This is a genomic window from Pseudomonas sp. R15(2017) (genome assembly GCF_002112685.1).
GTDB classification, from domain to species: Bacteria; Pseudomonadota; Gammaproteobacteria; order Pseudomonadales; family Pseudomonadaceae; genus Aquipseudomonas; species Aquipseudomonas glycinae.
Genome location: NZ_NEII01000004.1, coordinates 172,343 through 284,915 on the forward strand (window position 1 = coordinate 172,343; position 112,573 = coordinate 284,915).

Genomic DNA, 112,573 nt, shown 5'->3' on the forward strand with positions numbered 1-112,573 from the left:
GCGCGACCGGCCCCGCTTGTTTTAGGTTGTACAACGCTGTCCTGCTCGACGGGCAGAATCAGTCGATCGGGTACGGTGCCGTGCCATTTTTTCGCGCAGATGTAGTACAGCGCTGCGGGCAGCACGAGACCGATGATCCAGGAAATATCCACATCCCCCAGGGCCGCTACCAATGGACCGGTATAGAACTTGGTGGAAATGAACGGCAGTTGCACCAGCACCCCGAACACATAAACGCTGATACCGAGGAGGTTCCAGCGGCCGTAGCGACCGTTCGGATCCGCCAGCGCCGGTACGTCGTAGCGCTCACGGGTGATGCAGTAGTAGTCCACCAGGTTGATCGCGCTCCACGGCGTGAAGAACGCCAGCAGGAACAGGATGAAGGACTTGAACGCACCGAGGAACGAATGCTGGCCGAGCAGCGCGATCAGTGTCGCCGCGCCGACAATCACCAGCACGAACACCAGACGCTGCATGCGGGTCACCGTCAGGTGGCCACGGAAGCCGCTGATGATGGTCGCGATGCACATGAAGCTGCCGTAGGAGTTCAGGGTAGAGATGGTGACCTTGCCGAACGCGATGCTGAAATACAGCAGCGCGGCGGTGGCACCGGTTCCGCCCAGACCGACGATGTAAGCGACTTCATGACCGGCGAATTGCCCGTTGGCCGAAGCGGCCGCGAACACACCGAGGATCATCGCCACCTGCGCACCAATCACCGAACCGGCACCGGCGGCGAAGAAGGTTTTCACCGACGACACCTTGCTCGGCAGGTAGCGCGAGTAGTCCGCCACGTACGGGCCGAAAGCGATCTGCCAGGAGGCCGCGAGCGACACCGCCAGCAGGAAACTGCTCCAGCTGAAGTGACGGATTTCCAGAAGTGCGCCGACGTCCACCTGGCTCATCAAACGGCTGAACAGGTAAACGAAAGCAATCACGCCAATGGCGCTGGCGATCCGGCCGATCCAGTGAATCACCCGATAGCCAAGCACCGTGACCACCACAATGACGCTGGCGAAAAGCAGGATGCCGACGGTGTCGCTGACCCCGAACAACTGGCCCAGCGCCTGACCGGACAGCACGGTCCCGGTGGCGGTGAAGCCGAGGTACATCAGGCACACCAGCACGATCGGAATCGCCGCGCCGTAGACGCCGAACTGCACCCGGCTGGAAATCATCTGCGGCAGGCCAAGCTTCGGCCCTTGCGCCGCATGCAGCGCCATCACCCCGCCGCCCAGCAGTTGACCGATCAGCAGACCGATCAACGACCAGAACACATCGCCGCCCAGCACCACGGCCAGGGCCCCGGTGACAATCGCGGTGATTTGCAGGTTGGCACCCATCCACAGGGTGAACTGACTGAACAGACGACCGTGTCTTTCCGCTTCCGGGATGTAGTCGATCGAACGCCTTTCGATCAACGGTTTACTGCCTGCACGATCGGTGTTGCCCGCCATGATTCAACCTCTGTGGATTGTTTTAATTGCTCTGTCCGGTTTACGCGATTCCTGTGGGAGCGGAGCTTGCCCGCGATGACGTCGGCACCTGCAACATCAATTCCGGCAGTGCCGCCGCCATCGCTGGCAAGCCAGCTCCCACAGGTTCTTTATTTGCCGGTGATCATCGGCAGGTTCAGCCCTTGTTCCTTGGCGCAGTCGATGGCGATCTGGTAACCGGCATCGGCGTGACGCATGACACCGGTGCCCGGGTCGTTGTGCAGCACGCGAGCGATACGCTCGGCCGCTTCGTCAGTACCGTCGCAGACAATCACCATGCCCGAGTGCTGGGAGAAGCCCATGCCGACGCCGCCGCCGTGGTGCAGGGACACCCAGGTCGCACCGCTCGCGGTGTTCAGCAGGGCATTCAGCAGCGGCCAGTCGGAGACGGCATCGGAGCCGTCCTGCATCGATTCGGTTTCACGGTTCGGGCTGGATACCGAGCCGGAGTCGAGGTGGTCGCGACCGATCACGATCGGAGCCGACAGCTCGCCGCTGCGGACCATTTCGTTGAACGCCAGACCGAGCTTGGCGCGCAGGCCCAGGCCGACCCAGCAGATACGCGCCGGCAGACCCTGGAAGCTGATGCGCTCGCGGGCCATGTCCAGCCAGTTGTGCAGGTGGGCGTCGTCCGGGATCAGTTCTTTGACTTTGGCGTCGGTCTTGTAGATGTCCTGCGGATCACCCGACAGTGCAGCCCAGCGGAACGGGCCGATGCCACGGCAGAACAGCGGACGGATGTAGGCCGGTACGAAGCCTGGGAAATCGAATGCGTTTTCGACGCCTTCTTCCTGAGCCATCTGACGGATGTTGTTGCCGTAGTCGAAGGTCGGCACGCCCATTTTCTGGAAGTCGAGCATGGCTTTGACGTGAACGGCCATCGACTGTTTGGCAGCCTTGACCACAGCGGCTGGCTCGGTCTTGGCGCGGGCGCGGTATTCGTCCCAGGTCCAGCCGGCCGGCAGATAACCGTTGAGCGGGTCATGGGCGCTGGTCTGGTCGGTGACCATGTCCGGGCGCACGCCGCGCTTGACCAGCTCCGGGAGGATTTCAGCGGCGTTGCCGCACAGGGCGATGGAAACCGCCTTGCCTTCGGAGGTGTATTTGGCGATGCGGGCCAGCGCGTCGTCGAGGTCTTTGGCCTGCTCGTCGACGTAGCGGGTCTTGAGGCGGAAATCGATGCTGATCTGCTGGCATTCGATGTTCAGCGAGCAGGCACCGGCGAGGGTCGCGGCCAGTGGCTGGGCGCCGCCCATGCCGCCGAGGCCGGCGGTCAGTACCCACTTGCCGGTGAGGTTGTCGTTGTAGTGCTGGCGACCGGCTTCAACGAAGGTTTCGTAGGTGCCCTGGACGATGCCCTGGCTGCCGATGTAGATCCAGCTGCCGGCGGTCATCTGGCCGTACATGGCCAGGCCTTTGGCGTCGAGTTCGTTGAAGTGTTCCCAGGTCGCCCAGTGCGGCACCAGGTTGGAGTTGGCGATCAGTACGCGCGGGGCGTTGCTGTGGGTCTTGAACACGCCGACCGGCTTGCCCGATTGCACCAGCAGGGTTTCGTCTTCGTTGAGGTTGGTCAGGCTCTCGACGATCTTGTCGTAGCACTCCCAGTTACGCGCCGCGCGGCCGATGCCACCATAGACCACCAGCTCTTTCGGGTTCTCGGCGACTTCCGGGTCGAGGTTGTTCATCAGCATGCGCAGCGGCGCTTCGGTCAGCCAGCTCTTGGCGGTCAGCTTGTTGCCGCGGGCGGCGCGGATTTCGACGTCACGGAATTTAGTGCGGTTGTTGTCAGTCACGAAAAAGACTCCTCAGCGATCAATTCAAACCAACCCTGGCAGTGGGCAAGCAGCCTGTGCGCCTCAGTGCGCGACAAGCGAATCAGTGGACGCTGCGGAGAGTCTCGTTCGACTCATACGCATACGTCTTTACTTGTACATACAAGCATATGCAATCAAGCGGCCAACTTGTTGGAGGGCTGTTCAATAAAAATTCCGAACAGGGCTGCAGAGCGCCTGAATCAAGGGCTCTGGCGTTCATGAAATTTTCCGTGGGGTGAATTGAGGGTGGCGAGAGGTTGTTACGGAAGCGCGGTTTTGCGCCACGCTGGGGCGTTCGGTAACAAGTTGGTGCGCATTTCGGGAACGTCGGGACGAAAAAAAACCGCTGCTTTCAAAGCAGCGGTTTTTGATCGTTGATCGTTAGATCGTTCCCACGCTCTGCGTGGGAATGCCGCCATGGACGCTCCGCGTCCGCTTTGTGACGCGGAGCGTCACGGTATGCAAGCGTGTGAAGGAATCAGTGCGGGGACAGTTCGATCACGCAGCAGCCGGCATTGACGGCGATCTCGGTCAGCCCGGTGTTACCGTCCATTTGCAGGCAGTCATGGCGGCCGAGTTGCGACGCACTGTCACCGACCGTGACCTCCAGCAGTTCGCTGACGCTGAAGACCAGCACGGTGCTTGCCGAACTGAAAAACCGCTGTTCGCCGTCCAGCCATTGCAGGCGTGCGCTGTAACGCTGGGGCGAGTAGATCAGGTTAAAGTCACGGATCGCGCCGCCGAGCAAGGTGCAGGACACCTGGCTTTCGCCGCTGAAGGCAAACGGGTCGAGGGGTAACAACGGCCGGGTATCGTCGCCGTCGACACACAGGGTCATGCCGTCGCCCTGCAACACCGTGATGACCCGCTGGTAACCGGCGAAGGTCGAGAAACCGCCGGATTCGGCGATGTCGGCAATCGACAGACGCCAGCCAAAACCGTCGAGGCCTGCGCCGGCGTCACGGGTGATCTCCTCGGTGCTGCCGCCGCCGTTTTTCCACGGCATGCGCGGGTAGCCTTCAGCGCGTAAAACCTTCACTTCACTCATTTATGAAACCGACCTTCCAGACGATGACGGGAACCGGGGTGGATCAGGCGCGCCGCCGTCACCGGCTGACGACCCGACCAGGTACGACGACGGATCAAAAGGCAAGGCTCGCCTTTTTCGATCTGCAGCAATTTGCATTCGGACGCTTCGGCAAGGATCGCTTCGACCACGTGCTCGCCTTCGGTCAGCGGCGCGACCTGGTTCAGATAGGCGTAAGGCGTCTGCAGGGTGAAGTCCTGCTTGAGGTATTCCGGGGCGACCAGCGCGTTGACGAAACGGTCTTCGATTTGCACCGGAACATCGTTTTCGTAGTGCACGATCAGCGAGTGAAAGACCTTCTGCCCTTCGCGCATGTCCAGCGCCAGCGCGCGCTCGGAACCGGCGGCCTCTTCTTCCAGGGTGATCACCTGGCAGGTGTGGCGATGGCCACGGGAGGCGATTTCGTCGGCGATGTTGTGCACTTCAAACAGCGCGGACTGGCTCTTCGGTTCGGCGACAAACGTGCCGACGCCTTGCATCCGCACCAGCAGACCGTCGGCGGTCATTTCCCGCAGGGCGCGGTTGATGGTCATGCGGCTGAAACCCAGCTGGCTGACCAGCTCGCTTTCCGACGGCACGCGGTAATGCGGCGGCCAGTTACCGCTGTCGATCTGCTGGGTGATCATCTGTTTGACGCGGGCGTACAAGGGCGCCGGACTGTCGCCCATGTTCGCGGCCAACGGGGAGACTGGAGGCGGAGTCGGCACGGTGGATCCCTGTTCATTGGTGAAAGTGGCTAGCTTGCCGGAGTTTACCGGGCAGGCAAACGTCTGTATATGTATATACAAATAACACACGATGGGGTGCTGAACCATGTCCGCCTTCTTTGCCGAACGCGCGCTGCTGCCTAACGGATGGGCCAACAATGTACGTCTCGAGGTCAGCGCCGATGGCGTGTTGACCCGAATCCAGGCCGATTCCACTGCAGACGGCGCCGAACGGCTGAGCGGTCCGCTGCTGCCGGGGATGCCGAATCTGCACTCCCACGCGTTCCAGCGAGCGATGGCGGGACTGGCGGAAGTGGCCGGCAATCCCAACGACAGTTTCTGGACCTGGCGCGACCTGATGTATCGGCTCGTCGGAAAAATCAGCCCCGACCAGCTCGGTGTGATTGCCCGTCAGCTGTACATCGAAATGCTCAAGGCCGGTTACACCTCGGTCGCCGAATTCCATTACGTCCACCACGATAACAACGGCCAGCCTTACGCCGACCCGGCGGAACTGGCATTGCGCATCAGCCAGGCGGCCAGTTCCGTCGGCATCGGTCTGACCTTGCTGCCCGTGCTCTACAGCCACAGCGGTTTCGGTGGCCAGACGCCGAACGAAGGCCAGCGCCGTTTCATCAACAGCACCGAAAACTACCTGAAGCTGCAATCGCGCCTGCAACCCCTGCTGGCACAGCAAAAGGCGCAGTCGCTGGGCCTGTGCTTTCACTCGTTGCGCGCGGTCACGCCACAGCAGATCAGCGAAGTACTGGCGGCCAGCGACCAGCAATGCCCGGTGCACATCCACATCGCCGAGCAGCAGAAGGAAGTCGACGACTGCCTGAGCTGGAGCGGTCGCCGTCCGCTGCAATGGTTGTACGAAAACACCGAGGTCGATCAGCGCTGGTGCCTGGTGCACGCGACCCACGCCAATCCGGAAGAAGTCACGCTGATGGCCAAGAGTCGCGCCATCGCCGGCCTGTGCCTGACCACCGAAGCCAACCTCGGCGACGGGATTTTCCCGGCGGTGGATTTCCTCGCTCAGGGCGGGCGCATGGGCATCGGCTCCGACAGCCATGTGTCGTTGAGTGTGGTGGAAGAACTGCGCTGGCTGGAATACGGCCAGCGTCTGCGCGATCAGCGGCGCAATCGCTTGTATGGCGCGGATCAGCCGATGGTCGGCCGTACGCTGTACGACGCGGCACTGGACGGTGGCGCTCAGGCGCTGGGCCAGCCGATCGGTGCGCTGGAAGTCGGCAAGCGTGCCGACTGGATCGTACTCGATGGCAGCGATCCCTACCTGGCCACGGCCAGCGGTGACGGGATTCTCAATCGCTGGCTGTTTGCCGGCGGCGACCGTCAGGTGCGCGATGTGCTGGTCAACGGTCAGTGGGTCGTGCGCGAGGGGCGACATGCCGGGGAGGAATACAGCAATCGCGCCTTTACCCAGGTCCTGCGAGAGCTTTTGGGCTGACACAAACTTCTGTTACTGATCGTTCCCACGCTCTGCGTGGGAACGCGGCCCGGGACGCTCCGCGTCCCAAAAGCGGACGCAGAGCGTCCATTGAGGCATTCCCACGCGGAGCGTGGGAACGATCAGAACAGGAGAAGTCAGTTGGACGTCTTGGCCATCTGCTGATCCGACGTGCGCCAGATCAGGCGCGTGGTGTCATAACCCTGCTGACGCGCCTTGCTCAGCAGTTCCTCACGCACCACACCGTTGACGGTCGGCGTGCGGGACAACAGCCACAGGTAGCGACGACTCGGGTCACCGACGAGGGCGGTCTTGTAGTCATCGCTGACATACAGCACCCAGTATTGCCCCTTCGCCACACCCGGAATCAGGCGCGAGAACCAGGTATCGAACTCGACCCACAGCTTGTCGGTCTTGCCCGGCACTTGTGGATAAGCCGTGCCTTTGACCTCTTCCCACTTCCAGTCTGCCGTCAGACAGCGGTTGTACACCGCGATGTTACCGTCGGGCTTGAGCGAGTAACGGGCTTCGGATTGCGCGCAATTGCGCTGGAAATACATCGGCAGACGCGCCAGTTCGTACCAGGTGCCCTGGTAACGCTTGAGATTGACACTGTTGACCGTCTTCGGCGCCAGCGGATCTTCACCGGACGTGGCGCAGCCGGCCAATACCAGGCCGGCAAAAAGGACAAGCAATAACCGCTTCATTGTTTTTCTCCCGTGGGCACGTGGCCCCGGTTTACTTCAGGCCTTGGCCGGAAAACATCAGCACTTTGTCACCGGCGTACTGCACGCTGATAAAGCTGTTCTTGTCGCCCCAGGTGCAACTGGACATGCCGAGCGCGCCGGAGCAATCGGTAGGCTTGCCGAGCAGCGTCTCGACTTCGGCCTTGGCCATGCCGGCCGAGAGCTTCGAATAGTTTTCCTGATTGACCTTGCTGCATGCGGCCAACAGCACGCAAAACGACAGAAGGGCGATAGATCGCAGCGACATGGTGTAACTCCTGGAACGGAAGGGGGATGGCATGGCGCCAACCAGAAGCTTAGAAGAGAAAACCCCTGTCTGGTTCCCTGGGAGGCTGGCTATTTGTTAGCCCGCTCGTCCGTCTTTCGCCGGTAAATCAGACAGTTTGTAAGGCTATCGAGCATTTCGTCGCTTTCAGCAAAAAGCGCCTAATCTTTGGCGCGCGGCGGTCGAAATAAGAGCAGCGCAAAGCCCCAGAGTGTGGCAAATTGCCGCCCTTTCTTGACCAGCCCCTTCGCGGTAGCTCACTTAATGACCAGAAACATGAAATTCAGCCACAAGATCTTGTTGGCTGCCGCCCTCGTGGTGGCCGTTGCATTCGCCTGTTTCATTTTGTTCAACGACTATCGCCAGCGCGAAGCCCTGCAAAGCAGCACCGAAGCGTCGATGCAGGAACTGGGCAGCCTGACCACCAGCAATATCCAGACCTGGCTGGAAAGCCGCATCCAGTTGCTGCAATCGATGGCGCAGCAGATTGTCGCCGACGGCAACGCCCCGGCCAGCCTGAAACGCATCATCGACCTGCCCGCCTACACCGGCAACTTCCAGCTCAGCTACTTCGGTGGCGCCGACGGTGTGATGTTCTCGGTTCCGGCCGGCAACCGCGCGCCGGACTACGACCCGCGCGCCCGTGGCTGGTACAAGGCCGCCAACGCTGCGCAACAGACCATCGTCACCGAACCGTACGTCGCCGCCTCGTCGGGCAAACTGGTGATCACGGTCGCCACCCCGGTACAGCGCCAGGGCCAGATGATTGGTGTGGCCGGTGCCGACATTGACCTGTCGAGTGTCAGCGCGATCATCAACTCGCTGAACTTCGGCGGCCACGGCCATGCGTTCATCGTCAGCGCCGACGGCAAGATCCTGATCCACCCGGACAGCAAGCTGGTGCTCAAGACCCTGGCCGAGGCCTACCCCAACGGCGCGCCGAACGTCAGCCCGGGTCTGAAAGAAGTCAAGTTCGACGGCAAGACCCAACTGATCTCCTTCAACCGCGTCAACGGCGTGCCGTCGGCCGACTGGTACGTGGCGCTGGTGCTGGACAAGGACACCGCGTTCTCGATGCTCAGCGAGTTCCGCACCTCGGCGCTGATCGCCATGGTCATTGCGGTAGTGATCATCATCGCCCTGCTCGGCATGCTGATCCGCGTACTGATGCAGCCGCTGCTGACCATGGGCCGCGCCATGCACGACATCGCCGAAGGCGAAGGTGACCTGACCAAACGCCTGATCATCCACGGCCACGATGAATTCGGTGCGCTGGGACTGTCGTTCAACCGTTTCGTCGAGCGCATCCACACTTCGATCCGCGAAGTATCGTCCGCCACCGGGCAAGTCAACGAAGTCGCGCTGCGCGTGGTCGCGGCGTCGAACTCGTCGATGTTCAACTCCGACCAGCAGGCCTCGCGCACCAACAGCGTGGCCGCCGCGATCAACCAGCTCGGCGCCGCCGCCCAGGAAATCGCCCAGAACGCCGCCCTCGCCTCGCAACATTCCAGCGACGCGCGCAGCCTGGCTGAAGACGGCCAGCAGGTGGTGGATAAAACCATCCACGCCATGCAACAGCTGTCGGCGAAGATCAGCGACTCCTGCGGCAACATCGAAACCCTGAACAGCAACACCGTGAACATCGGGCAGATTCTGGAAGTGATCACCAGCATCTCCCAGCAAACCAACCTGCTGGCGCTCAACGCCGCCATCGAAGCAGCCCGTGCCGGCGAAGCCGGTCGTGGTTTCGCGGTGGTCGCCGACGAAGTCCGCAACCTGGCGCACCGCACCCAGGATTCGGCGCAGCAAGTGCAGAAGATGATTGAAGAGCTGCAAGTCGGCGCGCGTCAGGCGGTCGGCATCATGACCGAGAGCCAGCGTGAGAGCGAAAGCAGCGTCGGCATCGCCAACCAGGCAGGCGAACGCCTGGGCAGCGTGACCCAGCGCATCGGCGAGATCGACGGCATGAACCAGTCGGTGGCGACCGCGACGGAAGAGCAGACGGCGGTGGTCGAGTCGATCAACGTCGATATCAACGAGATCAACACGCTGAACCAGGAAGGTGTGGAGAACTTGCAGGCGACGTTGCGGGCTTGTGCGGATCTGGAGCAGCAGGCTGCTCGACTCAAGCAGTTGGTGGGTAGTTTCCGGATCTAAGTCGTTCGAAGCCGTCTTCGCGCTTGAACCCGCGAAGACGGAACAACGCTAGACACGCTTGTCACCTCGGACTGACTCAGGACTGAATTAAGACTAAACTCAGTCCTATTCCACCCAGCGAGGCGCAGCCCGTGAAGCTTTCATCCCAGATCAAACCCATCAGCTACCTGAAAAGCCATACCGCAGAAATCGTCAAAACGATTAGCGAAAGCCGTGAGCCGCTGGTGATTACCCAGAACGGCGAAGCGAAGCTTGTAGTCATGGACGTCAAAAGTTTTGAAGAGCAGGAAGAAACAATGGCTCTGCTCAAACTGCTTGCCATGGGAAATCGAGAAATTGAGGAAGGCAAGTACAGGGATGTTGAAGACGTTTTCGCAGAGCTGGACAGGATCGACCCCCAATGAGTTTGAGGGTCGTTATTCTTCAGTCCGCCGAAACAGATCTCAAAGATCTTCGCACCTACCTCATCAAACAGTTCTCACCTCAAACCTGGCATAGCACCTATGCCAGCTTGAAGGTCGCTATTCGTAGTCTCGCATCCTTACCCTATTCAGGCTCCATTCCCGAAGAAATAGAAAGGCTGAACCTCGGTCAATATCGACAAGTCATCTCTGGCTTGAATCGCATTGTTTATGAAGTCCGAGAGCAGACCATCTATATCCATATCATCGCTGATACGAGAAAAAACCTGCCTGCGCTCTTGATGAAACGTTTGCTTCAAGGCAATCCGTGAGTCTGATGAAGCTTCAGAAACTCGACCCCGGCTGCGAAAGAAACTCCAGCTCCTCAACCGTAGACTCCCTCCCCAACACCGCATTGCGATGCGGAAACCGTCCAAACCGCGCAATCACCCGCTGATGCCGCTCGGCATAGTCCAGATTGTCGGCAAACACCCCGCGCTCCGCTTCCGGCTGTTCAGCCACCAGTTCGATAAATCGCGAGACCGCTTCATTCTGCACCGCGAGGTTTTCGCAGTGTTCGAAGACGAGGTAGATGAAGAGTCGCTGGATCGGCTTCAACTGCCGATCGAAATCTGCGGCAATCCCCTGAGCCACCAGTTTTTGGGCCCGTAGATCACCCGAGAAAGCCTTGGACGTATCGCGAAAAATCATTCGCGGGAGTTGGTCGAGCAGCAGCACCAGCGCCAGCCAACCTTCGGGACGTTGCGTCCATTCGGTCAATTCGCCAGCAAGGGCCTGATCGACAAAGACCCCGAAACGCTCACGCGCTTCGAGGTCCTGGCTGTCTTTCTTGCCGAACCACAACTTGCCCTTTTCAGCCGTTACATCCTTTGCCGATTCGGAGTGACCGAACCACCAATCGAGCAACGGCTGCCAGGGCGCGGTCATGGTTTATTCCTTGTGGTAGGCCGTAGCGCGGGCGACTTCTTCTTTCGAGCCGAGGAACACCGCTACGCGCTGGTGCAGGCCTTCAGGCTTGATATCGAGAATGCGCTGGTGACCGTCGGTGGAAGCGCCGCCTGCCTGTTCCACCAGGAACGACATCGGGTTGGCTTCGTACATCAGGCGCAGTTTGCCCGGTTTGGACGGCTCGCGGCTGTCGCGCGGGTACATGAACAGACCGCCACGGGTCAGGATGCGGTGCACGTCGGCAACCATCGCCGCGACCCAGCGCATGTTGTAGTTCTTTTTCAGCGGGCCTTCTTCACCGGCCAGCAGTTCCGAAACGTAGCGCTGTACCGGAGCTTCCCAGTGACGCTGGTTGGACATGTTGATGGCGAATTCCTGGGTGCTTTCAGGAATGGTGATGTCTTCGTGGGTCAGGACGAAGCTGCCCATTTCGCGGTCCAGGGTGAAGCCTTTGACGCCGTGGCCCAGGGTCAGCACCAGCATGGTCTGCGGGCCATAGATGGCATAACCGGCGGCAACTTGCTGAGTGCCCGGCTGCAGGAAGGCCTTCTCATCCAGGGCTTCGTTCTGGCTCAGATATTCGTTCGGGCAACGCAGCACGGAGAAGATGGTGCCGACCGGGGCGTTGATGTCGATGTTCGACGAACCGTCCAGCGGGTCGAATACCAGCAGGTAGGCGCCTTTCGGGTATTTGCCCGGGATCTGGTAGGCGTTGTCCATTTCTTCGGACGCCATGCCGGCCAGGTGACCGCCCCATTCGTTGGCTTCGAGCAGGATTTCGTTCGACAGCACGTCGAGCTTCTTCTGCACTTCGCCTTGCACGTTTTCTGTGCCCATGCTGCCCAGAACGCCGCCCAGGGCGCCTTTGGACACGGCGTGGCTGATCTCCTTGCAGGCACGCGCCACCACTTCGATCAGGAAGCGCAGATCGGCAGGAGTGTTGTTGCTGCGGGTCTGCTCAATCAAATAGCGACTCAGGGTAACGCGGGACATGGACGGCTCCGGTGGAATGGGGGGCTAAAAACCCGCGCAGTTTACAGGGAGTCTGAAACCGTAGCGAGCAATGACGCCCGGTAACGTGCGTCGGGTGCAATTCCTGCTATCAGACGTGATCGAACCCAGAGAGTTCAGGCACCGGATTCAGCGTAGTTGGAAACCCGACGGGTGTAGAGGCCACCCCCGTCATATTCAGGACTTGGCCGGCGGCTTGCGCAGCAGACTGAAGGCCATCGCCGCCAGAAACAGCACACTGAGCAGCAACACCGCCCACAGGCCGAACTTCTTCCAGTGGGTGTCGGTGGTCGCAGCCGTGGTGGCCGTCGAGGTCTGAGTCGCCAGCGCTTCACCCTGCACCGTGGCCTTGCCCAGCGTGGCCAGTTTCTCCGGTTTGAAATCGGGGATCAGCGTGGTCAGCGGCAGGTTCGCCGTCTTCACCGTCGGATTGCCCAGCGCCAGGCTGTAAGGCCCGTCGCCGCGCGCGAGGAAAATGACCTGAGTGGCGCGCACCGCGTATTTCACGCTCGGTGCCTGCTCGCCGAGACCGCCGCCGCGTTCGTCGACCGTGAGTTTCAACTGCTGCACGGTCTGGCCGTAGAGCTGCAATTCGTTCTGCACCACGTCCTGGCCATTTTGAGTCAGACGATAAAGCAAGCCGCTGCTCAGCGGTTGCCACGGCAGACTGCTGTCGCGACGGCCCGAGAGTGTCACCGGCGCCAGGCTGTTGGCCTGTTTCAGTTCGACCTGCACTCGCTCGATGTTCAGCCCCATCGGCAACTGCCAGGTGTATTCCCCGGCCTTGCCGCTGCTGCCGGCCAGCGCTGGCGACCAGACCAATGGCAGCGGCAGGTTGCGCGGGTCGCTGCTTTTCAGTTGCGCCGACGTCAGGACCGGCGCCGAGGCCGGCGAATCCCACAGCAGACGCAGATACCGCGCCGATTGCCCCGGCAGCGCCACTTCATGTTGCTCGACCCGTTCGTCGGCAAAGGTCAGGCGCGCGACCTGGCCTTCGCCCCAGGCTTGCCAGTGCTGCAGGTCGTCGCTGGCCTCGATGCTGAAACGCTGGAAGCCGTCGCGCTCGCTGGTCCAGTCGAGGATCAGTTGCTGCAACGGCGCCTTGATCGCGCTGGCGTCGAGCAGCCAGCCACGCAGGACTTCTTCCCCGGCTTCAAGCTGACTGGACGGCTGCACTTCCACCAGCGTGCCGGTGGTGGTGGATTGCACGCGAACGCTCGGCGCACGTTCGGTGGCATCCGCCGAGTTGTACAGCGGGAACCACTTCACCTCATGCAATTGGCCATCGTCGCGGGTCTGCGCCGATTCCCGGGCCAGCGCATAAGCCTGCGGTTCTCCGGCGGCGTTGAACACCCGCAGGTCGCTGAGATCGGTCTGACGTGCCTGCAACTGCACGCTCAGCGGCAGTTCGAGGCGATACCATGGGCCGGAACCACTGACCGACAACGGCACCTGCGCGGCGAAGTCCGCCGGTTTTTCCTGGGCGCCGGCCGCCATGGCCACGCCCAGCAACAGCCACCCGAGATTAAGCTTGCGACTCAAGACGACACTCCTTCGGTTTCCGGGGCCGGTTGGTCCGCCTCCGGTGCAGCGTCGACGCGTTTGGGCGGCAGCGGCGCGAAGTAGCCCACCACCAGCAGCAACACGCCGACGCCGATAAACGAGACGATCCGGGCCAGCCCGCCACGGTTGCTCAGTTCGACAAAAATCAGTTTGGCCACCACCAGCGCAATCAGCGCCGCGCCGATCAGCCACACTTCGCGACGATGGCGAAGGTGCCCGCCGATCATCAGCCCGAGCGCCATCAGCGTCCAGACGATCGACAACCCGGCCTGCACCAGCATCGAATCGAGCAGCAGATCCAGCTCGAACGGAATCCCCGCCCAATGGTGCGCGGCGCGGGTGACCAGCGCGGTGCAGAACGCAAACAGCGAAACACCGGCAATCAGTTGCGTCGCGTAAGCCGCGTAATCCTGGCGGATCGACAGCTCGGCAACGGCGCTGCGCGACCAGACATAAACACCGAACAGCGCAAACAGCAGACCCAATTCCAGCGGGTTGAGCAGCGGCACATAAGGCAGCGGCTCGGCATTGCCATCGCTGATGCCATTGGCCAGCCAGAACCAGACCAGCATCAGCAGCGCCAGCGGCGCCACCGCGTACAGACGATATTCGCGAGGGAACGCTGCTACCGGCCATGGCCACTGACGCGGTGCGGCCATCAACAACAGATACACGCTCGGCAAAATCGCCCAGCCCAGCCAGCGCCAGGCGTTGTATTGCTCGGACAACAGCAGCAGGCCGTAGCGCAACTCCAGCGCCAGCACGCCGATCAGCAGCCAGCAACCGAGCACATGCGCCGTACTCAGGGCCCGCGCCGGCAGCATCGGTGCCAGACGTCGCAGACTGATGAAGTGCACGACGAACACCGTTGCCCAGGCCAGCCAGCCGAAATCCGCCGCCGGGTGATAACGCGAGTGCCACGCGCCGAGCAACACCAGTCCGGCCGCCGGAATCAGCACGCTGCAGAGCAGCGCGAGCGACGGCCATTTCAGGCGCAAGGCCAACAGCGCCCACAACGCGGCGCTCAGCGCAGCGACCAGCAGCAACAGCGGCCCCTGCAGATTCAGCGGCGCAAAGCGCAGCACTTCGCTGACCCACGCCAGCGCCCACCAACCGGCGCCCCACACCAGCAACACGTCGGACAGTCGCTGCAGGCTCAGCACATCGAACGCCGAAGCGTGATTGCCCAATTGCAGGCGCCACGCTCCGATCATCGCCGCCAGGCCCAGCACCAGTGGCGTCCAGAATCCGCCATGGGCCAGCGGTCGCAGATCTTCGCTGGACAGCGGCCCGAGCAGCTCGGGACCGGCGAGCAGAAACGCCGCGCCGCCGATCAGTTGCAAGAGCAGGCCGAAGACAAAACTCACGCGCTGCTTGAGGTACAGACTGAGCCAGATGATCAGCAAGCCACTGGCCGCCCAAACGGCGCTCGCGGTTTGCCACGGCAGCACGAACAACACCGCCAGATTGATCAGTACCAGCCCCGCCAGCAGCACCACCGACAAACCGCGCAGCAGCCGCACATCGCTGCGCACCATCTCGTCGCGCGCCGCCAGCAGCATGCCGGCGATCAGCGCCAGACCGATCAGCGAGGCGCTGAGCAAACCGCTCCAGCCGGCGCTGAACACGGCCGCCGAATCCTCGCCCGCCCCTTGCAGGCGCAACAGGAATAACGCCCCGCCAAGCAACTGCACGGCAAACGCGGTGAACAGGAACGTGCGCGATTGCAGGCGCAAGCCGACGAACAAGGTCGCCAGCCCGGCCAATGCCCAACTGATCGCCGTGCCCTGAGTGAAGAAGAACAGCGGCGCCAGCAGATACAGGAAGATCAGCCCCAGGCACGCCAGCACCGGCAAGCCCTGACGCTCCCAAGGTGAAGTTTGCTCCGGCGACGCCTTGCGCAATTGATAGAAGCTGAACAGCAACGCCGCGCCGAGCATTAATGCGCCCAACGGCGCACCGTCGAGCAGGCTGCTTTCGCCGACGCGCAGCTGGCTGAGAAACCCCAGGGCCGAACCGAGTTGCAGCAGCAATGCGAAAGCCCGGGCCAACGGCCGTTGCTGACGCAAGCCCAACCAGAAAATCCCCGCGCCCTCCACCGCCCACGCGGCAGATGTCCAGCGTGCATCCAGCCCCAGCGGAATCGCCAGGCTGGCGAAAATCACCCCGAGCGCCAGGCAAGTCTCGCCCAGCAACATCGCCCGACCGCCCATCAGCACTTTGGCGAGGGCCATGTAAATCATGCCCAGCGCCAGTGCGCTGAACGCCGCCGCAAACTCAAGATGCTGAACCAGCGCGAATTGCAGGCCGAAACCCACCAGCGGCGGACCGAACAGCATCGTCCCGTCGACGTAATCGCCCTTGCGCGCCGACCAGTGCAGCAGCGCCTCGCGATCGTCGTCCGCCGGGGCGTCCGGCATGTCCAGCAACTTGCGTCGGGCGAACAGCAGGCCGATGGCCAGGTACATCAGGAAGAACAGCATCAGGAACGGCTCGGTGCTCCACAGCAGTTCCGGCGTGTACGAACGCAAGCCCCAGGCGAAACCGATGCCGAAGGTCCCAACGAAGCCGATCAGGTTGAGCAGACGCCAGGCCTTGAACCAGGCGATGGCCAGAATGCCGGCGTTGAGCAGCGCGAAATAACTGAACAGCGCCACATGGTTGCCGGCGCCGGTGGAGGTCAGAATCGGCGCGGCGAAACCGCCCAGTGCGGCGACACAGGCCAGGGCCAGGGAGTCCTGAGTGATGGCCAGAATGGCCGAAAACACCGTCACTGCCACCAGCAATCCCAGCGCGGCAGACGGATCGAGCAGCGGATGCAAACGCATCGCCGCAAACACCGTCAGGTACAACACCGCGATCCCGGTGCCTTGCAGCATCAAGGCGTAGCTGTTGTTGCGATGGCGCAACCACCAGCCCAGCGCCAGCAAGCCCAGTGCTGCCGCCGCAACCCCGGCGTAACGCAATTCGATCGGCACCACCATGCCTTCGGTGGCGTAGCGCAACAGGAAAGCCAGGCCGAAGAACAACAGCACCACGCCGACCCGCAGCACAGTATTGCCACCGAACAGCCAGTTGCGCGCAGCGCTGATGCCGCGCTCGATGAGGTTCGGGCCACGGGGTTCGGCGGGTCGTCGGGGTTCAGGTTCAGGCGTAACGGCGTCCAGACGCCAGACATCGACCGGCAGCGGCTGGCTGGATGCGCTGGCAGCGACGGCAACAGGTTCGAGTTCGAGTGGCAGTTCCCAGACCAGCTCGGGTTCTGCGGCAGTGGGTTGTTCAAATACCGTGACAGGCTCAACGACTGTTTCGCTGGCCGGCGCGACACTCGGTGGCGCTGGCGAATGCGTCTGAGCGCCCTCCAGCAGAAACAGACGCTGTTCGACGCCCTGCAACGCAATCTTCGCGTGATCCAGCTGACGCTGTTGCTCGGCAGCCTGTGAACCGAGCCGCGCGATACGCATCGCCTGGCCGATGGCAAGCCCGAGCAAGGCGCCCAACAGCGCATCGCTGAACGACTCGTCGAGCAGCCAGCCGAGCAACAGCCCGATCAACATGAACATCCATTGCATGGTCGATATCCCTGAGCAGCCCCGTGACGGGGCGGAACCAACGCTCAGTATATCGGCCCGGCCCAACAATCGTGGGGCCGGGCGCACATTTGTCGCTAAAAGTTACTCGAGTGCCTTCCAGATATCCGTGGCGTACTCGCGGATTGTCCGGTCGGACGAGAACCAGCCCATGCGCGAAGTATTCAGCACCGCCGAACGCCACCAGCTATTGGCGTCGTGCCAGAGCGCATCGACGCGCATCTGCGCCTCCCAGTAGGAGTCGAAATCGGCGCAGACGAAGAACCGGTCGTAATCCACCAGCGAATCGATCAGCCCGGTGTAGCGCGACGTGTCGTCCGGGGAGAACACCCCGCTGCGGATCGCCTGCAACACATCGTTGAGGCGATGGGACGCGGCAATGTCCGGCACCGCGCTGAACTCGTGGTTCTGCTTGCGCGCTTCGACCTGCTGGGCACTGAGGCCAAAGATAAACATGTGCTCGGCGCCGATGCTCTCGCACATTTCCACATTGGCGCCGTCGAGGGTGCCGATGGTCAGCGCACCGTTCAGGCCGAACTTCATGTTGCTGGTGCCCGAGGCCTCGAAACCGGCAGTGGAGATCTGCTCCGACAGGTCCGCCGCCGGAATGATGCTTTCCGCCAGGCTGACATTGTAGTTGGGTAGGAACACCACTTTGAGCAGGCCACGCACGGTCGGATCGTTGTTCACCACCCGGGCGATGTCGTTGGTCAACTTGATGATCAGTTTGGCCTGGTGATAACTCGCCGCGGCTTTGCCGGCGAAGATTTTCACCCGTGGCACCCAATCGATTTCCGGCTCGGCACGGATCGCCTGGTACAGCGCAACGGTGTGCATCAGGTTGAGCAACTGCCGCTTGTATTCGTGGATCCGTTTGACCTGCACGTCGAACATGGCCGCCGGGTTGACCGCGATCCCCAGCCGTTCGTGGATCAGATAGGCGAGGGCTTTTTTGCTGTGCAGCCGCTGCTCGGCGAAGGCTTTACGGAAGGCGGGTTTCTCGGCGAACGGTTCAAGATCGAGCAGCCGCTCTTCGGGGTTATCCAGAACGTCCGGGCCAAGGGCATCGACCAGCATCGAGGTCAACTCCGGGTTGGCCTGGTACAGCCAGCGGCGGAAGGTGATGCCGTTGGTCTTGTTGTTGATCCGCTCCGGATACAGCTTGTGCAGTTCAGCGAACACGGTTTTGCGCATCAGCTGCGTGTGCAGCCCGGACACGCCGTTGACGCTGTGGGAGCCGAGGAACGCGAGGTTGCCCATGCGCACCCGTCGGCCGTTGTCTTCCTCGATCAGCGACACCGCGCGCAGCACGTCGAAATCGTGGATGCCCTTGGCCCGCAGCGAATCGATATGCTGGGCGTTGATCAGGTAAATGATCTGCATGTGCCGCGGCAGCATGCGTTCCATCAGCCCCACCGGCCAGGTTTCCAGCGCTTCGGGCAGCAGCGTGTGGTTGGTGTACGACAGCGTGTCGACGGTGACTTGCCACGCAGCGTCCCAAGCGACGTCGTAGACGTCGACCAGTTGGCGCATCAGTTCGGCGACGGCAATCGAGGGGTGGGTGTCGTTGAGCTGGATTGCCGCGTGATCGCCGAGGGTCAGCACCGAGGTGTGCATGTTGCGATGACGGCGCAGCAAATCCTGCAGCGAGGCGGCGACGAAGAAGTATTCCTGGCGCAGGCGCAGTTCCTGCCCGGCTTCGGTGCTGTCCGCTGGGTAAAGCACGCGGGAGATACTTTCGGCCCGGGCCACTTCGGCGACGGCGCCCAGGTGGTCGCCGGCGTTGAAGCGCTCCAGATGCAAGTCTTCCATGGCCCTCGCCCGCCACAGGCGCAAGGTGTTGACGCTCGCCCCGCGCCAGCCGACCACCGGGGTGTCGTAGGCAATGGCCCGGACGGTTTCCGCCGGGTGCCAGACCTGCCGGGACTTGCCATTGGCGTCGGTGACGGTCTCGACGCTGCCGCCAAAGCCGATCGGATAGACCACCTCCGGCCGCTCGAACTCCCAGGGGTTGCCGAAATCCAGCCAGTGCTCGGTCTGCTCCTGTTGCCAGCCATCGACGATGGCCTGGCGAAACAGCCCGTGTTCATAACGAATGCCGTAGCCGTGACCAGCGATACCGAGGGTCGACATGCTTTCCATGAAGCACGCCGCCAATCGTCCGAGGCCACCGTTGCCCAGCGCCGCATCCGGCTCCAGGATGCGGATGCGCTCGAGATCGACGCCCAGTTCGGTCAAGGCTTCACGGGCGACGTCCAGCAGACCAAGGTTGCTCAGACTGTCGTAGAGCAAGCGGCCGATGAGGAATTCCAGCGAGAGGTAATACACCCGCTTCTGGCCTTTGCGGTAGATCTGCCGGGTGTGGTCCATCCAGTGCTCGACCATGTGATCGCGCGCCGCCAGGGCGATGGCTTCGAACCAGTCATGGTCGAAGGCGTGATCCGGGTCTTTGCCCACCGCGTAGGTGAGTTTGGTCAGGACGGCGTCGCGGAATGCGGCCACCTCTGCTTCGCGAACTAGTGGTTCTTGAGTCATCGATAGGACCTCGAGCGAGCGGGGAGTTGTCAGAGCCTAGACGGTCTGACCGACGGTAAGGGCTCTGGTTCGGCAGTTTTTACCGAGAGTGTGAGATCGACCGGCAATACTCTGGCGAATGCCTCAATGAATGCAGGGGCCGTGCCGAATTGTCGGACGATGCGGGTGCATGAAGAAAAAATCTGGCGAAAGGTTGTTCAAAAATCCACCCGTCCCGGTATGATCGCGCGCCCTGACGCACACGCCTGGTAAACACCGATGATGAAGCCCAACCTGATCGCCGCCGCCGAGATCGACCGTCTCGATACCTGGGCCAAATATTCGGCCCCGATGTGCGGTTCGTGCGTTTCCAGCTGCTGCACGCTGCCGGTCGAGGTCAAGATCAAGGACCTGGTACGCATCGGCGTGGTCGACGAGTTCGAACTGGGCGACCCGCCGAAGAACATCGCCAAGCGTCTGCAAAAGGAAGGTCTGGTAGAGCGCTTCAACCAGAAGTCGGGGATCTTCACCCTGCAGCGCATGAGCAACAACGATTGCTACTACCTGGATCGCAAGAGCCGCCTGTGCACCATTTATGACAAGCGCCCGGACACCTGCCGCAACCACCCGAAGATCGGCCCGCGCCCTGGCTATTGCGCGTACAAGCCGAAGGAAGTGGAACGGGTGCAGAATTCGCGGTCGATCGAGAAGTTCTGATCTGCCCTGAGATGTTCGGCGGCTGATCGGCCGCCTTCGCTGGCAAGCCAGCTCCCACAAAGGTTACTGGTGATCAAGTAACTTGTGTTCCCCCCCCCAAAAAAAACCTGTGGGAGCTGGCTTGCCAGCGATGGGGCCCGCACAAACACCGCATAAATCCCGGACAAACAAAAACGCCCCCGGTCTCTCGACCGGGGGCGTTTTTTTCAGCCTTGGCTAAATCTTATGCCTTGGCTTTCTTGGCAGCGCGGGTACGCTCGCTTTCGTCCAGGATCTTCTTGCGAAGACGGATGGACTTAGGAGTAACTTCGCACAGCTCGTCTTCCTGGATGTATTCCAGAGCCTGTTCCAGGGTGAAGCGAACAGGTGGGACCAGAGCGATGGTTTCGTCTTTACCCGAAGCACGCATGTTGTCGAGCTTCTTGCCTTTGGTCGGGTTCACACCCAGGTCGTTGTCGCGGGAGTTCTGACCAACGATCTGACCGTTGTAGATCTCCTGGCCGTGTTCTACGAACAGCTTGCCACGAGCCTGCAGGGTTTCCAGGGAGTAGGTCAGTGCCTTGCCGGTTTCAACCGAAACCAGAACGCCGTTCTGACGGCCGGACATGTGGCCCGACTTCACTGGAGCATAACGGTCGAAGATCGAGGTCAGGATGCCAGCACCGTTGGTCAGGGTCAGGAACTGGTTACGGAAACCGATCAGACCGCGAGCAGGGATGTTGTATTCCAGACGAACACGGCCTTTGCCATCCGGCACCATGTTGCTCAGGTCGCCTTTACGCAGACCCATTTCTTCCATGACCTTGCCCTGGGATTCTTCAGGGATGTCGATGGTCACGTTTTCGAACGGTTCCTGCTTCACGCCGTCAACTTCACGGATGATCACTTCAGGACGGCCCAGGGCCAGCTCGAAGCCTTCGCGACGCATGGTTTCGATCAGTACCGAGAGGTGCAGCTCACCACGGCCGGAAACCTTGAACTTGTCAGCCGAGTCGCCTTCTTCAACGCGCAGTGCAACGTTGTACAGCAGCTCTTTGTCCAGACGATCCTTGATGTTACGGGAGGTCACGAACTTGCCTTCTTTACCGCAGAATGGCGAGTCGTTTACCTGGAAGGTCATGGAAACGGTTGGCTCGTCAACGGTCAGAGGCTTCATCGCCTCGACGTTGTTGATGTCGCACAGTGTGTCGGAGATGAACAGCTCGTCGAAACCGCTGATGCAGACGATGTCGCCAGCTGCAGCTTCTTCAACGTCAACGCGGTGCAGACCATGGTGACCCATCAGCTTCAGGATACGACCGTTGCGGCGCTTGCCGTCGGCGCTGATAGCGACAACCGGGGTGTTCGGCTTGACGCGACCACGAGCGATACGGCCAACACCGATAACACCCAGGAAGCTGTTGTAGTCCAGAGCGGAGATCTGCATCTGGAACGGGCCGTCACGGTCAACAGCCGGAGGCGGAACGTGGTCGACTACCGCCTGGTACAGCGCGGTCATGTCTTCGCCCATGGCGGTGTGGTCCAGACCGGCGATGCCGTTCAGGGCCGAAGCGTAAACAACCTGGAAGTCCAGTTGTTCTTCGGTGGCGCCCAGGTTGTCGAACAGATCGAAGATCTGATCCAGAACCCAGTCAGGACGCGCGCCCGGACGGTCAACCTTGTTGATGACCACGATTGGACGCAGGCCGGCTTCGAAAGCCTTCTTGGTCACGAAACGGGTTTGCGGCATAGGGCCGTCCTGGGCGTCGACCAGCAACAGCACGGAGTCAACCATGGACATTACGCGCTCAACTTCGCCGCCGAAGTCGGCGTGGCCCGGGGTGTCCACGATGTTGATGTGGTAGCCGTTCCAGTTGATGGCGGTGTTTTTCGCCAGAATGGTAATGCCGCGCTCTTTTTCCTGGTCGTTGGAGTCCATCACGCGCTCGTCGTTGAGCTCGTTGCGCTCCAGGGTGCCGGATTGACGCAGGAGTTTGTCTACCAGGGTGGTCTTACCATGGTCAACGTGGGCAATGATGGCGATGTTGCGTAGATTTTCGATCACTTGTGTATCTCGATCAGAGGATTCGGTTTGCTGACAAGTCTTGGCAGCGATTGACAGTAGTGTCCGGCATGGCCGTTACAGCTTGACGGCGGTGTCGGGGGGCCGGTGACGCAGGCCACAGGCAAACAGCCCCGGGCACTTAGCTCGGTCGATAAACGCGCACATTGGCATGCCCCTCACTGAGCAAATGGTGGGCATGCAGGCGACTCATCACGCCTTTGTCGCAATACAGCAGGTACTGGCGAGTAGGGTCCAGTTCCTTGAAACGAGCGTTCACTGCGTAGAACGGCATCGTCTGTACCTCTATGCCGGCGAGTTCCAGCGGGTCATCCTCGGCGGCATCCGGGTGACGGATGTCGATGACGATCTGACCGGCCAGCGCTTCGCTGACTTCTTCGATCTGCAAATCCTGGCCCAATTCGTCGATCACCCGATCGATCGGCACCAGTCTGGCGTTTGCGAGCGCACGCTCGAGCACCGCCATGTCGAATTCCTGCTCTTCGTGCTCGACCCGGCCACGCTTGGCGGCGGTCTTCGGGTTGACCGAGATGACGCCGCAGTATTCCGGCATGTGCCGGGCGAAATCACCGGTACCGATCTGGTCGGCCGTGTCGATGATGTCCTGCTTGTGGGCGACGATCAGCGGCCGCAGCACCAGCTTGTCGGTGACGCAATCGATGACCGACAGGTTCGGCAGCGTCTGGCTCGACACCTGAGAAATCGCTTCACCGGTGACCAGCGCATCGATGTGCAGGCGTTCGGCAATGCTCGACGCTGCGCGCAACATCATACGCTTCAACACGACGCCCATATGACTGTCGTCGACCTTGCCGAGAATTTCGCCCAAGACTTCTTCGAACGGAACACTGACAAATAGCACGCGTTGCGAGCTGCCGTACTTCTTCCAGATGAAATGCGCGACTTCCATCACGCCCAATTCGTGGGCACGACCGCCCAGATTGAAGAAGCAGAAGTGCGTCATCAGGCCGCGGCGCAGGATCTGGTACGCGGCAACCGTCGAGTCAAAGCCGCCGGACATCAGCACCAGCGTCTGTTCCAGCGCACCGAGCGGGTAGCCGCCGATGCCATTGTGCTGGCTGTGGATCACAAACAACCGTTTGTCGCGAACTTCGATGCGGACTTCGATTTCCGGCTGCTTCAGGTCGATTCCGGCAGCGCCGCACTCACGGCGCAGCTTGCTGCCGACGTATTTTTCGACGTCCATCGAGCTGAACGCATGCTTGCCCGCACGCTTGCAGCGCACCGAAAAGATCTTCCCGGCCAGCGCATCGCCATAGTGCTGCTTGCACTTCTCGGTGATGTCGTCGAAGTCACCCAGCGGGTACTCGTCGATCTGCAGAAAGTGCGCGATGCCCGGCATGCAGGTCAGGCGTTCGCCCATCTCTTTCAGGGCCTTGGGGTCGGTGACGCGGGTTTCCAGCTCGAGGTTGTCCCACACACCGTTCACCACCACGGCCGGGTCCAGGTCGCGGAGCACGGTGCGGATGTTCTTGGCCAGCTGGCGGATGAATTTCGTCCGGACAGGTCGGCTTTTGATGGTGATCTCGGGGAAGACTTTTACGATTAGTTTCATGAAAACAGCGCGCGCAGGGCCAGCCGAAAAAGGGGGGCGCGGATTATAGCGGAAATTGCTCAAGGTTTAACCAGTTAATGTGCAGAAGGTTTTGCTCGCACCAAAACGGGTCATTTTTCGATTTGAGCGCTACATTAAAGGGCGAGATTTTCGCCTTTAAGGCGCTTTCGACCTTCAGAAGCGTGAATTTGGGGCAAAAAACCCATGCTGGGGCACTGGCATGCAATTTGCTCCCTTGTGAGGCAGGTTGCCTTGGCAGAGTATTCGCGCCGGCATCACCACTATTAAGGGCATCCACTACCCGCCCTAATTCACCCGGAGGACACTATGTCGAAGTCGGTTCAACTCATCAAAGATCATGACGTCAAGTGGATTGATCTGCGCTTCACGGACACCAAAGGCACTCAGCACCACGTGACCATGCCGGCTCGCGATGCGCTGGAAGACGACTTCTTCGAAGTTGGCAAGATGTTCGACGGTTCCTCCATCGCTGGCTGGAAAGGCATCGAAGCCTCCGACATGATCCTGCTGCCGGACGACGAAACCGCCGTTCTGGACCCGTTCACCGAAGAGCCGACCCTGATCCTGGTCTGCGACATCATCGAACCTTCGACCATGCAAGGTTACGATCGCGACCCGCGCGCCATCGCCCGCCGCGCCGAGGAATACCTGAAGACCACCGGTATCGGTGACACCGTATTCGCCGGTCCAGAGCCTGAGTTCTTCATCTTCGACGAAGTGAAGTTCAAGTCCGACATCTCCGGTTCGATGTTCAAGATCTACTCCGAGCAAGGCTCGTGGATGTCCGACCAGGACGTGGAAGGCGGCAACAAAGGCCACCGTCCAGGCGTGAAAGGTGGCTACTTCCCGGTTCCGCCGTTCGACCACGACCACGAAATCCGTACCTCCATGTGCAACGCACTGGAAGAAATGGGCCTGACCGTTGAAGTTCACCACCACGAAGTGGCAACTGCCGGCCAGAACGAAATCGGCGTCAAGTTCAACACCCTGGTGAAGAAAGCCGACGAAACCCAGACCCTGAAATACGTTGTACACAACGTTGCCGACGCCTACGGCCGTACCGCGACCTTCATGCCGAAGCCTCTGTACGGCGACAACGGTTCGGGCATGCACGTTCACATGTCCATCTCCAAAGATGGCAAGAACACCTTCGCGGGTGAAGGCTATGCCGGCCTGTCCGACACCGCCCTGTACTTCATCGGCGGCATCATCAAGCACGGTAAGGCCCTGAACGGCTTCACCAACCCGGCCACCAACTCCTACAAGCGTCTGGTGCCAGGCTTTGAAGCTCCAGTGATGCTGGCCTACTCGGCTCGCAACCGTTCCGCCTCGATCCGTATTCCTTACGTCAACAGCCCGAAAGGCCGTCGTATCGAAGCCCGCTTCCCGGATCCGGCTGCCAACCCGTACCTGGCTTTCGCAGCGCTGCTGATGGCTGGTCTTGACGGTATCCAGAACAAGATCCACCCAGGCGATGCTGCCGACAAAAACCTGTACGACCTGCCGCCTGAAGAGGCGAAAGAAATCCCGCAAGTTTGCGGCAGCCTGAAAGAAGCCCTGGAAGAGCTGGACAAGGGCCGTGCGTTCCTGACCAAGGGCGGCGTGTTCTCCGACGACTTCATCGACGCTTACATCGCGCTGAAATCCGAAGAAGAAATCAAGGTCCGCACCTTCGTACACCCACTGGAATATGAGCTGTACTACAGCTGCTGATCCGGTAGCGCCGCGCCACGCGGCGTGACAAAAAGAGGCCTCCTTCGGGAGGCCTTTTTTGTGCCCGCTCATCCATGGATAATCCGCCGCTTTCGCGCCACGACCGGCGCCTTGACGAAGGGATTCGCATGAAGTGGTTACGGGTTATCGCCCTGATGGCCGGCCTCGCCTGCTCAACAACTGGCGCTGCCGAGTTCTATGAAGACAAGCCGCTGGCTCACCCGCTGATCCAGGGCTTGCAGGAAAGCTCGATGACTCTGGCGTTCATCAAGGAAACGAACGGCGTCAAAGGCTATTACTGCCGTTGCGACACGCCGGGCGAACGCCCACAACTGCTTGATGAGTTCGGCCAGGTGAACATCGAATCGGTTTTTCTCATGTCGCTCGACAGTGAGGATCCGACCCGCTTCGTGCTTTTTCGGCAAAACGACCGCTACAAAATCTACGCCTACAAATACAACGCCAACGACCACCTCTACAGCCGCGTCACGCGATTGCAGCCGGCGCTGGACCGCATCGCCGAAGGTCGCAAACACCTCGACGCCCTGACCATCAAGAAGGCTCTGAGCCAAATCACCCCGCTCAACTACAGCCTCTTCCTTGAAGAGTCCGGCATACCGGAATTCGACCAGCTCGATTTCAGCCAAGGGAAACTGGTGAGCTTTTACGGCCAGTACTACGACCCACTGAGCGACCCGACGCCAGATGACGAACCTTACTTCTTCAAGAAGACCTATCAGGAAAAAAACGGCCGGTTCCTTACCGTTACTTTCTGGCGATGGCTCGACCAGACGCTCGTCGAGGGCAAGCGCACGCTCTACAACTATCGGGTGAGGCGTATTGCCTGGGAAACCGAACCGACTAAATTCACCGGCAGCGAAGACGGTCAATCGGTGTCTTATGATTCCGGCTCGCTCTCGGCCCAAGGTGCCTACAAGCAGGGCGTTCGGGTCGGTCCGTGGTCTTCTTCCAAAGACGAGAAATATTCGGAGTCCGGCAATTTCGTAGAGGGCAAACGAGAGGGCCAGTGGACGCTGTACCAGGATGGGCAAACACTGGAGGGCGAATTCCACAATGATTTGCGCGAGGGTCGTTGGCAGCTTCTCAACCACGACGACATGGAATGGGTCGCCACCGGATTCCAGACCTATGCCCACGGCCAACTCAACGGTCTGAGTGAATTGACTGTTCGTGGCACTACCGAGCGCGGCGAATATCGCGATCACAAACGCCAAGGTCTCTGGGTGACCAGACTCGACAATGGCCACACCCTCAACGTCAACTTCGTTGACGATGCAAAGGAAGGCGAATGGCGCGAAGTCGACGCCAAGGGTGTGCCGGTTCTGATCGAGCACTACAAGGCAGGTGTCCTGTCCGGCGCCCGCGAAAATACGGGTGCGCCTGGCGCCGCGCAATAAATCCTGAGCAGTTTGTGTGAGCAGATATTGTCCCGATTGGGCTTACCGCCGCCCCTGGCCTATGCTGCAAGCCAATCTCATTGTTGATCGGTCGAATCCATGGGTCGTGGTTTTTTTCTCCTGTTGCTGCTGATCGCCCTGCCCGCTGCCGCACAGATTTACAAGTACACCGACGCCGACGGCAACACGGTCTACAGCGATCACGCGCCGGACGGCGTGCAGGCGCAGCCGGTGGAGTTGCCGCCGCTCAACAGCGTCCAGCCCCAGGCACCGAGCCCGCCCTCTTCAGACACCCCCAGCCCTGCGCCAGCGCGCAATGCCTATGAAGTGCTGGAGCTGACCGGCCTGCCCACCGAGGAAGCCCTGCGCGCCAACAACGGCACCTTCACGGTCAGCGTGCTGATCAAGCCGCGCCTGCAACCGCCGCATCAACTGCGCCTGCTGCTGGACGACGCGCCTTATGGCCAGCCGAGCAATGTGCCGATCCTGCAACTGGTTAACGTCGACCGGGGCGAGCATCGGCTGGCGGTGCAGGTGATCAATGGCGAGACGATCATTCAGCAGAGTCCTGCGGTGGTGTTCACCGTGCAGCGGGTGCACAAGCCATGACGCGAGGATTGATTGCCTTGTGCCTGTCGCTGATCGCGTCTGGCGCATCGGCCGAGGTGTTCACTTACATCGACGCCCAAGGCAATCGCGTCTACACCGATCAACCGCGCGGCAACGCCAAGCGTGTGCCGCTGGCCACCAGTAATCGCATGGCCTCGAACCCGACCGCCGCTGCACCGGTCGCGCCGTCGAAGCAATCAGCAGAGCCGCCGCTGTTCCACTACGACATGCTGCGCGTGCTGATCCCCGAGCCGGACGCGACCATTCGCAGCAGCGCCGGCGAGCTGATCGTCAGCGTCACCAGCGAACCGGGCCTGCAAAGAGGTCATCGGTATCGCCTGCTGCTGGATGGCCAGGCCGTCGGCGAACCCGGTCTGAGCCCGGTGTTCCCGCTGAGCAACATCGATCGTGGCAGCCACAACCTGTCTGTCGAGATCCTTGATGCCGAGGGCCGCACCGTGGAGAAAACCGCCAACCAGCCGTTCCACATGCAGCGCATTTCCCTGGCACAGAAGCGTCAGGTCAAACCGTGCGTCAGCGCCGACTATGGCGTGCGCCCGGAATGCCCGCTGAAAGACAAACCCGCCGAACCGAAAAATCCTTTCCTGCGTTTCTTCTGACGTCGTTCAGCTTTGCGCACTATATTGGTGCAATACGCTGCACCGTACTCACATTCCAACCCATTTTGGTTCGAAAGTACCCGCCAGAGCGGTTCGACTGCCACGCAAACGAGCGTCAAACGCCCGTTTCAGGGGTTGAACGCTTCTTTTCGGAGCCTTGGTTTGGTTTTTGCATTTTCCTCGCATCAGCGCTGTATCCCTGCGCGCGCCATGCTCCAAAAGAGGTCCTCATGACCATCAGTGACGCACTGCATCGCTTGCTACTCGACAATCTGACCACCGCCACCATCCTGCTCGACAGCGAATTGCGCCTCGAGTACATGAACCCGGCGGCGGAGATGCTGCTGGCCATCAGCGGTCAGCGCAGCCATGGGCAGTTCATCAGCGAGCTGTTCACCGAGTCCACCGAGGCGCTCAATTCGTTGCGCCAGGCGGTGGAGCAGGCGCACCCGTTTACCAAGCGCGAAGCGATGCTCACTGCCCTCACCGGCCAGACCCTGACCGTGGATTACGCGGTGACGCCGATCCTCAGCAACGGCGCGACCCTGCTTTTGCTGGAAGTCCATCCTCGTGACCGCCTGTTGCGGATCACCAAGGAAGAGGCCCAGTTGTCGAAGCAGGAAACCAGCAAGATGCTGGTGCGCGGCCTGGCCCACGAGATCAAGAACCCGCTCGGCGGCATCCGCGGCGCCGCGCAACTGCTGGCCCGGGAACTGCCGGAAGACAGCCTGCGCGACTACACCAACGTGATCATCGAAGAGGCCGACCGCCTGCGCAATCTGGTCGACCGCATGCTCGGTTCGAACAAACTGCCGTCGCTGGCCCTGTGCAACGTCCACGAAGTGCTGGAGCGCGTCTGCCAACTGGTCGAGGCCGAAAGCCAGGGCTGCATCACGCTGGTGCGCGATTACGACCCGAGCATCCCCGACGTCCTGATTGATCGCGAACAAATGATTCAGGCCGTGCTAAACATCGTGCGCAACGCGATGCAGGCCATCAGCAGCCAGAACGAGCTGCGCCTGGGCCGCATCAGCCTGCGTACCCGCGCCATGCGCCAGTTCACCATCGGCCACGTCCGCCATCGCCTGGTGACCAAGATCGAGATCATCGACAACGGTCCGGGCATTCCGGCGGAACTCCAGGAAACCATCTTCTTTCCCATGGTCAGCGGCCGTCCGGACGGTACCGGGCTGGGCCTGGCCATCACCCAGAACATCATCAGCCAGCACCAGGGCCTGATCGAGTGTGACAGCCATCCAGGCCACACCACGTTCTCGATCTTTCTGCCACTGGAACAAGGAGCCACATCGACATGAGCCGTAGTGAAACCGTGTGGATCGTCGATGACGACCGTTCTATCCGTTGGGTTCTGGAAAAAGCCCTGCAACAGGAAGGCATGACCACCCAGAGCTTCGACAGTGCCGATGGCGTGATGAGCCGCCTCGCGCGCCAGCAGCCGGACGTGATCATCTCTGACATCCGCATGCCGGGTGCCAGCGGCCTGGACCTGCTGGCGCGGATCCGCGAGCAGCACCCGCGGCTGCCGGTGATCATCATGACCGCTCACTCCGATCTGGACAGCGCTGTTGCCTCCTATCAGGGCGGCGCGTTCGAATACCTGCCCAAGCCGTTCGATGTCGACGAAGCGGTGTCGCTGGTCAAGCGCGCCAATCAGCATGCCCAGGAGCAGCAAGGCCTGGAAGTCGCCCCGACCCTGACCCGCACCCCGGAAATCATCGGCGAAGCGCCGGCAATGCAGGAAGTGTTTCGCGCCATCGGGCGCCTGAGCCATTCCAATATCACCGTGCTGATCAACGGCGAATCCGGCACCGGTAAAGAACTGGTGGCCCACGCCCTGCACCGCCACAGCCCGCGTGCAGCCTCGCCGTTCATCGCGCTGAACATGGCGGCGATCCCGAAAGACCTGATGGAATCCGAGCTGTTCGGCCACGAAAAAGGCGCGTTCACCGGTGCGGCCAACCTGCGTCGCGGCCGCTTCGAACAGGCCGACGGCGGCACGCTGTTCCTCGATGAAATCGGCGACATGCCGGCGGATACCCAGACCCGACTGCTGCGGGTGCTGGCCGATGGCGAGTTCTATCGCGTCGGCGGACATGTGCCGGTCAAGGTCGATGTACGGATCATCGCCGCAACGCACCAGAATCTGGAAACCCTGGTTCACGCCGGGAAATTCCGTGAGGACTTGTTCCACCGCCTCAACGTGATCCGCATCCACATCCCGCGCCTGTCGGACCGTCGCGAAGACATCCCGACCCTGGCCAAGCACTTCCTCAGCCGCGCCGCGCAAGAACTGGCGGTGGAGCCTAAGCTGCTGAAAAGCGAGACCGAGGAATACCTGAAGAACCTGCCATGGCCGGGCAACGTGCGGCAGCTGGAAAACACCTGCCGCTGGATCACGGTGATGGCGTCCGGACGCGAAGTGCACATCAGCGATCTGCCGCCGGAACTGCTGAGCCTGCCGCAGGACTCGGCGCCGGTGACCAACTGGGAACAGGCGCTGCGTCAGTGGGCCGATCAGGCCCTGGCGCGCGGTCAGTCGAGCCTGCTCGACAGCGCGGTGCCGGCGTTCGAGCGAATCATGATCGAGACCGCGTTGAAGCACACTGCCGGACGTCGTCGCGACGCAGCCGTGCTGCTGGGCTGGGGCCGGAACACCTTGACCCGCAAGATCAAGGAACTCGGCATGAAGGTCGATGGCGGGGATGACGATGAGGGCGATGAAGGCTGAGACTCAGCGCCAGCCTGCACCGCCGCAAGGCACCGTGACCCTTAATCGGGCACGGCCACGAACTCAGGCTTGCACTGTAAATCGCTGAAAACCCCGTCCTGTGAAAAGCCGAAGGCCCCGTATTACGGGGCCTTCGTCGTTGTGCCGGGCTTTTTTGTTTCAAAACGAGAAAAACTGGCACGCCCCCTGCAATAACTCCTTCAGGTGATTCGATTCACCCACCCTTTCGGGGGCCTTGGTACAGGCAGGCCGGGGATTCCCCTCTTTACACCGGACTCAGCGAGTCCACCCTTTTGGGGCCCTTGATACAGGCAGGTCAGGGGTTCCTTCTTTACACCGGCTCAGAACGCCATGCGATGAGCCCGCCCGTTTCGGGAACCTTGGTACAGGCAGGCCGGGGATTCCCTCTTTTATTGCTCCCGGAGATGGATCTCCAGCCGCCAGCGGTCATCGACCGCCTGGCCGGCCCAGTCGCCCTGCAGCGGCCGCGCCGCCACCAGCGTCAGCAACAATCCCCCGTCACTCAACCGCGTCCGCCAGTTCACGTCCTTGCCGTTGAACTTGAGCTGGCCTTTCTGCGCCTGGCCTTCGGCCTCAAACAGCAACGCAACGCTGCCATCGACGATCTCGCCATGCAGCTTCGGCTCGTTGTTGAACCAGACCGCCAGACCATCATCGATCACCTCGACCTGCTGCAAGACGGTTGGGTCAGGCGTGGTCAAACGGCCGATCATCATCCCGACCATCACACCGATGATCGCCAGCGATGACATCACCCGCGGGAATAGTTTCGAACGCGGATCCGCTTGCGGCGTAGAATGCGCGTCATCTTTACCTTCGGAGCCGTGCATGTTTCACGTCATCCTTTTTCAACCGGAAATTCCGCCGAACACCGGCAACGTTATCAGGCTGTGCGCCAACAGCGGCTGCCACCTGCATTTGATCGAACCGCTGGGCTTCGAGATGGACGACAAGCGCCTGCGCCGCGCCGGTCTCGACTACCACGAGTATGCCACTTTGCAGCGCCACGCCGACCTCGCCAGTTGCCTGGAAAGCCTCGGTCATCCACGGCTGTTCGCCTTCACCACCAAGGGTTCGCGGCCGTTTCACGATGCCGCGTTCGTCCCCGGCGATGCGTTCATCTTCGGCCCGGAAAGCCGTGGCCTGCCGCCGGAAGTGCTCGATGCCCTGCCCGGCGAACAGCGCCTGCGCCTGCCGATGCGCGAAGGCTGCCGCAGCCTGAACCTGTCGAACACCGTGGCGGTGGCCGTGTACGAAGCGTGGCGGCAGAACGACTTCAAATAACACCGCCCAAGAAGACACCGCTGATCGTTCCCACGCTCTGCGTGGGAATGCCTCTGGGGACGCTCCGCGTCCAGTGACGCGGAGCGTCACGGGCTGCATTCCCACGCGGAGCGTGGGAACGATCAGCACAGGAACGATCAGCCAAGAAAAAAGCGCCTGTAACGGCGCTTTTTTCGTTGTTGCATCGACCGCTTACTGAACGGTCGGGGTCTCGCCGGCTTCCTGCATGCGCTGCAGCTCTTGCGCGTACAGGGCGTCGAAGTTCACCGGGGCCAGCATCAGGGCCGGGAACGAACCGCGGGTCACCAGGCTGTCCAGGGTTTCGCGAGCGTAAGGGAACAGGATGTTCGGGCAGAACGCACCCAGGGTGTGGCTCATCGAAGCCGCGTCCAGGTTCTTGATCAGGAAGATACCGGCCTGTTGCACTTCAGCGATGAAGGCCACTTCTTCACCGTTTTTCACGGTGACGGACAGGGTCAGCACGACTTCGTAGAAATCACCTTCCAGGGCTTTCTGGCGGGTGTTCAGATCCAGAGCGACCGCCGGATCCCACTGCTGGCGGAAGATCGCCGGGCTTTTCGGGGCTTCGAAGGACAGGTCGCGTACGTAGATGCGCTGCAAGGAGAATTGCGGTGCGGTTTCTTCTTCGCTGGCTGCAGTGTTCTGTTGGTCAGTCATCTCAGATCCTTTCTGATCTTGGGTCTTTTAGGGTTCTTTACGTTTGCAGCAGGTCAGGCCTTGAGCAGCGCGTCGAGCTTGCCGGCACGCTCCAGGGCATACAAATCATCACATCCGCCGACGTGGGTGTCGCCGATCCAGATCTGCGGCACGGACGTGCGTCCGGCCTTCTGGGCCATGGCGGCGCGCACCTGCGGCTTGCCATCGACCTTGATCTCTTCGAAGGCCACGCCTTTGTTCGCGAGCAGGTACTTGGCGCGCGAGCAGTAAGGGCAGTAATCGCTGGAGTAGACGATGACGTCGCTCATGTCACTTCACCAACGGCAGGTTGTCGCCTTTCCAGCTGGAAATCCCGCCGGACAGCTTGGCGGCGGTGAAGCCGGCCTTCATCAGCTCGCGGGCGTGGGTGCCGGCGGTCTGGCCCAGGGCGTCGACCAGAATGATGGTCTTGGCCTTGTGTTTTTCCAGCTCGCCGATGCGGGCGGCCAGTTTGTCCTGGGGAATGTTCACCGCGCCAACGATGTGACCAGCGGCATAGTCCTTGCTCGGACGGATGTCCACCACCACGCCGGCTTCCTTGTTGACCAGAGCGGTCAGCTCGCCCGTGCTCAGGCTTTTACCGCCGCCCTGCACCGTATGCGCCAGCAGCAAAGCCAGCAGTACGACGAAGATACCGACAAGAATGTAGTGGTTAGTGGCAAATTCAATCAGGTGAGCAACCATCGAAGGAGGTTCCAGGGCGTTAAAATGTCGGCCAGTATACACAGCCACTATGGTCGGCCAAACCCCGTCCGGCGGTGACGCCGCCGGAACTTCGCTTTAAACTCCAACTCCCTTTTCCATCGCCCTCTTCTTATTAGCCACGAGTGGATTCCATGACTACCACGCCTAAACCTTTGGTCCTGATGATTCTCGACGGCTTCGGTCACAGCGACAGCCCCGAGTCCAACGCCGTCTATGCGGCCAAGAAGCCTGTGCTGGATCGCCTGTGGGCCACCGTGCCGAACGGCTTGATCTCGGGCAGCGGCATGGACGTCGGTCTGCCGGACGGCCAGATGGGCAACTCCGAAGTCGGCCACATGAACCTCGGCGCCGGGCGCGTGGTGTATCAGGACTTCACCCGTGTGACCAAAGCGATCCGCGACGGCGAGTTCTTCGAGAACCCGACCATCTGCGCCGCCGTGGACAAGGCCGTGGCCGCCGGCAAGGCCGTGCATTTCATGGGGCTGCTGTCGGACGGCGGCGTTCACAGCCACCAGGATCACCTGATCGCCATGGCCGAACTGGCCTTCAAGCGCGGTGCCGAAAAAATCTACCTGCACGCCTTCCTCGATGGCCGTGACACCCCGCCGAAAAGCGCCGCTTCGTCGATCGAACTGCTCGACGCGACCTTCCAGGCCCTCGGCAAGGGCCGCATCGCCAGCCTGATTGGTCGCTACTACGCCATGGATCGCGACAACCGTTGGGATCGCGTGGCCCAGGCTTACAATCTAATCGTCGACGGCAAGGGCGAATTCAACGCCGCCACCGCCCAGGAAGGCCTGGAAGCCGCCTACGCCCGTGGCGAGAGCGACGAATTCGTCAAAGCCACCAGCATCGGCGAGCCGGTAAAAGTCGAAGACGGCGACGCCGTGGTGTTCATGAACTTCCGCGCCGACCGCGCCCGCGAGCTGAGCCGCGTATTTGTCGAAGATGGTTTCAAGGAATTCGAGCGCGCACGCCAGCCAAAAGTGCAATACGTCGGCCTGACCCAATACGCCGCCAGCATCCCGGCCCCCGCCGCCTTCGCGCCGGGCAGCCTGGAAAACGTGCTCGGCGACTACCTGGCGAAAAACGGCAAGACCCAGCTGCGCATCGCCGAAACCGAGAAATACGCCCACGTGACCTTCTTCTTCTCCGGTGGTCGCGAAGAACCGTTCCCGGGCGAAGAACGCATCCTGATTCCGTCGCCGAAAGTCGCCACGTATGACTTGCAGCCGGAAATGAGCGCGCCGGAAGTCACCGACCGCATCGTCGAGGCCATCGAGAACCAGCGTTACGACGTGATCGTGGTCAACTACGCCAATGGCGACATGGTCGGCCATAGCGGCGTGTTCGAAGCCGCGGTCAAAGCCGTGGAATGCCTGGACACCTGCGTCGGCCGCATCGTCGACGCTCTGGAAAAAGTCGGCGGCGAAGCGTTGATCACCGCCGACCACGGCAACGTCGAGCAGATGGCTGACGAAGCCACCGGGCAAGCGCACACCGCACACACCACCGAGCCGGTGCCGTTCATCTATGTCGGCAAGCGCGATCTGAAAGTCCGCGAAGGCGGCGTGCTGGCGGATGTGGCGCCGACCATGCTGAAACTGCTGGGTCTGGAAAAACCGGCGGAAATGACTGGCACTTCGATTCTGGTGTAATCGCCCGTCAAAAACACCGCAAAACCCTGTGGGAGCTGGCCTGCCAGCGATAGCAATCTGACAGCCAACAACCCTGTTGAATGTTCGGACGCCATCGCTGGCAAGCCAGCTCCCACAGTGGTTTATGGAGATTTCGAAATGGAATTCGGCCTGTCGCTTGCCCCAGTTATCACACAGTCCCAATTGGGCGTTTTTTTTGCTGCGTCGGGCGGGCATACTAGGCCGTCCCTTACCCTGGTGCCGCCCGCCTCTATGCTTCGCGTCCTGATCGCCCTCGCTCTGACATGCCTGCTCCAACCGGCCTTCGCGGATGAGCGCGCGCAAACCCAACAGCAACTGGACGCCACGCGCCAGGACATTGCCGAGCTGAAAAAACTGCTGGGCAAGCTCCAGGAAGAAAAATCCGGGGTGCAAAAGGAGCTCAAGGGCACCGAAACCGAGATGGGCAAGCTCGAGAAACAGGTCGAAGCCCTGCAGAAAGAGCTGAAGAAGAGCGAATCCGAGCTGCAGCGGCTCGATGCGGAGAAAAAAAAACTCCAGAGCGCGCGCACTGAACAGCAGCGACTGATCGCCATCCAGGCCCGCGCCGCCTACCAGAACGGTCGCCAGGAATACCTCAAGCTGCTGCTCAACCAGCAGAATCCCGAAAAATTCGCCCGCACCCTCACCTATTACGACTACCTGAGCCAGGCCCGCCTGGAGCAGCTGAAGAGCTTCAACGAAACCCTGCGCCAGTTGGCCAATGTCGAAAAGGACATCGGCTTGCAGCAGGCTCAGTTGCTGGCGCAGCAAAGTGATCTCGACACTCAGCGCGAAGCGCTCGACAAGGTCCGCAAGGAGCGCCAGCAGGCCCTCGCCAAGTTGAACGAAGACGTGAAAGCCCGGGACCAGAAACTGGCCGCCCGCGAGCAGGATCAGGCAGACCTGTCTAAAGTCCTTAAAACCATTGAAGAAACCCTGGCCCGCCAGGCCCGTGAGGCAGAAGAAGCGCGGCAGAAAGCGCTCATCGCCCAGCAGGAAGCCGAAAAAAAGCGCTTGCGTGAGGCCGAGGCAGAAAACACCGACGCCCCACGCAAACCGGTCAGATCGACGCCTGGCGCCCTGGTGTCCAGCGGCGGCGAGACCTTCGGTGGCCCCTTTGCCTCAAGTCGAGGAAAACTTCCATGGCCGGTTGATGGTCGACTGCTGGCACGCTTTGGCGAAAACCGTGGCGACGATGCGCGCACCAAGTGGGACGGCGTGATGATCAGCGCCTCCGCCGGCAGCCAGGTGCATGCCGTACACGGTGGGCGCGTGGTGTTTGCCGACTGGCTGCGCGGTGCCGGGCTGCTGGTGATTCTCGACCACGGCAACGGTTTTCTGAGTCTTTACGGTCACAACCAGACGCTGCTCAAGTCGGCAGGTGACGTGGTAAAAGCCGGTGAGTCCATCTCCACTGTGGGTAACAGTGGCGGCCAGGACACACCAGCGCTGTATTTCGCAATTCGTCAGCAGGGTCACCCGAGTGATCCGGCGCAATGGTGCCGTGCGCAAGGATAAGCACGCCATCTAATTCAGGAGTTCGTTCGACATGCTGCATTTGTCCCGCCTTACCTCGCTGGCCCTGACGATCGCCCTGGTGATCGGCGCGCCTCTGGCGTTTGCCGCTCAACCGGCTCCGGCCGTCGCTCCGGCAGGTACTGCCGCGACTTCCAAGGCGCCGTTGCCGCTGGAAGAGCTGCGCACCTTTGCCGAGGTCATGGACCGGATCAAGGCCGCCTATGTCGAGCCGGTGGACGACAAGACCCTGCTGGAAAACGCGATCAAGGGCATGCTCAGCAACCTCGATCCGCACTCCGCCTACCTTGGCCCTGAAGACTTTGCCGAGTTGCAGGAAAGCACCAGCGGTGAATTCGGTGGCCTGGGCATCGAAGTCGGCGCCGAGGACGGCTTCATCAAGGTCGTGTCGCCGATCGATGACACTCCGGCGTCGAAGGCCGGCATCCAGGCCGGCGACTTCATCGTCAAGATCAACGGCGCGCCGACCCGCGGCCAGACCATGACCGAAGCCGTGGACAAGATGCGCGGCAAGATCGGCCAGAAGATCACCCTGACCCTGGTGCGCGACGGCGGCACGCCGTTCGATGTAACCCTGGCTCGTGCCGTGATCCAGGTGAAGAGCGTCAAGGCGCAACTGCTGGAGTCGGGCTACGGCCTGATCCGCATCACTCAGTTCCAGGTCAAGACCGGCGAAGAAGTCTCCAAGGCCCTGGCCAAGCTGCGCAAGGACAATGGCAAGAAGCTCAACGGCATCATCCTCGACCTGCGCAACAACCCGGGTGGCGTGCTGCAGGCGGCGGTGGAAGTGGTCGACCACTTCATCACCAAAGGCCTGATCGTCTACACCAAGGGCCGGATCGCCAACTCCGAGCTGCGCTTCTCCGCCACCGGCAAGGACGAAAGCGAAGCGGTGCCGATGGTCGTGCTGATCAACGGTGGCAGCGCTTCGGCCTCGGAAATCGTCGCCGGCGCCCTGCAGGATCAGAAACGCGCCGTGGTCATGGGCACCACCAGTTTCGGCAAGGGCTCGGTACAGACCGTGCTGCCGCTGAACAACGACCGCGCACTGAAGATCACCACGGCGCTGTACTTCACGCCGAACGGTCGCTCGATCCAGGCCCAGGGCATCGTCCCGGACATCGAAGTACGCAAGGCCAAGATCACCAACGAAGCGGACGGCGACTACTTCAAGGAAGCCGACCTGCAAGGTCACCTGGGCAACGGCAACGGCGGCGCGGACAAACCGACCGGCTCGGGCGGCAAGGCCAAGGCGATGCCGCAGGATGACGATTACCAGCTGGCCCAGGCACTGAGCCTGCTCAAAGGCCTGAGCATCACGTCCGGCCGTTGAGGATGTCCTTGCGTCTGGTCTTTGTCCTGCTGTGCTGTCTGGCGGGCGCTGCTCACGCAGAACCTGCCAGACCCACACCTCAAAAAGCCTACCTGACACTGATCATCGACGACCTGGGGCAGAACCTGCCCCGGGACCGCCGGGTGCTGGCCCTGCCCGGGCCGGTCACCACGGCGATCATGCCCGACACCCCGCACGCCACCGAATTTGCCCGCGAAGCCCATCGCGCCGGCAAGATCGTGATCCTGCACATGCCGATGGACCCCGCCACAGGCCCGTTCGCCTGGCATCCCGAACTGCCCATCGAAGAACTCGAGAAACGGCTGAATGCCGCGTTCAAAATGGTCCCCTACACCGCCGGCATCAACAACCACATGGGCAGTCGCATGACTGCGCAGCCGGTGGCCATGGCGTGGTTGATGGGCGAGTTGCAGCGCCGCCACAAGTTCTTCGTCGACAGCCGGACCAGCGCCCAGACTGTCGCCGCGCAGCAGGCACAGAAGATCGATCTGGCAAGTGTTTCGCGGGATGTATTTCTCGATGACGAGCGCACCGAAGCGGCGATCCTGACTCAATTGCAGACGGCAATCAGCCTGGCGCACAAGCAGGGTTCAGCCGTGATGATCGGACACCCTTATCCACAGACACTGGCGGTGCTGGAGCGGGAGCTGCCAAAGTTGAAAGCCCAAGGCATCGAGTGGATCGACATCAAGCAGATGATCAGCGTGCGCAGCAATCGCGCCACGGCCGCACACGGCAAAAACGGTGTCTACCGATAAATGCCCTGATACAACCGCTACACATAGTTATTGCCTGACGACTCGCCCGCGTCTGGATAGTCACCCCTGTAATGGTTAGCGACTCTTGTGGGTCGCCTTGCAAACTTCAGGACTGACTATGACAGGCATCGACAGCAACACATTATCTGCGCAGCGAATGGAACCGATTCGGTTCGGCAATCTGCTGATCAATTTCACCAGCGAATTCCACCGGATCTGGGACAGCCGCGGCTCCGGTTCCGCGGTTGGCAGTTTTTGGCGCCCGGCTCCCGCCCCCGATCTGCTACCGGGGTATTTCCCGTTGGGGGATGTGGCCGTGACCGGGTACGAAAACGTCAATGGAAACAGAATCGTGGCTGTCGTCCGTGAAGGCGAGCCGCAAGGCGATGGCCCCTCCCGGAGCAACGCACTCAGCCCGCCCACGGACTACGAAAGAGTCTGGAAGGACGCCAACTCCGGAGCCGCCGCCGACTGCACGGTATGGCGCCCGATCCCTCCTCCCGGCTATGTGGCCATGGGGTTTGTCTGCTCCAACGGGCGCGACAAGCCATTACTCAATGCGATCCGCTGTGTCCGCGAAGATCTGGTCATGCCCGCAACCGTTGGCGATTTGATCTGGGATGACAAAGGCAGTGGTGCCAGGCAGAACTTCAGCGCCTGGGACATTGAACCTGCGCAGGCTGCTGCGGGTGAAATCCACTTTGCAGCGGGCACGTTCTTCGGAGTCCAGAGCCACTCCAAACCTGTGAATTCCGCCGTCCACGCGTTGCGAATGCAGCTTCCCCGACAGTCAATACCTGCACCCGAGGCGCCTGAACTGTCGGGGTATGGAGCCCCTCCGGAACTGGCACCGGCCAAGGTCACACAGACCGTGCGAATTCCATGGTTCGCGGTAAACGATCAACTGTCCGCGGGCGAGCAGTTGTCCACTTCCCCGTTCTACCGTCTGGAACGCTCGGATCAATATGTCCTGGTGGGGCACGGCCACAACACCACTGATCTGCCACGGCCTTTCAAATGGAAAGCGGTTCGCACCCAGAACTCGCAGATGCAGCAGATTTTCAGCCGCCTCACCGCTATCGAGTTCTCGACAGCGTGGTCAGCGCTGCCTTCGAGCGCACCCCCTGCCATCCGCTTCTCGGCACATCTGTACAAAGACTTTACCTACTGCGAGACATCAGCCAGCGGCTGGGATGAATCGCGCCCACTGGACATCGTCGCCATGGCTGCCAAACACAAGGCCGTGGCGGTCTATCAAATACAAAGTATCTATACGTTGAGGCGCGCAGACGGCACTCATGTAGCAGTGAGCGTGGGTTACACCGATGATGAAAGCCTTTACCTGACCGAGTATCCGCCAGAAAGCGACAGCACGCTGACCTTCACTCCGCAACTGGCGACAGAGCCACCTGCAAGCGAAAGCCATTCAGACAGTGACAGCGACAATATTGGCTTTGCCCCTCAACCGACGACAGAGGAAGAAGTCGCTACAAATACCGTCCCATGATCTCATCGACCACACCGTCCTTGCGCATCTGATCCAGCTCGGCCTGCAACCGGGCAACCGTTGCATCGGGCACGTCCTTGTTCAGTGCCAGATACAGTTCGGCACTGTTGAAGCGCAGTACGGTTTTCAACCCGGTCACCCCATCCTGCCGCGCCAGATAACGGCCGGCAGGATCGCCGGTGGCCCACAGATCGATCTGACCACCGACGAGTTTCCTGGCGTTGTCCTGATCGCGCAGCACCACCACCGGCTTCAGGCCCTGTTTGGTCAACGTCTCGGCAATCGCATCGCCCTTGTAGGCGCCGATCTTGTATTTGCGCGCGTCATTGAGGGTTTCGAGGGTGATTTTGCTGTCGGCCCTGGCCAGCATGACCCAGTCGTCCGGGCCGATCGGGCCGACCCACTTGAAGAGCTTTTCGCGATCCGGCAGCCGCGCCATGACGAACGCACCGTAGCCGGGATTCTCCAGCGCCAGCTTGTAGACCCGCTCCCAGGGGAAGCGCAGGGTCAGGCTGTAAGTGATGCCGGCACGCTTGAACATCTCGCGCACGATGTCCGTGGCGATGCCATTGATGTTTTCATCCTGGGCGAAATTCTTGCCGTTCTTCGCCATGTTGTACGGCGGGAAGTTTTCGGTGAGGAGCACCAGATCGGTGTCGGGACTTTCCTCGGCGTGGCCGGTGTTGATCAACAACACGGAGGCACTGGCGAGGGCGAGAAGCAGGCGTTTGATCATGTCGGGCTACCGAAATCCATGGCGTGCCCAAGAGTGCCTTGGGTACGCCATGCTGTCCACTGGCCTGTATGGATGTTTAACGCATTACGATGCCGCGGTGCGCCATGTAGGCCTTGGCTTCCTGAACGGTGTATTCGCCGAAGTGGAAAATACTCGCCGCCAGTACTGCACTGGCGTGGCCTTCAAGGATGCCGTCCGCCAGATGCTGCAGGTTGCCGACGCCGCCGGAAGCGATCACCGGAATGCCCAGCGCATCGCTGATGGCGCGGGTCACGCCGAGGTCGAAACCGTTTTTCATGCCGTCCTGATCCATGCTGGTCAGGAGGATTTCACCGGCACCCAGGCCTTCCATTTTCTTCGCCCACTCGACCGCGTCGAGGCCGGTCGGCTTGCGGCCGCCGTGGGTGAAGATTTCCCAGCGCGGGGTTTCGCCCGGGCCGGACACCTTCTTCGCGTCGATGGCGACGACGATGCATTGCGAGCCGAAATGCTGCGCCGCTTCGCCGACGAACTCCGGGTTGAACACGGCAGCGGTGTTGATCGACACCTTGTCCGCACCGGCATTGAGCAGGTTGCGAATGTCCTGCACGGTCCGCACGCCACCGCCGACGGTCAGCGGGATGAACACCTGGCTGGCCATGCGCTCGACGGTGTGCAGCGTGGTGTCACGACCATCGACGCTGGCGGTGATGTCGAGAAAGGTAATCTCGTCAGCACCCTGCTCGTCGTAGCGACGGGCGATTTCCACCGGGTCGCCGGCGTCACGGATGTTCTCGAACTTCACACCTTTGACGACCCGGCCGTTGTCCACGTCCAGGCAAGGGATGATGCGTTTGGCCAGCGCCATGGTCAGTCCTCAGCCTTGATACGAGTCGCAGAAAGCTTGCGCTTCGGCGACGTCGAGAGTGCCTTCGTAGATCGCCCGGCCGGTGATGGCGCCGATGATGCCTGGCGCCTTGGCGTCGAGCAGCGACTTGATATCACCGAGGTTGTGAATGCCACCGGAAGCGATCACCGGGATCTTCGTGGCAGCCGCCAGCGCAGCGGTGAACGGCACGTTGCAGCCCTGCATCATGCCGTCTTTGGCGATGTCGGTATAAACGATCGAGGACACGCCGTCGGCTTCGAACTGCTTGGCCAGGTCGATGACCTGCACGGTGCTGATTTCAGCCCAGCCATCGGTGGCGACAAAACCGTCCTTGGCATCCAGACCGACGATGATCTTGCCCGGGAACGCGCGGCAGGCTTCAGCGACAAACGCCGGATCCTTCACCGCTTTGGTGCCGATGATCACGTAGCTGACGCCGGCCTTGACGTAGTGCTCGATGGTTTCCAGCGAACGAATGCCGCCGCCGATCTGGATCGGCAGAGTCGGGTAGCGCTTGGCGATCGCGGTCACCACTTCGCCGTTGACCGGCTGGCCTTCGAAAGCACCGTTCAGGTCGACCAGATGCAGACGACGGCAGCCGCCCTCCACCCACTTGGCAGCCATGCTCACCGGGTCATCGGAGAACACTGTGGAATCTTCCATGCGGCCCTGGCGCAGACGTACGCAGGCACCGTCTTTAAGATCGATAGCGGGAATAATCAGCATCTGGCAAACCTTCAAATTTGAATGTTCAGCTTGGCTCGGAAATCAGTTTTTCTCGAGCGCCCACAGGTCGCTTTCGATGCTTTCAAACCGCTCCTTGAGGTGGGTCTGCACATCGAAAATCGCCCTGTTGTAATAGTGCGGAGCAATTTCGCGGGTAAACAGCTCAAGAATTTCCGCCGCTTCGAACGAACCCAGGTCCAGTTCGAAACGATCCTCCATGAACCGCTGAATCTTGCGGTTGGCCTCGCTCTCCTGCTCGGGAGTGAGGGTCAGGATCGGCGGTTTGGATTTCTTGACGGCCATTTACCAGCGACCGTCCCACGCCGCGAAGTTCTGCAGCAATTGCAGGCCATGGGTATGGCTCTTCTCCGGGTGGAACTGCACGGCGAAACGCGAACCTTCGGCCAGCGCCGCGGCGAAATCGACGCCGTAATGACCGCTGCCGACCACCTGCCGCGGGTTACCGGCGGCGATGTAGTAGCTGTGCACGAAGTAGAAACGCGCCAGGTCCGGAATGTTGTGCCACAGCGGGTGATCCACCGCCTGCTTCACTTCGTTCCAGCCCATGTGCGGGACTTTCAGGTGCTCGCCGTCTTCATGCAGGTCTTTGCCGAAGAACTTCACCGCGCCCGGGAACAGGCCGATGCAGTCGACGCCGTCGTTCTCTTCGCTGGAGTCGAGCAAGGCTTGCATGCCGACGCAGATGCCGAGGAACGGACGATCCTGGCTGACTTCACGCACCAGCGAATCGAAACCGAGGCGACGGATCTCCGCCATGCAATCGCGAATCGCGCCGACACCGGGGAACACCACGCGGTCGGCTTCGCGGATCACTGCCGCATCGCTGGTGATCAGCACCTTGCCGGCACCGACGTGCTCGAGGGCCTTGGCCACCGAGTGCAGGTTGCCCATGCCGTAATCGATAACTGCGACCGTCTGCATTACAGGACGCCCTTGGTCGAAGGCATCTGGCCGGCCATGCGCTCGTCCAGCTCGACGGCCATGCGCAGCGCGCGGCCGAAAGCCTTGAACACGGTTTCGATCTGGTGGTGGGTGTTGGTGCCGCGCAGGTTGTCGATGTGCAGGCTGACCAGCGCGTGGTTGACGAAGCCCTGGAAGAATTCCTGGAACAGGTCGACGTCAAAGCCGCCAACGGTGGCGCGGGTGTACGGCACGTGCATCTGCAGGCCCGGACGGCCGGAGAAGTCGATGACCACGCGCGACAGCGCTTCATCGAGCGGCACGTAGGCGTGGCCGTAGCGACGGATGCCTTTCTTGTCGCCAATGGCTTGCGCGAAGGCCTGGCCGAGGGTGATACCGACGTCTTCCACCGTATGGTGGTCGTCGATATGCAGATCGCCCTTGCATTGGATATCCAGGTCGATCAACCCGTGACGGGCGATCTGATCCAGCATGTGCTCAAGAAAAGGAACACCGATATCGAATCGGGCCTTTCCGGTGCCATCAAGGTTGATCGAGGCTTTGATCTGGGTTTCCAGAGTGTCGCGCTCGACAGACGCCTTACGTTCGGCCATCACCAGCTCCGCAAAATCATTGGGCGAAAAAGGCAGCCATTATAGGGGCGCGGGGCCGAAACAGAAACACGAGAGGTGGAATGACTGACGGATAGAACTCTGTGCTGTCGGGGATAGACATGTCCATACAAGCGTTGAATGGCGCTGATCGCTCCCACGCTCTGCGTGGGAGTGCAGCCCCGGACGCTCTGCGTCCACTTCGAATGTGACGCAGAGCGTCACAGGGAGACATTCCCACGCAGAGCGTGGGAACGATCAGGTGTAAACGAACTTAGTGGAACAGAACCGCCGTCTTCTGCAGGGTCACCCACACACCCCACGCCAACGGAATCCCCACCACCAGCCACGCAGCGATCGCCAGCGGCTTGCTGCCCGGCGCGGCTTTCCACTCCAGCACGGTGCTGCCGTCAGCACCCTTGTCGTGACCCAGCGCCTGTTCGGCGGCCAGTTCGGCGTCGGTCATGAAGTACTTGTCCGCCACCGGGCGCACCAGCAGGTTGCACAGGAAGCCCAGCACCAGCAGGCCGGCGAGGATGTACAGGGTGATGTCGTAAGCGGCGGCGCGTTCAACGCCGATGCTCAGCTGATACTCACGCAGGTAGTTCACCAGCACCGGACCCAGCACGCCAGCGGCGGCCCAGGCAGTCAGCAGACGGCCGTGGATCGCGCCCACCATCTGCGTACCGAACAGGTCGGCCAGATACGCCGGAACGGTCGCGAAACCACCGCCGTACATCGACAGGATGATGCAGAACGCCGCCACGAACAGCGCAACGTTACCCAGGTGACCGAGGTTCGGAATCAGTGCGTACAGCGCAAAACCCAGCGCGAAGAACACGAAGTAAGTGTTCTTGCGGCCCAGGTAGTCCGAGAACGACGCCCAGAAGAAACGACCGCCGATGTTGAACAGGCTCAGCAGACCGGTGAAACCGGCCGCAATCGCTGCGATGGAAGCCAGTTGACCGGCATCCAGCTGACCGAACGGCAGATCGTTGCCCAGCAGCTTGCCGCCGAACACTTCCTGCAACAATGGCGAAGCCATGCCGAGGATGCCGATACCGGCAGACACGTTCAGGCACAGCACCAGCCACACCAGACGGAATTGCGGGGTTTTCCACGCCACATTCACGTGGACGTGACGGTGGGTGATCATCGCGTTCGACGCTTTTTTCGCCGGCGCGGTCCAGCCTTCAGGCTTCCAGCCGGTTGGCGGTACGCGGTAGGCCAAGGCGCCACCGATCATGAACACGAAGTAGATTGCGGCCATGGCCACGAAGCTCTGCCACACGCCCACGCCAGTCGGCGAAGCGAAATGGCTCATCAGAGCGGTCGCCAGTGGTGCACCAACCATCGCGCCACCGCCGAAGCCCATGATCGCCATGCCGGTCGCCATGCCGCGCTTGTCCGGGAACCATTTGATCAGGGTCGAGACCGGCGAGATGTAGCCCAGACCCAGACCGATACCGCCGATCACACCGGAGCCGATCCACATCAGCCAGATCTGGTGGGTATAGATACCCAGCGCAGAAATCAGCAGACCGCCGCACCAGCAAAGTGCCGATACAACGCCGGCCTTGCGTGGTCCTGCGTGTTCAAGCCAGCCACCCCAGATCGCTGCCGAGCAGCCGAGGAAGATGAAGAACAGGGTGTAGATCCAGCCGAGCATGGAGATCGGCCAGTCACATTGCGACGAGAAGACTTGTGCGATGAAGCTCATGTCCGGTGCGCAAGCCACCGGAGCGGTGACGCCCAGTGCCTTGGACAGCGGCAACCAGAACACCGAGAAGCCGTAGGCCATGCCGATGCACAGGTGAATGGCCAGAGCGGCCGGCGGCACCAGCCAACGGTTGAAACCGGGCTTGGCGATGATGCGTTCCTTGGACAGGAACCCGGGCTGATCGGCTTTGAAGCCGTCCGCCGTAATGGTCGTGCTCATTGTGTATCCCCCAATTATTAGTATGGTTCGCCAGCCACTGCCCACCCCGGCCTTTATGCACGCAGGCATGACCGTTTTTTGCGGGTGAAGCTCCTTGAAAGCGCGACGTTAAGTCGCAGATGGGCGGACGAACGGGCGAAGGTTACCATTTGCACGTGACAGAAAAACCAAACTGATATCACCTTTTTTGAGTCATCTGATCTCATGACGCCGGGGAACCCCGATGCCGACCGTTGTCGAAGCGCTGTACATCACGGTTCAGCAGCGTGCAGGGGACACCGCAACAGCGCGGGTTGATGCAGCGCTATACTCCCCGGCTAAATTACGAATTCGACTACTTACAAGGACTCGCCCATGAAAGCGTTCGGCAAAATCCTGGGTCTGGTACTTCTCGGGCTGTTGCTGATCATTGTGGCGGCGGGCTTCGCCCTGACCCACCTGTTTGATCCCAACGACTACAAAGACGAGATCCGCCAGATTGCCCGCGACAAGGCCCACATCGAGCTGACGCTCAATGGCGACATCGGCTGGAGCCTGTTCCCGTGGCTCGGCCTGGAACTGCACGAGGCCAGCGTCGCGACCCTGGCCAAGCCTGCCGAACCGTTCGCCGACCTGCAAATGCTCGGCCTGTCCGTGCGCGTGCTGCCGCTGCTGCGCCGCGAAGTGCAGATGAGTGACGTACGTGTCGAAGGCCTGAACCTGCGCCTGAATCGTGACAAGAATGGTCACGGTAACTGGGAGGACATCGGCAAGGTGCCGGCTCCCGCCGGCAGCACACCGCCTGCGACCGCTGGGGAAGCCTCTCCAGCAACACCGGCCCCGGTGGAAAAACCGGCCCAGCCGATCCGCCTCGACATCGACAGCCTGACCGTCAACAACGCCCGCGTGGAATACAACGACGAGCTGACCGGCAAGCAATTCAGCGCCGAAAGCATTCAGCTGAGCACCGGCGCGGTTCACGATTCGACCAACATCCCGGTCAAGGCCACCGCGTTCCTCGGCACCAACCAGCCAGTGCTGCGGGTGCGCACCGAGCTCAACGGCGAGCTGCGCTTCGAGCGCGCCCTGCAACGCTACAAGTTCGAAGACCTGAAGCTGTCCGGCGAAGTCGCCGGCGATCCGCTGCAGGGCAAAACCGTAACCTTTGCCGCCCAGGGCCAATTGTTGCTGGACAAGGCCGCCAACGTCGCCGAATGGACCGGCATCAAACTGTCGGTCAATCAGTTGCGTGCCCTCGGCGAGTTGAAGGCCAATGACCTGGACAAGACGCCACAGATCAGCGGCGGGATTTCCATCGCCCAGTTCGACCTGGCGAAATTCGTCGACAGCATCGGTCAGACCCTGCCGGCCATGGCCGAAGGCAGCCTGAGCAAGGTTGAACTGGTCAGCCGTGTCGCCGCGACGCCGACCAGCGTGGCGCTGGACAACATCAACCTGAAACTCGACGACAGCAGTTTCAGTGGCCGCATCGCCGTCGAGGATTTCGCCAAACAATCGCTGCGGGCGGTCCTCAAGGCCGACACCTTCAACGTCGACCGTTACCTGCCGCCGAAATCGGAAAAAGCCAATAACGCCACTCAGGTTCGTCAGGCCGAAGTCGCCAGTACCGAGGCCGATGCGATGGCGGGTGCCGGCAGCACACCGCTGCCGGAGAAACCGAGCAAAAGCGCCTGGAGCACCGAGCGCCTGTTCCCGGTCGAGCGCCTGAGCAAGCTCGACGTGAACGCTGACCTGACCTTCGGCCAGTTGACCCTCGACAAATTGCCGATCCAGAACGCCGCACTGAAAGCGACCGGCCAGGGCGGCCTGCTGACTCTGGAGAACCTGCGCGGCGAGCTGTACAACGGCGACTTCGAAGCCAAGGGGACGCTGGATGTGCGCCAGACCGCGCCGGTACTGAACCTGCAAACCCGGATCAACCGCGTGCCGGTGGAGAAAATCCTCGAAAGCCAGGGCAAGAATCCGCCGGTCAAGGGGCTGGTCAATCTCACCAGCACCGTCACCGGCAGCGGCAACAGCCAGCAGGCGCTGATCGAAACCCTCAACGGCAACGCCAGTTTCGTGATCAACAACGGCGTGCTGCTCAACGCCAACCTTGAGCAGCAACTGTGCAAGGGCATCGCCACCCTCAACCGTAAATCCCTGAGCGGCGAGCCGCGCGGCAAGGACACGCCGTTCCAGGAACTCAAGGGCAACCTGACCTTCCGCAACGGCGTGGCCAGCAACCCGGACCTGAAAGTGCGCATCCCCGGCATGAGTGTCAACGGTGACGGCGATATCGACCTCAAGGTGCTGGGCATGGACTATCGCGTCGGCATCATCGTCGAAGGCGACACCAGCGCCATGCCTGACCCGGCCTGCCAGGTCGGCGACAAATTCGTCGGCATCGAATGGCCGCTGCGTTGCCGTGGCCCACTGGAACTGGGCGCCAAGGCCTGCCGCGTGGACAACGAACGGATGGGCCAGGTCGCGAGCAAACTGGCCGGCGACAAGCTCAGCGAAAAGATCGACGAGAAACTGGGCGACAAAGTCAGCCCGGAACTGAAAAACGCATTGAAGGGGCTGTTCAAGCGATGAGAGCGGAGCAGTTTTCCACGGCGGTGCTGGAATGGTACGACCGCCACGGCCGCCATGATTTGCCCTGGCAACAGAACATCAACCCGTACCGGGTGTGGGTGTCCGAGATCATGTTGCAGCAGACCCAGGTCAGCACCGTGCTCAATTACTTCGACCGCTTCATGGCCGCCCTGCCGACGGTCGAAGCCCTGGCCGAAGCGCCGGAAGACGAAGTACTGCACCTGTGGACCGGGCTCGGTTACTACACCCGCGCGCGCAATCTGCAGAAGACCGCGAAGATCGTCGTGAGCCAGTACGGTGGCGAGTTCCCCCGGGATGTCGAGAAGCTCACGGATTTGCCGGGCATCGGCCTGTCGACTGCCGGCGCGATCGCCAGCATCAGCATGGGCCTGCGCGCGCCGATCCTCGATGGCAACGTCAAACGGGTGCTGGCGCGCTTTACCGCGCAGGAGGGCTACCCCGGCGAGCCGAAGGTTGCCAAACAGCTGTGGGCCAACGCCGAGCGCTTCACGCCGCAGGATCGGGTCAACGCCTACACCCAGGCGATGATGGACCTGGGCGCCACGCTCTGCACCCGCAGCAAACCGAGCTGCCTGCTGTGTCCGCTGAAAAACGGCTGCGAAGCGCACATGCTCGGCCTGGAGACGCGCTACCCGATCCCTAAGCCGCGCAAGGCCATCCCGCAGAAACGCACGTTGATGCCGCTGTTGGCCAACGAGGACGGCGCGATTTTGCTTTATCGCCGCCCGTCCAGCGGACTGTGGGGCGGTTTGTGGAGCCTGCCGGAACTCGACGACCTCGACGACCTGCAGCACCTCGCCGCGCAGCACTCGCTGGAACTGGGCGAGCAGCAGGCGCTGCCGAGCCTGGTCCACACCTTCAGCCACTTCCAGTTGTCCATCGAACCCTGGCTGGTTCAGGTGCAGGAAGCCGGCGGCCACGTGGCCGAGGCCGACTGGCTCTGGTATAACCTCGCCACCCCGCCGCGCCTGGGCCTCGCCGCCCCGGTCAAGACCTTGCTCGAACGCGCGGCCGCCGTCTTGAATGCAGGAGAGTCGACATGACCCGCACCGTAATGTGCCGCAAGTACAAAGAACAACTCGAAGGTCTGGAGCGCCCACCGTACCCGGGCGCCAAGGGCCAGGATATTTTCGAACACGTCTCGGCCAAGGCCTGGGCTGACTGGCAGAAACACCAGACCCTGCTGATCAACGAAAAACGCCTGAACATGATGAACGCCGAAGACCGCAAATTTCTTCAGGGCGAAATGGACAAGTACTTCTCCGGCGAGGAATACGCTCAGGCCGAAGGCTACGTTCCGCCCGCAGAGTAAACCCCGCGAAATCGGGGGTCGGATCGTAAGCGACGGAATTAATTTAAGAAATTTTAAAAAAGTGTTTGACGTAAATCCGAAAAACCCTTTTAATGCGCCCCGTTGCCCAGATAGCTCAGTCGGTAGAGCAGGGGATTGAAAATCCCCGTGTCGGCGGTTCGATTCCGTCTCTGGGCACCAAATACCGAAAACCCTGAATCGCAAGATTCAGGGTTTTTTTATGCCTGCGATTTGATGGCGACCGGATCCCGCTCTTCTTGCAGGCCGGAATTCGCGATACGTTGCTCAACCCTTACGGAAGAGGGTCATCCCGCGATGAACCAGAAAAGAACCCGCGTTCCCCTGCCCCATCCCGCGCCGCCCGTAAAACGTACCGACTGGCTGATGATCGCGCTCGGCCTGGTGCTGATCCTGTGTATCGGCCTGATCGCCTACGAAACCGTGGACGGCCTGATTCAGGGGCGCATCGGCAACATGGCGCGCGGCAAACGCTTCGCCGTGTATTCGTTGACCACACAACCCAGCAGCTTCTGGTTTGCCGTCGCCGCGCATTGCCTCCTCGCCCTCTTCCTGTCTGGCGCCGCCTGGGTATTGATCTGGCTGGGCCGCCGGGCAACGGTCGCGCCATCCCGGTGCGACCGTCAGCAACGCTAGCTGTTGTCGTTCCAGTGGAACACCAGATTGCGCGCAGCACCGCCGCCAATATCCGCCGTATCCCGGCGCGTTTCACCATTGCGGGTCGCGACGACCGTATATTTGCCGGGCGGTAACTGCACGTACACCAATGGCCCGGTTTGACTCAGCGTCAGCACGGTCTGGCCGGGTGCTTTTTGAATCATCACATCGACATCGGCGGTGTATTGATTTTGCATGCCGACAGCGAACGTCATGTGCAGGTTGTAGCCCGCGGATTGCTGAATGGCTTTCGACTCATCTTCACCAATCCCGCCGGCCAGATAGCGAACACCGTTTTGCTCTTGCTGCTGAACCTGCACGGCGGAACTGTCGATCGGCTCCAGGCTTGCAGCCTGCGCCATGATCGGAAACAGCAGCACCGCCGCAGCGGCAAGGGGCAGCACGAATGAAAGAACGCGTTTCATGAGGACGACTCCCGGGCTCTCGCGGAACCCAATCGTTACCTCTTTTTAGATTTTGTCTTGCGGGGTGGGTTTTAGAACGATTGGGAGTTGCGGTTGATACGAAAAGGACTACAGAAAACTCCATCAACGATTCGCGCCGCATTGCGTCTCGAATTAGCGATTGCCTGATCAACCTGCGAATTGGGTACTCACTGCGTTCCAATTCGTTGCATACCCACTCACTTGAAGTTCATCCTCGACCCGTCCCCGAAAGTCTGGATCGCCATGAACCTACAAAGCGCGACACTGCCACTCGGTCAGCTGTCAGCAGAAAGCGAGCCCTTCCACGAGCCCGCCGCCGACGGCTATCTGCTCGGCGGTTTCACCTGGCGCCACGCTTCGCCCGATCCACAGCGCCCAGTGGTCATCATCAACGCCGCCACGTCCGTGCGCTGCCGCCACTACTCGCGCTTCGCGGCGTATCTGTTCGCCAACGGCTTCGACGTGATCATTTACGACTACCGCGGCATTGGCGAGTCGCGGCCGAAGTCGATGAGGCATTTGCAGGCTTCATGGACGGATTGGGGCGCGCTGGATTTCGAGGCGATGCTCAAACGCGCGCAACGGGAGTTTCCCGGCCAGCCGATCGATGTGGTCGGGCACAGCTTTGGTGGCTGCGCAGCAGGCCTGGGGGCCTCCGGACAGGTAATCCGACGACTAGTGACGGTCGGCGCGCAATTCGCTTATTGGCGCGATTACGCGCCCGAGCACCGCTGGCGGATGTTCGGAAAATGGCATCTGCTGATGCCGCTGGTCACGCTGTTGTGTGGCTACTTTCCGGGCAAACGACTTGGCTGGCTGGAAGACACGCCCGCCGGCGTGGTGCGCGACTGGAGCACGCCGGCCGCACGTTATGAGCGGCGCTCGAGCGGTAGAAAGATGGCGGACTTGCCGTTCGCCAAAGTCCGGGCCAAAGCCTTGGCAATCAGCATCAGCGACGATCCCTACGGCACGATTCCCGCCATCGAACGCCTGCTCGCTTACTTCCACAACGCGCAAAAGACCCACCTGCGAATCGAGCCGCAGGACATCGGCGAACAGCACGTCGGACATTTCGCCTTTTTTCGCAGCGCATACCAAGCCACACTATGGCCCATCGCTCTGACCTGGCTGCAGACCGGCGAACTGGCCTCCGACACACCGGGGCGCAAGATCCCACGCAGCCAAGCCCTTTAACGCACCACGGAACACACACCATGGCTTCCGCCAACAAGCAGCAAAAACGCGCCGCCCGGGCCAAGACCAAGGCCAAGCAGAACCGCACCAAACGTGCGGAAGCGCTGGTCGAGCTGGACCCGAACGACGACCGCATCGATTTCGAGTCGGTAGACCTCACCGAACTGTTCAAGAAAATGATCGACGCCGAAAAGATCAGCCAGCAGGCCCTGTGCACCGCGTTCCTCGAAGACCCGCTGCTGGAGCTGGTGTACGAGCAGGAAGGCGAAGAAGGCGCAATGGACTTCATCCTCGCCGCGCTGATCGAGTACCGCCAGTGGTCCACCGAGACTGACGAGGCTGGCGCTCTGGCGTGGATCGAATCGCCGGATTTCCAGAAAGACTATGTGGCCGCGTCCGACGCAATCGCCGCACAAACCCAACAGAAAAACTGAGTTCCCATGGCATCCCTGAACAAGCAACAGAAACGCGCCAAACGCGCCAAGGCCAAAGCCAAGCAGATCCGCATGGTCGGTCGCAAACCCCTGGCGCAGGACGATGACCTTGGCCATCTGGCCGAGCCGATCCCGGAATACACCTTGGCGATGTTCAGCAAGATGCGCGACGCCGAAGCCGTCAGCCGCAACGAAATGCTGCTGACGCTGCTCCGCGAGCTGGCGTTCATCATCGTCGATCATCCTGATCTGCTGGACATGGAAAACGCCGAGAACGAAGGCATGGCCGCCACTCACCTGGCCGCCGACATGCTGATCGACTACCGCATGTGGGCCGACGGCATGGATCGCGAGACCGCCCAGGCCTGGCTGAGCGAACCGCAGTTCATCAGCGATTTCGGGATTGCGCTGGACACCTACGGTCAGTCGGTGGAAACGCAGGAAGAGAAGAGCGAATAAACCGCTCGCAGTAACAAAAACGGCCGCTTGTCATCACTGACAGCGGCCGTTTTGCGTTACTCGTGGCGGATCAGTTCAGAACTGCCGCACCACGGTTTTCCATTTTCCGACGACGAGCCACCAACAGGCCGGTCGCCACAACCACCAGACTCAGCAGGCCGGTCGCGAGGATTTCCACGCGGTGGGCGTCCTGGAACAGCATGATGGTCAGGGCTGCCACGATGAAGGCGATCACCGCGTAGGTCAGGCCCGGGAACAGCCACATGCTGAAGACGATTTTCTCGCCGCGAGCCATGCGTTGTTTACGCATGCGCAGTTGCGAAATCGCGATCACCAGGTACACCAGCAGCGCGATGGCACCGGAGCTGGCCAGCAGGAACTCGAACACCGCAGCCGGGGCCACGTAGTTGGCGAAGGTGCACAGGAACGCCGCGCCGGTGGACAGCATCACTGCCCAGTAAGGGGTGCCGCTCTTATTGGTGCGGGTCGACATGGCCGGGGCGTCGCCACGCTTGCCGAGGGAGAACAGCATGCGCGACGAGGTGTACAGCGCCGAGTTCAGGCAGCTGGTCACAGCAACCAGAACCACGATATCGACGATCATCTTGGCGTTCGGGATGCCCATGCGCTCAAGCACAGTCTGGTAGGAGCCGAGGCTGGCCAGAACCGGGTCGTTCCATGGCACCAGAGCCACGACGATGAAGATCGACACGAGGTAGAACAGGCCGATCCGCCAGATCACCGAGTTGGTGGCCTTGGAGATCTGCTTGCCCGGGTTCTTCGATTCGGCGGCCGCGATGGTCACGATCTCGGTACCCATGAAGGAGAACATGGTGGTCAGGATCGCGCCCAGCACCGCGCCCATGCCGTTCGGCAGGAAGCCCTGGGTGTCGAAGATGTGCGAAACGCCGCTGACCTGGCTGTTCGGCAGGAAGCCGAAAATGGCCGCGACGCCAAGAATGATGAAACCGATGATCGCCACGACTTTGAGCAGGGCGAACCAGAATTCGAACTCACCGTAGTTTTTCACGCTGAACAGGTTGGTCACGGTCAGCAGCATGGTGATGATCAGGGCGAAGGCCCAGATTTCCACACCGGGGAACCACGCGTGCAGGATGGTCGCGGCGGCGTTGGCTTCCAGCGGAATCACCAAGACCCAGAACCACCAGTACAGCCAGCCGATGGTGAAACCGGCCCAGTGACCGATGGCACGGTCGGCGTAAGTCGAGAACGAGCCGGTGTCAGGCGAGGCAACAGCCATTTCGCCGAGCATGCGCATGACCAGCACAACCAGCGCGCCAGCCGCGGCGTAAGCCAGCAGAACAGCGGGACCGGCGGCGGCGATGGCGTGGCCGGAGCCGACGAACAGACCTGCACCGATCACCCCGGCGATCGACAGCATGGTCACATGACGCGGTTTGAGCCCCTGTTCGAGGCCATTGGAGCTTTGGGTACTGCTCATTGGAACTACCTTTGCGAGGAAAGCGATTGCGTCCGGCCCGTCTGGCGTTCCTTCTCGTAAAAAGAATCCAACGGGGCGTTCCGGATTCTGCACGCAATAAATGCGCCAAAATGTTTCAAACTCTTCTGGCCTGCGGTTTTCAGCGCGACCGGACAGTCATCGCAAGTCCTTGAGAATAATGGCCTTGCGCCAAAGCGTTACCCTGCGACTCACTTTCTAAACGAATCGGCGCACCAGAAACACACTGAAAAAGTACGGGACGCACAATAAAAGGGCGAATGAGGAACGTTCGGCCGGATAGCGCTTCCAACACCCCGCCAAAGGTGGCAACATCGCGCCTTTTTTTACGCGACACCCGCGGGAATTCACGTTCAAACACCCGTTCGGTTGTTGATGGGGCGACAGTCTGCTGCGCCGATGCGACAACCTGCCACAGGCCATCCGTTTAACGCTCGTAGCGCTGTTGGCTGCCATTGAAACGCTATGCTAGCTTGGCCGCCTCGCCAGGAAGGCCGGCCAACAGCAGGAGCGCAACATATATGAGGAACGCACATGGCTGAGGCCACGCCCGCGCTTGAAATCCGCAACTTGCACAAACGCTACGGACAGCTTGAGGTGCTCAAAGGCATCTCGCTGACCGCCCGCGACGGCGATGTGATCTCGATCCTGGGTTCCTCCGGTTCCGGCAAGTCCACGTTCCTGCGATGCATCAACCTGTTGGAAAACCCGCATCAGGGCCAGATCCTGGTGGCCGGGGAAGAACTCAAGCTCAAGGCGGCCAAGAATGGCGAACTGGTTGCCGCCGACGGCAAGCAGATCAATCGCCTGCGCTCCGAGATTGGTTTTGTGTTTCAAAACTTTAATCTGTGGCCGCACATGAGCGTGCTCGACAACATCATCGAAGCTCCACGCCGCGTGCTCGGCCAGAGCAAGGCCGAAGCCATCGAGGTCGCAGAAGCGCTGCTGGCCAAGGTCGGCATCGCCGACAAGCGCCACGCCTACCCGGCGCAACTGTCCGGCGGCCAGCAACAGCGCGCGGCGATTGCCCGCACACTGGCGATGCAGCCCAAGGTGATCCTGTTCGACGAGCCCACCTCCGCCCTTGACCCGGAAATGGTCCAGGAAGTACTTAATGTCATCCGCGCATTGGCCGAAGAAGGCCGCACCATGCTGCTCGTGACCCATGAAATGGGCTTCGCCCGTCAGGTCTCCAGCGAAGTGGTGTTCCTCCACCAGGGCCTGGTAGAAGAGCAAGGATCGCCACAGCAGGTGTTCGAAAACCCGCTTTCGGCGCGCTGCAAACAATTCATGTCCAGCAACCGCTAACGGAGCTACCCGCATGCAGAACTACAAAAAGGTCTTCCTGGCCGCCGCCGTCACCCTCGCGTTCAGCGTTGGTGCCATGGCCGAGACCCTGAAGATGGGCATCGAAGCGGCTTACCCGCCGTTCAACAATAAAGACGCCAGCGGCAACGTCGTCGGCTTCGACAAAGACATCGGCGACGCCCTGTGCGCCAAGATGAAAGTTGAATGCTCCGTGGTCACCTCCGACTGGGACGGCATCATCCCGGCCCTGAACGCCAAGAAGTTCGACTTCCTGATTTCCTCGCTGTCGATCACCGACGAGCGCAAGGGCGCGGTGGACTTCACCGACCCGTACTACTCGAACAAACTGCAGTTCATCGCGCCGAAAAACGTCGATTTCAAAACCGACAAGGACGCGCTCAAGGGCAAGATCATCGGTACGCAACGCGCAACCCTGGCAGGTACCTGGCTCGAAGACACTTACGGTAGCGATATCCAGGTCAAACTTTATGACACCCAGGAAAACGCCTACCTGGACCTGACCTCCGGTCGTGTCGATGCCATCCTCGCCGACAAGTACGCCAACTATGACTGGCTGAAAACCGACGCCGGCAAGAACTACGAGTTCAAGGGTGACCCGGTCGTGGAAAGTGACAAGATCGGCATCGCCGTGCGCAAAGGTGACCCATTGCGCGAGAAGCTGAACGCCGCATTGAAGGAAATCGTCGCCGACGGTACCTACAAAAAGATCAACGACAAGTACTTCCCGTTCAGCATCTATTGATCCTGACCTGCGGGACCTGCGCCGTGATCAGACGGTGCAGGCTCCCGATCTTGCCTGCCGCGATTTGAAAAGAAATCCATGATTATCGATCTCCACGGATTCGGCCCGGTGCTACTCGCCGGCGCGCTGATGACCGTCAAACTGGCACTCTCGGCCCTGTGCGTCGGGCTGGTGCTCGGTCTGCTCGGTGCCTTGGCCAAGACTTCCCCGTACAAGCCGCTGCAGTGGCTTGGCGAAACGTACTCGACCCTCGTACGCGGTGTGCCGGAACTGCTATGGGTTCTGCTGATCTACCTCGGCACCGTCAAGACGATGAATGCCATTGGCGAATACTTTGGTAATCCCGACCTGGCACTGAGCCCTTTCGTGGCAGGCGTAACCGCCCTCGGACTGTGCTTCGGCGCCTATGCCACGGAAGTCTTTCGTGGCGCGCTCCTGGCCATTCCCAAAGGTCACCGTGAGGCCGGCCAGGCCCTGGGCCTGTCAAAATGGCGGATCTTCACCCGACTGATCATGCCGCAGATGTGGCGTATCGCCCTGCCTGGCCTTGGCAACCTGTTCATGATTCTGATGAAAGACACCGCGCTGGTGTCGGTCATAGGACTGGAAGAAATCATGCGCAATGCGCAGAACGCCGTAACCTTCGCCAAGCATCCATTCACTTTCTATCTGGTTGCAGCCTTCATGTATCTGGTCCTGACCATACTGGCGATGATCACTATGCACTTCCTGGAAAAACGCGCCGCTCGTGGCTTCATGAGGACGACGTAATGGAATGGGAAGTCATCTATAAGTGGCTGCCGAAGTTCTTTCAGGGCGCCCTGCTGACACTCGAACTCGTGGGTATTGCCGTTATTCTCGGGTTGTTGCTGGCGATTCCTCTGGGCATCGCTCGTTCCTCCAAACTCTGGTTTATCCGCGCATTTCCTTACGCTTACATCTTTTTCTTCCGTGGCACTCCGTTGCTCGTGCAACTGTTCCTGGTCTACTACGGCCTGGCTCAGTTCGACGCCGTACGCGGCAGCTTCATGTGGCAGTACCTGCGCGACCCATTCTGGTGTGCCACCGCCACGATGACGTTGCATACAGCCGCTTACATCGCCGAGATCCTGCGTGGCGCCATCCAGGCCATCCCGCCGGGTGAGATCGAAGCCGCACGCGCACTGGGCATGTCCAAGGCCAAGGCATTGTTCTATATCGTCCTGCCCCGCGCCGCGCGCATCGCTCTGCCGGCCTACAGCAACGAAGTTATTCTGATGCTGAAGGCCAGTTCTCTGGCGAGCACGGTGACCTTGCTCGAACTCACTGGCATCACCCGCACCATCATTGCCCGCAACTACCTGACAGTGGATATGTTCTTCACCGCAGGCGTCATTTACCTGCTGATGTCGTTTGTGCTCGTTCAGGCGTTCAAGCAGCTGGAGCGGTGGTTGCGCGTCGATGCGTGCCAAGGGCGCTGATTCTTCCGGCGTGCTGACGGGCGAGGCCCTGCTCGCCCGTTTCACGGCACTGGATGCATTTCTCACGGCCCATCAGGGATTGTGGAAACCCCGCCCTTTCACTCATCTGCAATTGCCTTGGGAAGCGTCCTACCCGGAATTGGCCTCGTGGCTACGCGGACGTTCGCTGGAAGATGCGGAAAACGCCCATAACCACCCTGCCGATCTTTCGGAAGCGCCGGAGCCGTTTGCTTCATTGGCGGCGTTGTCGCTTGAACTGAGTGCAGTGGGTGAGTTGCCTGCACATTCGCTGGAAGCCGCTGGGCATCGTCTGAATGTCGATGTGCCGGGACGCAAATGGCAACAGATCGAGGCCTTCACCAGCCGCTTATCGTTTGCCGCGCAACCGAAGCACTGGCTTGATTGGTGTTCGGGCAAAGGCCATTTGGGCCGGCGTCTGCTGGGTGCCGATCAGCAACTCACCTGTCTGGAATACGACCCGGCGCTGGTTGCCAGCGGTCAGGCGCTGAGTCAGCGTCATCATCTGCATGCGCTGCATGTCGAGCAGGATGTACTCGCGGCGAACACCGCTTTATTGCTGAACGCCGAACACACGCCTGTTGCCCTGCACGCTTGCGGTGACTTGCATGTGCGGCTGATGCAACTGGCTTCCGCCGCTGGCTGCCGACAACTGGCGATTGCACCGTGCTGCTACAACCGGATCAGTCGTACTGAATATCAGGCGTTGTCCTCCGCAGGTTCACGCTCCGCCCTACAGCTCTCGCGGGAAGACCTGTCTCTGCCGATGAGCGAAACCGTCACCGCCGGTGCCCGCGTCCGACGTCAGCGTGACACCTCCATGGCCAGGCGACTGGCCTTTGATCTGTTGCAACGGCAAGTGCGCGGCGTTGACGAATACTTGCCGACGCCGTCCCTGCCGAGCGCCTGGCTGGACAAACCGTTCGCTGATTACTGCCGCGATCTGGCAGCGTTGAAAGAGTTATCCACAATCGGCTCGCCAGATTGGGTGGCATTGGAAGCCGCCGGTTGGCAGCGATTGGCTGAAGTTCGCAACCTGGAACTGCTGCGCGGACTGTTCCGACGCCCGCTGGAGCTTTGGCTGAATCTGGATCGGGCACTTTTCCTCACCGAACAGGGTTACGTAGTACGCCTCGGCACCTTCTGCGAGGCGCCCCTCACACCGCGTAATTTCCTGCTGCTGGCCGAACGCGTTTAATCTTCCACAGCCTGTGGATAACTCTGTTGATGGAATTATCGTGGATCCAATATCTACGGTCGTTTCAGGCCATCAACAGCGCTGGTCATTTTTTGTTCACATAAATAAAAAACCAGCAAAACAGGGATTTAAGACTCAAATGAGAACCCGTCCACAAAATTCCCTCTAAGCCCGCCCTCTTCAAAACCTGTTGTGCATAAGCCCTCGACCAAAAGGACATAACTGCCGAATCGCGGACGCCAGCAGCGGACAATTGCGCCTGCCATACGCCCTTGCTATACAGACCTGTGCCGTGCAGGTAGCGCGCACCCGAACAAGAAAAACCTGACCGACAGGAAGCGACCGTGACGTTTATCTCTTACGCACAGAATTTCGAAGACATCCGCCTGTGGCGCGCCCTCAAGTTCTTTGAAAACGGCTTCTACATCGATGTCGGCGCCAACGACCCGATTCACGACTCGGTCACCAAGGCGTTCTATGATCGCGGCTGGAGCGGCATCAACGTCGAGCCGATGCAGAACTTCCACGACGCTCTGCGCCAGCAGCGCCCGCGCGACACGACGCTGCAATGCATCGCCAGTGACAAGCCCGGCGAAGTGACCTTTTACGGAATTCCCGGCACTGGCCTGTCCACCGCCGATACCGTTACCGCCCAGCAACGCCGCGACCTAGGCTTTGACGTGCGCAGCCTCACCGTCAAGGCCCGCACCTTGACCTCGATCTGCGAAGAACACGCCACCGGCCGCGAAATCCACTTCCTGAAAATCGACGTCGAAGGCCACGAAGAAACCGTGCTGCGCGGCATGGACTTCAGCCGCTTCCGCCCGTGGATCATCCTCATCGAAACCCCGTTCGAGCGCGACCACACCTGGGAACACCTGATCACCGACGCCGGCTACAGCAACGTCTGCTTCGACGGCCTCAACAGCTACTTCCTGGCCGACGAACACCTGAACCTCAAACCGGCCTTCGACATGCCGCCCTGCCAGCTCGACAACTTCCAGCTGTGCCTCGGCCACCCCTTCGCCCACCCCGTCAGCCCCAGCGAAGCCGACGCCATGGCGCAAATCAGCGCCGCCACACAACGCGCCGAACACGCCGAAGCCCAACTGCGCGCCATCCAGAACAACCGCGCCTGGCGAGCGCTCCAGAAACTGCGCAACGTCCTGCGCCGAGCGTGATTCAAGCCCGCGCAAAAATAGTCTGAATTCAGGGGTTTACAGAAGCAACCGAGCCGCTATAATCGTCGCCCACACGCCGGTATAGCTCAGATGGTAGAGCAACTGACTTGTAATCAGTAGGTCCCGGGTTCGATTCCTGGTGCCGGCACCATACAAGGTTCCAGAGAAGGCTTTCAAAATCTCTGGAACCCCCGAAAAACCCGCCTTCTGGCGGGTTTTTTCGTTTTGGGGTTCCATCGGTTTCCGTCAGAAACTGGTGGATTCCATCCGTTTTAGGGGTAGTGTTAGGGGTAAGGTAATTCGATAAAGGGGGAGTACCCTTATGTCGCGCACCACTGCTCCACTCTCCGATTCGGCTTGCCGCTCAGCCAAGCCCACCGACCGCGCTTACAAGCTTTTCGACGGCGACGGCCTCTACCTTCTAGTCCAACCCAATGGCCGTAAAGGCTGGCGTCTCAGGTATGTAAAACCTGATGGCCGCGAAGGACTGACCTCGTTCGGCAGCTATCCCGTGGTCGGCCTCGCCGATGCTCGCAACAAGCGCCTGGAGGTCAAGCGGATGCTGGCGAAAGGCATCGACCCCATAGAGACCAAACACCAAGCCAAGACGCAGGCCGCAATCAAAGGCCGAACCTTTGAAAGCGCCGCACTGGACTGGCACAAAGCGATGTCTGCCAAATGGGCTCCGGGCCATGCCAAGACCGTCCTGAGCCGCCTCAAAACCCATGTCTTCCCGCTGATCGGCGCTCGCTCTATTATCGATCTGGACACCCATGACCTGATGCAACCTCTGGAAGCGATCCAGAAACGCGGCACGATTGACGTCGCTTTAAGGGTACAAAACTACCTACAAAGCATCATGCGCGAGGCGAAACGTGCTCGACAGATCGCGGCCAACCCTGCCTCCGACCTTGAAGGTTTGATCAAAGCCCCGAGGGTGATTCACCGCCCTGCTTTACCCTTATCGCGTCTGCCTGAATTGCAGGAGCGTATCGACACCTACAGAGGCCGCGCACTTACCCGGCTGACGGTCATGCTCTCGCTGCATGTGTTCGTCCGCTCCAGCGAACTGCGCTTCGCCCGCTGGAGCGAGTTCGACCTCAAGCGCGGCACCTGGGAGATACCCGACACTCGACCCGCGCTGGACGGAGTACCCTTTTCTACTAGGGGTACGAAGATGGCAGGGGATATCCATTTAGTCCCCTTATCGCCGCAAGCCGTGGCCCTGCTTGAACAGATCCACGCCCTCACCGGCAAATTCGACCTGGTATTTGCAGGCGACGCCAAGCCCTGGAAGCCCATGTCTGAAAACACGGTAAACAGCGCGCTTCGAAAGATGGGCTACGACACCAAAACCGAAATCTGCGGTCATGGCTTTCGCTCAATGGCCTGTAGCGCACTGATTGAATCAGGACTGTGGTCCGAGACCGCTATTGAAAGGCAGATGAGCCACAAGGAACGCAATAACGTCCGCGCCGCATACATCCACAAGGCTGAGTTCATTGAGGAGCGCAGGCTGATCATGAACTGGTGGAGCCGGTATCTGGAGGCCAACCGGCAGGAGCATGTCACTCCACACGAATTCGCGAACCAGACCGGAGCGAACGTCACTCGCCTAAAAGCAAAACGTGGCGCAACCGAGTAAGCGCTCGGTCTTCAAATCTCAGTGATCCGCTTCTCCACGCGGGTCCATCCAAACAGGGCTGCAAAGCCGCCCTGCTTGGATGGACCTCACTTAAAAAATCTAAAGCCCACGCAACTGTCTGTGGAAAACCACTGATTTCCACCGGTGGATAATTTCATCCACAGCCGCAGAACTCCCGAAAATTCGAGCCTTGACCCAAATTATCCACAAGCGTAGAAAAGATCGGGCAATGCGCTGTCGTTGACAGCAACCCAGGTAGCCAGAACCTTTGAGGCTACGCCACACCGTGGTGGTTCTCCCAAAGTGCGATTAGCGTCCGGCAGCTCGCACGGTCACAGCAATGTGATGGATGCCTACTTCTACCAGAGTGCCCACTGCGGCAACTCATACCCCTTTATAGCTGCCCTGCAGCAACCTATCCGCTTGGCCATTTCATTGCGCCAACCTGCGCCCGTCTCTTTCTCCCGGAAAGAGACGGGCGCTCCTACCGCTGCTGCAGCCCAACTCGTACAAGGCTTTGCGGCATTCCCCCTCGTGACAATCGGCGTGACAAACACCGAAATCACCAGCAACAGCGATGCAGATGATGGTGCCGCAGCCCACGGAATGGACTGCACCTGACTGACAGTCAGGTATGCCCCGGTCATTGCTTCACTGCCTTCACCCGACTCATGATCTCGCGGCGCCGGTCTCGTCAGCCAGTGCAGCCTCCACCCGCCCACTTCCTCGGAAGTGTTCAGGAGGCCAGATCATGAGATGCCCAAGCTCCCGGTCGTAAAGAGCCGCCAGTCCCGCGTTAGTGGACAACCCTCACAGGTCGCAGGGGCCTTGATCCCTGATAACACTCAACATTCTTGGCGGGATGACGTGGGGAAGGTTTTAAAGGTTTTGGCTTCAAGAGGTGTTCGATCATGGCACTGGTGGGCAGGCGAGATGGACGCAATTTTGGCTATGGTCGGCAGTTGAGCTATGCCGGGCCACAGGCATTGCGCGATCTATTTGGCGGCGGGCATTACGGCACGGTCAAGGCGCACAGTGATCGCTGGCAGGCGTTTGTGCGCTGGTGTCGCTCGGAGGACGGGCCGGGGTTCAACGATGCGCGGAAGATTGATCGGCAGACCTTGTTGGATTATGCCGGACATCTGCGCCAGCAAGTTGAACAAGGTGAGCTCGCCATCGCCACTGCGCAAAACCGACTGTCCAGCGTCAACCGTACCCTGGCCGCGCTTCGCGGTGATCAGTCTGTGAAGGTGCAGAGTCCGAGCAAGGCGCTTGGGATGAAGCGCACCAGCGTCCGCACCATGCCTCCGCAAGGCCAGGACCGCGATCACGTAAAACGTATCGTAGACGTCCTCTCCGAACATCTGCAGCCGCGCGCCGCGGCCATCGCTCAGCTGGCGCGAGCAACCGGCATGCGCCTGCGAGAGGCCATTTTGGCTGATCTTCCTCGACTGCGAAGAGAAGCCGAACGATACGGCAAGATCAACATTCAAGATGGCACCAAAGGTGGCCGCTCGGGTGCGTCGGCGCCTCGTTGGATCTGGGTGGATAATCATATTCGTGAAGCGCTCACGTACGCCGAGCAGGCCTCTCCCGTCGGAAGCGACAACTTGCTTGCACTGAACGAAAGCTACCTAGACTTTCAACAGCGAATCATCCGCCCTGCACGGGACATCCTTCACGCGCACCACCTCAAGGGATTCCACGAATTGCGTGCGGCCTACGCATGCGAACGGTATGAGCAGATTACAAACCAACTTGCGCCAATCAAAGGAGGTAGTTGCTACCAGCTCGACCAACACCTCGATCAGGAGGCACGCGCACAAATCAGCTATGAGCTGGGGCACGGTCGTATCGACGTAGTTTCGGCGTACATCGGTGGCCGAGCATGAGCAAGCCATTCGATATGGAGGTATTCCTCGCGGGAGTCATGAGCGGATCGCAAACGACACGTCAGCGCCACCTACACCAAGCAAAAGCCATCCAAGCAGCTATAGCTGTGCGCTGGCACCGAGACAACCCGTGGACTTGGCAGCGAAAACATCTTGTCTGGTTCTTAAATCAGCACGTGAACCAGCGCGCAGAATCAACGCGCTATTACTATATATTGACCGTAAACTTACTCACTCTTCGCCTAGGAAAGTCTTGGCAATTCCAAATCATTAGCAAAGCCAACCACCCATATTGAGTACCTCACCGTCAATACATAATACGGAGACCATCCAAGATGGTCTCTTTAACAACAGAAGCAGGCACACATAAAAAATCAGGGCCCTTAATTAACCGCAAATACTTGTTTAAAGTCTAAACCCTCAGCATCCAAATTATACTTTTTGAATTTATATTGCATATAAGCCGACATTTCATCTTCGTGCGTGGAAAGAATTATTTGCCTATCGGAAAACTCAGTCCTTAACAAATCAACAAACCCAGCAACATTTATATCGTCTAGTGTTTGGACAGGATCATCAATTAATAAAATAGCGTTCCTTGCGTACCTCTTATTTAAAGCCAGCGTAAATGAAAGCACCAACGAAGAAAGCTGCCCTGAACTCATAGAGAATATTACATCATGCAATTTTTTAGGGTTTTCTCGAAATGACAGATTTTTACCATCGGTTTCAATAAAAATCCCAAGCCCACTTTGAAAATTCTGCAAAAGCCGCCCTGAATATATATGAAATAGCACTTCAATGCCTTTAGCAATTGACGCTACATAAGAGTTCAAATTCTCATTATAAATATCCCTGAGCTTACTTAGAGCCTTATCCAGATAAATGGCTTTCTTGTAAATATCTTCGGCCGCACTATAGGATTTTTCCTTGTCCTTGATATCGCCATAGATACTTCTAGTATAGGCAGCCTTCACATAGGAAATTTTTCTATCAATCGAATCCAATTCAAGGCTTAAAGCCGCATTATCATCTTCCAAAAATACTTGCTCAAAAATTTCTTGAAAATCCTCATCAATAGCATCATGATCGACAACGCGATACAAAGCACTAACAGCCTCACCAAGCCTGTTAACGTCCAAAGATTCTTGCAAGTCAAAGCTTATACAGTAAAAAGGTCTTACATCAATACCATAAGATAAGTATGCACGCACAAGCTTACGCAAATACGAAACCTGCTCCTCGCGAAGCTCTGTGATTTTTTTCTTATAATCTATAGAGTCTTTCTGAACAGCAGCGTGTTCGCCTATAGCTTTGCGAATAGGACCTAAGACTTTCCTTTCAAACAGTTCTATATTTCGTTTCAGCGCTTCGCCATTAACATCAACAAGGGTCTCTAGAACTAATCTTTGGGATTCCATGTGACGCAGCAACTCGTCGTACGACTTCCAGTCATAGCCACATGCAGGACAATTGGCATCATCATGACTTATATGTTCAGAGGAGTACTTGGAAACAAATAGATCTCGAGCAGCCTTCAATTCATTGTAAGCAAGTTCGACGGCGCTTGAGTTCTCCACAATCAATTTTATCTCAGCAACAGCCTGTGAAAAATCATTGTAGTTCAACTCAAAACCAAAACTATCAAACACATCAGAATCAAACTTCAAATCTTCTTTTAACGATGAGGGAATCCCGCTTTCAAATTTACTTAAAAAATCCACACCAAAATCATAAAGAGCGACGTCATTTTTATATACTGCGATCGAATCCAGACGACCACCAAACCTTAGTAGGCTCTCAAGCGCCTCCTGCTTTGGCTTCAGGACCTTATCAATCTTAGAGTTATATTTGGAGTTAATAAAATTATCTACTCCTTCTATAAATTTCCTAAGCCTATTCAATGCCCCTTCATCACCTAACCAGGTAGCTATAATTGAAGACTTGACTACGATATCTTCATGATCCCATGGCTGATGAGTAGCAGAGATTAATCTTTGATAAGGTTCAATTACGTTTTCATCCCCGACATTAACAGATCGATGCAACTGCTCAATCTCTGTTTTTCGCGAATTCAAGTCTTCCCTTTTCGCAGTTGTCTTTAGGCTGGCAATCAACTCTTTCGCACTGTCAATTTTTTAATTTTTTCTCTGTAATCCCCCACATCAAACAAGTGGTCAATTTTCTGTTGCTTAGTCGACGCTTTGCTCTTTAAAATAGCTGTATTATCTTCTTGCTCGATGTAATGAAAAAGCTTGAAATCTCGTAGATAACCGACCCCAAGTATTGCTCCTAAGAAAGACTCTTCATCCTGAACTAACCGCCCCTCCCCATCTATACTAGTCAACTCATAGAGCTTAAACAGCTTTAATCCAAGCCCCTTCCCTTTATCCAGCTTATCCTTACTCGCGCTTCTTTTTAAATAGAACAGCCCATGACTGGTTTCAATCTCCGCCACAATTGAAATTTCAGCCCCTGCAACCGCTTGGTCATGGACTATTGGGCTTCCTAAGGCTATCGAGCGCTTATCAACTACGGAGTTTTCCAAGTTGTTGTAGCGGCCAATATCGCCGGTCAGAAGAAACTCTACAGCATCAAAAAAAGAAGTTTTCCCAAACCCATTAGGCCCATCCAAGATTGCCAAGTTATAACTACCAATCTCAAATTGATGACCCACAAATGCTTTGAAGTTTTTCAGAACAAGTTTCTTAATATTTAACTTCATGGCCGGCCTCAGCTATTTTATCAACCAAATTTTTCAATAGAGACTCGGCGCTATCAAATCCATCAACATTCAAATCAAGCACACTGGACTCAATAAACGATAAGAGTTCCGGCTGTTTTGTGCTCCTAATTTTTTCGCGATGTCGAATGTAAAGCCCTTCTATATCAGCCGCCTCACCTTCTCCGATATCTATAAATCCAAGCTTTATGACTACCCTATAAATTAACTCCTCCCAGCTTTCAGTGCCCAAAGAGTTTTTATAACTGGAAAAAACATCAGGATTGTTCACCGAGTTTAAAATCAAATCTGCAACATTACCCTCTCCGAGCCTTTCATTGAGGCTAACTATCTCGGCATCTGTATGGTAGAGCACATGTTTCTTGAAAAAAAACAAATCTTCTTCCGTAGCATGAACCTCAGAAATAATTTTATCGGTGATTTTTTCGACAGGCCAAATACAAATTAGGCTCGTATTTTTCTCGATCGCAGGGTTTCGGTATATCTCTCGGCATTTAGTCAGCCAGGAATGCTGGTTCTCAATTACAGTTCGCGGCGAGGACTCTACAACCAGCCAGTAGGCCTCCTTACTAATATCGTCAGGCACGAACAGGCTAAACTCTTCAGTCAACGTCTCTGAATAATTATGTCTAGAGAATAATTCAGCTAAGAGTTGCTTCATTTCTTAATCCCGCTTGGCAAATTAGCAATAGACACCAACGCTACATCTTTAAACTTATTAAATTTAGCATGATCATGAAGTGCGCCACCTCGCGGTCCAACATTCGCGACCGAAAATATAGAATCTGCATCTATATCAGTGGTTATCAATGTTCCACTTTCATAGAGAAATTCGACGTCATGCTTTAGGGCATTATCGACAATTTTCTTACAAATAGCACCGGCACTCTTCTTTCCTTGGTGAATTGCCGTTGGATAATAACTGTTCCCAGAAAACTCCCAGAAAAAACCTGCATTCCGCGTCCCATCATTGAAGTCAGGCTCAATTAGATCATCGAAAACTCTAAACAATCCATACTGGAGATCATCAGAGTTTACAGACTCATCCTTGTACTCCGCCAAGGAGTTAAACCGTCCTTTTTTACTAGGTAGAATTGAGCGCATAAACACTTTTAGCTTTTCAACATCAAATTTATTAATCCTAGCAACGCACCTTCCTAACTTATCTAAATCCTCACGCGCCAAGTCGTTCTCATCGCAGAAATCGGAATAGTAACTACCAATGTCTTTAATTATTACCGAAAAGAAATAACTCTCACAAAGTATGGCAGAAGTTAACTCGGCAGATAGAATATCGAAAAAATCCAAGAAACTAATTTTCTCTCTATTTGCAATCTGACGCTGAACTGCCCCTTTGGTAAGCTGGATTTCAGCGTGCATAGAGATTATCTTGCTTACTATAATATCCTCTAGAAGATTTCTAGACCATTGTAAATAGTCCGATACAGCTTTATGCTTTGCGCCCGGCTCATACTTACTATAAAACTCGCATATAAGATTTTCCAGTAGCGAGTCAACTTCTGATAGCGCACAGTAACTTTCCGCTTGTGCAACTTTCTTGTAACTATAAAAGACTGCAGGCGAGTAAACACTACTGAAATCAGCAGGGAGGATAATGTCCTTGGAAACATGGAATAAGACCTTGCACCCAGGATATGCCTTTGACTTTGCGACTTGTTCGCTTATCGCCTCAGAATAAGCGGAAAAGTCATCGCTTTTATACGCTTTAACTTGATGCATGGACTGACATACACCATCTAATAAAATGGCAAAATCATCGATACTATCAAGCTGCAATGCTAATTTTTTACTATCAACCGCATTTTCCAACATCAAACTAAGGCAGTGATACAGCGCAATTTTTCCTTGATATATATATCCACCCCAAGTCGCAACCGCTGTATGAGGCAAGCTTGCTTCGACACTATTTTTCGCCATAGTTCTAAACCTTCAACTGCAGATTTAAATATCTGCGGCTTCAAATTGGCATGTAATTATATTCCGGCCTGCGCAACTAGACCGAAACGACGTAGCAAGCATGTGAGAATCCATAATTGCCTACTTGTATTTTTATCTTGGATAGTCTGAATCTGATTTGTACAGCGTGGCTTATATAAAGGATATGGCGACATGCCGGGTTGGCTAAGGGACGTCCAAGGCCGGACCTCAAAAATTGGCCGTAGCATCATCTGGCGACCCAATTCCACTTATAGGATTGATCGAATATATCTTCGGGAAGGACGATTTTACTTTGGCTTTCCATGGCCAGACTCCCACATGAATCGTTGACAGCGCAATGCCACTACTGACACTACCGTTTAGCGCCTAAACCGTAAAGGACCGAAGAAGATAAGGGGTGCTGACGCGCTGAAAAAGGCTTATGAGGCGACTATAGCCCCATTTGAAGCGATGCAGAGGAGGCCCGGAATCCAACCCTTGAGGCGAAAGGGGCCTCAACGCGCAAATTCGCTATGAACGGACAGGGTCGAATTGATGTGTTGTCGCCGGCGACACCAGGAAATGTAGAACTGAGAACAAACTGAGGATATTCCAAGAGGTAGAACTGAACTTGATCGCATGATAACTATATTTAAAACAATGACTTACTTTTCGATTCGACTCCTGGTGCCGCACCATACAAAACGAAGCCCCTGCAGAAATGCAGGGGCTTTGTTGTTTCTGGGGTTGGTTATTCCACCCCATATGAAAAGCCCCCGGCAGCGATCGCTGTCGGGGGCTTTTCTCCAATCCTACGCAGCCTCAACCGAAAGCAAAATCCGGCGCCCAAGCTGCTGCAATGCACGCTCGACATTCTCAATCTTGGAGTGATGCAAGAAATCGACTAACCGATCTACCTGGGGTCGTTGCACCCCCAACCGACGTGCAAGTTCAGCCTTGCTGACTCCAGACTCCAAAAGCGTATTCCAGAGTCCAACCTTCGCAGCAGTCAGTGCAGGCAGACGCAACACCGCGTCACTTTCCTGCTCTCCCGCATCACCTGTCGGAATCAACCGGCGATCATCGACGTAAATCGACAATGCCGTTTCCATCGCATCAATGGCGCCGTCGAGTGCTTCCTCGAGGGTGTCGCCAGCGGCGTGCATCTCTGGAATTTCTGCGCAGGACAACCAGACACTGCTCGGCTCCTCGTGGACTTCCAACGCATATTCGAACATCACGTTTCCTCTCATGGGGTACAGCTGGGCCTCAATCCTTGAGGCCCAGCTGTTTGATTATCGATTTTCTCAACCCTTCGCCCATCTCCTTGGCTCCGTGGTCGGGAAAGACAGTTGATCTGCCATTCAAGGAGACCTTGAAATGGCTGCCCTTGCCGGTTTGAAACTCAACGCCTTGGGCTTTCAATCATCGCCGAAACTCGCTGTACTTCATGTGCATCACTCGCTGTTTCGGTAGAGCGAATGTGCAACATATTTGTTACGCATGCAACATAAATGTTGCACCGCACATCTGGAACACCGCTAGCCTCCGCCACCACCTGGCCACGATTGCGCTCCCCCCTCCCCCACGCTACCGTCAATCCCGTCGCTGCCAATTCAGCGACCGGGCCTGATAACCCGCGTAAGATACAGGCGCACCAGCGCCCCAACCCACGTTTGCCGGCGTTTTTTTGTGCCTGCATTTCCGTGCAATGGCGGCTGTGCGTGGGAGACCTTCGGGTCTGCCGGGTTCCTGTATCTCCGGTTTATCAGCCTGCGCATAGCTGCCACCCCATTCGCCTGATAACGAATTGGCAGCCCTCATTTGATACAGGGAGTTTCACAAATGATTAGCATCGATCCATCCAAAGTCTGCCCTTTCCACCTCCCAACAAACGGTAGGTGAAGCCATGACCAATCCCCACGATCTGAAAACCCTCGGCCTCACCCATTTCTCCTTCCAGTCCAACCACGCACTCTTCCGCACCAACTCCGGCGTCCCGGTCGCCACCGCCCTCTCCCACGCCTCGCATCTGCTGCACATTTCCAAACTGCTCACGTCAGATACTTCTGCCGCCAACGACCCGGAACTCCACGCCTGCGCCTCGCAATATTTGCAGGAGTTGAGCAAGGCGCTGGTCGATGACGCGGTCAAAGTGTTGAGTCCAGATCCATAAATAGTCGCCCATAAAAAAGCCCTCGCATCGCTGCAAGGGCTTTGTGTTAACGCATCAATCAGTGCCCGGCGCTCTGCCCGCCATCCACGTGCAGAATCTCGCCAGTCACAAAGTTCGCGTTATCGAGATACACCACCGCCTGCGCAATGTCGTCGATCTCGCCCATGTGCCCAACCGGGTGCAGCGCGCCCAGTGCATCATGGGTTTCCTCGCCGTGCATCGGCGTTTTGATGATGCCCGGCGATACCGCGTTCACCCGGATTCCGCGTTTGGCGTATTCGATGGCCAGGGATTTGGTGGCGGCGTTGAGGCCGCCCTTGGTCAGCGAAGCGAGGACCGAGGGCACGCCGTCGATGGCGTGGTCGACCAGGCTGGTGGTGATGTTGACCACGTGGCCCTTGCCCTGTTTTTCCATCTCGGCGATGGCCAGTTGGGTGATGTAGAAGAAGCCGTTGAGGTTGACCGACAGCACCGCCGCGTAGTCTTCCGGGGTGTAGGCGGTGAACGGTTTGGCGACGAAGATGCCGGCGTTGTTGACCAGGGTGTCGATGCGGCCGAAGCGGGCCACGCCTTCGCTGATCACGCGTTGAGCGGTGGCCGGGTCGCCGATGTCGCCGGCGATGGTCAGGATTTGCGGGTCGTTCGACGGTTTGATCGAGCGCGAGGTGGCGACGATGTTGTAACCCAGCTCACGGAAGGCCTTGACCATGCCTTCGCCCAGACCTTGGGAGGCGCCAGTGATAACGACGGTTTTTTTCGAATTGCTCATGATGAAATCCTCAATCAATAAGTAGGTGTTGAATCAGGCCGCAGCCAATTGTTTCAGCATTTGTTCGTAGTACTCGACCGATTGCGAACCGGAGACGAGGTGATTGCCGTTCAGGATCAGCGCGGGCACCGAGTTGATCCCGTGCTGTCGGTAAAACGCCTGCAGTTGCCGCACTTCGCTGGCGAATTCGTCGTTGGCCAGCACCTTGCGGGCCCTCGCCGCATCCAGCCCGGCTTCGGTCGCCAGACGGATCAGCGTCGGGTGATCGTTCGGGTTGTCGCCGTCGCGGAAGTAAGCGCGCAGCAGGATCTTTTTCAGCGCAATCTGCCGCCCTTCCTGCGCTGCCCACATCAGCAAGCGATGGGCGTCGAAGGTGTTGTGAAAGTGCGTGCGTTTCTCCAGATCGAACTCGAAACCGATGGCCTTGCCGCGTTCGATCTGCATCTTCTTGCCGGCGGCGACGTCTTCGGCGGTACGGCCGTATTTGCGCATCAGGTGCTGCACCGCTGGTTCACCTTCGGCGGGCATGTCCGGGTTGAGTTCGAAGGGCTTGTAGGTCAGCTCCACCGAAATCTCGCCGGCCAGATTGCCGATCGCCTGCTCCAGCGCTGTCGCCCCGAGTGCGCACCAGGGGCACACCACGTCGGAAACGAAATCGATGGTCACGGTCGGGGTCATGACTGGCCCCGTTCCGCCAGTTGTCGGCGGTACTCGGTGGTGGTGATGCCGGCGTAGCCCCAGTTATCGGTGTCGACTTCTTCGATCACGATGTGGGTCAGGTCCGGGCGTTTGTTCAGGACGCGTTCCAGGGTTTCAGTGATTTCGGCGATCACCTGAGCTTTCTGCTCACGGGTGACGCCGTCGCGGGTGATGCGTACGCTGACAAATGGCATGACGACTACTCCAGTGACCTGCCCTCGGGATGATGGTCAGGTGTTGGAGCTCAATGTAGGCGCGTGCCGGGAGGGGAAAAAGTAGGGGTGGGGTACTTCATTTGTGAGGTGGTGTAATGAGTTACCTGTAACAACTACACCAGAATTTGAGCAAACGAACGCATTCGCTCAGCTTGATTTAATGGCTTTTTCTGCATCTTCTTGAGCCTTCAGCAGCTCATCAATCGAATCAAAATACTGGCTAAGGAGTAGTGCTTCCCTCATGGCGCGGGCGGTCTTCTGCGAAGGTCTTCGCACATGTTCGGGTTTTCGTTGAACCTCCATCGCATTTACCTTTTTCCAGACAATGCATCCTATTAGAGACGCTCTCTCAGGCTGCCGATATCAGCTCATTCGCAGTAATCTCTGGGACCTATCCAAAAAAATTGCGGGCAAAAGCCCCCATTCGTGTCAGTTGTTTCCCTTTGAAAATCCCCGCCGACGCACCCAAACCGTGCACTTTTTTTGACCCCAATCACCCCCACGTCACCAAAAACCCCGATCCTGTGTCAGCCTCCAGCCATCGGCGGAGACATCGATTCGCTACTAATTGCGCGACAACTATGCTCAGGTACAGGAATATAGCCGGCAAATGGCGCCGTTCAGGCTGTCACGTACACAACAATACCCAGCCCACTTCAGAGGGCATTACCCATGGATAGCAGAACCTTACGCAACCTCATGCGCATCGTGCAGACCGGCTCGTTGTCGGCCGCAGCCGAGCATTCGTGCCTGACTGTGCAGGCCTTGGCCGCACAGCTGAACAAGGTCGAAGAGCAGTTCGGTTTCCGCTTGTTTAGACGATCCAACAAGGGGCTGACGCTGACGCCGCAAGGCACAGAGCTGACGCCTTATATGGACAGAGTGTTGATTGCCACACGGCAGATGGAAGAGAAAGTCGAAGCGTTGAAGGTGCCGGGACAGCGCACGTTGAAAGTGGCGTTGAACACCACGCTGGACCCGGATTTCAACCGGCGATTGATCGGGCGCCTGATCGAGGTGTTTCCCGATTACCAGATGGAATTCAGCTACGCCGAATCGATGGAAAACCTCAGCAAGCTGAAGAACGAGGACTTTGACCTTGCGGTGCTGATCGGTCCGCAGCGTCCGGGTCTGCCGAGCATTGTCCTGCCGGAAGTGCAGGTGCAGGTGGTCGGCGCGCACTGCGGTCAGGAGAACGATCCGCTGACGTTGCTTGGTAACAAGTTTCAGGTGCGTCCCGCAGAAGATTGTCCGTATTCCCACAGCTTTTTGCGTTTTCTCGACGCCGGGCTGGGCAATCACGAGAACAGTCAGCGGACGATCTACTCCTGCAGCGAAACGCTGACCCTGTCACTCATCACGCAGATGGACGCCGTCGGCATGGTCTCCCGCGAGGCGGCGCAGAAAAATGGCCTGACGATTTTCCCCGGGTTCGAGGATTTCCTCGAAGTGCGCCTGGCGGTGAACAACCCGGATCTGTCCGGCCAGGCGTTGAACGACGTGGTCGATCTGCCGCTACATGAACGAGCCGAGCGCAATGTACGCAGCCGTCCCAACCGCCACACTGAGAAAGAGGTTTTTGCTGAAATACGCACATAACAGCGTCGGAATCGCGGCATAAAATTCCGGGCGATCGAGCTGTATGTGCTGATCCTTGATCAACAAGGGTGTCAGGCTGATCGCAGCGACGATCGCCACCGGCAGGTATTCCAGCGCGCGGGCGACGAAGGGCGGCCAGTGCTCGGTGTTGACCTGCAACGGCAGGGCCCGTGGCAGAAAGGTCACCGCCATCATCAGCGCGACCACCAGAATCAGGAACGTTTGGTCAGGCATACACCCACTCCGCAGCCCACAAACGTGGCGATGAAAACGTTGAATGGCGAGTTGCCCACCAGGCTCAGTGCGCCCATGCAGACCACTGCGGCCATAGCGGCGATGAGTTTATTGCGGGTGTTGCACAGTGAGACCAGCACGTAGAGCATCATCGCGGTCAGCGCATAGTCGAGCTGGTATTTGATCAGATGCGAGGCGTACTGCGCGCACAGGGCGCCCAGCAATCCGCCGATCACCCACGAGGTGTGGCAGAACAGGTTGAAGCCAATCAGATAACGGACGTTCACCGGCGCCCCGGTGCCCAGTTTGACGCTGTGGAAGGCGAACGATTCATCGGTCAGGCCGCCGGCGTAACACCAGCGTTCCATGCGACTCAGGCCCAGCGCCCGCAGGGCTTTCGCCATGTAGACCGACATCAGCATGTGCCGCGCGTTGATCAGAAACGTGGTCAGCACGATGGTGGTCAGCGACGCCCCACTGCTGATCAGCGCCAGCGCCGCAAATTGCGAAGCCCCGGCATACACGAACAGACACATCGCCACCGGCAGCCACAACGGCAGCCCGGCGTTGACGGCCATCAGCCCGAACACGAACGACACGGTGAAGTAACCGGCCACCACCGGGCTGGCTTCGGCAAAGGTGCGCGACGGCTGACGGTCGACCATCAGCGGCGCACTGCCGGATGTTTCATTCATAGATCCCTCTCAAATGTCCGCTCGCCGTGAGGTTCGCAAAAACCCTGGGCCGTCCAGAAACGCTTGCCCGCGAGGTTAGCATCATCGACGAACAGGAACATCCGCAGTACACCCACCCGTTTCATGTCGGCCGACGCCGCTTCCACCAGCCGCTGGCCGACACCCTGGCTGCGATAACGCAGGCTGACCGCCAGATGGTTGATCGTGCCACGACTGCCGAGCATGCCGCCCAGCACCGCGCCGACGATCTCGCCTTCAACATCGAAAGCAAGATACGCCGTGGTGGTTTTCTGGATCAGCACGCCGCGCAGGCATTTGGCATCCTGCCATTCACAGAACGACACCTCGTCGAACTGGCGGAAGAAGCGCTCCATGCGCTGCGCGTCCTTGGCCGTCGCACGCCGCAGCACCACCGGCGTCGAGCACTCGACGCCGTCGATTGGGGTGATCTGATTAGCGAACAATGTCGAAAGCGGTCCCGGGCCGCGAGAAGGAAATCGCCAGGATCTGCCGGTACGCCATGGCGTGGGAGTGAGTGTTGCGTGCCGGTGTCACGTAGTGACGCATGTCGCGGTCGAGGAAGTAGGTGGTGTCGAGGATTTCCTGGTAAGTGGTCGACGCCAGTTGCTGCTCGTGGATGTCGTACAAACGACTCTCCGCACCCTCGACATTGTTGCGGCCCCAGAAGTGCACACCGCTGAACGGATAACCGTCGCAGTGAATCCCTTCCGGAGTGATTTCCAGTTGTTTGCCGGGTTTGATCTCGATACGGATCTGATGGATCTGGCACTGCCAGATTTCATCGTGCAGCTCTTCCGGCAACACGCTTTTGTACACTTCGAAATCGGTGTCGATCAGGCTGCGCATCACTGGCGAGCTGATGACTTCGTCCGAGAAGTCCTGAAAGTGCCGCACCACGCCGCCCACATAGCTGTTGTTGGCCTTGGACTGTACGTACGCGCGATGTTCCAGTTGCTTGAGTTCGCGAGTCTTGGGGTTGTATTCAAAGTCGCTGTAACGACGGTAACGCATGCCGGCTTCGGCCTGACCGTAGTAACTGTCAGGCTCCATGTTTTCCCAACTTTTGGTCAGTCTGACGAAGTCGGCGAAATGACCGTAGAGATTGAAGTCAGCACCCTGCACATTGGCGTACTTGTCGCGCCGTAGCGATTCGCCCACTTCTCTGGTTAAAACGATCATTACCAAATTCTCCGCTGCATTGAGCGGCCTAATCTATTAGGTGGAGAATTTGCGTCCATGAGAAAGAATTTCAGGCATTTAAAGCCCTGTTTGAAACGCGATTTGAAACGGCTTGAAAGTGCATTTCAAATGACAAAAACACGGGTTTTTATGCTGTTTTCGCGAAAAACGTCAAAAAAAAACCCCGAACCAGTCGGGGTTTTTCTGACGCGTTTCGCGGGTCAACCGATTATCAGAAGATGTTGATCGGGTAGTCCACGAACACACGCAGTTCGTTGCCGCTGACGTTGTAGTCGCTGGATTTCTGCGAAACACGCAGGATCGAGCTACGCAGCTTGATGCTCAGGTCTTTGGCCGGGCCACTTTGCACGACGTACTTGAACTGGTTGAAGATCTCGCGCTCGGTTCCGCCTTCGCTGGTGGACGTGGTGATGTTGTCGCCACGCACGTACGCGAAGTTGTAGCTCAGACCCGGTACGCCGAATGCGCTGAAGTCCAGGCCGTAGCCCAACTGCCAGCTGCGCTCGTCTTCAGCGTTGAAGTCGGACCAGTAGGAGTTGGCCAGGTAGATGGTGTTGCCACCGTCACCCACGCGACCCTGACCTTTCTGGTAACCGCCGTAGGCGTAACCCAGGTTGCTGTCGCCGGTGGAGCGCTGGTGCGCCACGGTAAACGAGTGCGGGCCGGTGGCGAAGGTCGCTGCCAGGCTCCAGATCTTGTTGTCGTCGCCGGTCACACCGTTTTCGCGGACGTAGGAGTTGTCCAGCTTGGTGCGGTAACCGTTGAAGTCCAGGGTCAGGGACTGGTCCTTGTCAATCGGGAACACGTAGTTAGCGTTCACGTACTGTTTTTTCAGCACGTCTTCGACGTCGGAAGCGTACAGCGCTGCCTTGAACTGTTCGGTGAACTGGTAGCTACCGCCCAACACGTTGATCGACTTCAGACCACCGCTGTCACGGCCTTCAGCGCTCTTGCGCGATTCGGCGGTGAAACGACCGGCATCCAGTTGCAGACCTTTGATCTCTTTGGAAGTGATCATGGTACCGGTGTAGCTTTCCGGCAGCAGACGCACGTTGTCGTAGCTCAGCACCGGCAGGGCCGGCATCTGGTCGCCGTAGGTCAGTACAGTGTTGGAGATACGGAATTTGACGGCTGCACCGCCCTTCGAGAGGTCGTCAGCCGCGTTGCCGCTGTCACCCTGTTTGAAGAAGTCGATACCACCGGCACCGCTGCGGCCCTTGCCGCCGTCCAGACGCAGCGCGTACAGACCGAAGGCATCCACACCGACACCGACGGTGCCTTGAGTGAAACCGGACGAGAACGTACCGATGGCCGCTTGGCCCCATTCGGCTTTGTCCTGGTTGCCATCTTTGTAGTCACGATTGATGTAGGCATTGCGCAGCAGCACTTTGAGGCTGCTGTCTTCTACAAAACCCTTGGACTCGGCCTGGTCGTTAGCCATGGCCGAAGTGACACTCAACATCCCCAGTGCGATCAAACTGATTCGCTTGTTCAACATTTTGTTTTCCTTATTACGGGTTGAAACGCGCTGTGTCGAACGGCTGAAACGGCGCTTATTGCACTCTTTTATTCACCCCGAAACAAAAAGACCCGCTCAAGACAATGTCATGGCGGGCCTGCTCCTGATTTTGAGTCATGGCGGTTAGCCACAGGCGTTGGGCCGAATCGTAGCCGCGCCCTCAACAATGTGTCAATTTCAAGAATCGTCTTTAAATAGGCGAAAAACGTCTAAAAAAAGTAAATTTTGCGACGGGTTCGTGCGCGGAATTGCCCGCAATCAGGGATTTTGATGCCGGATTACGCGCAACTACCGAGTCCACAGACCGGCAGGGTTTCAGTCCCTGGCACAGACGTAAACGACTCGCTCAACCATTGGGCGAAGGCTTCTGGTTTGCCGAGCCAAGGGCCGATATCCACCAAGGTGAACTGACCATCCTGCTCCAGCGCAAAGGTCGGAAAACCTTGGCCACCGAGTTTCGCCAATAAGGCGCGGCTGCTCTTTATATGTTGCAGAGTGTCGACTGATTGCAGTGCGTTCAAGAAAGTATCGGCGTCGTAGCCCTGCTCCACGGCAAATTCCAACAGCACGCTTTGGTCTGCAATTCGACGCCCTTCGACGTAGTGCGCCGTCTGCAAACGCCCTAGCAGTCCCAGGCCACGACCGTCGATTTTTTGCGCTGCCATCACAGCGGCAATCGGCGGTGCCGAATCAAACACCGCCGTATGGTCGCGCAACAAGCCTTCGAAATAGGCTTCGCCAAACGGCTGACCGGTGTATTCGGCAATGCGGCGATCATGGGGCATTACGTAATTGCGCAGTTGCGGCGAAACGCTCTGGCGGTTGGCACCGGTCATCATGCCGCCGGCGTGGGCGATCACCGGCAGCACTTGCTGTGCAGCTTGCACCAGTGGTTTGGCGCCATAGCACCAGCCGCACAACGGGTCGTAAATGTAGTGAAGGGTCATCGAAATGCTCCGGCTGGAAGGTGGGGAAATGATGTCGGCACATTAGTCCCTCGGTCGTTGCGAAAAAACGCCGGAATGGCTTTCAGTGTGTTTCGGCAATCGGTCAAATCGGGACCGGCAGCCGCCACTTCCAGATCAGGCAGACAACCTGGTGGGCATTGGCACCTACAGCTTCTGATATCGCGCCCATAAAAAAGCGCTGCCATCCGGGCAGCGCTTTTTACAATCCCTGTCTGTTCTTCTTATCCTTCCAACACATCCCAGAGTGCTTCCAGTTCGGCCTCGCTGAACAGGCCAGCGGGGTAACGCTCGATCATCATCCGGCGCGGATCAGGTTCCCTGATCTGACGCGTTCCATTGGACTTCAACCAGTGCGCGACAATCTGGAGCGACTCACTATTTACAGCCATGGGATGCATCGTCCGCTCGCTGATTACGTTCACTTCGGCGTTCATTTCAGCGCTCTCTCCCCGTTCATGAGCGGCTACGTTATCCAAGGTTTATGACAGAACTGTTGAAGTTCTCCCCCCCTCCCTAGTGCGTCATGAGCGATACAAGAGCTATGCCAATGTCTGGAAACTGCCGACAGGCGGATATAAAGAAACCCGCAGTCCTGACGGGCTGCGGGTTTCTCTTCATACGAGGGCAACAAATGACTGCCCGGTCGTTTTTTCAATCAACTCAAGCTGTTACATCCGCACTCACTCTTTGTGCGGCGCGGGTTGCTGTTGGGTAAGGCAGTGAATATTGCCGCCCCCCAGTAACAGTTCGCGACCCGGCACCATCACCACTTCGTGTTGCGGGAACAGGTTCTGCAGGATCTCTCGCGCCGGGGCGTCCATCGGGTCGTCGAAGCTTGGCGCGATGATGCCACCGTTGACGATCAGGAAGTTCACGTAGGAACCGGCCAGGCGCACGCTCGGGTTGCGCTCCTGAGTGCCGTCCACCGGGTCCACGCCAGCGCATTCTTCTTCGGTGGCAAACAGCGGCCCCGGAATCGGCATCTTGTGCACCGTGAACGGGCGGCCCTTGGCGTCAGTGCTGCTTTCCAGCACTTTCATCGCGGCCTGGCAACGCGGGTAGTTCGGATCCTGCGGATCGTCAGTCCAGGCCAGCAGCACTTCGCCCGGACGCACGTAGCAGCAGAAGTTATCCACATGGCCGTCGGTTTCGTCGTTGAACAGGCCGTCCGGCAGCCAGATGATCTTGTCCACCGACAGGTTTTCGCTGAGTACCGCTTCGATTTCTTCGCGGCCCAGGTGCGGGTTGCGATTGCGGTTGAGCAAGCATTCTTCGGTGGTGATCAGAGTGCCTTCGCCGTCGACGTGAATCGAGCCGCCTTCGAGCACAAAGCCTTCGGTGCGGTAGCGCGGGCTGCGCTCGATTTCGAGGATCTTGCCGCCGACCTGGGAATCACGGTTCCACGGCGAATACAGGCCGCCATCAAAACCGCCCCAGGCGTTGAAATCCCAATTCACACCGCGCACTTCGCCGCTGTTGTTGATCACGAACGTCGGGCCGCTATCGCGAACCCAGGCGTCATCGCTGGACATTTCGACCACGCGGATATTCGGCACGTCGAGACGAGCACGGGCGTTTTCGTATTGGCCGGCGGAGACCGCCACGGTCACCGGTTCGAAACGCGCGATGGCCTTGGCCACAGCGGCGTGCGCGGCCTGCGCCGGTTTGCCGCCCAGACGCCAGTTGTCCGGACGCTCGGGCCAGATCATCCAGATCTGGGTTTGCGGTGCCCATTCGGCCGGCATGTAGAAGCCATCGGCGCGTGGTGTGCTTTTCAATGTGGTCATGTCGATCAGGACTCCAGGGAACCGTCGAGGTTGTTCAACGCGCCGTACAGGGTTGGACGACGGACTATGGCGACTTTATAAACGATAAATATCGGCTTTAGAAGCCATAAAGAAAAAACAATCCCAATTTAACCGGGCAAATACCGATACAAATCGGTATTTGCCCGGTTGCGGATCGCTTTAAAGCCCTTCTTCCAACACCTTCGCCAGCATGTCGACGAAGAAATCCACGCTCCGACGCGAGGTGACCATCGGCGGTTTGATCTTCAGGACGTTCAGGTAATCGCCGGTCGGCTGCATGAAAATCCCCAGCTCTCGCAGGCGGTCACACAACAGCGTGGTTTCCTCGGTCGCCGGCTCCAGCGTTGCCCGATCGCGGATCAGCTCGACCCCCAGATAGAACCCGGAACCGTGCACCGCGCCGACCAACGGATATTGATCGATCAGCGCTTCCAGCCGGGCCTTGAAGTGGGCGCCGACCACCTGGGCGTTTTCCCAGAGCTTTTCTTCTTCCATGACATCGAGCACCGCCATGCCGATCTGGCAGCTCACCGGACTGCCGCCGGCGGACGAGAAGAAATAGCCCTCGGCTTCCAGCGCTTCGGCGATTTCCCGGCGGGTGATCACCGCGCCCAGCGGCTGGCCGTTGCCCATGCCTTTGGCCATGGTGATGATGTCCGGCACCACGCCTTGCTCTTCGAAGCCCCAGAAGAAGTGGCCCATGCGCCCGTAACCGACCTGCACCTCATCGGCGATGCAAACGCCGCCACGGGCACGCACCATTTCATAGACTTTTTTCAGGTAACCCGGCGGCAGTGAGATCCCGCCCGCATTGCCGTAGACCGGCTCGCAGATAAACCCGGCCAGCTGGCGTTTCTGCTCATCGAGCTTCGCCAGATGTTGCTCGACGCTGCGCACGTAATCCGGTGCCGAATCCGCGCCGCGAAATTCGCCGCGATAGGTGTTGGGAGCGGTCACCGCGTGGACCCAGTCCGGGCGACTGCTCAGGGCTTTCGGGTTATCGGCAATCGAGGTCGAGACCGCGTCCGCGCCGACCGTCCAGCCGTGATAGGCCTCCAGCACGCTGATCATGTCGCGCCCACCGCTGGCGGCCCATGCCAGGCGAATCGCCAGGTCATTGGCCTCGCTGCCGCTGTTGACCAGGAACACCCGATCCATGCCCTCCGGCGCCAGTTTCAGCAAGCGTTCGGAAAACTCGGCGACCGCCGCATAGTTGAACCGCGAGTTGGTATTGAGCAGCGACCACTGTCGGCTCGCCACCGCCGCCATGCGCGGGTGACCGTGGCCGAGCACCGCGACGTTATTGAGCATGTCGAGGTAGGAACGGCCCTGCATGTCAATCAGGTGATTGCGCCAACCGCGCTCGATACGCGGCGGGTCGACGTAATAGTGCTTCTGGGTGCGGGCGAAACTGGCGTCACGGCGCGCCAGCAGGGTTGCGGCGTCCAGTTCGGGCTCAGCGTCGCAGGCCAGGCCCAGCAGTGCGGCCGGCGAGGGGGACAACGCCTGCCACGCCGCCGCACGGCTCGGCGTGCAGAACAGCGGCGCTTCAAGCTGTGCGCCGCGAATCAATTGCACGATCAACGGACCGTCCACCGAACCCAGCACCTGGCCTTTGACCAGCGCTGCGCCGCCGTGCAACGAAGCTTTCACGCCCAGCAAGCGCAGGCTCAGTTGCGGGCCGTCGAGTCGCAGCGCGCCGTCAGCCGACAGGTGCAGTACGCCAGCAAACGGCGCTTCCACCGCCGAACCTTTCGGCACATGCAATTCGACGTGCAGCGGGAACGTCTCTGGCTCATCGGCGCTGTCAGGCCGGGTGCGCGACAACCGGTATTGCCCGTATCGACTGGCCGCCAGACCGTGGATGGCAGCAGCCTCGCTCAACAGGCGCTGATCGATGCCTGGCTGCTCCCAGTTGCCCGCCTCGAAGTGTGCGCTCAACACCCCCAGATCGATCAACGCGAATTCGCGCCCGACCAGGCCGGGCAACAACGGCGCAAAGCCTTCACTGTCGATGTCCGGCAATGTCTGGCCGACCGCCGTGAGAATCGCCGCCTCCATCAATGCCAGCGGCACCGAGGTGGCGACCCGGAAAATCTCCCATTCGTGGGTCAGGTTGTCGCGGCTGTAGGTATTGCCCGGATCGATGCTGACCTGTTGCTCGCCACTGAGCACCAGCACCGCCGCGCGCGCCACGATCAGCGGCCACAGCGCCAGCAATTCTTCGTGTTGCAGCGGATTGACCGCGTGATAGGCCTGCACGGCCGGCAGGATCACGAACGGATCGCCGGCGGCGTGATGCAGCAGCGCGGCACAGGTGACCGACAGATCGGTGATGCGCCAGGTGCGCACCAGATCGCCGAAATCGATGACGCCCTGCAACTGCCAGTGCCGCCGGGCGTCACGCTGCCAGACCACGTTGTCGTCGGTGATGTCCATGTGGATCGCCTGCACCGGCAGCTTTTCCACCAGCGGCTGCAAACGAAGTCTGGCCTGCTCGGCAACCTCGGCGATCAGCGTGCGCTGGCGTTCGTCTTCGATCACCGGCAGCAGGTGCTCGATCAGTGCGCTGGCGTGGCGCGCGTCCCATTGCAACGTGCGCTCGAGCCCCGGATGGTCGAAACCGACGAGGGCCAGATCCATCTCGCCGCAGAGCCGGCCAAAACCGGCGACGACTTCGTGGCCAAGGTGATCGAGGGCCGTCAGGGGTTGTCCGTCGATGTAATCGAGTAGTCGCACATGCACCGATTCTCCACCGACGTCCAGGGTCAGCAGGTCTGCGCCGTTAGTGGCCGCCATCACTCGAGGAACCTTAACGGCACCCTTCTCGGCCAGGTATTTCAGGCCCGCATGCTGGGCTTGCAGCTCAACCAGCGCATAGTCGCCCCGGCAGATCTTCAACACGAACCGACCACGCTCGCTGTCGATCCGGTAATTGAGGTCCTGCTGGCTGCCCAGGGCCTGCAACGTGCCGTTCAAGCCGTAATGCTGCGCCAGCAGATGCCGGGCCTGCTCCACCGAAACCTGCGGGCTGGGCAAACTGGCGCGATGAATCAACGTGGCGAACGACATGGAACGACCCCTGAAATTTTATTAGGCGCCTATATCGCCATTGCTTCGGGCGATAAGCAACCCCCCGACCATCCATCCCCGACACGCTGCGAGACCGGCGGATTTGCAAGCGCCCCCTCGCACCTGTCGACGCTTTGCGCAAGAATGTCGGCCATTCACACCTGCCACTGGAAAATCTACATGAATGTAATCAACACCGACCTGCCTGGTGTCTTGATCATCGAACCCAAGGTATTTGGTGACGAACGCGGGTTCTTTTACGAAAGCTTCAATGCGAAGGCCTTTCAGGACGCGACCGGCCTCGAAACGCAGTTTGTGCAGGACAACCATTCGCGCTCGCAGAAAGGCGTTCTGCGCGGGCTGCATTACCAACTGGAAAACACCCAGGGCAAACTGGTCCGCGTCACCGTCGGCGAAGTCCTCGATGTCGCCGTGGATATCCGTCGCAGCTCGCCGCATTTCGGCAAGTGGGTGGCCGTGCGTCTGTCCGCCGACAACCATCGCCAACTATGGGTTCCGGAAGGTTTCGCCCACGGTTTCGTAGTGCTGAGCGAGTTCGCCGAATTCCTCTACAAGACCACCGACTACTACAACCCGTCTTCCGAGCGCAGCATTCGTTGGGACGACCCGGATCTGGGCATCGACTGGCAGCTGGACGAAGCGCCAAAACTGTCGGCCAAGGATCAGGCAGCCGCATTCCTCAAGGACGCCGACGTCTTTTCCTGAAGTCCTGTGTGATCTTCAGCGCCGCTGCAGACCCGGCCACGGGTGCGCAGACTGCGCCGGCAAGCCTAGGCATAATGCGCCTGTACTCACAGGCGCTCGATGCTCATGACTCCGACCCTCCCCCGCCGCCCCCGCTGGCGCAGTCTCGCCCTGCTGGCTCTGTGCCTGGCACCGCTGCTGTGGCCTCTGGAACATTTGGCCGAGCGCTATTACCGCAGCGAACTGGCCGGCCAGAACCGTCAGACCCTCGACCTCTACGTCGCCAACCTGCTGGGCACGCTGCATCGCTATGAAGTGCTGCCGCAAATCCTCGGTGACCTGCCGGCCCTGCGCGCGGTGCTCGGGGCGCCGGACGACGGCGTGACCCAGGGCAACGCCAACCGCCTGTTGAAAAACATCGCCGCGCAGACCGGCGCCGAAGTCATGTACCTGATGGACACCAACGGTCAGACCCTGGCGGCGTCGAACTGGGACAAACACGACAGCTTCGTCGGACGCAATTTCGCTTTCCGTCCGTATTTCAGCGAGGCCATGGCCGGACGCCTTGGACGCTTCTTCGGTCTCGGTACCACTTCGGCCAAGCGCGGTTATTTCTTTGCGGCGGCGGTGCGTAACGGCGAAAAAATCATCGGCGTGCTGGTGATCAAGGTTGACCTCGACCATACCGAAAGCCTGTGGGGAAAAACCCCGGAACAACTGCTGGTGACCGACCACAATGGTGTAGTCATCCTCACCTCGCGCCCGGAATGGCGTTTCCGCGCAACCCGCACCCTCAGTGATGCCGAACGCGCGGCGATCACCGCGATCCAGCCCTACCCGACCCGCGAGCCACGCCCCCTGAACCTGAGCCCGACCGCGTGGCTGCCGCAGACACAGGAGATCGCGGAAACCGGCTGGAGCGTCAGCATCCTCGCCCCGCGCACGTTGATCGACCGACCGGTGCGCACAGTGGTGGCAATCGGCGGCGCGACCTTGCTGGTGGTGATGCTGTTGCTGGGCCTGATGATGCAGCGTCGTCGTCATTACCTGGAACGGATCGCCTTCGAAGCCAAGGCCCGACGGGAACTCGAAGGCCGGGTTGCCGAGCGCACCAGCGATCTGGAAGGGCTTAACCGGCGCCTGAAGCAAGAGGTACTCGAGCGCGAACAGGCCCAGCAGGAACTGGTGCGGGCCCAGGACGATCTGGTGCAGGCCGGCAAACTGTCGGCGTTGGGCACGATGTCGGCGAGCATCAGCCACGAACTCAACCAGCCGCTGGCGGCGATCCGCAGCTATGCCGAGAACGCCGAAGTGCTGCTCGACCACGAGCGCACCGAAGATGCCCGAGGTAACCTCAAGCTGATCAGCGAGCTGACCGGGCGCATGGCCTCGATCATCGCTCACCTGCGCGCCTTCGCCCGCAGAGATCGCCACGCCCCGGAAAGCGTCGCCCTGCAACCGGCGCTGGACGACGCCCTGGCGTTGCTGGCCAAACGTCGCCGCAGCATGGACGTCGAACTGATCCGCGACCTGCCGGCCGCCACTCTGTGGGTCGAGGCCGGGGAAACCCGTCTGCGCCAAGTACTGGGCAACCTGCTGGCCAACGCCCTCGACGCCCTGACCGAAAAAGGCCCGCCGCGCAAATTGTGGCTGAGTGCCGAATCCACCGACGAAGGCGTCAACCTGTACATTCGCGACAATGGCCCGGGCTTCTGCATGGAAGCACTGGGCCGTGCCAGCGAACCGTTTTACACGACCAAGACCCGCACTCAGGGCCTGGGTCTGGGGTTGGCCATTTGCGAAACCCTGATGCGCGCCTTCGGTGGTGAACTGTCGTTCGCCAACCACAAGCAAGGTGGCGCCTTGATCACCCTGCGGCTGCGCGCCGGCGCGCCCGGGGTCAGCCTGCAACCGTCCGAGGATCGAAGCGCATGACCATCGACAACCGCATCCAGGTGGTGCTGATCGACGACGATCCGCACCTGCGTCAGGCCCTCGGCCAGACCCTGGATCTGGCCGGCCTGAAAATTCTTCCGCTGTCCGAAGCCAAGGGCCTGGCCGCGCAACTGGAGCGAGACTGGCCGGGCGTCGTGGTCAGCGACATCCGCATGCCCGGCATGGATGGCCTGGAACTGCTGAGCGAGCTGCACGCTCAGGATCCGGAACTGCCGGTGCTGCTGATCACCGGCCACGGCGACGTGCCACTGGCCGTGCAGGCCATGCGGGCCGGTGCCTATGATTTTCTGGAAAAACCCTTCGCCAGCGACGCCCTGCTCGACAGCGTGCGCCGCGCCCTGGCCCTGCGGCGTCTGGTACTGGACAACCGCAGCCTGCGCATGGCCCTGAGCGATCGCAACGAGTTGAGCGCGCGGCTGGTCGGTCAATCCGCGCCGATGTTGCGCCTGCGCGAGCAGATCGGCGCACTGGCGGCGACCAAGGCCGATGTCTTGATCCTCGGCGAAACCGGTGCCGGCAAGGAAGTCGTCGCCCGCGCCCTGCATGATCTGTCGAGTCGGCGTAACGGCCCGTTCGTGGCGATCAACGCCGGCGCGCTGGCCGAATCGGTGGTCGAAAGCGAATTGTTCGGCCATGAGCCCGGCGCCTTCACCGGCGCGCAAAAGCGCCGGATCGGCAAGTTCGAATTCGCCAATGGCGGCACGCTGTTCCTCGACGAAATCGAGAGCATGAGCATGGACGTGCAGGTCAAACTGCTGCGCATGTTGCAGGAGCGAGTGGTCGAGCGTCTGGGCGGCAACCAGTTGATCCCGCTGGACATCCGCGTCATCGCCGCCACCAAGGAAGACTTGCGCCAGGCTGCGGACCAGGGGCGCTTCCGCGCCGACCTGTATTACCGCCTGAACGTGGCGCCGCTGCGCATTCCGCCACTGCGCGAACGAGGCGAAGACGCGTTGATGTTGTTCCAGCATTACGCCGACGAGGCCAGCGCCCGCCACGGACTGCCACCTCACGAACTGCAACCGGCACAACGGGCGTTGCTGTTGCGCCATTCATGGCCGGGCAATGTGCGGGAATTGCAAAACGCGGCGGAGCGTTTTGCTCTCGGTCTGGAGCTCGCGCTGGACAACACACAGCCCGATGGCAGCCCCGGCACCACCGTCGAGATCACTGCAGGAGGGCTCAGCGAACAAGTGGAAAACTTCGAGAAATCCCTGATCGCCGCCGAACTGGCCCGCTCTCACAGTTCCGTGCGCAGTCTCGCCGAAGCCCTGGGCATTCCGCGCAAGACCCTGCACGACAAATTGCGCAAGCACGGGCTGAATTTCGCCGGCAGCGGCGGCCATTCGGACGAATCCGAATGAACTTCACTCAATACACCTTTCTGCCGCAAGAGGTTCGGGCATGAAGCACGACAGTCGTTATCTGGAATCCGTCCTTCACCACGACATCCCGCTGACCCGGGACATGGGCCTCAAGGTGCTCGACTGGCACGAGCAGCAATTGCGTCTGCACTTGCCGCTGGACGCCAACGTCAACCACAAGAGCACCATGTTCGGCGGCAGCCTGTATTGCGGCGCGGTGCTGGCCGGTTGGGGCTGGCTGCACCTGCGCTTGAAAGAGGAAGGTATCGAAGACGGTCACATCGTGATTCAGGAAGGGCAGATCAGCTATCCACTGCCGGTGACCGGTGATGCCATTGCGATCTGCCCGTCACCGAGCGCAACGCAGTGGAAGAAATTTCTGACAATGTATCAGCGCTACGGGCGGGCGCGACTGACGCTGCACACGCGGGTCGTCAATGCCGGGAGCAATGAGGATGCAGTGACCTTCAGCGGGCAGTACGTCCTGCACCGCTGAAGACTGAACACGCTTACGAGCGGGCAAGTTCGAGCAGCTTTGCCCGCCATGCTGCTTTCGCCGGCAACGCCAGGAAGAAACTGTTCAACAAAGATTCCCGAGCTGGATAACAGAACGCTGCGCCACTCAGGTCGAGCACTTCACCGCCCGCCCCTTCCAGAACGCCCTGCGCAGCTGCGGTGTCCCACTGCGAAGTCGGCGCCAGACGCGGGTAACAGTCGGCAGCACCTTCGGCCAGCAGGCAGAACTTCAGCGAACTGCCGATGTTGGCCAGCTGCAACTCGCCAAGGCTGGCACTCAATCCGGCCAGCAAGCGTTCCTGCTCCGGGCTCGAATGACGGCGGCTGGCAACCACGGTGAACGCTTCGCCCGGCCCCGGCACATCACGCACCTGAATCGCTACCGGCGAGCCGCCCGTGTCGCCGCGCCAGGCACCGAGTCCCGCGCCGCCAACGTAGAACCGTCCGTTGGTCGGCATCGACACCACACCGAACACCACCCGGCCATTCTCGATCAACGCGATATTGACGGTGAATTCTTCGCTGCCGCTGATGAACTCCTTGGTGCCATCCAGCGGGTCCACCAGCCACCAGCGCTGCCAGCCGGCGCGCACGCTTTGCGGGATATTGGCGTCCTCTTCGGACAGCACCGGAATGCTCGGATCCAGCGCTGTCAGGCCGGCCACGATCACGTGATGCGCGGCCATGTCCGCCGCCGTCACCGGCGAATCATCGGACTTGGCGGTGACGGCCACATCGGCACGCCAGAACGGCAGGATCGCCTCACCGGCCCGCAATGCCAGCTCAACCACCGGCGCCATCAACGGATGGGGAAAATTCATCGGCATCTCACTCATGACTGGAAAAATCCGCGCTGGGTCAGCAGGTCGCGGGTCAGGTACAACGCCGCCAGGGCGCGTCCCTCACTGAAGTTCGGATTCTGCGCCAGCGCCGACAGCTCCCGCAGGTTGACCTTGTCCACACGCATCGGCTCGGGCTCATCGCCTTCGAGGCGTTCTTCGTACAAATCGGTGGCCAGCACCACCTGAATCTTCTGGCTCATGTAACCGGGGGACAACGACAGCTCGGTCAGATGCTCCAGTTGTCGCGCGCCATAACCGGCTTCTTCCTTGAGCTCGCGTTCGGCGGCAGCCAGCACGTCTTCGCCGGGTTCGATCAGGCCTTTGGGCAGCGACAGTTCATATTCGTCGGTGCCACCGCAGTATTCCTCGACCAGCACCGCGTGCTCGGCATCGAGCATCGCTACTATCATCACCGCGCCATAGCCGGCGCCCTTGCCGACCAGTCGCTCGTAGGTACGTTCCACGCCGTTGGAGAAACGCAGCTTCAGCTCTTCGACGCAGAACAGCCGGCTGGTGGCGACGATCTCGCGGGCAAGTACGGTGGGTTTCTGGCGCATGCAAAGCTCCTTGGCGTGAACGCGCTACTATAACGCGGCTTTTCCGATTGTTTGCGTCGGATATCTTTCTACCGTTCGAGACGTTGCCATGCCTTCATTACCGTGGTCCGACATCGATACCGTTCTGCTGGACATGGACGGCACGTTGCTCGACCTGCACTTTGACAACCACTTCTGGCTGGAACACCTGCCGCAGCGCTACGCCGAACTGCATGGTGTGAGCCGGGCCATGGCGGAAATGGAACTGCAGCCGTTGTTTGAGCGCCATGCCGGTCAGTTGCAGTGGTACTGCCTGGACTTCTGGAGCGCGGAACTGAAGCTGTCGGTGCGTGAGTTGAAACTGGAGACCGCCCACCTGATCGCCCTGCGCCCGGACGCCGACACTTTTCTGGGGGCGATCAAACGCGCCGGCAAACGGGTGGTGATGATCACCAACGCCCACCGCGATTCCCTGTCGCTGAAACTCGAACGCATCGAACTGGCGCCGTACTTCGAGCGACTGATCAGTTCCCACGATTACGGTTATCCCAAGGAGAACCCGCAATTCTGGGACGCCTTGCAGGCCGATATCGGTTTTGACCCGGCACGCAGCCTGTTCATCGACGACACCTTGCCGATCCTGCGCAGTGCACGGAATTTCGGCGTGGCGCATCTGTTGGCCGTCAAGGAGCCGGACAGCCGCAAAGGGCCGAAGGACACCGGGGAGTTTGCAGCGGTCGAGGATTATCGCGATTTGATAGCAGGACTCTGAAGACTGCGGGAGCCGCCAAAGGCTGCTCCCGCAGGCGTGTTGTTACTCGGGAATACGCAGCGTCTGCCCCGGATAAATCTTGTCCGGGTGTGACAGCAATGGCTTGTTGGCCTCGAAGATCTTGTTGTACTGGTTGGCGTTGCCATACACCGCCAGGGAAATCGCGCTGAGGGTGTCGCCCTTCTTCACGACCACAAAACGCGCCGCCGCCACAACCGGCCCGGTCACGGTGATCTGGTCGTCGACGCTGCCGACACCGGCAATGTTGCCCACCGCCAGCAGAATCTTCTCTTTCTCTTCCTGGCTCGCCACTTCACCGGTAACGGTCACCTTGTCCCCGTCCACGGTCGCCTGGACATTCGGGTTACCCAACCCGACCTTGCTGATATGTTCCTTCAATTGCTCGCTGGCATTGGCGTTGCCGGGGGTCAACAGGTCGAGCAACTTCTCACCGGCCTCTTTCACAAAGCTCAAAAGACTCATAGCGCACACTCCTTGATTAAAGTTCCAGACGCCCAAGCCTAGACCACGCCGGACAAACCCGGTTGCGGCCCGACCAATGACCCTGCCCCCGCGCAAGCGGTAGAATCGCCCACCCTTGCCAGCGCCCCGGAGCGAAGATGGACATCAAGCAGCTGAAATTCCTCATCGCCCTCGACGAAACCCGCCACTTCGGCCAGGCCGCCGCCCGCTGCCACATCACCCAGCCGACCCTGTCGATGCGCCTGCGCAGCCTCGAAGAAGAACTCGACCTGCCACTGGTCAACCGTGGCCAGCGCTTCGAAGGGTTCACCGCGCCAGGCGAACGGGTACTGGCCTGGGCGCGCACGGTGCTGGCGGCCTACGACGGTTTGCAGGCGGAAGCGGCGGCCTGTCGCGGCAATCTGATCGGCACCCTGCGCCTGGGCGTGGTGCCGTTGTCGAGTTTCGATGCACTGCCGTTGATGCAACGCCTGCACGCACAACATCCGAACCTGCGCTTCGAACTGTCTTCGCTGAGCTCGGAACAGGTTCTGGAGCAACTGGCGAACAACCGCATCGACATTGGCGTGTCTTACCTGGATCGCCTCGACGGCGAGCGGTTTGAATCCCTGGCCTTCAGTGAAACGCAGATGGGCCTGCTCTACGACCAGCGGTTCTTCAGCTTTGGCGAAGCGCCACTGAGCTGGGAATCCCTGATTGAGCTGCCCTTGGGCATGCTCACCAGCGGCATGCATTTTCGCCAATCCATCGACCATAACTTCCACAGCCGTGGCCTGACGCCACAACCGTTGCTGCAAACCGACGCCGTTCACCAATTGTTGCAAGCTGTGCACGGCGGGCTGTGCTGCGCGGTGATGCCATTGGACGGCGGTCTGGAAAACCTCACGGATAACCTGCGCCTGCAACCCATCGAAAACGCCCAGACCCTCGCCCGCCTGGGCCTGATCATGCGTCGAGGAGCCCCGCGCTCGGCACTCGCCGAGGCCTGTTTCGCGCTCTATCAAAAATCACCCACGGACGCTTGATCGACGGCATCTATCGAGGGATCGACACTAGCGATTAGACGCGACATCTTGCCGCGCCTAGTCTTAACGTTGATCAATCCATCGGTGATGCCATGAACGCCAAGCGCCCGGCCTGCGCGGCGCCTGCTCTCGAAACACCCGCGCCTGCCGCCAGTCAGACCTACAGCTACAGCGATCTCCCCCTCGCGGAATCAGCCAGTACCGCGCTGGCCGAAGAAGTCGCGTTGGCGATTGCCTACAACGGCATCAGCCAGGCCGTCATGCTGGTCACGCCGACAGACCTTGAAGACTTCATCGTCGGCTTCAGTCTCGGCAGCGGCATCATCGAAGACGCCTCGGACATCTACGACCTGCAACTGACCGGCTCGGGCTCGGCGCAATACGCACAAGTGACCATCGCCAACCGCGCCTTCTGGAACCTTAAACAGCAACGCCGGCAACTGGCCGGCACCAGCGGTTGCGGGTTGTGCGGCGTAGAAGCGGTGGAGCAGGCGCTGCCTGAGCTCAGGGTTTTGCCCGGCGCACCGTTGCCGCCCGCCGAATGGCTCGATGGATTGCGCCAGCGTATCGGTGCGTTCCAACCGCTGGGCCAGCATTGCGGCGCAGTGCACGCGGCGGTCTTCATGAACGCCAGCGGTGAATTGTTGCTGGGCCGTGAAGACATCGGCCGGCACAACGCCCTCGACAAACTGATCGGCGGCCTGATCCGGCAAAAGATATCCACAGCCGGTGGCGTGGCGATTGTCACCAGCCGTTGCAGCCTCGAATTGATCCAGAAAGTTTTGCGGGCCGGGATTCAGACCCTGGTCAGCCTGTCCGCGCCCACCGGCCTTGCCGTGCAATGGGCCCGGCGCCACAACCTCAATCTCATCCACCTGCCGCAGAAAAACGCGCCGCGGGTGTATAGCCCAGAAATGGAGAAACACCCGTGAGCCAACATCATCAAGCCGACCAGAAACCCGTTCCGCGTTACAAGCCTTACAAGGGCCCGGCCGGTGGCTGGGGCGCACTGATCAGCGTGGCCCAGGCCTGGCTGACCAGCGACAACGCGCTGAAAAATCTGCGCATGATGCTCAAGACCAACCAGAACGGCGGCTTCGACTGCCCGGGCTGCGCCTGGGGCGATTCGCCGGAAAGCGGCATGGTCAAGTTCTGCGAGAACGGCGCCAAAGCGGTGAACTGGGAAGCGACCAAGCGCCGGGTCGATGGCAAATTCTTCGCCAAACACAGCGTCACCTCGCTGCTGGAACAGAGCGACTACTGGCTCGAGTATCAGGGTCGGTTGACCGAACCGCTGGTGTATGACGCCGAAACCGATCGCTACAAACCCATCAGCTGGGACGATGCCTACGCGCTGATCGGCAAACACCTGCAAGCGCTGTCGAGTCCGGATCAGGCCGAGTTCTATACCTCGGGCCGCGCCAGTAACGAAGCGGCGTACCTGTATCAACTGTTCGTGCGCGCGTTCGGCACCAACAACTTCCCCGACTGCTCGAACATGTGCCACGAGGCCAGCGGCGTGGCCCTGGCGCAAAGCGTCGGTGTCGGCAAAGGCACCGTGACCTTCGACGACTTCGAACACGCCGATGCGATTTTCGTCTGGGGCCAGAACCCTGGCACCAACCACCCGCGCATGCTCGAACCGCTGCGTGAAGCAGTCAAACGCGGCGCCCAGGTGGTGTGCGTCAACCCGCTGAAAGAACGCGGTCTGGAGCGTTTCCAGCATCCGCAGCACCCGCTGGAGATGCTCACCAACGGCGACAAGCCGACCAACACCGCGTATTTCCGCCCGGCACTGGGCGGCGACATGGCGGTGTTGCGCGGCATGGCCAAGTTCCTGCTGCAATGGGAACGCGATGCGCAGAAGGCTGGCGCACCGGCCGTGTTCGATCACGATTTCCTCAATGAACACAGCATCAACGTGCTGGAATACCTCGGCGTCGTCGATGACACGCCGTGGGAGCAGATCGTTGCGCAGTCCGGCCTGACCCTGGTGGAAATCGAACAGGCGGCGCGCATGTACGCCAAAGGCAAGAACGTGATCATGTGCTGGGCGATGGGTATCACTCAGCATCGTCACTCGGTGCCGACCATCCAGGAAATCGCCAACCTGATGCTGCTGCGCGGCAACATCGGCAAGCCCGGCGCCGGTCTGTGCCCGGTGCGCGGCCACAGTAACGTGCAGGGCGACCGCACCATGGGCATCAACGAGCGTCCGCCGGTGGCGTTCCTCGATTCCCTGGAGCGTCGCTTCCAGTTCAAGGTGCCGCGCCATAACGGGCACAACGTGGTCGAGGCGATTCACGCGATGGCCGAAGGTCGCGCCAAGGTGTTCATCGGGCTGGGTGGCAACTTCGCCCAGGCCACGCCGGACAGCCCGCGCACCTTCCAGGCCCTGAGCAACTGCGACCTGACCGTGCAGATCAGCACCAAGCTCAACCGCAGCCACCTGGCCCACGGCAAGGACGCGCTGATCCTGCCGTGCCTGGGCCGTACCGACATCGACATCCAGACCGAAGGCCCGCAGGCCGTCACCGTGGAAGACTCGTTCAGCATGGTGCACGCCTCCAACGGTCAGTTGCAGCCGCTGTCGAACCAGATGCGCTCGGAGCCGTCGATCATCGCCGGCATCGCCGCCGCGACCCTGGGCAGCAAACCGGTGGACTGGAACTGGCTGGTGGCCGACTACCGACGCATCCGCGAACTGATCGCCGACACCATTCCGGGCTTCAAGGACTTCAACGAGAAGGTCAAGAACCCGGGCGGTTTCTACCTCGGCAACAGCGCCGGCGCGCGCAAGTGGAATACCACGTCGGGCCGGGCCAACTTCAAGCCGAACCTGCTGCCCAAAGACTTGATCCACGAACGCACCCGCGCCACCGGCAAACTGCCGGACCTGATCCTGCAATCGATGCGTTCTCACGATCAGTACAACACCACGATCTACGGTCTTGACGACCGTTATCGCGGGGTGAAGGGACAGCGTGACGTGCTGTTCGCCAACGAGGCGGACATCATTCGCCTGGGCTTCAAGCCGGGGCAGAAGGCTGACATCGTGTCGCTGTGGGACGATGGCCGCGAGCGTCGGGTGAAGGGCTTCACGCTGCTGGCGTTCGATATCCCTGCCGGGCAGGCGGCGGCTTATTACCCTGAGGTGAACCCGTTGGTGCCGCTGGAAAGCACCGGCGATGGCAGCCATACGCCGACGTCGAAGTTCATCGCTATCCGGCTGGAAGCGGCGAGTGAGACGGGGCTGATCATGGCCAAGTCGGCCTGATTCTGATTGCTCCCACGCTCTGCGTGGGAGCGCAGCCGTGGACGCTCCGCGTCCGAAAGTCAGACTCGAAACATCTTGCAGACACTTTTCAAACGCCCACAAAAAAGGCCGCCTTGTGATCAAAGCGGCCTGTCCGAAGTAGCTAAAGACCGGCGAAAAACCGTTAAGTTCCGCCCAAAAATCAGCAACTTGCAGAATTGTATACAGGTCGTGCTATTCGTCGGATTTCGATTGTCACGCCCATCGCAGAGCCTCAGGATCGCGCCGTCATCCCTTTGAGGCTCCTCTATGAAGTTCTCCTCGATTCTCTTGTTGTCCCTTGGCCTGGTCAGTGGCTTCGCTTCTGCCGGAGGCACCACCGAAGCAGGTGTGGGCGGCGCATTGGGCGGGGTTCTTGGCTCGGTCGTCGGTCAATCCTTAGGCGGCAGTACAGGTTCAACCATTGGCGCAGCCCTGGGCGGCGCGGGTGGTAGTGCGGTGGGCGCCGACAAGCGCAGCCGTGGCGAAGCAGCCATCGGCGGTGCGCTGGGCGCAGCCGGCGGCAACGTGGTCGGCCGCAGCATGGGCGGCACCACCGGCAGCCTGATCGGCGCAGCAGCCGGTGGCGGCGCGGGTGGCGCGCTGGGCAACTACATGGGCAACAAGAGCGATGACGATGATCATCATTACGATCGTCGCCATGATGATCGTCGCTACTACCGTGACCGTCACCCAGGTCGTGGCCATGCCTATGGCCATCGCAAGCACCACCGCTACTACCGCGACTGAGGCCTGGCCTCTTTAGCCGATACATCCAGATCGCAGCTCCCCCGGGCTGCGATTTTTTTTGCCTGTCACATCGCCAGGCGTTCCAGCGCTTCGCGCAATGGGGCCGGGATCGACACCGGCTGATTGGACGCCCGGTCGACGAATACATGCACAAAACGTCCAGCGGCACTGGCTTCCTCCTCTCCCTCCTTGAACACCGCCAGTTCGTATTGCACCGAACTGTTGCCCAGTTTCCCGACCCGCAGGCCAATCTCGATTCGATCCGGAAAAGCGATCGACGCGAAGTAGTCGCAAGACGAACTCACCACAAACCCCACCACCTCGCCGTCATGAATATCCAGCCCTCCAACCTGGATCAGGTAGGTGTTCACCGCCGTATCGAAGAAGCTGTAATAGGTGACGTTATTGACGTGGCCGTAGGCGTCATTGTCGTGCCAGCGCGTAGTGATCGGCTGGAAATGCGGGTAATCGCTGCGTTGCGGCATCGGGTTGGACATCAGTGTTGATTCCTGGAGTGATCTGCCCAGTCTAAAGGTAAAAACCTTTGCCTCGCGCCGCCAGCTCGCCGATCAATGGCGCCGGCCGCCAGTGATCGCCCTGCCGGGTCTCCAGCGCCAGCAATCGCTTGTGAATATCGGCCAGCCCCTGATCGTCCGCCCAGGCCATCGGCCCGCCCCGCTCCGCTGGGAAGCCATAGCCATTCAGATAGACCTGATCGATGTCATGCGCCGACTCGGCAATCCCTTCCTGCAGGATCTTCGCGCCCTCGTTGACCAACGCCAGCAGACACCGCTCGAGGATCTCCTCCGAGCCGATATCCCGCCGATGAAATCCCAACCCTTCGCTGACACTCAACACCAGCGCATCGACCTCGGGATCATGCTCGGCCTGACGGCTGCCCGGCTCGTAATGGTAATAACCGTTGCCGGACTTCTGACCGAACCGACCCTGCTCGCACAAACGGTTATCCACCTGAACCTCTGGCGCGTCCTGCCCCTTGCCTGCCAGCTCGCGGGCACGCCACTCGAGATCGATGCCGACCACGTCGTACATGCGAAACGGCCCCATGGCAAAACCGAAGCTCTGCAAGGCTGCATCGACCTGATGCGGGTACGCCCCTTCGAGCAACATCTTGCGCGCTTCGAGCACGTACGGATGGAGCATGCGATTGCCGATAAAGCCGTGGCAGTTGCCCGATACCACACTGACCTTGCCCATGCGCTTGCCCAGGTCCAGCGCAGCCTCCAGCACAGCCGGTGCGGTCTGCGCGCCACGGACTATTTCCAGCAACTTCATGATGTGCGCCGGGCTGAAGAAATGCAGGCCCAGCACTTGAGTCGGCCGCCGTGTCGCGGCCGCAATGGCGTCGATGTCCAGCGCCGAAGTATTGCTCGCCAACAGCGCCTCGGGCTTCAGCACGCCATCGAGCTCGCGGAAGATCTTCTGCTTGAGCTCAAGATTCTCGTACACCGCTTCGATCACCAGATCGACATTACGGATCGCCACATAGTCGGCCGCCGTGCTGACACGGGCAATCCGCGCATCGGCTTCGGCCTGATCGATCCGTCCCTGTCGCACGTTGTGTGCATAAGTCTCGGCCACGCTGGACAGCGCCTGCTCGAGCATCTGTGGATTGTTATCGACCCACTGCACTGACACGCCGGCATTGGCCAGGCACATGACGATGCCGCGGCCCATGGTGCCGGCGCCGATCACGGCGGCCTGCTGAATAGTGAAGGATGTCTGGCTCATGTTGTTCTCTTGTTGGCGATCCGAAGACAGCCATCACCATAGTCAGCCACCGGCCATTTTTGAAGTTCATTGCCGTGATGATCGACATTCAGCAGATGGATTCGAGAGCTCAAAGATGCGTCTGAGCCCAGGCCCGAACCTCGGCGTAGGGATACTCCTCCAGTGCCGCAAACCCCGAAATGGCCCGCACCTTGAGTTTGGTAAACAGCGGCACACTGATTCCGCAGAGGAACCGGGTCAGCCGCTCGGCCGACGGAGCACTGCCAGCGTGCTGCTGATGCCTGTGGATAAATTCCCCACACAACTCCGTAAAGTTTTTATCCACAAGCGCCGGCAATTCCGGCGGCGCCGGCAGCCGGGCGACTTGCCCATGGCACACGGAACAATGTCCGCACCGCTGAGGCGCATTGTGATCGCCAAAATATTCGGCTAACCGATAACCGAGACATCGCTCGGTGGCGAACAGCTCGAGCATGGCGTGAATCCGCGCCACTTCGGTTTGCTCATGGCGGGTGAAGTACTCATGCAGTTCAGCGCTCAAGGCCTGGCTGTCGAAATCACCACGCAGGACGTTGTAGACCTCGGTCATCTGCTTGCTCTCAAGCTCGACCCAGCCCTTCTCCTGGAAATAATCCAGTGCCTTCACCACCCGGTTGCGATCGGCGGAATACTGCTCGTACATCGCCTCGAAATTCACCGTGGCCCAAGTGCGCGCACGGCTCGACGTGTGGATGATTGCGGCGACGAAATCCCTGCGTTCACCTTCGAAACGCTCGAGCAAAGCCTCGGGCTCAAGCAGGTATTTGAAACGGTACTCGGCGTAGTACGCGTAGCGCGGGGCAATCAGTCCTCGCAACTCCAATTGCACCAACAGCGTCTTCAAGGGCAACGCACGAATGTTGCTCTGATCCGCCAGCGGCCCGAGCAGAAACTCCCATTGGCCTTCCGATGCAGCAGCCTGCAACTCGTCCAGCACATGACGAATGCCGTCCTGTTCCGGCGTGTCGCCATACACGAAGTTTTCCAGCACGTTGAGGCCGTCGCGGTTGGCCAGTACCAGGCAGTCGGACGGCTGCCCGTCACGCCCCGCACGGCCGATTTCCTGGCTGTAGTTTTCGATGGATTTGGGCAGGTCGAAATGCACCACGTTGCGGATGTCGCTCTTGTCGATGCCCATTCCGAAGGCGATGGTGGCGACGATGCAATTGGACTGCCCACCCATGAAGCGCTTCTGGATCGCGTCCCGCTGTTCATGGGGCAAACCGGCGTGATAAGCCTCGGCCTGAATGCCATTGCGCTCAAGATGTTCGGCAATCTGCTCGGCGGTTTTCTGCAGGGTGACGTAAACGATGCTCGGCTGGCCCGCGCGCGCGCTCATCCACTCCACCAGCCGTCGGCGCTTGTCCTGCCCACGCACCGGCTCGACCAGCAGATTGAGGTTGGGCCGATAGAAACCGGTGGTCACCACATCGTCTTCAGCAATGGAGAATTTCGCCTGCATGTCGGCGATCACTTTCGGCGTTGCCGTGGCAGTCAGCAGCAGGGTTTGCGGGATGTTGAACTGGCGCTGGTAGTCCGGCAGCTTGAGGTAGTCAGGCCGAAAGTTGTGGCCCCATTCGGAGATGCAGTGCGCCTCGTCCACCACCAGCAGCGAGATCGGCACCTGCTGCAAAAAATTGCGAAAGCGCTCGTTCTTCAAACGCTCCACGGAAATCATCAGGATCTTCAGTTCACCCGAACGTGCGCGGGCCATCACATCGTTGGCGTCTTCGCGGGTCTGTGCCGAGTCGATGCTGCCTGCGGATATCCCGTGCCGGCGCAAGAACTCGAGCTGATCCTGCATCAGCGCCAGCAACGGTGAGACCACCAGCGTCAGGTGTGGCAGCAAGAGTGCCGGGACCTGATAACAAAGGGATTTGCCGGAGCCGGTGGGAAATATCGCGGCGGCCGAGCGCCCGGCGAGAACGACGCTGATTGCGGTCTCCTGGCCGGGTCGAAACTGTGGATAACCGAAAACCTGTTCCAGGGTGTTGTGCATTCGCTGTCACTCCGTTGACCGCTGTGATGCCAACAGCCTAGCGGGCAATTGCAGCGAGTCGAGAATAGGTCGGGGGTCAAATCGAAACGGGATGATACAGGGTCGCCGGCTCGGTCAAGGGATCAATCAAATGAAACACTTTGTTCATCGCCGTGTGGAACGACCCGAGGGTAATGTCCGTCACGCCTTGAGCCAGGACGGCCCATGTGCATGGATTTTTACCAAGGAGTGAATATGTCGAACAACTTGAAACTGCCCCTCGCCCTGATCTTTGCCTCCCTGCTGCTGGGAGGCTGCACGCCCTCTCCAGACGACTTTCCGCCGATCCTGGCCAACGTTGTGACCGTCACCGAAGCGCCATCGACTTAACCCCCGCAAGCGCTGTGTCAGGGCCGCAATACGGCTACCCGCAGTTGCTCATCCAGCACCCGTTCATGCACATCGAGGCTCTTGCTCGCCCATCGTGCATGAGCCGGGCTGATATCGCCGGTGAAGGCTGCCGCCAGTTGACGCAAGTCGGCAACGCTGCGGATACGGGGGCAAAATGCTTGCTCGTCGCACTGAGTGCTGGCATTGCGGTAGGTGTTGAGCAGGCGATCCCACAGACCGTCGCGTACTTGTCTGATCGACTTGAGCTGCATTTGCTGCACGCCCAGTCGTTGTGTGAGTTCCGGCTCGTCCAGGGCTTCGCTTGCCAGCAGAGCCTTGGCGAAAACCAGCACCTCCGCGCGGGCAGCCGTGTCGATGTCGGCCTGAGTGGCGAGCGCGTCGGGCCAACCGGTGCGCTCCAGGTTGGCAAGCACCAACCCGTTGCCCGCGTCGGAGGCCAACGCCAGACGACAACCACTAACCCACAGCAAAACGATCGAGGCCATTCGTAGCCACTGCATACCTAATTCCCTTTAAGCCTGTGCAGGACGTTTGGAAACGCCCTACGGATTCTGGCGCGCACCATACAGAGGTTTACTCTGAAACGCCTGATAATCACGTCGGAAAATTCGCCAATAAGGGTTTGGCTTTGAAAAACCGAATAAACATGTAGGGCAAATGCCCATATCATGGAAAAAACCCTTACGAAATCTGTCCATTGCGGCCGTATTGTCCCTCCGGTCAGCGCCCTTCTATAGTGGCTGGCGCGACTGAAAACTCCGTGTCGGCTCACCGAAGCGACTTCGTAAGGGACACACCTTGATCATGAATATGTACAAACCGCTGAATACCCGTTTTCGCCCTCTCAAGACTTGCGACAGCGAAAAACCGGTATTGGTTATCGACACCGAGGCAGAACCGGGAGACCTGCTCAATGCCGCCGATCAACGTCTGCGTGCCGCCAGCGATCTGCTGGAAACTCTTTACTGCTTGTGTTTCAAACAGGCCGATGTGAAAGACATCCCCAACATCGTCAATGCGCTTTATTTATTGACCCAAGACGGTTGTGACTTGCTGGAAGTTGCCAGGCAACGAATAAATAATTAACGCCAGATCCAAAACTTACAAAGTTCGCAACAACCCATCGCTTCCATTACTGCAAAGTTGAGAACTAGCCTGCTTGCTCTTACATCAACCAGGAGCAACAACATGACTACGTTAACTATTTTCTTTTGCGGTACAGGTTCGACAAAGTTTGATAACGCCCACGAAAATTATTGGGATGGTGAATTGGTATCCACACTCGCCTCACATCACGCGGGTCGCGAGTTCGCCGAATGGATCGTGGTCGACGGCCCCGGCACCAGTAACCTGCAAGCCGATGAACTGTTCACCCAATCAAAGGACTACGGCCTCAGCGGAACCCTGTTCGGCAAGGGCTGGGAGGAAAACGTCCAGCACGCGGTAAACATCATCAAAGGCAAGTGTGACTGGCAGCGCGAGCAATTGACCGAAGCGGAATACAACCGCCTCAAAGCCGCCGGCATCCCGATTGAAGATGTAAAGGTCGAAGGTTCCTGGCTATGGCGCAAATATAACTATGGTGACCGCAGCGTCACCCAACAGAAATTGCAGGAACAAATCATTAAAACCTTCCGCAAGGACGGCGTTATTCCAACAAAAGTCAATCTGGTGGGCTGGAGCCGTGGCGGTATCAGTTGCCATATGCTGGCCAACGCTATGTTCAATGACAGCATGCTGACAAACATTCCGGTTAATATCTTCGCCATTGATCCGGTACCTGGTATCGGTAACTTTCAGGAGCATCGGGTTAAACTCAATTACAACGTAAAGGAATACGTGGGCTTTTATGCACGGGACGAACGCTCCAAGGGTTTCAGCTGCGTCATCCCGCAAACCGCGACCGGCACCAAGACCAGCATCTTCCCGATGCCTGGCCGTCACGCCACCCTGGTCGGTAACGCCTCCGCCGATGGCAACAGTGGTCCCAAAGTGCTGGCCGAACCCGGCCTCATCGTCCGCCACTTTGCCGAGGTCTGCCTGAAACGCTGGGGCACCGTACTCGACAAAAACCTCAACCTCACCGACGCCGACCTGCGCAACCATGCCGCCGCCATCGTCAACGCGGCAGCGAAATACAAGGCCATGGAGAAGTGCTCCTACACCTGGTTCACCGAGCTGGATCAAGGCGAGCGCTACGTTTCGCTGGGCAGCAAAGGCGTGCCGTTCTCGACGGTGAAAGGCGGGATCTACACCCCGGCGACCGGGCTGACGACGAGTGTGCTGGATGTTGAAGGATATCGAGCAATTCGTTGAAAACCGTGATTGATCTGTAGGAACGGACTGCCCGAATCTGCATCCCGTTCCTACACGCAGCGGCGCCTTGTCTTCTATCAGCCCCAGTGGGCCGAAACCTATAGTTGTGGCTGTCGCTGCCAATTCAGCGGCTCGGGCTTGGTCACCCGAATGGATCATGCATTCGCGTCCGCTGTATGCTGCCGGCACTCAATTGCCAGCAGCGTTATGGTGGCTGTGTTTGGGACGCTCTCGAGCGTGCCGGGTATGTGCATGATCCTCACCGGTTGACCAACCCGAACACAGTCGCCTCCAGTCGCTTGGTCACGATGTGGTGGCTTCATTCGAAGCAATTGAGGATCTAAAAAATGAAATCATGGAACGAGCTCCACTCCGATCGCTACCGCCCACTCGACTCCAACCTCACCGACACCAAGCCCCTCGTCATCGACACCGAGGCCAACCCGCAAGACATCCTCGAATGCGCCGTCCAGCGCCTGCGCGCCTCAAGCGACTTGCTGCAAACCCTCTACTGCCTCTGCTTCAAACACGCCGACGTCGAAGACATCCCGCACATCACACACGCACTCTACCTTCTCACCAAAGACGGCTATGACCTGCTCCAGGTCGCCCAGCAGCGAATGCTCAACTGGAAAGCGCCGGCCTGAGGCTGAGTCAGGCGCTACCTGAGAGCGATGGAAAAAACCCAATCAAACAATGGAGATTCTCGTGAGCAAATTTTTTGATGAGCAGATGGAAAGCGTCAAACAGGCGGATGAAATCTTTCGCCGCGAGCACGGAGACCTCAACTCGAAACCTGCTCCAAAGATGCCGCTGAAAATCGAAGAACATCTTCACAACGCCCCGTGTGCTGACAATGACCAAGACAAATAAGTACCAAAATTCTGCTCATTAGCCATAAAAACAGCTGGAATGCTTCCAATTAGGCGTTTCTGCCTCCAGTTGTCTTGCCGAATATTCCTCTCAGTCTTAAGTGCTACTATTCTGGTAGTTAAAGCTAAAAAAAGAAGGAATATTGGCACATGGCTAATAAGACAGCATCGCTCCTGCCGGCGACCTCCAGACTGCTTTCCGAGTTTGGCGAGCGCCTGAAGCTGGCCCGCCTGCGCCGAAAACTGACGGCCAAGCAAGTCGCAGAACGATCAGGCATGTCGCTGACAACGTTGCGCTCTCTAGAGTCCGGAGGCTCGGGGGTAACCATCGGTGCCTATCTGTCGGTCATGCAGGTACTCGGGCTGGAAAAGGACCTGAATAAACTGGCCGAAGCCGATGAGATGGGGCGCCGATTGCAGGACGCACAATTGCTGCCTGGAGCAAAACCCCAGCGAGTACGCGGAACATCCAGGATCAAGAAGTCGCCTCTGGTCGGCGAAAAAAGCACACGAGTGGAGGAAGACAGCGCCTACATCGCCAGTCTGACCGAAGACTTCCCCCTCAACACCCACTCGCTTTCAGAACTGTTGAACAAGAAAAAAAGCGGCTCCAAAACAGGTGAAGAATGACGCGAATTGCGGTTTATGCAGATTGGGAATCCTTGAATGGCGCAAGACGCCTCGGATTTCTGCATGCCAGAAAGGCCCGTGCTAACGAAGTGTTCGAGTTTGAGTACGATCCAGCCGCACTGGCCGATCCAGAACTGAGCTTTATAAAGCTCGATCCCCGCATCAACCTTTTCGAAGGGCACCAGTTTCCCGGCGGGCACCAAACCCAGTTCGGCGCGTTTGCAGACTCAAGCCCCGATCGTTGGGGACGTTTACTGATGAAACGGCGTCTGGAGCGAGACATTCGCGACGGGCTGTTGCCAAGCGGCAGCAAGCTTTACGAATCCGACTGCCTACTGGGTGTACATGACCTCTTTCGCGTTGGAGGCTTGCGCTACAAGCTCAACGATGAAGGCAGCTTTCTTGATGACCGCGACGGCATAGCCGCCCCGCCGTTTCTGGAGTTGCGCGCACTGGAGCAAGCAAGCCGTGCACTGGAAAACGACCCAGACAACACAGCACTTGAAGGACGCGAGTGGTTGAAAATGCTGATCGCACCCGGCGGCTCGCTGGGTGGCGCCAGACCCAAGGCCAGCGTCGCAGATCGCCACGGTCATCTGTGGATCGCCAAGTTTCCGAGCATTCGAGATGACTACGACGTCGGTGCCTGGGAAATGGTGGTGAATGCTCTGGCCAAGAACTGCGGGTTAAGAGTAGCGACTGGCACCGCTCAACGTTACGCAAGCCAGCACCACTGCTTCATGGTCAAGCGCTTTGACCGAAGCAAATCCGGTGGCCGCTTCCACTTCGCCTCAGCCATGACCATGACCGACCGCGTCGACGGTGACGATGCCTCGAACGGCGCCAGCTACATCGAACTGGCTCGAGTAATCATTGAACACGGCTCTGAAGTCGACACCGACCTGCGCGAGCTGTGGTCGCGAATCGTCTTCAACATCCTCGTTTCGAACACCGACGACCACTTGCGCAACCACGGATTCCTTCTCGATCCTGGTCGCGGGTGGAGGTTGTCTGAGGCTTACGACATGAATCCGGTGGCGAACGCGGATGGGTTGAAACTGAACATCACGGACTCTGATAACGCACTGGATCTGGACCTTGCTCGGGAAGTGGCGATTAACTTCCGGCTTGACCGAGAGGATGCCGACAAAATCATCAACGACTTCAAAGAGACCGTAACGCAGTGGCCGGAATTGGCTGGTGCGCTCGGCATTCCGAGACGTGAACAGGAAAGAATGGCCCCCGCATTCCAGCTGTCGGCATATTAAAAGCGACCGCAACTAATCCATCACCCACAAAAAAGCCGCCCTCAACAGGCGGCTTTTTCATTCACCAAAACTAAGTCTTACAACTTAGGCCCGGCAGCCTTGATCGCGTCGCTCACTTCGAACTTCTTGAAGTTCTCGATGAACAGACCGGCCAGTGCTTTTGCAGCTTCGTCGTACGCAGCCTTGTCAGCCCAAGTGTTGCGTGGGTTGAGCAGGTTGGTTTCGACGCCCGGTACGGCCAGTGGCACGTCCAGGTTGATGGTGTCCAGGTGCTCGGTGGCTGCACCGATCAGCGCGCCGCTCTGGATCGCTGCGATCACCGCACGGGTGGTCGGGATGTTGAAGCGTTTGCCGACGCCGTAGCCGCCGCCGGTCCAGCCGGTGTTGACCAGGTAGACCTTGGAGCCGAAGCCGCGGATGCGCTTGATCAGCAGTTCAGCATATTCGCCGGCCGGACGCGGGAAGAACGGTGCGCCGAAGCAGGTGGAGAAGGTCGACTTGATGCCGCTGCCCGAGCCCATTTCAGTCGAGCCCACCAGAGCGGTGTAGCCGGACAGGAAGTGGTAGGCCGCTTGTTCTTCGTTGAGGATCGACACTGGCGGCAGGACGCCGGTCAGGTCGCAGGTCAGGAAGATCACAGCATTCGGCTCGCCGCCCAGGTTCTTCTCGGAACGCTTGGCAACGTGCTCCAGCGGGTAGGCCGCGCGGCTGTTCTGGGTCAGGCTGACATCGGCGTAGTCGGCGTGCTTGGCGTCGTCGATCACGACGTTTTCCAGCACCGCGCCGTGCTTGATGGCTTTCCAGATGACCGGCTCGTTCTTCTCGGACAAGTCGATGCACTTGGCGTAGCAGCCGCCTTCGATGTTGAAGACAACGCCTTCGCCCCAGCCGTGTTCGTCGTCACCGATCAGGTAACGGCTTTCGTCGGCGGACAGGGTGGTCTTGCCGGTGCCCGACAGACCGAAGAACAGGGTCACGTCGCCGTCTTCGCCGATGTTGGCAGCGCAGTGCATTGGCAGCACGTCGGCGGCCGGCAGCAGGAAGTTCTGCACGGAGAACATGGCTTTCTTCATTTCACCGGCGTAACGCATGCCGGCGATCAGCACTTTCTTCTGGGCGAAGTTGATGATCACGCAACCATCGGAGTTGGTGCCGTCACGCTCAGGCACGCACTCGAAGTTGGCGACGTTCAGCACTTGCCACTCTTCGCGACCGGCCGGGTTGTACTGGGCCGGGTTGATGAACAGGCAACGACCGAACAGGTTCTGCCAGGCAGTCTGGGTGGTCATCTTCACGGCCAGGTAGTGATCTTCGGCCGCGCCTACATGCACGTGGGAAACGAAATGCTCTTGCGCGTTGTTGAATGCTTCAACACGAGCCCACAGCGCGTCGAACTTGTCGGCCGGGAACTTGCGGTTGATCGGGCCCCAGGCGATGGCTGCCTGGGTGGAAGGCTCTTCAACGATGAAACGGTCGACTGGCGAACGGCCGGTGCGATGACCGGTGCGAACAACCAGAGCGCCGGTATCGGCAAGCTCGCCCTCACCGCGGTTCAGGGCTTCTTTTACCAGATCATCAACACTCAGATCGGTGTACACGGCGTTATTGGCTTGCGTCATGAGGTTCCCCGTCGGCCAGTGGCCGAGTGTGCTCCAAACGTTTTGTAGTAGAAAGTCGTGCACTACTACCGCGAAAAAAGTGGGCCGGATTATGCCAGAAAAGCCCAAAAAGAGTAGGGCCCTCCCGTCGTAACGGCGTAATTCCGTCGTTGAGCAGTGAATTTACCTGCGCTGAACCGTTTTAGTGCCGGGTATCTGACGGCGTGTCGACGCCCGCGCCAGCGAACAATTGAGCGATATCCGCTGCGTCGAACAGGTAGCGCTGGTTGCAGAACTGGCAATCGATCTCGACCTGGCCACCTTGCTCGGCCACCAGTGCCTGCGCATCTTCCAGACCCAGACTGACCAGTGCATTGCCCGAACGCTCGCGGGAGCAACTGCAGTGGAAGCGCAGTGTCTGCACATCGAACAGACGAACCTGCTCTTCATGGTAGAGGCGATGCAGAACCGTTTCGTTGTCCAGGCTCAACAGTTCATCAGCGGTCAGGGTGTTGCCCAGCGCGGTGATGTGCTGCCAGCTGGCGGCGCGTTCTTCTTCGTCTTTCAGGCGATCGGCCGGCAGTTGCTGCAGCAGCAGACCACGGGCACGACGGCCATCGGCACAGAGCTTGAAGCGAGTGCCGACCTGCTGGGACATTACGAAGTAGTTGGTGAAGCAGTCGGACAGGGTTTCGCCGTCGAGGTCGACGATGCCCTGATAACGCTGGCCGGCGATCGGGTCGACGGTCAAGGCCAGGACACCGTTCGGCATCAGGTCGCCAAGGGTTGCGTCGGCCGGGATCTGCTCGGCGTGGTAGCGCGCCAGGCCACGAATCTCGCGCTCGCTGGAGCACTCGATCATCAGCAGCGGGATCGGGCCTTCGGAGCGGGCCTGCAGAATCAGCAAGCCATCGAATTTCAGGGTGCCCACCAGCAATGAGGCGGCAGCCATCAGTTCACCCAGCAATTGCGCAACCGGTTCCGGGTACGGGTGCTTGGCGAGCACTTCGGCGTAGCTGCGCTCCAGCGACACCAGTTCGCCGCGCGTGTCGCTGTCATCGAAGATGAAGCGTTGGGTGTAATCGGTATCGAGGAAATCGGTCATAGGTCTGGGTATCTGAATGTGATGACAAAATGGTTACAAAGAATGAAAATCCCGCGCTTCTGGCATCCTTTTTGATGCCGATGTTCAGCCACGGGAGGCATTTTATGAACAATCCGGGTTTGTTCCAATCAAGGTGGAACCTCGGCCGGCTGGTTCTGTGCAACGTTGTGCCATTGGCACTGCTGGCTTTCTGGTTATGGCCTACAGGTCAGATGCTGTGTGTGATTTTCGACGAGTGGCTGTTCCGCTCACTCAACGCACCGCTGGCCAGCAACCCCATATGGCTCCACATCTGGGCAATTGCAAGTCTGCGACCGTTCGACATTGTCGTCGGCGTGATTCTGCTGATGCTGCTGATCAAGGGCGACTGGGTATTCAGGGCAATTGATGTGCGCCGCGCCTTTTTCGGTTTTTTTTCGATCCTGCTGCTAATGGTGGTGATCCGCGCGCTGTTTTCCAAGTTCTCCGATCACATGGGCTGGCAGCACAGCAGCCCGTCGATGGTGCTCGAAGGCGCGGTGCATATCAGCGATTACTTCCCGCATCTGGAGAAGACCTGGGAGCTGAAGGACCGCTCGAGCCAGAGCTTCCCCGGTGACCACGCCTCGGTGCTGCTGATCTGGGCTCTTTTCATGGGCGTGTTCAGCCGTACGGTCGGTCAGTTCCTGGTGATCTGGGGTCTGGCGCTGCTGTTCATGTTGCCGCGTCTGGTCGCCGGTGCACATTGGGGTCAGGACGATTACATCGGAGGCCTGCTGCTGGCGATTTGGGCACTGGGCTGGGGTTACTACACGCCGTTTGCTTATCACGCGGCGAACTTCTGGTTGAAGGTCACGGCACCGGTCTTCCGGCTGCTGGGCAAGCTGCCGGTGGTTTCGCGGATGAGCGTGGTGTCCGCGCGGTAATCAAAGATGGCTGGATAAAAAACGCAGCCGCCGACGGGTCTTGAACCCAGGCCGGCAGGCTGCGTTTTTTTATTCGCCGCTACTGTTCCCACGAAACTTAAACAGATCCCGACGCTGCTTCTTGCTCGGTTTGCCGTCGGTGGTCACACCCAGAGCGCCCGCCTTGCGCATCGCCGCAGCCGCTTCACGCTTGGCAATGCTGGCCTCGGTCTCGGCATACAGCGTCTGCGCCTCAGGTGCGCCGCGACGCACGATCGACAGGGCCTGAACCACAACGGTCTTCTCGTCGAAGCCGGCGCGAATCTCGAATTCATCGCCAATGCGTGGTTCTTTGCCAGGCTTGCAGCGCTCTCCCCGACAATGCACCTTGCCACTCTCGATGGCGGCTTTGGCCAAGGCGCGAGTCTTGAAAAAACGCGCGGCCCACAGCCACTTGTCGAGACGAACCTTGTCGTCCTCTTCGCTTTTTTGTGCCATATGAATTCCTCGTTCAGCCAGTAGTCGGAACTGTACTACCGATTCTGTCGGGCGCAAGAACTCGGCCCTCCAGATAAACTGTGATCTTCGCCGGTTCAACGGCATGGAGTGATCGAGTGACCAAATTTCCGTCTTCATTGACCTCGCCCCAATCCGGGTGCCAGGGCTGCCAGCAAAGCGAGCCGCTGGGCTTCGATTTTTCCTTCGCCTATCAGCCCATCGTGGATCTGCGTGACGAGTCGGTGTACGCCTACGAGGCACTGGTCCGTGGTACGGCCGGTGAAGGCGCGTTAACCGTGCTGGATCAAGTTACAGAAGATAACCGCTACCGTTTCGACCAGCTCTGCCGGACTCGCGCCATCGAAGGCGCAGCCGAGCTTAATATGCAGACACACTTGTCGATCAACTTCATGCCCAACGCCGTCTATCGTCCAGAGCTGTGCATACGGAGCACGCTGGAAGCAGCAAAAAAACACAATTTCCCGGTCGACCGGCTGATTTTCGAAACACTGGAAAGCGAGCACGTAGATAACTATCGCCATTTGACCAATATTCTGCGTGAATACCGCGAATTCGGCTTCAAGACGGCCATCGATGATTTCGGTGCCGGTTATTCGGGGCTCAATCTGCTGGCCGACTTCCAACCAGACCTGATCAAACTCGACATGGCGCTGATCCGCGATATCGACCGCGATCGTATTCGTCAGGCTATCGTTCGGGGGATTGTCACAATCTGTGCGGAGTTGGACGTTACAGTCATCGCCGAAGGCATAGAGAGTGCGGGTGAACGGGATTTCCTGGCGGACTGCGGAATATTTCTGATGCAGGGTTACTGGTTCGCCAGGCCCGCATTCAAAGCGTTAGCCCAGGTGTCCCCTGAAGCGTGGACGCGTTAATTGTTGGTTTTTTCCATTGAAGACATTTGACCATTTGACCGTTATCGGTCTGCGCGAGTGGGTGGCGCTTCCGGATCTGGGAGTCGCCGGCCTTCGGGCAAAAATCGACACCGGTGCCAGCACCTCCAGCCTGCATGCCACCGACATCGAGCCGTTCGAACGCGACGGCGAGAAGTGGGTGCGTTTCACCGCGCACCTGGGCACTGTCGTGCAGTTGCGCCATCGGCGATGCGAAGCGCCGCTGGTTGCCCGCAAGACCATCAAGAGTTCGAACGGCCAGGCCCAGGTGCGCTACGTGATCAGCACCACCCTGGCCCTGGGTGACCGGGTCTGGCCGATCGAGTTCACCCTCGCTTGCCGCAAGTCCATGCGCTATCGCCTGTTGCTCGGTTCCAAAGCCCTGATCGACGGCCAGCTGGTGGTCAATCCGGGCATCAAATATGTACAAGACAAGCCGGTGTTCCCGGTATCTACCTCCTCCACAGGTGTTGCATGAAGATCGCTGTGCTGTCGCGGAACCCGCGTCTGTATTCCACCCGCCGTCTGGTCGAAGCCGGAACCGAACGCGGGCATGAAATGGTGGTGATCGACACCTTGCGCGCCTATATGAACATTGCCAGCCACAAGCCGCAGATCCATTACCGTGGCAAACCGCTGGAGGGTTTCGACGCAGTGATTCCACGAATCGGCGCGTCGGTGACGTTTTATGGCTGCGCGGTATTGCGCCAGTTCGAAATGATGGGGGTGTTCCCGCTCAACGAATCGGTGGCCATCGCCCGCTCGCGAGACAAACTGCGTTCATTGCAATTGCTGTCACGCCGGGGCATCGGTTTGCCGGTGACCGGTTTCGCCCACTCGCCGGACGACATTCCCGACCTGATCGACATGGTCAACGGCGCGCCGCTGGTGATCAAGGTGCTGGAAGGTACTCAGGGTATCGGCGTGGTGCTGTGCGAAACCGCGACGGCGGCGGAGTCGGTGATCGAGGCGTTCATGGGCCTGAAGCAGAACATCATGGTGCAGGAATACATCAAGGAAGCCGGCGGCGCCGACATCCGCTGCTTCGTGGTCGGCGACAAGGTGATCGCGGCGATGAAGCGTCAGGCCAAGCCCGGCGAGTTCCGCTCCAACCTGCACCGGGGCGGCAGCGCCAGCCTGATCAAGATCACCCCGGAAGAACGCATGACTGCGTTGCGTGCAGCCAAGGTCATGGGCCTGGCGGTGGCGGGTGTGGATATTTTGCGATCCAACCACGGCCCGCTGGTGATGGAAGTGAACTCGTCACCGGGTCTGGAAGGGATCGAAACCACCACGGGCAAGAACGTGGCGGGGATCATCATTGAGCATCTCGAGAAGAATGGCGGGCCGAACATGACCCGCACAAAAGGCAAGGGATAAAAAACAGCGGCGAGCTACAAGCTGCAAGTGGCGAGTAAAAGCCGCTTTTGCTTGTAGCTTGAAACTTGCCGCTTGAGGCTGCCGTTAAACGGCATCTCTTGGCAGCATCAATCCCAGCGGCAACCGCACCCGCGCTTCCAGCCCGCCACCGGATCGGTTGCGCAGCTCGACATTGCCGCCGTGCATCGACGCAATCCGCTTGACGATCGCCAAGCCCAGCCCGGTGCCCTTCCCGCCCCGCGCACGATCGCCACGGGTGAACGGGTTGAAGATCGCCTCAAGCTCGGAAGGATCGATCCCTGCCCCACGATCCATCACGCTCAACAC

At 59.4% G+C, this 112,573-nt stretch carries 111 protein-coding genes and 2 tRNA genes (2 of these 113 cut by a window edge); 57 read left to right on the forward strand and 56 right to left on the reverse strand.

Going from position 1 to position 112,573, the window contains the following annotated elements:
- The 4 genes from CAF77_RS10485 to hutC all read right to left on the reverse strand — a co-directional run.
- Positions 1-1,457, reverse strand: partial view of a cytosine permease gene (locus tag CAF77_RS10485; RefSeq protein ID WP_064382815.1) — the 5' portion only. 16 nt of this gene lie to the left of the window's left edge; 1,457 of the gene's 1,473 nt are visible here — the first part of the coding sequence; the start codon lies at positions 1,455-1,457; its stop codon lies off the left edge, out of view.
- A 149-nt stretch (positions 1,458-1,606) separates the two neighbouring features.
- The gene (gene hutU, locus CAF77_RS10490) at positions 1,607-3,289 is read right to left on the reverse strand and encodes a urocanate hydratase (protein WP_064382814.1); all 1,683 of its coding nucleotides are present in this window, start codon (positions 3,287-3,289) and stop codon (positions 1,607-1,609) included.
- Between the two features lie 499 nt (positions 3,290-3,788).
- Complete coding sequence (locus tag CAF77_RS10495; RefSeq protein ID WP_064382813.1) at positions 3,789-4,358, reverse strand: HutD family protein; 570 nt, start codon at positions 4,356-4,358, stop codon at positions 3,789-3,791.
- Positions 4,355-5,065 carry a histidine utilization repressor gene (gene hutC, locus CAF77_RS10500; protein WP_170928949.1) on the reverse strand — a complete coding sequence of 237 codons (711 nt, stop codon included), beginning with the start codon at positions 5,063-5,065 and terminating at the stop codon, positions 4,355-4,357. Before hutC ends, CAF77_RS10495 begins: the two co-directional genes overlap by 4 nt.
- A gap of 145 nt (positions 5,066-5,210) precedes the next feature.
- Here hutC and CAF77_RS10505 point away from each other — a divergent pair, with 145 nt between their 5' ends.
- Positions 5,211-6,575, forward strand: a complete 1,365-nt coding sequence (locus tag CAF77_RS10505) for a formimidoylglutamate deiminase (protein WP_085654424.1) — start codon at positions 5,211-5,213, stop codon at positions 6,573-6,575.
- A 137-nt stretch (positions 6,576-6,712) separates the two neighbouring features.
- Here the strand turns inward: CAF77_RS10505 and CAF77_RS10510 are convergent, their stop codons facing one another.
- Both CAF77_RS10510 and CAF77_RS10515 read right to left on the reverse strand, forming a co-directional pair.
- The gene (locus CAF77_RS10510; RefSeq protein ID WP_085654425.1) at positions 6,713-7,282 is read right to left on the reverse strand and encodes a lipocalin family protein; all 570 of its coding nucleotides are present in this window, start codon (positions 7,280-7,282) and stop codon (positions 6,713-6,715) included.
- Between the two features lie 31 nt (positions 7,283-7,313).
- The gene (locus CAF77_RS10515) at positions 7,314-7,568 is read right to left on the reverse strand and encodes a hypothetical protein (protein WP_007952486.1); all 255 of its coding nucleotides are present in this window, start codon (positions 7,566-7,568) and stop codon (positions 7,314-7,316) included.
- 282 nt (positions 7,569-7,850) lie between these two features.
- Between CAF77_RS10515 and CAF77_RS10520 the strand changes: the two genes are divergently transcribed.
- From CAF77_RS10520 to CAF77_RS10530, 3 genes are all read left to right on the forward strand, one after another.
- Positions 7,851-9,743: a methyl-accepting chemotaxis protein gene (locus CAF77_RS10520; protein ID WP_218190059.1), complete on the forward strand. Its 1,893-nt coding sequence runs from the start codon at positions 7,851-7,853 to the stop codon at positions 9,741-9,743.
- Positions 9,744-9,874: 131 nt separating this feature from the next.
- Positions 9,875-10,147 (forward strand): type II toxin-antitoxin system Phd/YefM family antitoxin, encoded by a 273-nt coding sequence (locus CAF77_RS10525; RefSeq protein ID WP_039764708.1) that lies wholly within the window; start codon positions 9,875-9,877, stop codon positions 10,145-10,147.
- Positions 10,144-10,476: a type II toxin-antitoxin system RelE/ParE family toxin gene (locus tag CAF77_RS10530; protein WP_064382809.1), complete on the forward strand. Its 333-nt coding sequence runs from the start codon at positions 10,144-10,146 to the stop codon at positions 10,474-10,476. The genes CAF77_RS10525 and CAF77_RS10530 overlap by 4 nt, the downstream gene beginning before the upstream one ends.
- 13 nt (positions 10,477-10,489) lie before the next feature.
- On the opposite strand, the gene CAF77_RS10535 is transcribed toward CAF77_RS10530, so the two are convergent.
- The 5 genes from CAF77_RS10535 to CAF77_RS10555 form a co-directional block, all read right to left on the reverse strand.
- Positions 10,490-11,092 carry a DUF924 family protein gene (locus CAF77_RS10535; protein WP_085654427.1) on the reverse strand — a complete coding sequence of 201 codons (603 nt, stop codon included), beginning with the start codon at positions 11,090-11,092 and terminating at the stop codon, positions 10,490-10,492.
- A 3-nt stretch (positions 11,093-11,095) separates the two neighbouring features.
- Positions 11,096-12,106, reverse strand: coding sequence for a class 1 fructose-bisphosphatase (locus tag CAF77_RS10540; RefSeq protein ID WP_007952492.1), 1,011 nt, complete (start codon positions 12,104-12,106; stop codon positions 11,096-11,098).
- A 195-nt stretch (positions 12,107-12,301) separates the two neighbouring features.
- Complete coding sequence (locus CAF77_RS10545) at positions 12,302-13,666, reverse strand: DUF3999 domain-containing protein (protein WP_085654428.1); 1,365 nt, start codon at positions 13,664-13,666, stop codon at positions 12,302-12,304.
- Positions 13,663-17,259 carry a DUF2339 domain-containing protein gene (locus tag CAF77_RS10550; RefSeq protein WP_085654429.1) on the reverse strand — a complete coding sequence of 1,199 codons (3,597 nt, stop codon included), beginning with the start codon at positions 17,257-17,259 and terminating at the stop codon, positions 13,663-13,665. The genes CAF77_RS10545 and CAF77_RS10550 overlap by 4 nt, the downstream gene beginning before the upstream one ends.
- A 102-nt stretch (positions 17,260-17,361) precedes the next feature.
- The gene (locus tag CAF77_RS10555; RefSeq protein ID WP_064382805.1) at positions 17,362-19,812 is read right to left on the reverse strand and encodes a glycogen/starch/alpha-glucan phosphorylase; all 2,451 of its coding nucleotides are present in this window, start codon (positions 19,810-19,812) and stop codon (positions 17,362-17,364) included.
- Between the two features lie 258 nt (positions 19,813-20,070).
- On the opposite strand from CAF77_RS10555, the gene CAF77_RS10560 reads away from it, so the two are divergent.
- On the forward strand, positions 20,071-20,508 hold the full coding sequence (locus tag CAF77_RS10560) for a YkgJ family cysteine cluster protein (protein ID WP_007961740.1): 438 nt from the start codon (positions 20,071-20,073) through the stop codon (positions 20,506-20,508).
- 223 nt (positions 20,509-20,731) lie between these two features.
- Here the strand turns inward: CAF77_RS10560 and typA are convergent, their stop codons facing one another.
- Together typA and thiI are read right to left on the reverse strand one after the other, a co-directional pair.
- The gene (typA, locus tag CAF77_RS10565) at positions 20,732-22,552 is read right to left on the reverse strand and encodes a translational GTPase TypA (RefSeq protein ID WP_007952502.1); all 1,821 of its coding nucleotides are present in this window, start codon (positions 22,550-22,552) and stop codon (positions 20,732-20,734) included.
- Positions 22,553-22,691: 139 nt separating this feature from the next.
- Positions 22,692-24,146: a tRNA uracil 4-sulfurtransferase ThiI gene (thiI, locus tag CAF77_RS10570; protein ID WP_011332034.1), complete on the reverse strand. Its 1,455-nt coding sequence runs from the start codon at positions 24,144-24,146 to the stop codon at positions 22,692-22,694.
- A 327-nt stretch (positions 24,147-24,473) separates the two neighbouring features.
- Here thiI and glnA point away from each other — a divergent pair, with 327 nt between their 5' ends.
- The 6 genes from glnA (at position 24,474) to ntrC (ending at position 31,276) form a co-directional block, all read left to right on the forward strand.
- Positions 24,474-25,880, forward strand: coding sequence for a glutamate--ammonia ligase (gene glnA / locus CAF77_RS10580; protein WP_011332032.1), 1,407 nt, complete (start codon positions 24,474-24,476; stop codon positions 25,878-25,880).
- Between the two features lie 74 nt (positions 25,881-25,954).
- Positions 25,955-27,298, forward strand: a complete 1,344-nt coding sequence (locus CAF77_RS10585) for a toxin-antitoxin system YwqK family antitoxin (protein WP_256576148.1) — start codon at positions 25,955-25,957, stop codon at positions 27,296-27,298.
- A 99-nt stretch (positions 27,299-27,397) separates the two neighbouring features.
- Positions 27,398-27,907, forward strand: coding sequence for a DUF4124 domain-containing protein (locus tag CAF77_RS10590; RefSeq protein ID WP_085654432.1), 510 nt, complete (start codon positions 27,398-27,400; stop codon positions 27,905-27,907).
- On the forward strand, positions 27,904-28,527 hold the full coding sequence (locus tag CAF77_RS10595; protein WP_085654433.1) for a DUF4124 domain-containing protein: 624 nt from the start codon (positions 27,904-27,906) through the stop codon (positions 28,525-28,527). Before CAF77_RS10590 ends, CAF77_RS10595 begins: the two co-directional genes overlap by 4 nt.
- A gap of 230 nt (positions 28,528-28,757) precedes the next feature.
- Entirely contained in the window at positions 28,758-29,843 is a 1,086-nt protein-coding gene (gene glnL, locus CAF77_RS10600) for a nitrogen regulation protein NR(II) (protein WP_007952516.1), read from the forward strand.
- The gene (gene ntrC / locus CAF77_RS10605) at positions 29,840-31,276 is read left to right on the forward strand and encodes a nitrogen regulation protein NR(I) (RefSeq protein ID WP_007952518.1); all 1,437 of its coding nucleotides are present in this window, start codon (positions 29,840-29,842) and stop codon (positions 31,274-31,276) included. The genes glnL and ntrC overlap by 4 nt, the downstream gene beginning before the upstream one ends.
- 410 nt (positions 31,277-31,686) lie before the next feature.
- Here the strand turns inward: ntrC and CAF77_RS10610 are convergent, their stop codons facing one another.
- Positions 31,687-32,127, reverse strand: a complete 441-nt coding sequence (locus CAF77_RS10610) for a hypothetical protein (protein WP_085654435.1) — start codon at positions 32,125-32,127, stop codon at positions 31,687-31,689.
- On the opposite strand from CAF77_RS10610, the gene CAF77_RS10615 reads away from it, so the two are divergent.
- On the forward strand, positions 32,126-32,581 hold the full coding sequence (locus tag CAF77_RS10615; protein ID WP_007952520.1) for a tRNA (cytidine(34)-2'-O)-methyltransferase: 456 nt from the start codon (positions 32,126-32,128) through the stop codon (positions 32,579-32,581). The two genes, CAF77_RS10610 and CAF77_RS10615, sit on opposite strands and share 2 nt — an antisense overlap.
- 192 nt (positions 32,582-32,773) lie before the next feature.
- Here CAF77_RS10615 and secB read toward each other — a convergent pair whose 3' ends face one another.
- From secB to CAF77_RS10630, 3 genes are read right to left on the reverse strand one after another with little or no spacing between them, the layout of a single operon-like run.
- Positions 32,774-33,259: a protein-export chaperone SecB gene (secB, locus tag CAF77_RS10620; RefSeq protein ID WP_064382799.1), complete on the reverse strand. Its 486-nt coding sequence runs from the start codon at positions 33,257-33,259 to the stop codon at positions 32,774-32,776.
- Positions 33,260-33,312: 53 nt separating this feature from the next.
- Positions 33,313-33,567, reverse strand: coding sequence for a glutaredoxin 3 (gene grxC, locus CAF77_RS10625; RefSeq protein ID WP_007952522.1), 255 nt, complete (start codon positions 33,565-33,567; stop codon positions 33,313-33,315).
- 1 nt (position 33,568) lies between these two features.
- A complete protein-coding gene (locus CAF77_RS10630) occupies positions 33,569-33,982 on the reverse strand; it encodes a rhodanese-like domain-containing protein (protein WP_007952524.1) in 414 nt (137 codons plus the stop codon).
- A 152-nt stretch (positions 33,983-34,134) separates the two neighbouring features.
- Here CAF77_RS10630 and gpmI point away from each other — a divergent pair, with 152 nt between their 5' ends.
- The 5 genes from gpmI (at position 34,135) to CAF77_RS10655 (ending at position 40,837) form a co-directional block, all read left to right on the forward strand.
- On the forward strand, positions 34,135-35,661 hold the full coding sequence (gpmI, locus tag CAF77_RS10635; protein WP_085654437.1) for a 2,3-bisphosphoglycerate-independent phosphoglycerate mutase: 1,527 nt from the start codon (positions 34,135-34,137) through the stop codon (positions 35,659-35,661).
- Positions 35,662-35,913: 252 nt separating this feature from the next.
- The gene (locus tag CAF77_RS10640) at positions 35,914-37,200 is read left to right on the forward strand and encodes a murein hydrolase activator EnvC (protein ID WP_085654439.1); all 1,287 of its coding nucleotides are present in this window, start codon (positions 35,914-35,916) and stop codon (positions 37,198-37,200) included.
- A gap of 31 nt (positions 37,201-37,231) precedes the next feature.
- On the forward strand, positions 37,232-38,551 hold the full coding sequence (locus CAF77_RS10645; protein ID WP_085654441.1) for a S41 family peptidase: 1,320 nt from the start codon (positions 37,232-37,234) through the stop codon (positions 38,549-38,551).
- Between the two features lie 2 nt (positions 38,552-38,553).
- The gene (locus tag CAF77_RS10650; RefSeq protein WP_085654443.1) at positions 38,554-39,330 is read left to right on the forward strand and encodes a divergent polysaccharide deacetylase family protein; all 777 of its coding nucleotides are present in this window, start codon (positions 38,554-38,556) and stop codon (positions 39,328-39,330) included.
- Between the two features lie 118 nt (positions 39,331-39,448).
- Complete coding sequence (locus CAF77_RS10655) at positions 39,449-40,837, forward strand: Vps62-related protein (RefSeq protein WP_085654445.1); 1,389 nt, start codon at positions 39,449-39,451, stop codon at positions 40,835-40,837.
- On the opposite strand, the gene CAF77_RS10660 is transcribed toward CAF77_RS10655, so the two are convergent.
- From CAF77_RS10660 to CAF77_RS10690, 7 genes are all read right to left on the reverse strand, one after another.
- Complete coding sequence (locus CAF77_RS10660) at positions 40,818-41,573, reverse strand: ABC transporter substrate-binding protein (RefSeq protein WP_085654447.1); 756 nt, start codon at positions 41,571-41,573, stop codon at positions 40,818-40,820. The two genes, CAF77_RS10655 and CAF77_RS10660, sit on opposite strands and share 20 nt — an antisense overlap.
- A gap of 76 nt (positions 41,574-41,649) precedes the next feature.
- Positions 41,650-42,420 (reverse strand): imidazole glycerol phosphate synthase subunit HisF, encoded by a 771-nt coding sequence (gene hisF, locus CAF77_RS10665; RefSeq protein ID WP_007897430.1) that lies wholly within the window; start codon positions 42,418-42,420, stop codon positions 41,650-41,652.
- Between the two features lie 9 nt (positions 42,421-42,429).
- The gene (gene hisA, locus CAF77_RS10670; protein ID WP_003220753.1) at positions 42,430-43,167 is read right to left on the reverse strand and encodes a 1-(5-phosphoribosyl)-5-[(5-phosphoribosylamino)methylideneamino]imidazole-4-carboxamide isomerase; all 738 of its coding nucleotides are present in this window, start codon (positions 43,165-43,167) and stop codon (positions 42,430-42,432) included.
- 42 nt (positions 43,168-43,209) lie between these two features.
- Positions 43,210-43,470, reverse strand: a complete 261-nt coding sequence (locus tag CAF77_RS10675; protein WP_011332018.1) for a DUF2164 domain-containing protein — start codon at positions 43,468-43,470, stop codon at positions 43,210-43,212.
- Complete coding sequence (hisH, locus tag CAF77_RS10680; RefSeq protein ID WP_007952546.1) at positions 43,471-44,109, reverse strand: imidazole glycerol phosphate synthase subunit HisH; 639 nt, start codon at positions 44,107-44,109, stop codon at positions 43,471-43,473.
- On the reverse strand, positions 44,109-44,702 hold the full coding sequence (hisB, locus tag CAF77_RS10685) for an imidazoleglycerol-phosphate dehydratase HisB (protein WP_039764670.1): 594 nt from the start codon (positions 44,700-44,702) through the stop codon (positions 44,109-44,111). Before hisB ends, hisH begins: the two co-directional genes overlap by 1 nt.
- Positions 44,703-44,973: 271 nt before the next feature.
- Positions 44,974-46,638: an OFA family MFS transporter gene (locus CAF77_RS10690; protein ID WP_039764668.1), complete on the reverse strand. Its 1,665-nt coding sequence runs from the start codon at positions 46,636-46,638 to the stop codon at positions 44,974-44,976.
- Positions 46,639-46,992: 354 nt separating this feature from the next.
- On the opposite strand from CAF77_RS10690, the gene CAF77_RS10695 reads away from it, so the two are divergent.
- The 5 genes from CAF77_RS10695 (at position 46,993) to CAF77_RS10715 (ending at position 51,202) form a co-directional block, all read left to right on the forward strand.
- Positions 46,993-49,215 carry an AsmA family protein gene (locus CAF77_RS10695; protein WP_085654449.1) on the forward strand — a complete coding sequence of 741 codons (2,223 nt, stop codon included), beginning with the start codon at positions 46,993-46,995 and terminating at the stop codon, positions 49,213-49,215.
- A complete protein-coding gene (mutY, locus tag CAF77_RS10700) occupies positions 49,212-50,279 on the forward strand; it encodes an A/G-specific adenine glycosylase (RefSeq protein ID WP_085654451.1) in 1,068 nt (355 codons plus the stop codon). The genes CAF77_RS10695 and mutY overlap by 4 nt, the downstream gene beginning before the upstream one ends.
- On the forward strand, positions 50,276-50,548 hold the full coding sequence (locus CAF77_RS10705) for an oxidative damage protection protein (protein WP_007952551.1): 273 nt from the start codon (positions 50,276-50,278) through the stop codon (positions 50,546-50,548). The genes mutY and CAF77_RS10705 overlap by 4 nt, the downstream gene beginning before the upstream one ends.
- A gap of 104 nt (positions 50,549-50,652) precedes the next feature.
- A tRNA-Phe gene (locus CAF77_RS10710) sits at positions 50,653-50,728 on the forward strand.
- Between the two features lie 135 nt (positions 50,729-50,863).
- On the forward strand, positions 50,864-51,202 hold the full coding sequence (locus CAF77_RS10715) for a hypothetical protein (protein WP_085654452.1): 339 nt from the start codon (positions 50,864-50,866) through the stop codon (positions 51,200-51,202).
- Here CAF77_RS10715 and CAF77_RS10720 read toward each other — a convergent pair.
- Positions 51,199-51,648 carry a hypothetical protein gene (locus CAF77_RS10720; protein ID WP_085654454.1) on the reverse strand — a complete coding sequence of 150 codons (450 nt, stop codon included), beginning with the start codon at positions 51,646-51,648 and terminating at the stop codon, positions 51,199-51,201. The two genes, CAF77_RS10715 and CAF77_RS10720, sit on opposite strands and share 4 nt — an antisense overlap.
- Positions 51,649-51,912: 264 nt before the next feature.
- Between CAF77_RS10720 and CAF77_RS10725 the strand changes: the two genes are divergently transcribed.
- Genes CAF77_RS10725 through CAF77_RS10735 form a run of 3 tightly spaced genes read left to right on the forward strand, consistent with a single transcriptional unit; the run spans position 51,913 to position 53,756 of the window.
- Positions 51,913-52,863: an alpha/beta fold hydrolase gene (locus CAF77_RS10725; RefSeq protein ID WP_085654456.1), complete on the forward strand. Its 951-nt coding sequence runs from the start codon at positions 51,913-51,915 to the stop codon at positions 52,861-52,863.
- 20 nt (positions 52,864-52,883) lie between these two features.
- Positions 52,884-53,297, forward strand: coding sequence for a hypothetical protein (locus CAF77_RS10730; protein ID WP_064382787.1), 414 nt, complete (start codon positions 52,884-52,886; stop codon positions 53,295-53,297).
- A gap of 6 nt (positions 53,298-53,303) precedes the next feature.
- Positions 53,304-53,756 carry a hypothetical protein gene (locus CAF77_RS10735; RefSeq protein ID WP_064382786.1) on the forward strand — a complete coding sequence of 151 codons (453 nt, stop codon included), beginning with the start codon at positions 53,304-53,306 and terminating at the stop codon, positions 53,754-53,756.
- Between the two features lie 70 nt (positions 53,757-53,826).
- Here CAF77_RS10735 and gabP read toward each other — a convergent pair whose 3' ends face one another.
- Positions 53,827-55,218 carry a GABA permease gene (gene gabP / locus CAF77_RS10740; RefSeq protein ID WP_064382785.1) on the reverse strand — a complete coding sequence of 464 codons (1,392 nt, stop codon included), beginning with the start codon at positions 55,216-55,218 and terminating at the stop codon, positions 53,827-53,829.
- 552 nt (positions 55,219-55,770) lie between these two features.
- Here gabP and CAF77_RS10745 point away from each other — a divergent pair.
- The 10 genes from CAF77_RS10745 to CAF77_RS29505 all read left to right on the forward strand — a co-directional run bounded on the left by CAF77_RS10745 (position 55,771) and on the right by CAF77_RS29505 (position 64,997).
- Entirely contained in the window at positions 55,771-56,544 is a 774-nt protein-coding gene (locus CAF77_RS10745; protein WP_007897462.1) for an ABC transporter ATP-binding protein, read from the forward strand.
- Positions 56,545-56,557: 13 nt separating this feature from the next.
- Positions 56,558-57,307, forward strand: coding sequence for an ABC transporter substrate-binding protein (locus tag CAF77_RS10750; RefSeq protein ID WP_064382784.1), 750 nt, complete (start codon positions 56,558-56,560; stop codon positions 57,305-57,307).
- Positions 57,308-57,385: 78 nt separating this feature from the next.
- On the forward strand, positions 57,386-58,078 hold the full coding sequence (locus tag CAF77_RS10755) for an ABC transporter permease (RefSeq protein WP_085654458.1): 693 nt from the start codon (positions 57,386-57,388) through the stop codon (positions 58,076-58,078).
- Complete coding sequence (locus CAF77_RS10760; protein WP_064382782.1) at positions 58,078-58,767, forward strand: ABC transporter permease; 690 nt, start codon at positions 58,078-58,080, stop codon at positions 58,765-58,767. Before CAF77_RS10755 ends, CAF77_RS10760 begins: the two co-directional genes overlap by 1 nt.
- The gene (locus tag CAF77_RS10765; RefSeq protein ID WP_085654460.1) at positions 58,748-59,983 is read left to right on the forward strand and encodes a methyltransferase; all 1,236 of its coding nucleotides are present in this window, start codon (positions 58,748-58,750) and stop codon (positions 59,981-59,983) included. The genes CAF77_RS10760 and CAF77_RS10765 overlap by 20 nt, the downstream gene beginning before the upstream one ends.
- 344 nt (positions 59,984-60,327) lie before the next feature.
- Positions 60,328-61,164 (forward strand): FkbM family methyltransferase, encoded by an 837-nt coding sequence (locus CAF77_RS10770; protein ID WP_085654462.1) that lies wholly within the window; start codon positions 60,328-60,330, stop codon positions 61,162-61,164.
- A gap of 75 nt (positions 61,165-61,239) precedes the next feature.
- A tRNA-Thr gene (locus tag CAF77_RS10775) sits at positions 61,240-61,315 on the forward strand.
- 171 nt (positions 61,316-61,486) lie between these two features.
- Complete coding sequence (locus tag CAF77_RS10780; RefSeq protein ID WP_085654464.1) at positions 61,487-62,809, forward strand: integrase arm-type DNA-binding domain-containing protein; 1,323 nt, start codon at positions 61,487-61,489, stop codon at positions 62,807-62,809.
- A 911-nt stretch (positions 62,810-63,720) separates the two neighbouring features.
- On the forward strand, positions 63,721-64,701 hold the full coding sequence (locus tag CAF77_RS10790) for an integrase domain-containing protein (RefSeq protein WP_085654468.1): 981 nt from the start codon (positions 63,721-63,723) through the stop codon (positions 64,699-64,701).
- Positions 64,698-64,997 carry a hypothetical protein gene (locus CAF77_RS29505; protein WP_085654470.1) on the forward strand — a complete coding sequence of 100 codons (300 nt, stop codon included), beginning with the start codon at positions 64,698-64,700 and terminating at the stop codon, positions 64,995-64,997. The genes CAF77_RS10790 and CAF77_RS29505 overlap by 4 nt, the downstream gene beginning before the upstream one ends.
- 87 nt (positions 64,998-65,084) lie before the next feature.
- Here CAF77_RS29505 and CAF77_RS10800 read toward each other — a convergent pair whose 3' ends face one another.
- From CAF77_RS10800 to CAF77_RS10825, 6 genes are all read right to left on the reverse strand, one after another.
- Positions 65,085-66,818 (reverse strand): hypothetical protein, encoded by a 1,734-nt coding sequence (locus tag CAF77_RS10800; RefSeq protein WP_139831586.1) that lies wholly within the window; start codon positions 66,816-66,818, stop codon positions 65,085-65,087.
- Positions 66,815-67,426: an AAA family ATPase gene (locus tag CAF77_RS10805; protein ID WP_085654474.1), complete on the reverse strand. Its 612-nt coding sequence runs from the start codon at positions 67,424-67,426 to the stop codon at positions 66,815-66,817. The genes CAF77_RS10800 and CAF77_RS10805 overlap by 4 nt, the downstream gene beginning before the upstream one ends.
- Positions 67,410-68,105 carry an ABC-three component system middle component 1 gene (locus CAF77_RS10810; RefSeq protein WP_085654476.1) on the reverse strand — a complete coding sequence of 232 codons (696 nt, stop codon included), beginning with the start codon at positions 68,103-68,105 and terminating at the stop codon, positions 67,410-67,412. The genes CAF77_RS10805 and CAF77_RS10810 overlap by 17 nt, the downstream gene beginning before the upstream one ends.
- On the reverse strand, positions 68,102-69,382 hold the full coding sequence (locus tag CAF77_RS10815) for an ABC-three component system protein (RefSeq protein ID WP_139831587.1): 1,281 nt from the start codon (positions 69,380-69,382) through the stop codon (positions 68,102-68,104). The genes CAF77_RS10810 and CAF77_RS10815 overlap by 4 nt, the downstream gene beginning before the upstream one ends.
- Positions 69,383-70,194: 812 nt before the next feature.
- Positions 70,195-70,620, reverse strand: a complete 426-nt coding sequence (locus tag CAF77_RS10820; protein WP_074689493.1) for a type II toxin-antitoxin system HicB family antitoxin — start codon at positions 70,618-70,620, stop codon at positions 70,195-70,197.
- Positions 70,621-70,651: 31 nt separating this feature from the next.
- Positions 70,652-70,807, reverse strand: coding sequence for a type II toxin-antitoxin system HicA family toxin (locus tag CAF77_RS10825; RefSeq protein ID WP_256576149.1), 156 nt, complete (start codon positions 70,805-70,807; stop codon positions 70,652-70,654).
- A gap of 484 nt (positions 70,808-71,291) precedes the next feature.
- Here CAF77_RS10825 and CAF77_RS10830 point away from each other — a divergent pair, with 484 nt between their 5' ends.
- Positions 71,292-71,558 carry a DUF3077 domain-containing protein gene (locus CAF77_RS10830; protein ID WP_064382775.1) on the forward strand — a complete coding sequence of 89 codons (267 nt, stop codon included), beginning with the start codon at positions 71,292-71,294 and terminating at the stop codon, positions 71,556-71,558.
- A 58-nt stretch (positions 71,559-71,616) separates the two neighbouring features.
- On the opposite strand, the gene CAF77_RS10835 is transcribed toward CAF77_RS10830, so the two are convergent.
- The 4 genes from CAF77_RS10835 to CAF77_RS29345 all read right to left on the reverse strand — a co-directional run bounded on the left by CAF77_RS10835 (position 71,617) and on the right by CAF77_RS29345 (position 73,544).
- Complete coding sequence (locus CAF77_RS10835; protein WP_085654480.1) at positions 71,617-72,327, reverse strand: SDR family NAD(P)-dependent oxidoreductase; 711 nt, start codon at positions 72,325-72,327, stop codon at positions 71,617-71,619.
- A gap of 33 nt (positions 72,328-72,360) precedes the next feature.
- Complete coding sequence (locus CAF77_RS10840) at positions 72,361-73,005, reverse strand: DsbA family oxidoreductase (RefSeq protein ID WP_085654482.1); 645 nt, start codon at positions 73,003-73,005, stop codon at positions 72,361-72,363.
- Entirely contained in the window at positions 73,002-73,220 is a 219-nt protein-coding gene (locus CAF77_RS10845) for a 4-oxalocrotonate tautomerase family protein (protein WP_007952610.1), read from the reverse strand. Before CAF77_RS10845 ends, CAF77_RS10840 begins: the two co-directional genes overlap by 4 nt.
- Before the next feature lie 168 nt (positions 73,221-73,388).
- Positions 73,389-73,544: a hypothetical protein gene (locus CAF77_RS29345; protein ID WP_170928946.1), complete on the reverse strand. Its 156-nt coding sequence runs from the start codon at positions 73,542-73,544 to the stop codon at positions 73,389-73,391.
- Between the two features lie 369 nt (positions 73,545-73,913).
- Between CAF77_RS29345 and CAF77_RS10850 the strand changes: the two genes are divergently transcribed.
- Positions 73,914-74,840, forward strand: coding sequence for a LysR family transcriptional regulator (locus CAF77_RS10850; RefSeq protein ID WP_085647967.1), 927 nt, complete (start codon positions 73,914-73,916; stop codon positions 74,838-74,840).
- On the opposite strand, the gene CAF77_RS10855 is transcribed toward CAF77_RS10850, so the two are convergent.
- From CAF77_RS10855 to CAF77_RS10895, 9 genes are all read right to left on the reverse strand, one after another.
- The gene (locus CAF77_RS10855; RefSeq protein WP_007952614.1) at positions 74,757-75,074 is read right to left on the reverse strand and encodes an AzlD domain-containing protein; all 318 of its coding nucleotides are present in this window, start codon (positions 75,072-75,074) and stop codon (positions 74,757-74,759) included. The genes CAF77_RS10850 and CAF77_RS10855 overlap by 84 nt on opposite strands.
- Positions 75,053-75,769 (reverse strand): AzlC family ABC transporter permease, encoded by a 717-nt coding sequence (locus tag CAF77_RS10860; RefSeq protein ID WP_064382772.1) that lies wholly within the window; start codon positions 75,767-75,769, stop codon positions 75,053-75,055. The genes CAF77_RS10855 and CAF77_RS10860 overlap by 22 nt, the downstream gene beginning before the upstream one ends.
- Positions 75,766-76,143, reverse strand: a complete 378-nt coding sequence (locus CAF77_RS10865) for a GNAT family N-acetyltransferase (protein ID WP_007952618.1) — start codon at positions 76,141-76,143, stop codon at positions 75,766-75,768. The genes CAF77_RS10860 and CAF77_RS10865 overlap by 4 nt, the downstream gene beginning before the upstream one ends.
- 79 nt (positions 76,144-76,222) lie before the next feature.
- Complete coding sequence (locus tag CAF77_RS10870; protein WP_011331995.1) at positions 76,223-76,969, reverse strand: 2OG-Fe dioxygenase family protein; 747 nt, start codon at positions 76,967-76,969, stop codon at positions 76,223-76,225.
- A 232-nt stretch (positions 76,970-77,201) separates the two neighbouring features.
- Entirely contained in the window at positions 77,202-78,488 is a 1,287-nt protein-coding gene (locus CAF77_RS10875) for an OprD family porin (protein WP_064382771.1), read from the reverse strand.
- Between the two features lie 299 nt (positions 78,489-78,787).
- Positions 78,788-79,456: a DsbA family protein gene (locus CAF77_RS10880; RefSeq protein WP_064382770.1), complete on the reverse strand. Its 669-nt coding sequence runs from the start codon at positions 79,454-79,456 to the stop codon at positions 78,788-78,790.
- Positions 79,457-79,698: 242 nt separating this feature from the next.
- Positions 79,699-79,911, reverse strand: coding sequence for a hypothetical protein (locus tag CAF77_RS10885; protein ID WP_064382769.1), 213 nt, complete (start codon positions 79,909-79,911; stop codon positions 79,699-79,701).
- A gap of 246 nt (positions 79,912-80,157) precedes the next feature.
- Positions 80,158-81,264 carry an agmatine deiminase gene (aguA, locus tag CAF77_RS10890; protein WP_064382768.1) on the reverse strand — a complete coding sequence of 369 codons (1,107 nt, stop codon included), beginning with the start codon at positions 81,262-81,264 and terminating at the stop codon, positions 80,158-80,160.
- 180 nt (positions 81,265-81,444) lie between these two features.
- Complete coding sequence (locus CAF77_RS10895) at positions 81,445-84,357, reverse strand: aminotransferase (RefSeq protein WP_064382767.1); 2,913 nt, start codon at positions 84,355-84,357, stop codon at positions 81,445-81,447.
- Positions 84,358-84,537: 180 nt separating this feature from the next.
- On the opposite strand from CAF77_RS10895, the gene rfbC reads away from it, so the two are divergent.
- From rfbC to CAF77_RS10915, 4 genes are all read left to right on the forward strand, one after another.
- Positions 84,538-85,083 (forward strand): dTDP-4-dehydrorhamnose 3,5-epimerase, encoded by a 546-nt coding sequence (gene rfbC / locus CAF77_RS10900; protein ID WP_064382766.1) that lies wholly within the window; start codon positions 84,538-84,540, stop codon positions 85,081-85,083.
- A 105-nt stretch (positions 85,084-85,188) separates the two neighbouring features.
- A complete protein-coding gene (locus CAF77_RS10905) occupies positions 85,189-86,997 on the forward strand; it encodes an ATP-binding protein (RefSeq protein WP_064384143.1) in 1,809 nt (602 codons plus the stop codon).
- Positions 86,994-88,382, forward strand: coding sequence for a sigma-54 dependent transcriptional regulator (locus CAF77_RS10910; RefSeq protein WP_064382765.1), 1,389 nt, complete (start codon positions 86,994-86,996; stop codon positions 88,380-88,382). Before CAF77_RS10905 ends, CAF77_RS10910 begins: the two co-directional genes overlap by 4 nt.
- Before the next feature lie 40 nt (positions 88,383-88,422).
- Entirely contained in the window at positions 88,423-88,878 is a 456-nt protein-coding gene (locus CAF77_RS10915; RefSeq protein WP_064382764.1) for a YiiD C-terminal domain-containing protein, read from the forward strand.
- 13 nt (positions 88,879-88,891) lie between these two features.
- Here the strand turns inward: CAF77_RS10915 and cysQ are convergent, their stop codons facing one another.
- Together cysQ and nudE are read right to left on the reverse strand one after the other, a co-directional pair.
- Positions 88,892-89,725 carry a 3'(2'),5'-bisphosphate nucleotidase CysQ gene (gene cysQ / locus CAF77_RS10920; protein WP_064382763.1) on the reverse strand — a complete coding sequence of 278 codons (834 nt, stop codon included), beginning with the start codon at positions 89,723-89,725 and terminating at the stop codon, positions 88,892-88,894.
- Positions 89,726-89,730: 5 nt separating this feature from the next.
- On the reverse strand, positions 89,731-90,297 hold the full coding sequence (gene nudE / locus CAF77_RS10925; RefSeq protein WP_064382762.1) for an ADP compounds hydrolase NudE: 567 nt from the start codon (positions 90,295-90,297) through the stop codon (positions 89,731-89,733).
- 88 nt (positions 90,298-90,385) lie between these two features.
- On the opposite strand from nudE, the gene yrfG reads away from it, so the two are divergent.
- Positions 90,386-91,048 carry a GMP/IMP nucleotidase gene (yrfG, locus tag CAF77_RS10930; RefSeq protein ID WP_064382761.1) on the forward strand — a complete coding sequence of 221 codons (663 nt, stop codon included), beginning with the start codon at positions 90,386-90,388 and terminating at the stop codon, positions 91,046-91,048.
- A gap of 42 nt (positions 91,049-91,090) precedes the next feature.
- Here the strand turns inward: yrfG and lysM are convergent, their stop codons facing one another.
- Positions 91,091-91,531, reverse strand: a complete 441-nt coding sequence (gene lysM / locus CAF77_RS10935) for a peptidoglycan-binding protein LysM (RefSeq protein WP_039764611.1) — start codon at positions 91,529-91,531, stop codon at positions 91,091-91,093.
- A 137-nt stretch (positions 91,532-91,668) separates the two neighbouring features.
- On the opposite strand from lysM, the gene CAF77_RS10940 reads away from it, so the two are divergent.
- From CAF77_RS10940 to CAF77_RS10955, 4 genes are all read left to right on the forward strand, one after another.
- A complete protein-coding gene (locus tag CAF77_RS10940; RefSeq protein WP_064382760.1) occupies positions 91,669-92,556 on the forward strand; it encodes a LysR family transcriptional regulator in 888 nt (295 codons plus the stop codon).
- Between the two features lie 92 nt (positions 92,557-92,648).
- On the forward strand, positions 92,649-93,488 hold the full coding sequence (gene fdhD, locus CAF77_RS10945) for a formate dehydrogenase accessory sulfurtransferase FdhD (RefSeq protein ID WP_064382759.1): 840 nt from the start codon (positions 92,649-92,651) through the stop codon (positions 93,486-93,488).
- Positions 93,485-95,833 (forward strand): FdhF/YdeP family oxidoreductase, encoded by a 2,349-nt coding sequence (locus CAF77_RS10950; protein WP_064382758.1) that lies wholly within the window; start codon positions 93,485-93,487, stop codon positions 95,831-95,833. Before fdhD ends, CAF77_RS10950 begins: the two co-directional genes overlap by 4 nt.
- A gap of 288 nt (positions 95,834-96,121) precedes the next feature.
- Positions 96,122-96,601: a YMGG-like glycine zipper-containing protein gene (locus CAF77_RS10955; protein ID WP_064382757.1), complete on the forward strand. Its 480-nt coding sequence runs from the start codon at positions 96,122-96,124 to the stop codon at positions 96,599-96,601.
- Positions 96,602-96,666: 65 nt separating this feature from the next.
- On the opposite strand, the gene CAF77_RS10960 is transcribed toward CAF77_RS10955, so the two are convergent.
- The 3 genes from CAF77_RS10960 to CAF77_RS10970 all read right to left on the reverse strand — a co-directional run bounded on the left by CAF77_RS10960 (position 96,667) and on the right by CAF77_RS10970 (position 100,391).
- Positions 96,667-97,098, reverse strand: a complete 432-nt coding sequence (locus CAF77_RS10960; protein WP_064382756.1) for a thioesterase family protein — start codon at positions 97,096-97,098, stop codon at positions 96,667-96,669.
- A 31-nt stretch (positions 97,099-97,129) separates the two neighbouring features.
- Positions 97,130-98,353 carry a 3-hydroxyacyl-CoA dehydrogenase gene (locus tag CAF77_RS10965; protein ID WP_064382755.1) on the reverse strand — a complete coding sequence of 408 codons (1,224 nt, stop codon included), beginning with the start codon at positions 98,351-98,353 and terminating at the stop codon, positions 97,130-97,132.
- Positions 98,354-98,462: 109 nt separating this feature from the next.
- Positions 98,463-100,391 (reverse strand): ATP-dependent DNA helicase RecQ, encoded by a 1,929-nt coding sequence (locus CAF77_RS10970; protein ID WP_064382754.1) that lies wholly within the window; start codon positions 100,389-100,391, stop codon positions 98,463-98,465.
- A 234-nt stretch (positions 100,392-100,625) separates the two neighbouring features.
- Here CAF77_RS10970 and CAF77_RS29510 point away from each other — a divergent pair, with 234 nt between their 5' ends.
- The gene (locus tag CAF77_RS29510; protein WP_256576150.1) at positions 100,626-100,760 is read left to right on the forward strand and encodes a hypothetical protein; all 135 of its coding nucleotides are present in this window, start codon (positions 100,626-100,628) and stop codon (positions 100,758-100,760) included.
- A 17-nt stretch (positions 100,761-100,777) separates the two neighbouring features.
- Here CAF77_RS29510 and CAF77_RS10975 read toward each other — a convergent pair whose 3' ends face one another.
- On the reverse strand, positions 100,778-101,281 hold the full coding sequence (locus tag CAF77_RS10975) for a hypothetical protein (protein WP_064382753.1): 504 nt from the start codon (positions 101,279-101,281) through the stop codon (positions 100,778-100,780).
- A gap of 304 nt (positions 101,282-101,585) precedes the next feature.
- On the opposite strand from CAF77_RS10975, the gene CAF77_RS10980 reads away from it, so the two are divergent.
- From CAF77_RS10980 to CAF77_RS11000, 6 genes are all read left to right on the forward strand, one after another.
- Positions 101,586-101,867 (forward strand): hypothetical protein, encoded by a 282-nt coding sequence (locus tag CAF77_RS10980; protein WP_064382752.1) that lies wholly within the window; start codon positions 101,586-101,588, stop codon positions 101,865-101,867.
- Positions 101,868-101,969: 102 nt separating this feature from the next.
- The gene (locus CAF77_RS10985; RefSeq protein WP_064382751.1) at positions 101,970-103,097 is read left to right on the forward strand and encodes a hypothetical protein; all 1,128 of its coding nucleotides are present in this window, start codon (positions 101,970-101,972) and stop codon (positions 103,095-103,097) included.
- 347 nt (positions 103,098-103,444) lie between these two features.
- Positions 103,445-103,744: a hypothetical protein gene (locus tag CAF77_RS10990; RefSeq protein ID WP_007952679.1), complete on the forward strand. Its 300-nt coding sequence runs from the start codon at positions 103,445-103,447 to the stop codon at positions 103,742-103,744.
- 61 nt (positions 103,745-103,805) lie between these two features.
- Complete coding sequence (locus CAF77_RS29350) at positions 103,806-103,970, forward strand: hypothetical protein (RefSeq protein WP_170928947.1); 165 nt, start codon at positions 103,806-103,808, stop codon at positions 103,968-103,970.
- A gap of 149 nt (positions 103,971-104,119) precedes the next feature.
- The gene (locus CAF77_RS10995; protein ID WP_085654484.1) at positions 104,120-104,599 is read left to right on the forward strand and encodes a helix-turn-helix domain-containing protein; all 480 of its coding nucleotides are present in this window, start codon (positions 104,120-104,122) and stop codon (positions 104,597-104,599) included.
- Positions 104,596-105,867 carry a type II toxin-antitoxin system HipA family toxin gene (locus CAF77_RS11000; RefSeq protein ID WP_064382749.1) on the forward strand — a complete coding sequence of 424 codons (1,272 nt, stop codon included), beginning with the start codon at positions 104,596-104,598 and terminating at the stop codon, positions 105,865-105,867. The genes CAF77_RS10995 and CAF77_RS11000 overlap by 4 nt, the downstream gene beginning before the upstream one ends.
- Before the next feature lie 77 nt (positions 105,868-105,944).
- Here CAF77_RS11000 and CAF77_RS11005 read toward each other — a convergent pair whose 3' ends face one another.
- Positions 105,945-107,486 (reverse strand): phosphoenolpyruvate carboxykinase, encoded by a 1,542-nt coding sequence (locus tag CAF77_RS11005; protein WP_064382748.1) that lies wholly within the window; start codon positions 107,484-107,486, stop codon positions 105,945-105,947.
- Between the two features lie 181 nt (positions 107,487-107,667).
- Positions 107,668-108,570 carry an Hsp33 family molecular chaperone HslO gene (gene hslO / locus CAF77_RS11010; RefSeq protein WP_064382747.1) on the reverse strand — a complete coding sequence of 301 codons (903 nt, stop codon included), beginning with the start codon at positions 108,568-108,570 and terminating at the stop codon, positions 107,668-107,670.
- 104 nt (positions 108,571-108,674) lie between these two features.
- Between hslO and CAF77_RS11015 the strand changes: the two genes are divergently transcribed.
- Complete coding sequence (locus CAF77_RS11015) at positions 108,675-109,475, forward strand: phosphatase PAP2 family protein (RefSeq protein WP_064382746.1); 801 nt, start codon at positions 108,675-108,677, stop codon at positions 109,473-109,475.
- Between the two features lie 69 nt (positions 109,476-109,544).
- Here CAF77_RS11015 and CAF77_RS11020 read toward each other — a convergent pair whose 3' ends face one another.
- Positions 109,545-109,952 carry an RNA-binding S4 domain-containing protein gene (locus tag CAF77_RS11020; RefSeq protein WP_011331966.1) on the reverse strand — a complete coding sequence of 136 codons (408 nt, stop codon included), beginning with the start codon at positions 109,950-109,952 and terminating at the stop codon, positions 109,545-109,547.
- A gap of 116 nt (positions 109,953-110,068) precedes the next feature.
- Here CAF77_RS11020 and CAF77_RS11025 point away from each other — a divergent pair, with 116 nt between their 5' ends.
- The 3 genes from CAF77_RS11025 to rimK are packed head-to-tail and all read left to right on the forward strand — an operon-like array spanning position 110,069 to position 112,246.
- Positions 110,069-110,848 carry an EAL domain-containing protein gene (locus CAF77_RS11025; RefSeq protein WP_064382745.1) on the forward strand — a complete coding sequence of 260 codons (780 nt, stop codon included), beginning with the start codon at positions 110,069-110,071 and terminating at the stop codon, positions 110,846-110,848.
- A gap of 49 nt (positions 110,849-110,897) precedes the next feature.
- On the forward strand, positions 110,898-111,344 hold the full coding sequence (locus tag CAF77_RS11030) for an ATP-dependent zinc protease (RefSeq protein ID WP_170844915.1): 447 nt from the start codon (positions 110,898-110,900) through the stop codon (positions 111,342-111,344).
- Positions 111,341-112,246 carry a 30S ribosomal protein S6--L-glutamate ligase gene (gene rimK, locus CAF77_RS11035; RefSeq protein ID WP_007949201.1) on the forward strand — a complete coding sequence of 302 codons (906 nt, stop codon included), beginning with the start codon at positions 111,341-111,343 and terminating at the stop codon, positions 112,244-112,246. The genes CAF77_RS11030 and rimK overlap by 4 nt, the downstream gene beginning before the upstream one ends.
- Before the next feature lie 84 nt (positions 112,247-112,330).
- Here the strand turns inward: rimK and CAF77_RS11040 are convergent, their stop codons facing one another.
- Positions 112,331-112,573, reverse strand: the end of a protein-coding gene (locus tag CAF77_RS11040; protein ID WP_007952691.1) for an ATP-binding protein. The gene runs 1,071 nt beyond the window's last position; 243 of the gene's 1,314 nt are visible here — the last part of the coding sequence; its start codon lies off the right edge, out of view; it ends in the stop codon at positions 112,331-112,333.

Excerpts from the sequence above, each read along its gene's own strand:
- CAF77_RS10495 (WP_064382813.1), bottom strand. The coding sequence starts at position 4,358 with ATGAGTGAAGTGAAGGTTTTACGCGCTGAAGGCTACCCGCGCATGCCG.
- hutC (WP_170928949.1), bottom strand. The coding sequence starts at position 5,065 with ATGGGCGACAGTCCGGCGCCCTTGTACGCCCGCGTCAAACAGATGATC.
- CAF77_RS10505 (WP_085654424.1), top strand. The coding sequence starts at position 5,211 with ATGTCCGCCTTCTTTGCCGAACGCGCGCTGCTGCCTAACGGATGGGCC.
- CAF77_RS10510 (WP_085654425.1), bottom strand. The coding sequence starts at position 7,282 with ATGAAGCGGTTATTGCTTGTCCTTTTTGCCGGCCTGGTATTGGCCGGC.
- CAF77_RS10515 (WP_007952486.1), bottom strand. The coding sequence starts at position 7,568 with ATGTCGCTGCGATCTATCGCCCTTCTGTCGTTTTGCGTGCTGTTGGCC.
- CAF77_RS10520 (WP_218190059.1), top strand. The coding sequence starts at position 7,851 with ATGACCAGAAACATGAAATTCAGCCACAAGATCTTGTTGGCTGCCGCC.
- CAF77_RS10530 (WP_064382809.1), top strand. The coding sequence starts at position 10,144 with ATGAGTTTGAGGGTCGTTATTCTTCAGTCCGCCGAAACAGATCTCAAA.
- CAF77_RS10535 (WP_085654427.1), bottom strand. The coding sequence starts at position 11,092 with ATGACCGCGCCCTGGCAGCCGTTGCTCGATTGGTGGTTCGGTCACTCC.
- CAF77_RS10540 (WP_007952492.1), bottom strand. The coding sequence starts at position 12,106 with ATGTCCCGCGTTACCCTGAGTCGCTATTTGATTGAGCAGACCCGCAGC.
- CAF77_RS10550 (WP_085654429.1), bottom strand. The coding sequence starts at position 17,259 with ATGCAATGGATGTTCATGTTGATCGGGCTGTTGCTCGGCTGGCTGCTC.
- CAF77_RS10555 (WP_064382805.1), bottom strand. The coding sequence starts at position 19,812 with ATGACTCAAGAACCACTAGTTCGCGAAGCAGAGGTGGCCGCATTCCGC.
- CAF77_RS10560 (WP_007961740.1), top strand. The coding sequence starts at position 20,071 with ATGATGAAGCCCAACCTGATCGCCGCCGCCGAGATCGACCGTCTCGAT.
- thiI (WP_011332034.1), bottom strand. The coding sequence starts at position 24,146 with ATGAAACTAATCGTAAAAGTCTTCCCCGAGATCACCATCAAAAGCCGA.
- glnA (WP_011332032.1), top strand. The coding sequence starts at position 24,474 with ATGTCGAAGTCGGTTCAACTCATCAAAGATCATGACGTCAAGTGGATT.
- CAF77_RS10585 (WP_256576148.1), top strand. The coding sequence starts at position 25,955 with ATGGATAATCCGCCGCTTTCGCGCCACGACCGGCGCCTTGACGAAGGG.
- CAF77_RS10590 (WP_085654432.1), top strand. The coding sequence starts at position 27,398 with ATGGGTCGTGGTTTTTTTCTCCTGTTGCTGCTGATCGCCCTGCCCGCT.
- CAF77_RS10595 (WP_085654433.1), top strand. The coding sequence starts at position 27,904 with ATGACGCGAGGATTGATTGCCTTGTGCCTGTCGCTGATCGCGTCTGGC.
- glnL (WP_007952516.1), top strand. The coding sequence starts at position 28,758 with ATGACCATCAGTGACGCACTGCATCGCTTGCTACTCGACAATCTGACC.
- ntrC (WP_007952518.1), top strand. The coding sequence starts at position 29,840 with ATGAGCCGTAGTGAAACCGTGTGGATCGTCGATGACGACCGTTCTATC.
- CAF77_RS10615 (WP_007952520.1), top strand. The coding sequence starts at position 32,126 with ATGTTTCACGTCATCCTTTTTCAACCGGAAATTCCGCCGAACACCGGC.
- CAF77_RS10610 (WP_085654435.1), bottom strand. The coding sequence starts at position 32,127 with ATGCACGGCTCCGAAGGTAAAGATGACGCGCATTCTACGCCGCAAGCG.
- secB (WP_064382799.1), bottom strand. The coding sequence starts at position 33,259 with ATGACTGACCAACAGAACACTGCAGCCAGCGAAGAAGAAACCGCACCG.
- grxC (WP_007952522.1), bottom strand. The coding sequence starts at position 33,567 with ATGAGCGACGTCATCGTCTACTCCAGCGATTACTGCCCTTACTGCTCG.
- CAF77_RS10630 (WP_007952524.1), bottom strand. The coding sequence starts at position 33,982 with ATGGTTGCTCACCTGATTGAATTTGCCACTAACCACTACATTCTTGTC.
- gpmI (WP_085654437.1), top strand. The coding sequence starts at position 34,135 with ATGACTACCACGCCTAAACCTTTGGTCCTGATGATTCTCGACGGCTTC.
- CAF77_RS10640 (WP_085654439.1), top strand. The coding sequence starts at position 35,914 with ATGCTTCGCGTCCTGATCGCCCTCGCTCTGACATGCCTGCTCCAACCG.
- CAF77_RS10645 (WP_085654441.1), top strand. The coding sequence starts at position 37,232 with ATGCTGCATTTGTCCCGCCTTACCTCGCTGGCCCTGACGATCGCCCTG.
- CAF77_RS10650 (WP_085654443.1), top strand. The coding sequence starts at position 38,554 with ATGTCCTTGCGTCTGGTCTTTGTCCTGCTGTGCTGTCTGGCGGGCGCT.
- CAF77_RS10655 (WP_085654445.1), top strand. The coding sequence starts at position 39,449 with ATGACAGGCATCGACAGCAACACATTATCTGCGCAGCGAATGGAACCG.
- CAF77_RS10660 (WP_085654447.1), bottom strand. The coding sequence starts at position 41,573 with ATGATCAAACGCCTGCTTCTCGCCCTCGCCAGTGCCTCCGTGTTGTTG.
- hisF (WP_007897430.1), bottom strand. The coding sequence starts at position 42,420 with ATGGCGCTGGCCAAACGCATCATCCCTTGCCTGGACGTGGACAACGGC.
- hisA (WP_003220753.1), bottom strand. The coding sequence starts at position 43,167 with ATGCTGATTATTCCCGCTATCGATCTTAAAGACGGTGCCTGCGTACGT.
- CAF77_RS10675 (WP_011332018.1), bottom strand. The coding sequence starts at position 43,470 with ATGGCCGTCAAGAAATCCAAACCGCCGATCCTGACCCTCACTCCCGAG.
- hisH (WP_007952546.1), bottom strand. The coding sequence starts at position 44,109 with ATGCAGACGGTCGCAGTTATCGATTACGGCATGGGCAACCTGCACTCG.
- hisB (WP_039764670.1), bottom strand. The coding sequence starts at position 44,702 with ATGGCCGAACGTAAGGCGTCTGTCGAGCGCGACACTCTGGAAACCCAG.
- CAF77_RS10690 (WP_039764668.1), bottom strand. The coding sequence starts at position 46,638 with ATGAGCACGACCATTACGGCGGACGGCTTCAAAGCCGATCAGCCCGGG.
- CAF77_RS10695 (WP_085654449.1), top strand. The coding sequence starts at position 46,993 with ATGAAAGCGTTCGGCAAAATCCTGGGTCTGGTACTTCTCGGGCTGTTG.
- mutY (WP_085654451.1), top strand. The coding sequence starts at position 49,212 with ATGAGAGCGGAGCAGTTTTCCACGGCGGTGCTGGAATGGTACGACCGC.
- CAF77_RS10705 (WP_007952551.1), top strand. The coding sequence starts at position 50,276 with ATGACCCGCACCGTAATGTGCCGCAAGTACAAAGAACAACTCGAAGGT.
- CAF77_RS10715 (WP_085654452.1), top strand. The coding sequence starts at position 50,864 with ATGAACCAGAAAAGAACCCGCGTTCCCCTGCCCCATCCCGCGCCGCCC.
- CAF77_RS10720 (WP_085654454.1), bottom strand. The coding sequence starts at position 51,648 with ATGAAACGCGTTCTTTCATTCGTGCTGCCCCTTGCCGCTGCGGCGGTG.
- CAF77_RS10725 (WP_085654456.1), top strand. The coding sequence starts at position 51,913 with ATGAACCTACAAAGCGCGACACTGCCACTCGGTCAGCTGTCAGCAGAA.
- CAF77_RS10730 (WP_064382787.1), top strand. The coding sequence starts at position 52,884 with ATGGCTTCCGCCAACAAGCAGCAAAAACGCGCCGCCCGGGCCAAGACC.
- CAF77_RS10735 (WP_064382786.1), top strand. The coding sequence starts at position 53,304 with ATGGCATCCCTGAACAAGCAACAGAAACGCGCCAAACGCGCCAAGGCC.
- gabP (WP_064382785.1), bottom strand. The coding sequence starts at position 55,218 with ATGAGCAGTACCCAAAGCTCCAATGGCCTCGAACAGGGGCTCAAACCG.
- CAF77_RS10745 (WP_007897462.1), top strand. The coding sequence starts at position 55,771 with ATGGCTGAGGCCACGCCCGCGCTTGAAATCCGCAACTTGCACAAACGC.
- CAF77_RS10750 (WP_064382784.1), top strand. The coding sequence starts at position 56,558 with ATGCAGAACTACAAAAAGGTCTTCCTGGCCGCCGCCGTCACCCTCGCG.
- CAF77_RS10755 (WP_085654458.1), top strand. The coding sequence starts at position 57,386 with ATGATTATCGATCTCCACGGATTCGGCCCGGTGCTACTCGCCGGCGCG.
- CAF77_RS10760 (WP_064382782.1), top strand. The coding sequence starts at position 58,078 with ATGGAATGGGAAGTCATCTATAAGTGGCTGCCGAAGTTCTTTCAGGGC.
- CAF77_RS10765 (WP_085654460.1), top strand. The coding sequence starts at position 58,748 with ATGCGTGCCAAGGGCGCTGATTCTTCCGGCGTGCTGACGGGCGAGGCC.
- CAF77_RS10780 (WP_085654464.1), top strand. The coding sequence starts at position 61,487 with ATGTCGCGCACCACTGCTCCACTCTCCGATTCGGCTTGCCGCTCAGCC.
- CAF77_RS10790 (WP_085654468.1), top strand. The coding sequence starts at position 63,721 with ATGGCACTGGTGGGCAGGCGAGATGGACGCAATTTTGGCTATGGTCGG.
- CAF77_RS29505 (WP_085654470.1), top strand. The coding sequence starts at position 64,698 with ATGAGCAAGCCATTCGATATGGAGGTATTCCTCGCGGGAGTCATGAGC.
- CAF77_RS10805 (WP_085654474.1), bottom strand. The coding sequence starts at position 67,426 with ATGAAGTTAAATATTAAGAAACTTGTTCTGAAAAACTTCAAAGCATTT.
- CAF77_RS10810 (WP_085654476.1), bottom strand. The coding sequence starts at position 68,105 with ATGAAGCAACTCTTAGCTGAATTATTCTCTAGACATAATTATTCAGAG.
- CAF77_RS10815 (WP_139831587.1), bottom strand. The coding sequence starts at position 69,382 with ATGGCGAAAAATAGTGTCGAAGCAAGCTTGCCTCATACAGCGGTTGCG.
- CAF77_RS10820 (WP_074689493.1), bottom strand. The coding sequence starts at position 70,620 with ATGTTCGAATATGCGTTGGAAGTCCACGAGGAGCCGAGCAGTGTCTGG.
- CAF77_RS10830 (WP_064382775.1), top strand. The coding sequence starts at position 71,292 with ATGACCAATCCCCACGATCTGAAAACCCTCGGCCTCACCCATTTCTCC.
- CAF77_RS10835 (WP_085654480.1), bottom strand. The coding sequence starts at position 72,327 with ATGAGCAATTCGAAAAAAACCGTCGTTATCACTGGCGCCTCCCAAGGT.
- CAF77_RS10840 (WP_085654482.1), bottom strand. The coding sequence starts at position 73,005 with ATGACCCCGACCGTGACCATCGATTTCGTTTCCGACGTGGTGTGCCCC.
- CAF77_RS10845 (WP_007952610.1), bottom strand. The coding sequence starts at position 73,220 with ATGCCATTTGTCAGCGTACGCATCACCCGCGACGGCGTCACCCGTGAG.
- CAF77_RS29345 (WP_170928946.1), bottom strand. The coding sequence starts at position 73,544 with ATGGAGGTTCAACGAAAACCCGAACATGTGCGAAGACCTTCGCAGAAG.
- CAF77_RS10850 (WP_085647967.1), top strand. The coding sequence starts at position 73,914 with ATGGATAGCAGAACCTTACGCAACCTCATGCGCATCGTGCAGACCGGC.
- CAF77_RS10855 (WP_007952614.1), bottom strand. The coding sequence starts at position 75,074 with ATGCCTGACCAAACGTTCCTGATTCTGGTGGTCGCGCTGATGATGGCG.
- CAF77_RS10860 (WP_064382772.1), bottom strand. The coding sequence starts at position 75,769 with ATGAATGAAACATCCGGCAGTGCGCCGCTGATGGTCGACCGTCAGCCG.
- CAF77_RS10865 (WP_007952618.1), bottom strand. The coding sequence starts at position 76,143 with ATGGAGCGCTTCTTCCGCCAGTTCGACGAGGTGTCGTTCTGTGAATGG.
- CAF77_RS10870 (WP_011331995.1), bottom strand. The coding sequence starts at position 76,969 with ATGATCGTTTTAACCAGAGAAGTGGGCGAATCGCTACGGCGCGACAAG.
- CAF77_RS10875 (WP_064382771.1), bottom strand. The coding sequence starts at position 78,488 with ATGTTGAACAAGCGAATCAGTTTGATCGCACTGGGGATGTTGAGTGTC.
- CAF77_RS10880 (WP_064382770.1), bottom strand. The coding sequence starts at position 79,456 with ATGACCCTTCACTACATTTACGACCCGTTGTGCGGCTGGTGCTATGGC.
- CAF77_RS10885 (WP_064382769.1), bottom strand. The coding sequence starts at position 79,911 with ATGAACGCCGAAGTGAACGTAATCAGCGAGCGGACGATGCATCCCATG.
- aguA (WP_064382768.1), bottom strand. The coding sequence starts at position 81,264 with ATGACCACATTGAAAAGCACACCACGCGCCGATGGCTTCTACATGCCG.
- CAF77_RS10895 (WP_064382767.1), bottom strand. The coding sequence starts at position 84,357 with ATGTCGTTCGCCACGTTGATTCATCGCGCCAGTTTGCCCAGCCCGCAG.
- rfbC (WP_064382766.1), top strand. The coding sequence starts at position 84,538 with ATGAATGTAATCAACACCGACCTGCCTGGTGTCTTGATCATCGAACCC.
- CAF77_RS10905 (WP_064384143.1), top strand. The coding sequence starts at position 85,189 with ATGACTCCGACCCTCCCCCGCCGCCCCCGCTGGCGCAGTCTCGCCCTG.
- CAF77_RS10910 (WP_064382765.1), top strand. The coding sequence starts at position 86,994 with ATGACCATCGACAACCGCATCCAGGTGGTGCTGATCGACGACGATCCG.
- CAF77_RS10915 (WP_064382764.1), top strand. The coding sequence starts at position 88,423 with ATGAAGCACGACAGTCGTTATCTGGAATCCGTCCTTCACCACGACATC.
- cysQ (WP_064382763.1), bottom strand. The coding sequence starts at position 89,725 with ATGCCGATGAATTTTCCCCATCCGTTGATGGCGCCGGTGGTTGAGCTG.
- nudE (WP_064382762.1), bottom strand. The coding sequence starts at position 90,297 with ATGCGCCAGAAACCCACCGTACTTGCCCGCGAGATCGTCGCCACCAGC.
- yrfG (WP_064382761.1), top strand. The coding sequence starts at position 90,386 with ATGCCTTCATTACCGTGGTCCGACATCGATACCGTTCTGCTGGACATG.
- lysM (WP_039764611.1), bottom strand. The coding sequence starts at position 91,531 with ATGAGTCTTTTGAGCTTTGTGAAAGAGGCCGGTGAGAAGTTGCTCGAC.
- CAF77_RS10940 (WP_064382760.1), top strand. The coding sequence starts at position 91,669 with ATGGACATCAAGCAGCTGAAATTCCTCATCGCCCTCGACGAAACCCGC.
- fdhD (WP_064382759.1), top strand. The coding sequence starts at position 92,649 with ATGAACGCCAAGCGCCCGGCCTGCGCGGCGCCTGCTCTCGAAACACCC.
- CAF77_RS10955 (WP_064382757.1), top strand. The coding sequence starts at position 96,122 with ATGAAGTTCTCCTCGATTCTCTTGTTGTCCCTTGGCCTGGTCAGTGGC.
- CAF77_RS10960 (WP_064382756.1), bottom strand. The coding sequence starts at position 97,098 with ATGTCCAACCCGATGCCGCAACGCAGCGATTACCCGCATTTCCAGCCG.
- CAF77_RS10965 (WP_064382755.1), bottom strand. The coding sequence starts at position 98,353 with ATGAGCCAGACATCCTTCACTATTCAGCAGGCCGCCGTGATCGGCGCC.
- CAF77_RS10970 (WP_064382754.1), bottom strand. The coding sequence starts at position 100,391 with ATGCACAACACCCTGGAACAGGTTTTCGGTTATCCACAGTTTCGACCC.
- CAF77_RS29510 (WP_256576150.1), top strand. The coding sequence starts at position 100,626 with ATGTCGAACAACTTGAAACTGCCCCTCGCCCTGATCTTTGCCTCCCTG.
- CAF77_RS10975 (WP_064382753.1), bottom strand. The coding sequence starts at position 101,281 with ATGCAGTGGCTACGAATGGCCTCGATCGTTTTGCTGTGGGTTAGTGGT.
- CAF77_RS10980 (WP_064382752.1), top strand. The coding sequence starts at position 101,586 with ATGAATATGTACAAACCGCTGAATACCCGTTTTCGCCCTCTCAAGACT.
- CAF77_RS10985 (WP_064382751.1), top strand. The coding sequence starts at position 101,970 with ATGACTACGTTAACTATTTTCTTTTGCGGTACAGGTTCGACAAAGTTT.
- CAF77_RS10990 (WP_007952679.1), top strand. The coding sequence starts at position 103,445 with ATGAAATCATGGAACGAGCTCCACTCCGATCGCTACCGCCCACTCGAC.
- CAF77_RS10995 (WP_085654484.1), top strand. The coding sequence starts at position 104,120 with ATGGCTAATAAGACAGCATCGCTCCTGCCGGCGACCTCCAGACTGCTT.
- CAF77_RS11000 (WP_064382749.1), top strand. The coding sequence starts at position 104,596 with ATGACGCGAATTGCGGTTTATGCAGATTGGGAATCCTTGAATGGCGCA.
- CAF77_RS11005 (WP_064382748.1), bottom strand. The coding sequence starts at position 107,486 with ATGACGCAAGCCAATAACGCCGTGTACACCGATCTGAGTGTTGATGAT.
- hslO (WP_064382747.1), bottom strand. The coding sequence starts at position 108,570 with ATGACCGATTTCCTCGATACCGATTACACCCAACGCTTCATCTTCGAT.
- CAF77_RS11015 (WP_064382746.1), top strand. The coding sequence starts at position 108,675 with ATGAACAATCCGGGTTTGTTCCAATCAAGGTGGAACCTCGGCCGGCTG.
- CAF77_RS11020 (WP_011331966.1), bottom strand. The coding sequence starts at position 109,952 with ATGGCACAAAAAAGCGAAGAGGACGACAAGGTTCGTCTCGACAAGTGG.
- rimK (WP_007949201.1), top strand. The coding sequence starts at position 111,341 with ATGAAGATCGCTGTGCTGTCGCGGAACCCGCGTCTGTATTCCACCCGC.